The sequence below is a fragment of the Clostridium nitrophenolicum genome (assembly GCF_055391695.1).
Map to the genome: position 1 here is coordinate 346029 of NZ_AP042469.1, position 115343 is coordinate 461371.

Annotated in this window: 103 protein-coding genes, 5 riboswitches and 1 other annotated feature (1 of these 109 only partly in view); of the genes, 74 read left to right on the top strand and 29 right to left on the bottom strand. The window is 31.3% G+C overall.

Annotated elements, in window-relative coordinates:
- Window positions 1-577, bottom strand: partial view of a ComEC/Rec2 family competence protein gene (locus ACZ5N4_RS01605; RefSeq protein ID WP_464206565.1) — the 5' portion only. The gene continues 290 nt to the left of window position 1, outside the view; the window shows 577 of its 867 coding nt (coding positions 1-577); its start codon is at window positions 575-577; the stop codon falls past the left edge of the window.
- A gap of 187 nt (window positions 578-764) precedes the next feature.
- Between ACZ5N4_RS01605 and ACZ5N4_RS01610 the strand changes: the two genes are divergently transcribed.
- Window positions 765-1487, top strand: a complete 723-nt coding sequence (locus tag ACZ5N4_RS01610) for a lysophospholipid acyltransferase family protein (RefSeq protein WP_464206567.1) — start codon at window positions 765-767, stop codon at window positions 1485-1487.
- A 41-nt stretch (window positions 1488-1528) separates the two neighbouring features.
- Here ACZ5N4_RS01610 and ACZ5N4_RS01615 read toward each other — a convergent pair whose 3' ends face one another.
- Window positions 1529-2989, bottom strand: coding sequence for an NADP-dependent glyceraldehyde-3-phosphate dehydrogenase (locus ACZ5N4_RS01615; protein WP_464206569.1), 1461 nt, complete (start codon window positions 2987-2989; stop codon window positions 1529-1531).
- Window positions 2990-3543: 554 nt separating this feature from the next.
- Between ACZ5N4_RS01615 and ACZ5N4_RS01620 the strand changes: the two genes are divergently transcribed.
- From ACZ5N4_RS01620 to ACZ5N4_RS01635, 4 genes are all read left to right on the top strand, one after another.
- The gene (locus ACZ5N4_RS01620) at window positions 3544-4908 is read left to right on the top strand and encodes a 2-isopropylmalate synthase (RefSeq protein WP_464206571.1); all 1365 of its coding nucleotides are present in this window, start codon (window positions 3544-3546) and stop codon (window positions 4906-4908) included.
- A 103-nt stretch (window positions 4909-5011) separates the two neighbouring features.
- The gene (locus tag ACZ5N4_RS01625; protein WP_464206573.1) at window positions 5012-6934 is read left to right on the top strand and encodes an aconitate hydratase; all 1923 of its coding nucleotides are present in this window, start codon (window positions 5012-5014) and stop codon (window positions 6932-6934) included.
- An 18-nt stretch (window positions 6935-6952) separates the two neighbouring features.
- The gene (locus tag ACZ5N4_RS01630) at window positions 6953-7954 is read left to right on the top strand and encodes an isocitrate/isopropylmalate dehydrogenase family protein (protein ID WP_464206575.1); all 1002 of its coding nucleotides are present in this window, start codon (window positions 6953-6955) and stop codon (window positions 7952-7954) included.
- A gap of 182 nt (window positions 7955-8136) precedes the next feature.
- On the top strand, window positions 8137-10611 hold the full coding sequence (locus ACZ5N4_RS01635; protein ID WP_464206577.1) for an HD domain-containing phosphohydrolase: 2475 nt from the start codon (window positions 8137-8139) through the stop codon (window positions 10609-10611).
- A gap of 40 nt (window positions 10612-10651) precedes the next feature.
- Here the strand turns inward: ACZ5N4_RS01635 and ACZ5N4_RS01640 are convergent, their stop codons facing one another.
- The 4 genes from ACZ5N4_RS01640 to ACZ5N4_RS01655 all read right to left on the bottom strand — a co-directional run bounded on the left by ACZ5N4_RS01640 (window position 10652) and on the right by ACZ5N4_RS01655 (window position 15298).
- Window positions 10652-11257: a DUF488 domain-containing protein gene (locus ACZ5N4_RS01640; protein ID WP_464206579.1), complete on the bottom strand. Its 606-nt coding sequence runs from the start codon at window positions 11255-11257 to the stop codon at window positions 10652-10654.
- 156 nt (window positions 11258-11413) lie between these two features.
- Window positions 11414-12649, bottom strand: a complete 1236-nt coding sequence (locus tag ACZ5N4_RS01645) for a homoserine dehydrogenase (RefSeq protein WP_464206581.1) — start codon at window positions 12647-12649, stop codon at window positions 11414-11416.
- Between the two features lie 46 nt (window positions 12650-12695).
- Window positions 12696-13877, bottom strand: coding sequence for a homoserine O-acetyltransferase MetX (metX, locus tag ACZ5N4_RS01650; protein WP_464206583.1), 1182 nt, complete (start codon window positions 13875-13877; stop codon window positions 12696-12698).
- Between the two features lie 143 nt (window positions 13878-14020).
- Entirely contained in the window at window positions 14021-15298 is a 1278-nt protein-coding gene (locus ACZ5N4_RS01655; RefSeq protein ID WP_464206585.1) for an O-acetylhomoserine aminocarboxypropyltransferase/cysteine synthase family protein, read from the bottom strand.
- Between the two features lie 172 nt (window positions 15299-15470).
- A riboswitch (SAM riboswitch) is annotated at window positions 15471-15577 on the bottom strand.
- 363 nt (window positions 15578-15940) lie between these two features.
- Window positions 15941-16053: riboswitch (SAM riboswitch) on the top strand.
- Between the two features lie 186 nt (window positions 16054-16239).
- Here ACZ5N4_RS01655 and metF point away from each other — a divergent pair.
- From metF to argH, 12 genes are all read left to right on the top strand, one after another.
- Entirely contained in the window at window positions 16240-17112 is an 873-nt protein-coding gene (gene metF, locus ACZ5N4_RS01660; RefSeq protein WP_464206587.1) for a methylenetetrahydrofolate reductase [NAD(P)H], read from the top strand.
- A 31-nt stretch (window positions 17113-17143) separates the two neighbouring features.
- The gene (locus ACZ5N4_RS01665; RefSeq protein ID WP_464206589.1) at window positions 17144-19540 is read left to right on the top strand and encodes a homocysteine S-methyltransferase family protein; all 2397 of its coding nucleotides are present in this window, start codon (window positions 17144-17146) and stop codon (window positions 19538-19540) included.
- A 401-nt stretch (window positions 19541-19941) separates the two neighbouring features.
- A complete protein-coding gene (locus ACZ5N4_RS01670; RefSeq protein WP_464206591.1) occupies window positions 19942-20622 on the top strand; it encodes a response regulator transcription factor in 681 nt (226 codons plus the stop codon).
- Between the two features lie 21 nt (window positions 20623-20643).
- Window positions 20644-22065 carry a sensor histidine kinase gene (locus tag ACZ5N4_RS01675; protein WP_464206592.1) on the top strand — a complete coding sequence of 474 codons (1422 nt, stop codon included), beginning with the start codon at window positions 20644-20646 and terminating at the stop codon, window positions 22063-22065.
- A gap of 75 nt (window positions 22066-22140) precedes the next feature.
- Window positions 22141-22977: a DUF3919 family protein gene (locus ACZ5N4_RS01680; RefSeq protein ID WP_464206594.1), complete on the top strand. Its 837-nt coding sequence runs from the start codon at window positions 22141-22143 to the stop codon at window positions 22975-22977.
- Window positions 22978-23001: 24 nt separating this feature from the next.
- The gene (locus ACZ5N4_RS01685; protein ID WP_464206596.1) at window positions 23002-24048 is read left to right on the top strand and encodes an ABC transporter substrate-binding protein; all 1047 of its coding nucleotides are present in this window, start codon (window positions 23002-23004) and stop codon (window positions 24046-24048) included.
- Window positions 24049-24245: 197 nt separating this feature from the next.
- Window positions 24246-25667 carry a hexose-6-phosphate:phosphate antiporter gene (gene uhpT, locus ACZ5N4_RS01690; RefSeq protein WP_464206598.1) on the top strand — a complete coding sequence of 474 codons (1422 nt, stop codon included), beginning with the start codon at window positions 24246-24248 and terminating at the stop codon, window positions 25665-25667.
- A gap of 168 nt (window positions 25668-25835) precedes the next feature.
- Window positions 25836-26522, top strand: a complete 687-nt coding sequence (locus tag ACZ5N4_RS01695) for a beta/alpha barrel domain-containing protein (RefSeq protein ID WP_464206599.1) — start codon at window positions 25836-25838, stop codon at window positions 26520-26522.
- Between the two features lie 517 nt (window positions 26523-27039).
- Window positions 27040-27690, top strand: a complete 651-nt coding sequence (locus ACZ5N4_RS01700; RefSeq protein ID WP_464206601.1) for an amino acid ABC transporter permease — start codon at window positions 27040-27042, stop codon at window positions 27688-27690.
- A gap of 40 nt (window positions 27691-27730) precedes the next feature.
- Window positions 27731-28507, top strand: a complete 777-nt coding sequence (locus tag ACZ5N4_RS01705; RefSeq protein ID WP_464206603.1) for an amino acid ABC transporter ATP-binding protein — start codon at window positions 27731-27733, stop codon at window positions 28505-28507.
- Between the two features lie 100 nt (window positions 28508-28607).
- The gene (locus ACZ5N4_RS01710; protein ID WP_464206604.1) at window positions 28608-29810 is read left to right on the top strand and encodes an argininosuccinate synthase; all 1203 of its coding nucleotides are present in this window, start codon (window positions 28608-28610) and stop codon (window positions 29808-29810) included.
- Between the two features lie 2 nt (window positions 29811-29812).
- A complete protein-coding gene (argH, locus tag ACZ5N4_RS01715) occupies window positions 29813-31129 on the top strand; it encodes an argininosuccinate lyase (protein ID WP_464206606.1) in 1317 nt (438 codons plus the stop codon).
- Between the two features lie 97 nt (window positions 31130-31226).
- Here argH and ACZ5N4_RS01720 read toward each other — a convergent pair whose 3' ends face one another.
- Both ACZ5N4_RS01720 and ACZ5N4_RS01725 read right to left on the bottom strand, forming a co-directional pair.
- Window positions 31227-31448: a DUF378 domain-containing protein gene (locus ACZ5N4_RS01720; RefSeq protein WP_464206608.1), complete on the bottom strand. Its 222-nt coding sequence runs from the start codon at window positions 31446-31448 to the stop codon at window positions 31227-31229.
- Window positions 31449-31552: 104 nt separating this feature from the next.
- Window positions 31553-32032 (bottom strand): Lrp/AsnC ligand binding domain-containing protein, encoded by a 480-nt coding sequence (locus ACZ5N4_RS01725; RefSeq protein WP_464206610.1) that lies wholly within the window; start codon window positions 32030-32032, stop codon window positions 31553-31555.
- Window positions 32033-32385: 353 nt separating this feature from the next.
- Here ACZ5N4_RS01725 and ACZ5N4_RS01730 point away from each other — a divergent pair, with 353 nt between their 5' ends.
- Window positions 32386-32763, top strand: coding sequence for a hypothetical protein (locus ACZ5N4_RS01730; RefSeq protein ID WP_464206612.1), 378 nt, complete (start codon window positions 32386-32388; stop codon window positions 32761-32763).
- A gap of 407 nt (window positions 32764-33170) precedes the next feature.
- Here ACZ5N4_RS01730 and ACZ5N4_RS01735 read toward each other — a convergent pair whose 3' ends face one another.
- From ACZ5N4_RS01735 to ACZ5N4_RS01745, 3 genes are all read right to left on the bottom strand, one after another.
- Window positions 33171-33461: an energy-coupling factor ABC transporter substrate-binding protein gene (locus ACZ5N4_RS01735; protein ID WP_464206614.1), complete on the bottom strand. Its 291-nt coding sequence runs from the start codon at window positions 33459-33461 to the stop codon at window positions 33171-33173.
- Window position 33462: 1 nt separating this feature from the next.
- Window positions 33463-34185: an energy-coupling factor ABC transporter permease gene (locus ACZ5N4_RS01740; RefSeq protein WP_211143512.1), complete on the bottom strand. Its 723-nt coding sequence runs from the start codon at window positions 34183-34185 to the stop codon at window positions 33463-33465.
- A gap of 179 nt (window positions 34186-34364) precedes the next feature.
- A riboswitch (cobalamin riboswitch) is annotated at window positions 34365-34547 on the bottom strand.
- Window positions 34548-34624: 77 nt separating this feature from the next.
- A complete protein-coding gene (locus tag ACZ5N4_RS01745) occupies window positions 34625-35551 on the bottom strand; it encodes a carbon-nitrogen hydrolase family protein (RefSeq protein ID WP_464206616.1) in 927 nt (308 codons plus the stop codon).
- Between the two features lie 122 nt (window positions 35552-35673).
- Between ACZ5N4_RS01745 and ACZ5N4_RS01750 the strand changes: the two genes are divergently transcribed.
- The 11 genes from ACZ5N4_RS01750 to guaD all read left to right on the top strand — a co-directional run bounded on the left by ACZ5N4_RS01750 (window position 35674) and on the right by guaD (window position 49321).
- On the top strand, window positions 35674-37050 hold the full coding sequence (locus ACZ5N4_RS01750; RefSeq protein ID WP_464206618.1) for an aminotransferase-like domain-containing protein: 1377 nt from the start codon (window positions 35674-35676) through the stop codon (window positions 37048-37050).
- Window positions 37051-37157: 107 nt separating this feature from the next.
- A riboswitch (M-box (ykoK) riboswitch) is annotated at window positions 37158-37323 on the top strand.
- Window positions 37324-37526: 203 nt separating this feature from the next.
- Window positions 37527-39245 (top strand): ABC transporter permease, encoded by a 1719-nt coding sequence (locus ACZ5N4_RS01755; protein ID WP_464206620.1) that lies wholly within the window; start codon window positions 37527-37529, stop codon window positions 39243-39245.
- A gap of 13 nt (window positions 39246-39258) precedes the next feature.
- A complete protein-coding gene (locus ACZ5N4_RS01760) occupies window positions 39259-40581 on the top strand; it encodes an ABC transporter ATP-binding protein (RefSeq protein ID WP_464206622.1) in 1323 nt (440 codons plus the stop codon).
- A 117-nt stretch (window positions 40582-40698) separates the two neighbouring features.
- Entirely contained in the window at window positions 40699-40905 is a 207-nt protein-coding gene (locus ACZ5N4_RS01765) for a hypothetical protein (protein ID WP_464206624.1), read from the top strand.
- A gap of 348 nt (window positions 40906-41253) precedes the next feature.
- A complete protein-coding gene (locus ACZ5N4_RS01770) occupies window positions 41254-41421 on the top strand; it encodes a hypothetical protein (protein ID WP_464206625.1) in 168 nt (55 codons plus the stop codon).
- 253 nt (window positions 41422-41674) lie between these two features.
- Window positions 41675-42577, top strand: a complete 903-nt coding sequence (locus tag ACZ5N4_RS01775; protein WP_464206627.1) for an NTP transferase domain-containing protein — start codon at window positions 41675-41677, stop codon at window positions 42575-42577.
- 274 nt (window positions 42578-42851) lie between these two features.
- Complete coding sequence (locus ACZ5N4_RS01780; protein WP_464206629.1) at window positions 42852-44969, top strand: xanthine dehydrogenase family protein molybdopterin-binding subunit; 2118 nt, start codon at window positions 42852-42854, stop codon at window positions 44967-44969.
- Between the two features lie 54 nt (window positions 44970-45023).
- Window positions 45024-45497: a (2Fe-2S)-binding protein gene (locus tag ACZ5N4_RS01785; RefSeq protein WP_464206631.1), complete on the top strand. Its 474-nt coding sequence runs from the start codon at window positions 45024-45026 to the stop codon at window positions 45495-45497.
- Window positions 45491-46318, top strand: coding sequence for an FAD binding domain-containing protein (locus tag ACZ5N4_RS01790; protein WP_464206632.1), 828 nt, complete (start codon window positions 45491-45493; stop codon window positions 46316-46318). The genes ACZ5N4_RS01785 and ACZ5N4_RS01790 overlap by 7 nt, the downstream gene beginning before the upstream one ends.
- Window positions 46319-46385: 67 nt before the next feature.
- Window positions 46386-46487, top strand: a riboswitch (purine riboswitch).
- A 197-nt stretch (window positions 46488-46684) separates the two neighbouring features.
- Window positions 46685-48031: an NCS2 family permease gene (locus ACZ5N4_RS01795; RefSeq protein WP_464206633.1), complete on the top strand. Its 1347-nt coding sequence runs from the start codon at window positions 46685-46687 to the stop codon at window positions 48029-48031.
- 24 nt (window positions 48032-48055) lie between these two features.
- Window positions 48056-49321 carry a guanine deaminase gene (guaD, locus tag ACZ5N4_RS01800; protein WP_464206635.1) on the top strand — a complete coding sequence of 422 codons (1266 nt, stop codon included), beginning with the start codon at window positions 48056-48058 and terminating at the stop codon, window positions 49319-49321.
- Between the two features lie 173 nt (window positions 49322-49494).
- Here the strand turns inward: guaD and ACZ5N4_RS01805 are convergent, their stop codons facing one another.
- Window positions 49495-52536 carry a vitamin B12-dependent ribonucleotide reductase gene (locus tag ACZ5N4_RS01805; RefSeq protein WP_464206637.1) on the bottom strand — a complete coding sequence of 1014 codons (3042 nt, stop codon included), beginning with the start codon at window positions 52534-52536 and terminating at the stop codon, window positions 49495-49497.
- A gap of 394 nt (window positions 52537-52930) precedes the next feature.
- Between ACZ5N4_RS01805 and ACZ5N4_RS01810 the strand changes: the two genes are divergently transcribed.
- The 3 genes from ACZ5N4_RS01810 (at window position 52931) to ACZ5N4_RS01820 (ending at window position 55803) form a co-directional block, all read left to right on the top strand.
- Window positions 52931-53434: a gamma carbonic anhydrase family protein gene (locus ACZ5N4_RS01810; RefSeq protein WP_464206638.1), complete on the top strand. Its 504-nt coding sequence runs from the start codon at window positions 52931-52933 to the stop codon at window positions 53432-53434.
- A 119-nt stretch (window positions 53435-53553) separates the two neighbouring features.
- Entirely contained in the window at window positions 53554-54825 is a 1272-nt protein-coding gene (locus ACZ5N4_RS01815) for a M14 family zinc carboxypeptidase (protein ID WP_464206640.1), read from the top strand.
- A 147-nt stretch (window positions 54826-54972) separates the two neighbouring features.
- Window positions 54973-55803, top strand: coding sequence for a ComEC/Rec2 family competence protein (locus ACZ5N4_RS01820; protein ID WP_464206642.1), 831 nt, complete (start codon window positions 54973-54975; stop codon window positions 55801-55803).
- A gap of 36 nt (window positions 55804-55839) precedes the next feature.
- Here ACZ5N4_RS01820 and ACZ5N4_RS01825 read toward each other — a convergent pair whose 3' ends face one another.
- The 3 genes from ACZ5N4_RS01825 to ACZ5N4_RS01835 form a co-directional block, all read right to left on the bottom strand.
- On the bottom strand, window positions 55840-56364 hold the full coding sequence (locus ACZ5N4_RS01825) for a chromate transporter (protein WP_178907163.1): 525 nt from the start codon (window positions 56362-56364) through the stop codon (window positions 55840-55842).
- 2 nt (window positions 56365-56366) lie between these two features.
- Window positions 56367-56903, bottom strand: a complete 537-nt coding sequence (locus ACZ5N4_RS01830; RefSeq protein WP_464206643.1) for a chromate transporter — start codon at window positions 56901-56903, stop codon at window positions 56367-56369.
- Window positions 56904-57094: 191 nt separating this feature from the next.
- Window positions 57095-57259, bottom strand: a complete 165-nt coding sequence (locus tag ACZ5N4_RS01835) for a hypothetical protein (RefSeq protein ID WP_464206645.1) — start codon at window positions 57257-57259, stop codon at window positions 57095-57097.
- Window positions 57260-57454: 195 nt separating this feature from the next.
- Between ACZ5N4_RS01835 and ACZ5N4_RS01840 the strand changes: the two genes are divergently transcribed.
- Both ACZ5N4_RS01840 and ACZ5N4_RS01845 read left to right on the top strand, forming a co-directional pair.
- Entirely contained in the window at window positions 57455-57649 is a 195-nt protein-coding gene (locus tag ACZ5N4_RS01840) for an alpha/beta-type small acid-soluble spore protein (RefSeq protein WP_464206646.1), read from the top strand.
- Between the two features lie 178 nt (window positions 57650-57827).
- Window positions 57828-58250 (top strand): YaaR family protein, encoded by a 423-nt coding sequence (locus ACZ5N4_RS01845; RefSeq protein WP_464206648.1) that lies wholly within the window; start codon window positions 57828-57830, stop codon window positions 58248-58250.
- A 55-nt stretch (window positions 58251-58305) separates the two neighbouring features.
- Here ACZ5N4_RS01845 and ACZ5N4_RS01850 read toward each other — a convergent pair whose 3' ends face one another.
- Together ACZ5N4_RS01850 and ACZ5N4_RS01855 are read right to left on the bottom strand one after the other, a co-directional pair.
- The gene (locus ACZ5N4_RS01850; RefSeq protein ID WP_464206650.1) at window positions 58306-59418 is read right to left on the bottom strand and encodes a Ger(x)C family spore germination protein; all 1113 of its coding nucleotides are present in this window, start codon (window positions 59416-59418) and stop codon (window positions 58306-58308) included.
- On the bottom strand, window positions 59415-60821 hold the full coding sequence (locus ACZ5N4_RS01855) for a spore germination protein (protein ID WP_464206652.1): 1407 nt from the start codon (window positions 60819-60821) through the stop codon (window positions 59415-59417). Before ACZ5N4_RS01855 ends, ACZ5N4_RS01850 begins: the two co-directional genes overlap by 4 nt.
- A 102-nt stretch (window positions 60822-60923) precedes the next feature.
- Between ACZ5N4_RS01855 and ACZ5N4_RS01860 the strand changes: the two genes are divergently transcribed.
- Entirely contained in the window at window positions 60924-62033 is a 1110-nt protein-coding gene (locus ACZ5N4_RS01860) for an endospore germination permease (protein ID WP_464206654.1), read from the top strand.
- A 119-nt stretch (window positions 62034-62152) separates the two neighbouring features.
- Here ACZ5N4_RS01860 and ACZ5N4_RS01865 read toward each other — a convergent pair whose 3' ends face one another.
- Window positions 62153-64081, bottom strand: coding sequence for an NAD(+) synthase (locus ACZ5N4_RS01865; protein WP_464206656.1), 1929 nt, complete (start codon window positions 64079-64081; stop codon window positions 62153-62155).
- Between the two features lie 506 nt (window positions 64082-64587).
- On the opposite strand from ACZ5N4_RS01865, the gene ACZ5N4_RS01870 reads away from it, so the two are divergent.
- Together ACZ5N4_RS01870 and ACZ5N4_RS01875 are read left to right on the top strand one after the other, a co-directional pair.
- Complete coding sequence (locus ACZ5N4_RS01870) at window positions 64588-65013, top strand: NfeD family protein (RefSeq protein WP_464206658.1); 426 nt, start codon at window positions 64588-64590, stop codon at window positions 65011-65013.
- Between the two features lie 11 nt (window positions 65014-65024).
- A complete protein-coding gene (locus ACZ5N4_RS01875) occupies window positions 65025-65966 on the top strand; it encodes an SPFH domain-containing protein (protein ID WP_464206659.1) in 942 nt (313 codons plus the stop codon).
- A gap of 115 nt (window positions 65967-66081) precedes the next feature.
- On the opposite strand, the gene ACZ5N4_RS01880 is transcribed toward ACZ5N4_RS01875, so the two are convergent.
- Window positions 66082-67365: an ArsB/NhaD family transporter gene (locus ACZ5N4_RS01880; protein ID WP_464206660.1), complete on the bottom strand. Its 1284-nt coding sequence runs from the start codon at window positions 67363-67365 to the stop codon at window positions 66082-66084.
- Between the two features lie 88 nt (window positions 67366-67453).
- Window positions 67454-67506 (bottom strand) — a sequence feature (sodium ion sensor (DUF1646 type); this cis-regulatory element may regulate processes involved in with the transportation of sodium ions).
- Window positions 67507-67823: 317 nt separating this feature from the next.
- Here ACZ5N4_RS01880 and ACZ5N4_RS01885 point away from each other — a divergent pair.
- The 7 genes from ACZ5N4_RS01885 (at window position 67824) to addB (ending at window position 81233) form a co-directional block, all read left to right on the top strand.
- Window positions 67824-68513, top strand: a complete 690-nt coding sequence (locus tag ACZ5N4_RS01885; protein ID WP_464206662.1) for a response regulator transcription factor — start codon at window positions 67824-67826, stop codon at window positions 68511-68513.
- A 4-nt stretch (window positions 68514-68517) separates the two neighbouring features.
- Window positions 68518-69909 (top strand): sensor histidine kinase, encoded by a 1392-nt coding sequence (locus ACZ5N4_RS01890; RefSeq protein WP_464206664.1) that lies wholly within the window; start codon window positions 68518-68520, stop codon window positions 69907-69909.
- Between the two features lie 146 nt (window positions 69910-70055).
- Complete coding sequence (locus tag ACZ5N4_RS01895) at window positions 70056-71465, top strand: hypothetical protein (protein ID WP_464206665.1); 1410 nt, start codon at window positions 70056-70058, stop codon at window positions 71463-71465.
- A gap of 435 nt (window positions 71466-71900) precedes the next feature.
- On the top strand, window positions 71901-73508 hold the full coding sequence (gene glgP, locus ACZ5N4_RS01900) for an alpha-glucan family phosphorylase (protein ID WP_464206667.1): 1608 nt from the start codon (window positions 71901-71903) through the stop codon (window positions 73506-73508).
- A gap of 115 nt (window positions 73509-73623) precedes the next feature.
- The gene (locus ACZ5N4_RS01905) at window positions 73624-74952 is read left to right on the top strand and encodes a glycosyltransferase family 4 protein (RefSeq protein ID WP_464206669.1); all 1329 of its coding nucleotides are present in this window, start codon (window positions 73624-73626) and stop codon (window positions 74950-74952) included.
- A 35-nt stretch (window positions 74953-74987) separates the two neighbouring features.
- A complete protein-coding gene (locus ACZ5N4_RS01910; protein WP_464206671.1) occupies window positions 74988-77432 on the top strand; it encodes a sugar phosphate nucleotidyltransferase in 2445 nt (814 codons plus the stop codon).
- A gap of 351 nt (window positions 77433-77783) precedes the next feature.
- Complete coding sequence (gene addB, locus ACZ5N4_RS01915; protein WP_464206672.1) at window positions 77784-81233, top strand: helicase-exonuclease AddAB subunit AddB; 3450 nt, start codon at window positions 77784-77786, stop codon at window positions 81231-81233.
- 373 nt (window positions 81234-81606) lie between these two features.
- Here the strand turns inward: addB and nagE are convergent, their stop codons facing one another.
- Complete coding sequence (gene nagE, locus ACZ5N4_RS01920) at window positions 81607-83046, bottom strand: N-acetylglucosamine-specific PTS transporter subunit IIBC (RefSeq protein WP_464206674.1); 1440 nt, start codon at window positions 83044-83046, stop codon at window positions 81607-81609.
- Between the two features lie 612 nt (window positions 83047-83658).
- Here nagE and ACZ5N4_RS01925 point away from each other — a divergent pair.
- The 5 genes from ACZ5N4_RS01925 to ACZ5N4_RS01945 all read left to right on the top strand — a co-directional run bounded on the left by ACZ5N4_RS01925 (window position 83659) and on the right by ACZ5N4_RS01945 (window position 88686).
- Window positions 83659-84750, top strand: a complete 1092-nt coding sequence (locus tag ACZ5N4_RS01925; protein ID WP_464206676.1) for a tyrosine-type recombinase/integrase — start codon at window positions 83659-83661, stop codon at window positions 84748-84750.
- Window positions 84740-86185 carry a tyrosine-type recombinase/integrase gene (locus ACZ5N4_RS01930; RefSeq protein WP_464206678.1) on the top strand — a complete coding sequence of 482 codons (1446 nt, stop codon included), beginning with the start codon at window positions 84740-84742 and terminating at the stop codon, window positions 86183-86185. The genes ACZ5N4_RS01925 and ACZ5N4_RS01930 overlap by 11 nt, the downstream gene beginning before the upstream one ends.
- Window positions 86172-87701 carry a tyrosine-type recombinase/integrase gene (locus ACZ5N4_RS01935; RefSeq protein WP_464206680.1) on the top strand — a complete coding sequence of 510 codons (1530 nt, stop codon included), beginning with the start codon at window positions 86172-86174 and terminating at the stop codon, window positions 87699-87701. The genes ACZ5N4_RS01930 and ACZ5N4_RS01935 overlap by 14 nt, the downstream gene beginning before the upstream one ends.
- Window positions 87682-88113 carry a DUF6262 family protein gene (locus tag ACZ5N4_RS01940; protein ID WP_464206682.1) on the top strand — a complete coding sequence of 144 codons (432 nt, stop codon included), beginning with the start codon at window positions 87682-87684 and terminating at the stop codon, window positions 88111-88113. The genes ACZ5N4_RS01935 and ACZ5N4_RS01940 overlap by 20 nt, the downstream gene beginning before the upstream one ends.
- 93 nt (window positions 88114-88206) lie before the next feature.
- A complete protein-coding gene (locus ACZ5N4_RS01945) occupies window positions 88207-88686 on the top strand; it encodes a PTS sugar transporter subunit IIA (RefSeq protein ID WP_464206684.1) in 480 nt (159 codons plus the stop codon).
- A gap of 97 nt (window positions 88687-88783) precedes the next feature.
- On the opposite strand, the gene glcT is transcribed toward ACZ5N4_RS01945, so the two are convergent.
- Window positions 88784-89635 (bottom strand): glucose PTS transporter transcription antiterminator GlcT, encoded by an 852-nt coding sequence (gene glcT, locus ACZ5N4_RS01950; RefSeq protein ID WP_464206686.1) that lies wholly within the window; start codon window positions 89633-89635, stop codon window positions 88784-88786.
- 266 nt (window positions 89636-89901) lie between these two features.
- Between glcT and ACZ5N4_RS01955 the strand changes: the two genes are divergently transcribed.
- From ACZ5N4_RS01955 to ACZ5N4_RS01985, 7 genes are all read left to right on the top strand, one after another.
- The gene (locus tag ACZ5N4_RS01955) at window positions 89902-90633 is read left to right on the top strand and encodes a GntR family transcriptional regulator (RefSeq protein ID WP_464206688.1); all 732 of its coding nucleotides are present in this window, start codon (window positions 89902-89904) and stop codon (window positions 90631-90633) included.
- A gap of 248 nt (window positions 90634-90881) precedes the next feature.
- Window positions 90882-91772, top strand: coding sequence for an N-acetylmuramic acid 6-phosphate etherase (murQ, locus tag ACZ5N4_RS01960; RefSeq protein ID WP_464206690.1), 891 nt, complete (start codon window positions 90882-90884; stop codon window positions 91770-91772).
- 140 nt (window positions 91773-91912) lie between these two features.
- Window positions 91913-93076 (top strand): N-acetylglucosamine-6-phosphate deacetylase, encoded by a 1164-nt coding sequence (gene nagA, locus ACZ5N4_RS01965; RefSeq protein ID WP_464206692.1) that lies wholly within the window; start codon window positions 91913-91915, stop codon window positions 93074-93076.
- A gap of 17 nt (window positions 93077-93093) precedes the next feature.
- Window positions 93094-93819: a glucosamine-6-phosphate deaminase gene (gene nagB / locus ACZ5N4_RS01970; protein ID WP_464206694.1), complete on the top strand. Its 726-nt coding sequence runs from the start codon at window positions 93094-93096 to the stop codon at window positions 93817-93819.
- A gap of 233 nt (window positions 93820-94052) precedes the next feature.
- A complete protein-coding gene (locus tag ACZ5N4_RS01975) occupies window positions 94053-94394 on the top strand; it encodes a cupin domain-containing protein (RefSeq protein ID WP_308041172.1) in 342 nt (113 codons plus the stop codon).
- Window positions 94395-94636: 242 nt separating this feature from the next.
- The gene (locus tag ACZ5N4_RS01980; RefSeq protein WP_464206698.1) at window positions 94637-95002 is read left to right on the top strand and encodes an ArsR/SmtB family transcription factor; all 366 of its coding nucleotides are present in this window, start codon (window positions 94637-94639) and stop codon (window positions 95000-95002) included.
- Window positions 95003-95016: 14 nt separating this feature from the next.
- On the top strand, window positions 95017-95385 hold the full coding sequence (locus tag ACZ5N4_RS01985) for a NifB/NifX family molybdenum-iron cluster-binding protein (RefSeq protein WP_464206700.1): 369 nt from the start codon (window positions 95017-95019) through the stop codon (window positions 95383-95385).
- A 96-nt stretch (window positions 95386-95481) separates the two neighbouring features.
- Here ACZ5N4_RS01985 and ACZ5N4_RS01990 read toward each other — a convergent pair whose 3' ends face one another.
- From ACZ5N4_RS01990 to ACZ5N4_RS02000, 3 genes are read right to left on the bottom strand one after another with little or no spacing between them, the layout of a single operon-like run.
- Window positions 95482-96303 (bottom strand): RecT family recombinase, encoded by an 822-nt coding sequence (locus tag ACZ5N4_RS01990; protein ID WP_464206702.1) that lies wholly within the window; start codon window positions 96301-96303, stop codon window positions 95482-95484.
- Between the two features lie 30 nt (window positions 96304-96333).
- Window positions 96334-96567, bottom strand: a complete 234-nt coding sequence (locus tag ACZ5N4_RS01995) for an alpha/beta-type small acid-soluble spore protein (RefSeq protein WP_464206704.1) — start codon at window positions 96565-96567, stop codon at window positions 96334-96336.
- 1 nt (window position 96568) lies between these two features.
- Window positions 96569-96796, bottom strand: a complete 228-nt coding sequence (locus tag ACZ5N4_RS02000) for an alpha/beta-type small acid-soluble spore protein (RefSeq protein ID WP_211143558.1) — start codon at window positions 96794-96796, stop codon at window positions 96569-96571.
- A 335-nt stretch (window positions 96797-97131) separates the two neighbouring features.
- On the opposite strand from ACZ5N4_RS02000, the gene surE reads away from it, so the two are divergent.
- The 4 genes from surE (at window position 97132) to ACZ5N4_RS02020 (ending at window position 101506) form a co-directional block, all read left to right on the top strand.
- Window positions 97132-97896, top strand: coding sequence for a 5'/3'-nucleotidase SurE (gene surE, locus ACZ5N4_RS02005; RefSeq protein WP_464206706.1), 765 nt, complete (start codon window positions 97132-97134; stop codon window positions 97894-97896).
- A 22-nt stretch (window positions 97897-97918) separates the two neighbouring features.
- Window positions 97919-99133: an NAD(P)/FAD-dependent oxidoreductase gene (locus ACZ5N4_RS02010; RefSeq protein ID WP_464206707.1), complete on the top strand. Its 1215-nt coding sequence runs from the start codon at window positions 97919-97921 to the stop codon at window positions 99131-99133.
- Window positions 99134-99163: 30 nt separating this feature from the next.
- The gene (locus ACZ5N4_RS02015; RefSeq protein WP_211143561.1) at window positions 99164-99385 is read left to right on the top strand and encodes a YuzB family protein; all 222 of its coding nucleotides are present in this window, start codon (window positions 99164-99166) and stop codon (window positions 99383-99385) included.
- 174 nt (window positions 99386-99559) lie between these two features.
- Window positions 99560-101506: a serine/threonine-protein kinase gene (locus tag ACZ5N4_RS02020; protein WP_464206709.1), complete on the top strand. Its 1947-nt coding sequence runs from the start codon at window positions 99560-99562 to the stop codon at window positions 101504-101506.
- A 183-nt stretch (window positions 101507-101689) separates the two neighbouring features.
- Here ACZ5N4_RS02020 and ACZ5N4_RS02025 read toward each other — a convergent pair whose 3' ends face one another.
- Window positions 101690-102067 carry a manganese catalase family protein gene (locus ACZ5N4_RS02025; protein WP_464206711.1) on the bottom strand — a complete coding sequence of 126 codons (378 nt, stop codon included), beginning with the start codon at window positions 102065-102067 and terminating at the stop codon, window positions 101690-101692.
- Window positions 102068-102120: 53 nt separating this feature from the next.
- Complete coding sequence (locus tag ACZ5N4_RS02030) at window positions 102121-103716, bottom strand: recombinase family protein (protein WP_464206713.1); 1596 nt, start codon at window positions 103714-103716, stop codon at window positions 102121-102123.
- Between the two features lie 413 nt (window positions 103717-104129).
- Between ACZ5N4_RS02030 and ACZ5N4_RS02035 the strand changes: the two genes are divergently transcribed.
- Both ACZ5N4_RS02035 and ACZ5N4_RS02040 read left to right on the top strand, forming a co-directional pair.
- Window positions 104130-105320 (top strand): GmrSD restriction endonuclease domain-containing protein, encoded by a 1191-nt coding sequence (locus ACZ5N4_RS02035; RefSeq protein ID WP_464206715.1) that lies wholly within the window; start codon window positions 104130-104132, stop codon window positions 105318-105320.
- Window positions 105317-106735, top strand: coding sequence for an ATP-dependent nuclease (locus ACZ5N4_RS02040; RefSeq protein WP_464206716.1), 1419 nt, complete (start codon window positions 105317-105319; stop codon window positions 106733-106735). Before ACZ5N4_RS02035 ends, ACZ5N4_RS02040 begins: the two co-directional genes overlap by 4 nt.
- A 463-nt stretch (window positions 106736-107198) precedes the next feature.
- Here ACZ5N4_RS02040 and ACZ5N4_RS02045 read toward each other — a convergent pair whose 3' ends face one another.
- Entirely contained in the window at window positions 107199-107633 is a 435-nt protein-coding gene (locus ACZ5N4_RS02045) for an ImmA/IrrE family metallo-endopeptidase (protein ID WP_464206717.1), read from the bottom strand.
- A gap of 77 nt (window positions 107634-107710) precedes the next feature.
- The gene (locus ACZ5N4_RS02050; RefSeq protein WP_464206718.1) at window positions 107711-108130 is read right to left on the bottom strand and encodes a helix-turn-helix domain-containing protein; all 420 of its coding nucleotides are present in this window, start codon (window positions 108128-108130) and stop codon (window positions 107711-107713) included.
- Window positions 108131-108292: 162 nt separating this feature from the next.
- Here ACZ5N4_RS02050 and ACZ5N4_RS02055 point away from each other — a divergent pair, with 162 nt between their 5' ends.
- From ACZ5N4_RS02055 to ACZ5N4_RS02095, 9 genes are all read left to right on the top strand, one after another.
- Window positions 108293-108493, top strand: a complete 201-nt coding sequence (locus tag ACZ5N4_RS02055) for a helix-turn-helix transcriptional regulator (protein WP_464206720.1) — start codon at window positions 108293-108295, stop codon at window positions 108491-108493.
- Window positions 108494-109064: 571 nt separating this feature from the next.
- Window positions 109065-109583, top strand: coding sequence for a helix-turn-helix domain-containing protein (locus ACZ5N4_RS02060; RefSeq protein ID WP_464206722.1), 519 nt, complete (start codon window positions 109065-109067; stop codon window positions 109581-109583).
- A gap of 13 nt (window positions 109584-109596) precedes the next feature.
- Entirely contained in the window at window positions 109597-109761 is a 165-nt protein-coding gene (locus ACZ5N4_RS02065) for a hypothetical protein (protein WP_464206724.1), read from the top strand.
- 103 nt (window positions 109762-109864) lie between these two features.
- Entirely contained in the window at window positions 109865-110044 is a 180-nt protein-coding gene (locus tag ACZ5N4_RS02070) for a hypothetical protein (RefSeq protein ID WP_464206726.1), read from the top strand.
- A gap of 75 nt (window positions 110045-110119) precedes the next feature.
- Entirely contained in the window at window positions 110120-110890 is a 771-nt protein-coding gene (locus tag ACZ5N4_RS02075; RefSeq protein ID WP_464206728.1) for a hypothetical protein, read from the top strand.
- A 13-nt stretch (window positions 110891-110903) separates the two neighbouring features.
- Window positions 110904-111983, top strand: coding sequence for a hypothetical protein (locus ACZ5N4_RS02080; RefSeq protein WP_464206730.1), 1080 nt, complete (start codon window positions 110904-110906; stop codon window positions 111981-111983).
- Window positions 111984-112128: 145 nt separating this feature from the next.
- The gene (locus tag ACZ5N4_RS02085; protein WP_464206732.1) at window positions 112129-112836 is read left to right on the top strand and encodes a DUF2786 domain-containing protein; all 708 of its coding nucleotides are present in this window, start codon (window positions 112129-112131) and stop codon (window positions 112834-112836) included.
- Between the two features lie 50 nt (window positions 112837-112886).
- A complete protein-coding gene (locus tag ACZ5N4_RS02090) occupies window positions 112887-113171 on the top strand; it encodes a hypothetical protein (protein WP_464206734.1) in 285 nt (94 codons plus the stop codon).
- Between the two features lie 137 nt (window positions 113172-113308).
- On the top strand, window positions 113309-113527 hold the full coding sequence (locus ACZ5N4_RS02095) for a hypothetical protein (RefSeq protein WP_464206736.1): 219 nt from the start codon (window positions 113309-113311) through the stop codon (window positions 113525-113527).
- On the opposite strand, the gene ACZ5N4_RS02100 is transcribed toward ACZ5N4_RS02095, so the two are convergent.
- Window positions 113484-114017: a hypothetical protein gene (locus ACZ5N4_RS02100; protein ID WP_464206738.1), complete on the bottom strand. Its 534-nt coding sequence runs from the start codon at window positions 114015-114017 to the stop codon at window positions 113484-113486. The two genes, ACZ5N4_RS02095 and ACZ5N4_RS02100, sit on opposite strands and share 44 nt — an antisense overlap.
- A 124-nt stretch (window positions 114018-114141) precedes the next feature.
- On the opposite strand from ACZ5N4_RS02100, the gene ACZ5N4_RS02105 reads away from it, so the two are divergent.
- The 3 genes from ACZ5N4_RS02105 (at window position 114142) to ACZ5N4_RS02115 (ending at window position 115130) form a co-directional block, all read left to right on the top strand.
- Window positions 114142-114285, top strand: coding sequence for a hypothetical protein (locus ACZ5N4_RS02105; protein ID WP_464206740.1), 144 nt, complete (start codon window positions 114142-114144; stop codon window positions 114283-114285).
- 93 nt (window positions 114286-114378) lie between these two features.
- Complete coding sequence (locus tag ACZ5N4_RS02110; protein ID WP_464206742.1) at window positions 114379-114813, top strand: RNA polymerase sigma factor sigma-70 region 4 domain-containing protein; 435 nt, start codon at window positions 114379-114381, stop codon at window positions 114811-114813.
- 191 nt (window positions 114814-115004) lie between these two features.
- The gene (locus ACZ5N4_RS02115) at window positions 115005-115130 is read left to right on the top strand and encodes a hypothetical protein (protein WP_464206744.1); all 126 of its coding nucleotides are present in this window, start codon (window positions 115005-115007) and stop codon (window positions 115128-115130) included.
- The last annotated feature ends 213 nt before the right edge of the window (window positions 115131-115343 follow it).

Here is a 115343-nt window from a genome sequence, read left to right on the forward strand (position 1 = left end):
CTGTAAATAGAAATTTTGAATTACCATAGGTTATTTTGATGACAGCTGAGTAATTGTTAACATCCTCGTAGTTATCAGCATTAGGAGCAATCATTTCGCATTTTACATTTTTGCCTAAATCTAAGTTAACTCCAGCCTTAGCAACATTTATCTTTAAGTTTTTAGATTTTAGTGCATTCATCATACTTTCGAAGGTTTTAGTATTTGCTAGCTTTTTTGGAGCATAAAATTCTCCAATATCATATTTTTTTATTACAGTATCCATTCCCCCTATATGATCTTCGTGAGGATGAGTAGCAACTACATAGTCGAGCTTCTTTATGTTTTGCTTATCTAGGTAAGAGATCAACTTATTAGTGCTTTCGTTTGTTCCAGCATCAATAAGCAAGTTCTTACCATTAACTTGTATTAAAGCACTATCTCCTTGTCCAACATCTATGTAACTTATTTTTATAGAATTTTTAGTATCTGCATTTGAAGTACCCCCAGTTGGATTAGAATTACTACATGCAGCGAATATAAATACTGATAATAAAAGCGCAGTTATGGTTTTTAAATGGGATTTAAAACGCTTCAAACTAATACATCTCCTTTCATAAATTTGTAGTACAAACATAAGTTTAACATTTTATATGAATAAGTAAAGAGAAAGTCTTGATTATAAGCTTGCCTATTGAGTAATTAGCTATCATGAGAACAATGTGCTATAATATAACATTATATAGATGTGGAAAGATTTTAACTGAAGGAGAGAAATTTTATTCATGGAAACATTTTTATTTTATTTAGATTTTTCAATTTACATGGGCAAGACCCTATTACAAAAGTTTAAGTTAGAAAAGTTAAAAAAGCATGGTACTGAGGAAGATGTTCAGCAATATATAAATAAAACTGTTGAAGAGTGGAGCAATCATGTACTAAATAAAGTACATGCTAATGTTGAAGTAGTAGGAAAAGAAAATATTACTGAAGAAACATGTCTTTATGTATCAAATCATCAAGGAAATTTTGATATACCGATTTTTTTAAATATACTTGACAGACCAGTAGGTTTTATTGCTAAAAAGGAACTTCTTAAATTTAAAACTTTTAGTTACTGGATGAAACAGATAAACTGTATATTCATAGATAGAAACAATATACGGGAATCTATGAAGTCCATGAATGAAGGAGTAGAAATACTTAAAAAAGGACATAGTATGGTTATCTTTCCAGAGGGCACTAGAAGTAAGGGACTAACAGTAGGTGAATTTAAAAAGGGAAGCATGAAACTAGCTTTAAAGGCAGGGGTTCCTGTGGTACCGGTTACTATTGATGGAAGCTATAAGTTACTAGAAAGAAATAGTGAATATGGTAAGAGTGAAAGAAAAGTTAGAATTACTATAGAAAAACCTATATATCCAAAAGAACTGTCAAAAGAACAGCAAAATAGTCTTGCTGAAGATGTAAGAAAAATTATTGTAAATAATATTAAATCATCTACTTAAATTAGTAGATGATTTAAACTCAAAAATTTCACCAGAGTTTATTAGGAAAATTCATGGATGTTAAGTACAATAACTTTTTTTCTAGTCATGGATTCAATACTATATCTTATTCCTTGAGTACCCATACCAGAAGCTTTAACACCTAAGAATGGAAAGTGATCAGGCCCTCTCTCAGTCTTATCATTAATTTGGACAGTACCGACTTCTAACTTACTTGAAACGTGAAAAGCATAATCTATGTTTTTAGTAAAGACAGAAGATTGTAGACCATACTGAGATTTATTAGCAATTTCTATGGCCTCGTCAACGCTTTGTACTCGTAGTATCGGCAAAACTGGACCAAAAGGTTCTTCCCAAGCAATGCGCATATCTGTAGTAACATTGTCAAGTAGAGTAGGATACATTAAGTTTTTTTCTCGTTTATTACCGGTAAGTAATTTTGCGCCTTTTCTCAAGGCATCATCTATTAATTCCTGAACAAAATCTGCAGAAGAACTATTAATAAGAGGGGTTACTTCGCAGTCATCTTCTGGCATTCCAACTTTAAGTTTTTTTATTTCCTCTAGCATAAGTTCTGCAAGTTTATCAGAGATATTATTTATAGCAAGAACCCGCTTAATTGCTGTGCATCTTTGACCAGAATATATATAAGCACCTGCAACTATATCCTTTGCCGCATCTCTTAAGTCTGAATCCTCAAGCACAATAGCAGCATCTTTCCCACCAAGTTCCATAAGCATAGGTACCATACCTGCAATTACTGCTATATGCTTACCTACCTCTGTGCTCCCTGTAAAATTTATAAAGTCAATTCCAGGATGAGTAACGATATAGTCTCCTATTTCAGAGCCCTTACCTGTTACTGTGTTTAGTACACCTTTTGGTATTCCAGCTTTATTAAATATTTCAGCAACGTACAAAGCACTTATAGAACCCTGGCTGGGAGGTTTCAGTATTACACTGTTTCCTGCTGCTAAGGCAGGGGCAATTTTTGATACAGAAAGATTTATCGGGTAGTTAAATGGAGAAATAGCCAATACTGTACCCAAAGGAATCCTATGAACAAAGGATACTTTATTCTTTTTAAATCCAGGAAAATTATCTCCTGTTATAGTTTCACCTTCCATGTGTTTTGCCTCGTCTGCAGTAAATCTTATAAAGCTTGCAGTTCTTTTCACTTCAGATATTGCAGAACTTTTATTTTTTGCAATCTCTTTCTGAAGAAAATCTGATAATACAGATATGTTTTCCTCTAAAAGGTTTGCGCATTCATGCAATACAGCAGCTCTTTCGTTTATAGGTTTTTCTGACCAGTCTTTTTGTGCTCTTTTAGAGTTTTCTATGGTTTTATCAATTTCATCTTTTGTCATAGCCTGCACTTTTCCAATAACATCGCCGTTAACTGGAGAGTGCACATCTATGATTGATTCACTTCTAGATTTAATCCATTCCCCATTGAAAAGATTCTTATAGACTAGACCTTCTTTTATATTTTCAAACATAAATTTCATCTCCATATATTAAATAAATGATAAATAAATGATAAATATATGTTTTAGTTTAAGCTTAAATAAAAAAAATATTACAATTTATAGCTTTTTACGATTGAAGATTTTTTGATTTTTAGAACTTATTTTTAATAGTATTGATAAAAAATTAAAAAAAGATAAAGGTTTTTGAAGTATATTGTAGGAAGAGTTTAATAGTAATGATATATGAAAATAAGTCAATAACAATACATGGTGCCAATTTCAAAGCAAAAAGGTCCTATTTTTAAGTAAAAAAGCTAAATGTGAAAAAATGACGAACTAAAATTACAATAATATAAAAATTTTTATTTGCCAATATAAAATGGAAATGTTACAATATAGGCATAAATATGCTAATATATATTGAAGTTACTAGATAAAATTAATAAATATACAAATAAACAGAATAATTACTAACAGAAATAAAAATATTCACAGATAGCATTAATGCAATTTTTGAATGGATATCATTCAAAATAGGATTTTTAAATATTAGTCCAATATGTTTGAGGTTAAGGAGGATAAACATGAGTATTATAAAAAAATCTTCATATGAGCATTATTTACAGGATGTAGATGTTCCAAATCTTTATAAAGATATATTCCCTTATTCTGATGTTCCTAAGGTGGCTTTCAATCAAATACAGGTTCCTATGGATTTACCTGAAAATATATGGATCACAGACACTACCTTTAGAGATGGACAACAATCCATGCCGCCTTATGCTGCTGAACAGATTATAAGAATATTTGATTATCTTCATGAATTAGATAATAATTCAGGAATAATTAAACAAACTGAGTTTTTCTTATATACAGAAAAAGATAGAAGAGCGGCACAAGTTTGTATGGAAAGAGGATATAAATTTCCAGAAGTAACATCATGGATAAGAGCTAATAAGGAAGATTTTAAGTTAGTAAAAGAGATGGGGATAAAAGAAACTGGTATGCTTATGTCTTGCTCAGATTATCATATATTTAAAAAGCTAAATGTATCAAGACAAAAAGCTATGGATATGTATTTGTCTATCGTTGAAGAAGCATTAAAAAGTGGTATACGTCCAAGATGTCATTTAGAAGATATAACTAGGGCTGATTTTTATGGATTTGTAGTGCCTTTTGTAAATAGACTTATGGAACTTTCAAAAGAAGCGAATGTTCCTATAAAAGTAAGGGTTTGTGATACTTTAGGACTTGGTGTTCCATACGGTGGTACAGCACTTCCAAGAAGTGTACAAGGACTTATTCATGGACTTAGAACAAACTGTGGTGTTCCTTCAGAGTGTATAGAATGGCATGGTCATAACGATTTTTATGCAGTAGTAAGTAATTCAACTACAGCATGGCTTTATGGCGCCTCCTCAATAAATACATCACTTTTAGGAATAGGAGAAAGAACAGGAAATTGTCCGCTAGAATCTATGATATTTGAATACGCACAGTTAAAAGGTACAACCGGAAACATGAAGCTTAATGTTATAACAGAATTAGCAGAGTATTTTGCTAAGGAAATGAAATATGATATACCACCAAGAACTCCTTTTGTAGGAAGTCAGTTTAATGTAACAAGAGCTGGTATACATGCAGATGGAATACTCAAAGATGAAGAAATATATAATATATTTGATACAGATAAGATACTTGGAAGACCAGTAGTAGTCGCAGTTAACCAATATTCAGGACTTGCGGGAATTGCTGCTTGGATTAATACTTATTATAGATTAAAAGATGGAGATAAGATTAATAAAAAAGATCCAAGAGTAGCTGAGATGAAGGAATGGGTAGATGAGCAATATGCAGAGGGTAGAACAACTATTATTGGTAACAATGAATTAGAATTATTGGTGGATAGGATAATGCCTGAAATAAATGAAAAGAATAGAGCAAGCTAATACTATAGGGTTACTAGGCGGTCAGTTAACTTATATGTAGTAACTGCAATTCAGGATATAAAAATTGAAGATGTAGTAACAAACTTTGGATGGAGGAGTAGTAATGGGATTAAATGTTGCTCAAAAAATAATTAAAAATCACCTACTAAAAGGTGAAATGGTTGCTGGTAAAGAAATTGCCATACAAATAGATCAAACCTTAACTCAAGATTCAACTGGGACAATGGCATACCTACAATTTGAGGCGTTGGGGATAGACAAGGTGAAAACAAAAAGATCAGTTGCTTATATTGATCATAATGTACTTCAATCAGGTCCAGAAAATGCAGATGACCACTTATATATTCAAAGCGTAGCTAAAAAACACGGAATATATTTTTCGAAGCCTGGTAATGGAATATGCCATCAAGTAAATTTAGAGAGATTTGGTGTTCCGGGAGATACTCTTTTAGGTTCAGATAGTCACACACCTACAGGTGGTGGAATAGGAATGCTTGCTATGGGAGCAGGCGGGCTTGATGTTGCTGTTGCTATGGGCGGCGGAGAATATTACATTAGTATGCCTAAAGTGGTTAAAGTAAACCTAATAGGAAAGTTAAGAGATTGGGTATCTGCTAAGGATATTATATTAGAGCTTTTAAGAAGGCTTACTGTTAAAGGTGGAGTAGGAAAAGTATTCGAATACTGTGGGGATGGAATTAAAACTCTATCTGTACCACAAAGAGCTACTATAACCAATATGGGTGCTGAGCTTGGAGCAACAACATCATTATTTCCAAGTGATGATGTAACATATGAGTTTTTAAAAGCGCAGGGCAGAGAGAAAGATTTCATAGAATTAAAGGCTGATGAAGATGCTGTATATGATGAAGAAGTAACAATAGATTTATCAGAATTAGAGCCGCTAGTAGCATGTCCTCATAGTCCTGATAATGTTGTATCGGCTGCTTCATTGAAAGATATAAAAGTAGATCAGGTATGTATAGGAAGTTGTACAAATTCATCCTATGCAGATATGATGAGGGTAGCTAAAATATTAGAAGGAAAGACTGTCAATGAAAGGGTATCATTAGTTATTGCACCAGGATCAAAGCAAGTTTTAAATATGCTTGCTAAAAATGGGGCTTTGGCTACAATGATTGATGCAGGAGCAAGAATTTTAGAGTCAGCTTGTGGCTTCTGTATAGGCATGGGACAATCACCTGCTACAAATGGGGTATCTCTTAGAACTTCTAATAGAAACTTTGAGGGAAGATCTGGTACAACATCTGCTAATGTTTATCTAGTTAGTCCTGAAATTGCAGCTGTTTCTGCGTTAAAAGGTTATATAGCAGATCCAAGAAAACTGGGAGAAGCTTTTGATATAGAGATGCCAAAGGAATTCATTATAAATGATAATTTAATAGTTCCTCCGGCAGTAGAAGGTGAAGACGTAGAAGTAGTTAGAGGACCTAATATAAAACCATTCCCTAAGGCAAAAGCATTGGAAAGTATAGTAGAAGGAAAGGTATTAACTAAGGTTGGAGATAATATAACTACAGATCATATTATGCCTTCAAATGCTAAGCTTTTACCTTATAGATCAAATGTTCCTTATCTTTCAGAGTATTGTTTAACACCATGTGATAAAGACTTTCCAAGTAAAGCTAAACAATATGGTGGTGGTTTTATAGTTGGTGGAGATAACTATGGGCAGGGATCAAGTAGAGAGCACGCGGCTTTAGCACCATTATATCTTGGAATAAAAGCTGTACTTGCTAAGTCTTTTGCTAGAATACACATGGCTAACCTTATAAATAACGGTATTATGCCTCTTGTATTTGAGAATGAGGGTGACTACAATAAGATAAAGGATATGGATGAAATTTTGATTGAAAATGCAGTTGAGCAAGTAGATAAAGGAATAATTGTTGTTAAGAATAAGAGTAAGTGTGAAGAGTATAGAATGTTGTTAAATATTACAGATAGACAAAAGAAAATGATAAAAGCAGGCGGATTGCTTAACCTAGTTAAGATTGGTCAGTAAATTTTTGGAGGCGATTTTATGGATTATAAAGTTACACTTATACCAGGAGATGGAATAGGTCCAGAGGTAATAGAAGCGGCAAGAAAAATTATTGATGCTTCTGGAGCAAATATAGAGTGGGATGTGGTAAAGGCTGGAGAAGAAGTTATAGAAGAGTTTGGAACACCTCTTCCTGAATATGTTTTAGAAAGTATAAAAAGAAATAAAGTGGCACTAAAAGGTCCGGTAACTACTCCTGTTGGAAAAGGTTTTAAAAGCGTAAATGTTACATTAAGACAAACATTAAATCTTTATTCCAATATAAGACCTATAAAGACTTATGCTGGAATAAAATCAAGATATGAAAATGTAGATTTAGTTATTTTTAGAGAAAATACAGAGGATTTATATGCAGGGATAGAGCATATGGTAAGTGATGAAATAGCGGAAAGTATAAAAATTATTTCTAAAAAAGCAAGTGACAGAATAGTAAGAGCGGCATTTGAATATGCTAGAAAGAACAATAGAAAAAAGGTTTCAGCTGTTCATAAAGCTAATATAATGAAGTTGTCCGATGGTCTTTTTCTAAAGTGTGCAAGAAACATAGCTAAGGAATACAGTGATATAGAATTTGAAGATGTTATTGTAGATGCAATGAGTATGAAGCTTGTTTTAGATCCGGAAAAATATGATGTACTTGTAATGCCTAATCTATATGGTGATATACTTTCTGATATGGCGGCAGGGCTTGTTGGGGGATTAGGAATGGTTCCAGGAGCAAATATAGGAGAAAATGGTGCAGTGTTTGAACCGGCACACGGTTCTGCTCCAGATATTGCAGGAATGAACAAATCCAACCCAATAGCAGCAGTTTTATCAGGTATAATGATGCTTAAGCATATAGGAGAATTTGATGCAGCGGCGAAAATAGAAAAAGCTATTGAGAAAGTTGTAAGAGACGGTAGGCATGTAACTCCAGACCTTGGAGGAAATGCAGGGACATCAGAATTTACTGAGGCAATTATAAAAGAAATGAAATAAGCAAAAGAGTCTTATCTTATAGAATTAAGATAAGGCTCTTTTGTGTCTTTTCATAAAACAACTTGTGAGTAAATTGAAGTTTATAATTTTATGCAGTAGGTTTCATAAAGTTGTAAATTAATATATAATATTGAATATAATCAATAGTGGCAACTTTAATTATAGAAGGTGGAGTGTCTGTATTGAAAATTAATAATAAAGTACGTGTAATTTTACTGATACTTTTGGTGTTATTGATATCCGGAGGTTGTGCGGCATCTTACTATTATATTTTAGGTAATATAAAACACCAAGAAAAACAGGCTATTTTACAAGATATAAAACGTGTACAGTATCTACTTAGTGATAGCAAAAATAACTTAAATGTTATATCTGCAGAATATGCTGCATGGGATGATACATTAGAGTTTACAAAAAACTTATCTGAAAAATATATAACAAGTAACTTTAATTATAGTTCATTAGAAAATTCAAGAATTCATATGTTTGCTATTTTAGATACATCTGATAAATTAAAATATATAAAGGCCTACGATCCAAAACAGAGAAAGGATATAGAACCTCCAAGAGAGGTAATAGATTTTATTAATAAAAATAGTAGGGAATTAGGCCAACATGTAAATGTGCATAGTGTGAGCTCAGGAATCATTTCTGCAAATGGACAACCTATGATTATATCCTTTAGACCTATAACTGACTCAAAGTATGAAGCTCCTATAGGAGGCACTTTAATTATTGGAAGATACATAGGAGACAGCTTCATAGACAAGGGAGAGCATATAATTGATGCAAATTTATCTATAGAAGAAACAAGAAGTAGTAGTGACCATCATGGTGTATTTATAGGCAATGATTCAAGAGTAAGAATATTAGAGCAAGATGATACTTTAATAGAGATTAATGACAAGAATAATATAACTGGATACTTTATAATAAGAGAAGCTAATAATAATCCTATATTTGCAATAAAGATACATGAAAATAGAGCATTTTATAATGAGGGAATAAAGTCATTATATTTTTATATTTTATTAATTATAATTTTTGTGATTCTAGTTTTTATTATATGTTTGACTCTTTTAAGAGTACATATTATTAAACCTATTGAAAACATGAGTAGAGAGGTAAGTAATATTGAACTTAACGATGATAAAATATCTAAGATTAGGGTTAAAGGAAATGATGAGCTAACTCAGCTATCAATAGAAATAAATAATATGATTAGAAGAATTGAATATAGCAATAAAAAAATACAGGATAGCGAAAAGCAGCTAAAGTTAGTTTTAGAAGGAGCAAATGCGGGTTTTTGGGATTGGGATATAGAAAGTAATTACATATACTTTGATGAAAAGTTTCTAACTATTCTTGGATATTCTCAGGGTGAACTACCTAACTCAAGTGAAGTATGGAGCGAGATAGTTCATAAGGATGATTTAGATTATTCCATAAAGTGCTTTCAAAATAGCCTGGGAAAGAGTGCTAATATACACATTATAGAACAAAGGGTGAGAACTAAATCAGGTGACTATAAGTGGATTCTAAACCAGTGTAAAGTTGTAAGATATGATAATGATAACAATCCTAAGAGAATGACAGGAATAATAACTGACATAACTGATAAAAAGGAGCACGAAGAGGAATTAAGATATCTAAATTATTATGATAAATTGACTGGTCTATTTAATAGAGGGTATTATGAATACATTATTGAAAAATTAAATGAAAGCAGTAGCTTACCTATTTCTATAATAATTGGTGATTTAAATGGACTAAAAATAGCAAATGATACTTTTGGACATGCACAAGGAGACAAATTATTAGCGGAAGCTGCAAATATTCTCAAGGATAGTGCAGGTCCTAACGCTTTAATCTCACGTTATGGTGGAGATGAATTTGTAGTAATTTTAGAAGATGTAGATAGTATAAAGGCCAATGAGATATGTTTAGCTATAAAAAGTGAGTGTTTAAATAGAAAGGTAGACTCTATATATGTTAATATTGCTCTTGGATGCTCTACTAAATACGATACAAGCCAAGATATAAATGAAATAATTAAAGAAGCTGAAGAGAGAATGTATAGAAATAAACTACTAGAAGATAGAAGTGCTAGAAACAGTATAATATCTTCTTTAACTAAAACTTTAGAAGAAAAAAGTTATGAAACAGATGAGCATGCTTATCGTATATATAATTTATGTGTAAAAATAGGCAGAATTTTAAATTTAAATACTGATAAATTGGATGAGCTCTATTTACTGGCTAGGTTACATGACATAGGGAAAATAGGGATAGATAGCAAAATATTAAACAAACCAGGAAAACTAACTGATGAAGAGTGGGAAATTGTGAAGACCCATTGTGAAATAGGATATAGGATAGCGGCGTCAACGCCAGATTTAATGCATATAGCATATGGAATATTAACACATCACGAAAGGTATGATGGTACTGGATATCCTAAAGGACTTAAGGGAGAGCAAATACCATTACTTTCAAGATTATTAACTATAGTTGATGCTTTTGATGTAATGACTCATGATAGGCCATATAAGGCAAGAATGACTGTGGATGAAGCTATTGAAGAACTGAAGAGATGTTCAGGAAAACAGTTCGATCCTAATTTAGTTGAAATATGCATAATGGCTTTTAAAAGTTAACACAAAAACACAACTGTTACTATATAGCAGTTGTGTTTTGTTATTTTAATCTATGACCTATATCTGAATTTCGTAATCTATAGGCTTTTTCTAATAAATCTTTTTCAATATTTTTTTCATTAGTAGAAAATAAATCTTGTTGAATATGTGTAGGAAAATATAATTGAAGTAATCTTTTTTCTAATTCTTGTTGAGTCTCTATACTGCCATCCGGGAGTATATGATGTACCGTAAATTCATTTTTTACTAGCTCTGGAGCAATCATTATGCTTCTATGACAATCTAATGGATCTTTTTCTGTACACATTAGAGAAATTATATATTGTTTATCTATTCCAACATTGAGTCTTACTATCCCATCTTTAAAACTTTTTGTATGTTTTACTATTTCAAAGTCTAGATATCCTTTTTGATTGAAAAGATTTTTATCCTCATGAACTGATCCAAATTCGTCCGCCATATATACATAGTTGATATTATTAAAATTCAAGAATTTTTTTATTACATTTTTATTAAAGTGAGGAACATATTTTGAGAAAGGAACACTTCTAATATCGACTATACAATTTATATTATATTTTCTAAGAAGCTCAAGAAAATATATGTTATCGTGTGATGAGTGACCTATAGTATAAATTAGTTTCATTTTTAGAATTCACTTCCTCGCTATTTGTTATCCACTGTAAATTCTTAATTATTTATTTCCGTTATTTTCTATAAAATTATCAACTTAGATTATAGTATAAGTTAGCTGACTGCAAAGTAACCATATATAAGATTTAGCTGAAGATTAAAATTTTGTTTATAATATCATAAATTTTTTTATTTTAGTAATGTAAGATTCTTTAAAAAGTTTTTCAAATGTTGAATCTAAGGTAAACTCAGGCTCATCGTGAATTATTGCGGCCACTTCATCGGATTGAGTAACACTTGATGTATATATGTGACAATTTTTGAAGTTCTCAGATAGATTACATATAGTATTTAACCTATTATTAGTTTTTATTCGTACAAGCCAATCAGATTTCTCACTCCAATATTTTTCAATATAAGCTTCTTTGTCATTAAATTTTATATTTTTCTTATTTTTATTCTGAATTATATCTGCTATATCACCAAATACTGAACTAGCTGTTGGAAGCATTCCAGCACCTTTGCCAGAGAAAAATACGTTTCCTACTGCATCACCTTCAATAACTATTCCATTAAGCTCATTATCTATCTTGCTTAAATAAGAATCGGACTTTATCATAACTGGTTTTACAAAACCATAAATTTTCTCATCTTTATTTTTGCTGATAGCCAATAGTTTTATAGTATGTCCATTTAATTTTGCGTACTCAAAGTCTATTTCATCGATATCTGTAATGCCTTCTATATTTATATCCACCCAGTTGACTTTCACACCATATGCAATAGTTGAAAGAATAGATAGCTTTCTTGCAGCATCATATCCTAATACATCAGAGTCTGGATTGGATTCAGCAAATCCTAGATCTTGTGCTAATTTAAGAGCATCTTCATAACTCATGTTTTCTGCGTACATTTTCGAAAGAATAAAATTTGTAGTTCCATTTAAAATAGCTTTAATCTCGAAAATTTTATTACCAGCTAAGGATTCCATGAGAGGTTTTAATATAGGAATACCTCCTCCAACACTTGCCTCAAAATTTAAAGTTACACCATTGTCTGAAGCTATGTCTAATAGTTCTTCACCATATTCTGCAATTAAATCTTTGTTTGCAGTTACTACATGTTTTTTTAGCTTGAGAGCTTTTTTTACATACTCGTAAGCTGGATGAAGTCCACCCATAACTTCTACTACTATATCTACAGGATTGTTGAATATTTTTTCTATACTATCTGTTACAAGATGATAGTTTTGTTTTTGTTCATGCTTGTTCTTATCTTTTACAAGTATACTAGATATATTCAATTCTTCACCGGTAATAGATTTAAATCTCTCTTTATTTTTATTTATAAGATCAGCTATACCAGTCCCTACAACTCCATAGCCAAGCACTGCTATTGATGCCATTAAAAATACCTCCTTATTTTATGAATTATAATAAAATATTTATAAATTAAATATTACCGGTAGAATACTCAAATTCTTTCCAGGTTTCTCTATAGTTTACTTCGTCATGCAGTGTGTCAAGAAAATTTGATATGCAATCTTTATATTTATCTACTTCTACTAAAAAAGAATCATGACCATAATCGGATTGAATTTCATTGTATTCAAGGTCTACACTGCTTAATTTTAGTATATCTTTTGCTTTTCTAAGTTCACTTATATTAAAAAGAGTATCGGAGCTTATAGCTACAAGTAAAAACTTAGCTTTAATGCGACTTAGTGCTTTTGCATAAGATCCATATTCGTATCTAAGATCAAATAAATCCATTGCACGGGTAAAATATAAGTAGGTGTTTGCGTCAAATCTTTGTACAAGTTTTTCTCCTTGATAACTCAAATAACTATCTATTTCAAATTCAGCATCAAAGCTTTTAAAAAAGTCATCTATATTATTTTTAATTTTTCTTCCAAATTTTTTATCTATCAAATCTCTAGTTTGATAAGTTAACATAGCAATCATTCTTGCTATAGATAAACCATTGGCAGGGAAGTCTGAACCGTAGTAATTTCCATTATTCCAGTTAGGGTCCCACATAATGGACTTTCTCATAATATGATTAATTCCTATTGCTTCTGTACTTAAATTAAGTGGGGCAGCTAAATTTATAATTCCATCCATAAAATTAGGATAAGAAACTGACCACTGAAGTGACTGCATGCCGCCCAATGAACCACCGACTACCGCTAGGATATGGTCAATGTTCAAATAATCAAAGAGTTTTCTTTGAGCATTAACTATATCTTTAACTGTAATTATGGGAAAATCTATACCATAAGGTTCATTAGTTTCCGGATTTATGGATGAAGGACCGGTGGAACCACTGCATCCGCCAAGGACATTCGAACATATTATAAAATACTTATTAGTATCAAATATTTTACCAGGTCCAACAAAATCCTCCCACCAACCAGCATTGCCGAATTCATCATGACTGGCTACATGAGAATCTCCAGTTAAAGCATGAGTTATAAGTATACAGTTATTCTTATCTCTATTTAATTTACCATAAGTTTCAAAGCATATAGTTATAGGACCAAAGGTTTTTCCACTTTCAAGAAGGAAACTTTGGTCTTGGCTGAAAGTTAAATATTCCTTAAAACCATCTTTCTTATAAGTAAACTCACTCAAGGTACATACCTCCAATTAAAAATCTTTAAGAGGACAATTGACAGAGGACAGAGGACAGTGATGGTAGGTTTTCTTCCTTCACTGTCAATTGTCAATTGTCCTCTGTCAATTGATAAAAATTTTGTGTCACAAAATTTTTATATTTAAATTTGATTTAGTGCATTTTCAAGATCAGCAATTAAATCATCTGCATCTTCAATACCTATGGAAATTCTTATAAGCTCAGGCTTAACTCCTGCTTGTAGCAACTGCTCTTCATCAAGCTGAGAGTGAGTTGTAGAAGCAGGATGAATTATTAGTGATTTAGCATCTCCAACATTAGCTAGGTGTGAGAATATTTCTACTAGGCTTATTACTTTTTTGCCTGCCTCAGCTCCACCTTTTACTCCAAAGGTGAATATAGAACCAGGTCCCTTTGGAAGATATTTTTTAGCTAGATCATAATATTTATTTCCTTCTAATCCAGGATAGTTTACCCATTCTACCTTAGGGTGATTGCTTAAAAATTCTGCGACCTTTTTAGCGTTATCTACGTGTCTTTGAACTCTTAAGGATAAAGTTTCAAGTCCAAGCGTTAATAAGAATGAGTTAAATGGAGAGATAGCTGCCCCTAAGTCTCTTAAAAGAGCTGTTCTAACCTTTAGGATATATGCTAGGTTTCCAAAGGTTTCTACATATTTAAGTCCGTGATAGCTTTCATCTGGTTCTATAAGACCAGGGAATTTTCCGTTATCCCAATTGAATTTTCCTGAATCAACAACTACACCACCTATTGATGTACCATGACCACCAATAAATTTAGTAGCGGAGTGTACAACAATATCAGCACCAAATTCAATTGGCTTTAAAAGATATGGTGATGCAAAGGTATTATCAACAATTAGAGGGATACCATTCTTATGAGCAATATCAGCAACAGCTTCAATGTCAATTATGTTGATTCCTGGGTTGCCTATACTTTCTATATAAACGGCTTTTGTTTTTTCATTTATAGCTTTTTCAAGCTCATCTAGGTTGTCTGGATCTACAAGATTAACCTTAATTCCAAAATTCTTAAAGGTATGAACGAATAGGGAATAAGTACCACCATAAAGAGTTGCAGCAGCAACTATTTCGTCTCCTGAACCAGCGATGTTTAATATTGAATAAGTGATTGCTGCCATTCCTGAAGCAGTAGCTACAGCTCCAACACCGCCTTCGAGTAAGGCAACTCTTTGCTCAAAAACGTCATTTGTTGGATTACCTAAACGTGTATATATATTTCCAAATTTTTTTAAATCAAATAAGTCTGCAGCATCTTGTGCATCGTCGAAAACATAAGAAGTTGTTTGATATATTGGTAATGCTCTTGATTTGGTAGCACTATCTACCTGTTGTCCTCCATGTATTTGAAGAGTGTCAAAGGATAATTTCTTTGTCATTGTTAATTCCTCCTAAAAAATAATTTGTTTTTAAATTAATTTTGGACGGAACTTCTATATTAAAGTTTTGTAATTTATAAAGGGATGAAGCTAGATTTAGCTTAATTGTAAATTTAAAATAAAAAAATCTTCTCGCAGATGAGACTGCAAGAAGATACACTTTCTCCCCAGCTCCTCATCTCTCAGGTATTTAACCTGCTGGAATTAGCACCGTTGAATAATAAATATTCAGGTTGCCGGGCGTCATAGGGCCAGTCCCTCAGCCTCTCTTGATAAGAAGTTCCGTATTCGATTGATGAAATCATAACAGGAATTACTATACTTTGTCAATACAATTTTTGAAAATAATTGAAATGAAAAATTTCAAAACTTGCATCAAGCCTTGATTTAATTGGAAATTTCATACTAAAAAATTATTTAATTAATTAAATAATTATGCATATGCTATTTTGTGAATTAAATAATTTAGTGAAAAATCACAAAACTTCAATTAGCATTTTATTAAAAATACGTAGCTTATTAAGAACAACTAATGCCTTGGTTAGTACTTATTTAATGATTTAAAATAAGTCGTAGAAAAAATATATTGACAACCAAACTAATAAGTATTATTATTAGCGTTAAATGGAATTAAATAAAAAGTTCTTATCAAGAGCGGTGGAGGGACTGGCCCTATGAAGCCCGACAACCGGCATTAATTTTGAATGTATCGGTGTCAATTCCTGCAGAATATTTTTTATTCTGATAGATAAGAAAATAGCTTGGAAGTCTCCAAAAAGATATTTAAGGCTACTTTTCTTATGGGAAAGTAGCCTTTTTATTATAAGCAGGCATCCAAAATCTATGATTTTGAGATGATCGCTTACTAAGTGAGTACTCATTCGACGAAAGGAGAAGGAGTTTCATTTTATTTAATCGTTAAAAGTAAAGGAGAATTGTATATGTTTATTAAAGATATATTTTTAAATAAAAGATTGACTATTTCTTTTGAGCTATTTCCACCTAAGGATGATAAAAATTTTGAAGGTATTAATAGCACTATTGAAGAATTAAAAAAGTTAAACCCTGATTTTATTAGTGTAACCTATGGTGCAGGAGGAAGCAGCAGAAGTAGAACAATCGAACTTGCTTCAATTATAAAAAATAAATACGACATAGAAACTATAGCACACCTTACATGTATAACTTCCTCTAGAGAAGAGATTAATAGTATTTTAGATGATTTAAAATTAAATAATATTAGTAATGTGCTTGCTTTAAGAGGAGATATTCCTAAGGATTTTAAAATTAAAGAAAGTTTTAAGTATGCGAAGGATTTAATTTATGAGATAGCACAAAGAAAAGATTTTAGCATATCTGCAGCAGCTTATCCAGAGGGACATGTGGAATGTGCTGATATAGGAAAAAATATAGAGTATCTTAAAGAAAAAGTAGAAAAAGGCGCAGATTTTTTAATTACTCAGCTTTTCTTTGATAATGATAACTTTTATAATTTTAGAGAAGAGTTGTATAAAAATAATATAAATGTTCCAATTGTTACAGGCATTATACCTGTATTAGATAAAAAACAAATAGAACGTATAGCAACCCTATCTGGTGCAGTTATTCCACAAAAAATTAAAAGAATCATGGATAAATATGAGCATAGCCCTGAGGCACTAAAAGAGGCGGGAATAGCATATACTTCCGAACAAATTGTTGATTTAATAAGTAATGATGTTCAAGGGATACATTTATATACTATGAATAAACATAATGCTGTAAAAGAAATTATGGAAAATATACAGGAACTTCGTAAGATAGTTAATTCCTAATATAAACAAAGTAAAAAGGGAGAGGTTTTTTATGACATTTAAAACTTTATTAAGAGATAGATTTAATAATAAATTTGTATTTTTCGATGGAGCTATGGGAACTATGCTTCAGAAAGAGGGACTTAAGGTTGGGGAGCTGCCAGAGACTCTTAATATAACAAATCCGGAAATAATAAAGAAAGTACACAAGCAGTATATTAATGCAGGTTCAGATATAGTTATTACAAACACTTTTGGAGCAAATGAATTAAAGTACAGTTCCTATGAATACTCTATTGAACAGGTAATTACTGCAGGAGTGAATATTGCAAGAGAAGCAGCTGGTGACAAATTAGTAGCGCTGGATATAGGTCCAACTGGATTAATTATGGAACCAACAGGTACTCTAAGCTTTGGAACAGCTTATGAGTTGTTTAAAAAACAAGTGATAATTGGAGAAAAAGCAGGTGCGGACTTAATTCTAATAGAAACTATGTCTGATTTGTATGAAGTTAAGGCTGCTGTACTTGCGGTAAAAGAGAATAGTTCACTTCCTGTATTTTGTACAATGACTTTTCAACAGGATGGTAGAACGTTAATGGGCACAGATCCAAAGACTATGGTATTTGTACTAGAGGGGTTAGGAGTTGATGCACTCGGAGTAAACTGTTCTTTGGGGCCTAAAGAACTTATGCCTATTATAGATGAAATTCTACTATATGCATCTATTCCTGTAATGGTTCAACCTAACGCTGGCCTTCCAAGATATGATGGAGAAAAAACTGTTTATGATATAGAACCTAATGAATTTGCTAAATATATAAGAATTATGGCACAGAAGGGTGTGCAAATTTTTGGTGGATGCTGCGGCACAAATCCTGAGTTTATAAAGGAATCCTTAAAGGCTGTAGAAGGACTACTACCTTTAGAAAGGGAGCCTAAGAACTTTACGGCAATTTGTTCTGGTACTGAAACTATAATCTTAGATGGCAAGATAAACCTTGTTGGTGAAAGAATAAATCCTACAGGGAAAAAACGTTACAAACAAGAACTTAAAGAAGAAGGCGTTAGCTATATACAGGCCGAGGCTGTAAAACAGAAAGAAGAAGGAGCAGCTATTATAGGCTTAAATGTAGGTTTGCCAGAAATTGATGAAAGAAAAATGATGATTAAAGCGGTGAAAGCTATTCAAAAGGTAGTGCAGCTCCCTATTGACATTGACAGTCCAAATCCAGAAGTATTAGAGGCAGGTGCTAGAGTTTATAATGGTAGACCAATTATAAACTCTGTAAATGGAAAAGAAGAGATTATGAAAAAGGTATTTCCTATAGTTAAAAAATATGGTGGATGCGTTATAGCTCTTACTATAGATGAAAATGGTATTCCAGATACCGCTGAAGGAAGATTAGAAATAGCAGAAAAAATAGTTAATGAAGCTAGAAATTATGGAATAGATAAGAAAGACATAATTATCGACTGCCTTGCGCTAACTGTTTCAGCGCAGCAGAAAGAAGTTTTAGAAACTGTAAAAGCCATAAAGTTGGTTAAAGAAAAGCTTGGAGTTAAAACTGTCCTTGGAGTAAGCAATATATCCTATGGCATGCCAAGAAGAGATCTATTAAATAGAACATTTCTCGCATTGGCACTTCAAGCAGGACTTGATCTGCCAATTATAAACAGTGCTGATGAGGAAATGAAGGCAACAATACATGCATTTGAAGCACTTGCAAACATAGATAAGGAAGGCAAGAATTATATTAATAAATATTCAGCTAAAGGTCTTGAGACGAAAAGTGAAAAGCAAATAAAAACTATTTCCGGGGAAAGCGCTAAGGATTTAAAGCAAATAATAGTTGATGGAATGGAAGCGGAAGCAGTATTAAGTACTGAAGAGCTTTTAAAGACGAAAGATCCTATGGAGATAGTAAATGGGTATATTATACCTGCTTTGGACTATGTAGGTGAGCAGTATGATGAAAAAGAAATATTCTTGCCGCAGCTTATTCAGTCTGCAGAAACTGTTAAGAAATCCTTTGAAGTCATTAAAGAAAACATGATTAAAAGCGGAAAAAATAATATAGAAAAAGGTAAGATAGTTTTAGCAACAGTTAAAGGAGATATCCATGATATCGGTAAAAATATTGTTAAGGTTCTTTTAGAAAACTACGGATTTAAAGTTATTGATCTGGGAAAAGATGTACCAATAGAGAAAGTAGTCGAAGCTGTAAAAGAAGATAATATAAAGCTTGTAGGATTAAGTGCGCTTATGACTACTACAGTTATAAATATGAAAAAAACCGTAGAGGCACTAAGAGAAAATAATCTTAAATGTAAGGTCTTCGTAGGGGGAGCAGTATTAAATGAGGAATATGCTCAAATGATTGGAGCAGATTTCTATGCAAGAGATGCAAGAGAATCAGTAAGAATTGCAGAAGATATTTTTAGTTAAGAATTTAATATAGGGTTATTAGGCCGAAAGTTAACTTATACTCCGGTCTATGTTTCCAAGCTTCAGTTCGTTAAAAACTTTTAGTCAGTCTAAAGCTTGTGTTTTAGACGACCTAAGAACTTAGATAAACTCGCTCAGCTCAAACACTATCTAAGGTTCTAAGGTTGTCTTAAAACCCTTCACTAAGACTGACACAAAGTTTTTAAATCTACCTTCAGCTTTGGAAACATATCCCTTCGCATAAGTTAACTTTCTAGTTAGTTTTCCTATAAATAGCTTAAAATAGTAGCAACCAATTGTAGTTGGGGCTACTATTTTTTTATTTATAAATTCAAAATATGTTAAAATAGTCTTTGTGAATTTAAGCTTGTTTACAAAACCAATATATGGAGGCTATTCGTATGAAAGTATTAGTAGTAGATGATGAAAAAAGTATTGTTAATTTAATAAGAATGAATTTAAAGCTAGAAGGATATGAAGTAACCACAAGTATGACAGGAATGGAAGCTGTAGAAAAATTTAAAAGAGAGAAGCCTGATTTAGTTATACTAGACATTATGCTGCCAGATATAAGTGGACATGAAATTATACAAAGATTTCAACAAATAAACAACGAGATTCCTGTGATAATGCTTACTGCAAAAAGTCAAATAAATGATAGGCTTTTAGGTCTGCAGCTAGGTGCAGATGATTATATAACAAAGCCTTTTAACAGTACAGAACTTATTTTAAGAATAAAAGCTATAACAAAAAGATTAAAGAAAAAAGATAATGAAACAAAAAAGAAAAATAATGAAATAAACATAAAATCTATAAAAGTATTAAAAGATGAAAGAAAGATATTTATAGATGGAAAAGAAGTTAATACTACCTATAAAGAGTTTAATACGCTACTTTTAATGATGGAAAATCACAATAAAGTTTTTACAAGAGAGGAACTTTTAGATAAGGTATGGGGATATGAATATGAAGGAAATACTAGAGCAGTTGATATACTTATACAAAGGCTTAGGAAAAAGTTAAGTCCTTATTCAGAAGGACTTAAGACTATTTACGGAGTAGGCTATAGATTAGAATTATAAAATAGTTAAGGATGTGCTTTAGTGAAAAAAATAAACTTAAAGATAAAGACTAAGATTATGCTTATGAACATGGGAATACTAGTCCCTATAATAACATTTATATATGTAATAACAATAAATACCTTATACAGCAATGTTATAAAAAGTTCTATTGATTTTTTAACTAAGGAAAGTTATAGCACACAATTATATATATCGAATTATATAGAAAAAGACAAAGAAACAAGTTCCGAAACTAATTTCATTACTAAAGCTCCTCTTATTAATGCATATCTGTCTAATAAACTAAGGTTTAGGGTACAAATGTACGATAAAACTGGACAAATTCTAGCAGACTCTATTATGAACAGTGTTAGTTTATATGATGAGGATATAAATAATGCCATAAAGGGAAACAAAGCTTATGTGGTTAAAAAAGTAGATGGGCAAATATATGTATTGTTTTCTAGCCCTATATATTCAAATAATAATACTTTGGGTTCTGTAAGATATGTTTATGCTGTGGACAGCGGTGAAAAAATCATAAACAATATGTTTATAGTTATGGGAATTATAGCTTTAACATCAGTTTTAATATCATGGTTATTAAGTAGTATTTTCTCTGAAAATATAGCAGAACCTATAAAAAAGCTTAAGTGTGCCTCTGAAAAGGTGGCAGCCGGAGAATACGAAAATAAGATAAATATTAAAAGTGGAGACGAGATAGAGGATTTAGCTGAGACTTTTAATGTAATGTCTCAAAGTATAAAGAAATATATAGAAAGTTTAAAGGAAGAGAAGCGAAAGCAGAAGGATTTTTTAGATAACGTGACTCATGAGTTTAAAACTCCCTTAACGGCTATCATAGGATATTCGGATTTAATACCAAGGTTAGAGGACAAGGGGGAAATAGAGGAGAGTTTAGTTTATATAAAAAAAGAGGGTGAAAGGCTCTTAAAGCTAGTAGAAGAACTGCTGGATTTATCAAGGTTAGGTAAAGCGGAATTTACAGTTAACAGGACAAACAGTAATATAAAAGAAGTTATAGAAGAAGCTCTAAGCCTGATACAGCCAAGATTAGAGAAGTATGATATAGAAGTAATAAAAGAATTATTTGACGTAGATTTATTTATAGATAGGGATAAAACTAAACAGGTTATTTTAAATTTGCTAGACAATTCTATAAAGTATAGCGAATGTACAAGTATTACCATAAGAATAGAAAGAGAAGATTATAATGTAATAGCTAGTATTATAGATGATGGCACAGGGATAGAAAAAGAACATTTAGACAAGCTTTTTCAACCTATTTATAGAGTAAATAAAGTAAATTCCAGAAGTAAAAGCGGAAATGGTTTAGGACTTTCTATATGTAAAGAAATAATGAAAAAACAAGAGGGTAACATAGAGATTTTTAGCGAAAAGAGAAAGTGGACAGCAGTAAAGCTCACATTTAAGATATAGAAAAGATTTATATAGGGGTGCTTGGCGGTCAGTTAACTTTCTAGTTAGTTTCCCTATCATCGGGAGGATTAAGCAATGAAAAAAGTTAAGATAAGGTATAAGATTATAGGTGTATATAGCATTATTTTGCTTCTTTGTACTGTAATTGTGAATTTGAATTACGGTGTTTTATATAACAAAGTTACAATAATACAGGATAAAGAAGAAGTAATAAAAAAGATCAATATGTCTATACCTGTAAAAATTGAAATTACTAATGAAAAGTTAGGTAATTACATTTTAGAAGATGAAAATTCTATAAAAAATATATGGAATTTAATAAATGAAATCACAACTGATTCTTCTGGACAAGAAAACTATGTTACTAGAGGAACTGAAATTAAGGTCAAAGGAAGTATATATTATTTAAATGGTATGAAAGATGAATTCGAAATAAGTGATGTACTAAGGTTAAACGATCATACCTACTATAATAGTTACAAGCTACCTATGATAAGCAGCTTAAGAAATAATCTACTAGGATATCTTTACTCTCCTTATAACATAGGACAGTTTATAAATTCTCGAAATAGAGTAATTGTAGTAAGCTCTAATAAACATAGCAAGAATCTAGGGAATGCCGATAAGGAAACTATAAAGAATATAATAAATAAGTCGGTAAAGGTTAACAGTGATAAGGAAATTATGACTTTAACGGCAGAGAAAGAAGAGGCTATAGCTCATGTTAAGGTTTATATTGATGAAGAAGATAATAATCTTCTAAAGACTAAAAGTTATAATGTGGTAAATATCGATGTATATGATGACTTTTTTGTTGTTCAATATATGGGCGATGAAAATGGAAGGCATGTATACATGAAAGGAAATTTAAAGGATATATGTGAAAAAATCAATAGCAATTTTACTGGTTAACTTTTAGCTGAGGAGGAAGTGTACATGAAGTTTAAAAAATTTATTTGTTTTGTTTTCATAATAGCGATATCTTTAAGTGCGGCAGCTTGCGGTAAGAACTCTTTAGGAGTAGTCTATAAAGATGGTTATCCTGATTTAAGGGGAAAGCACTTGGTAGTGTATGTAGCTTCTAGAGATGAGGTGGGAAGAGCTCTTTTGGAGCTTTTTAAAGAGAGAACAGGCTGTACCTATGAATATATGAGAATGCCTACTGAAGAAGCAGTAGCTAGGGTTAGAGCAGAGAAAAAGTATCCAAAGGCAGATATATTTATGGGAGGAACCTGTGATGCTCATGCACTAATGAAAAATGAAAGACTTTCAGAAAAATATTTTTCTAAAAACTATGATAGTATTAAAAAGGAATATAAAGATAGTCAGGGATATTGGGTTGGTTTTGAAGTGGTGCCTTTATCTATTGCTGTTAATAAGGATAGGTGGGATGAGCAGTTTGCTTCTAAAGGGCTAGAAATGCCTAAAACCTATGATGATTTACTAAATCCTTTGTATAAAGGGGAGATAGTAATGCCAGATCCTAATACATCTGGAACAGCTTATACCATGATAGCGTCCTTATTTCAAAGCTTAGGGGATGAAAAAGCTGAAAAGATATTAAAAGGAATAAAAGCTAATGTAGGTCAGTTTACAATTAATGGGTACACTCCTGCGCAGAAGGTTGGTACAGGTGAATATCTTATAGGAATAAATTTTTTAGGAGATCAATTGCTAATTAAAAACTCGGGATTTAATATAGTAACTACTGTACCTAAAAATGCAGGTTGGAATATAGATGCAATTTCTAAAATTAAAAATGGACCTAATGGTGATGTAGGAAAGTTCTTTATAGATTTTTGTATTACAAAGGAAGCTGCGTATATTTTAACTAATATATCTATGGGAATGTCCACTATAGAAGATGTTAAATCTAAGAAAGGTATAAATTTTTCTGAACTAAACATATATAAGAATTATGATTTTACAAAAGCGAGTAAGGATAGAGAGAAATTAATGAAAACATGGAATAACTTAAATTAGAAATATGCACTATGAATTTAAGCAGAATTCATAGTGTTTTTTCATTTTTCAATAAACAGAATTCTTAGTGAATAAAAATAATTAAGCAAAAAAGGAAAATGTTACATTTATGAAACATTTATGACATACTTATGTGCAAGTAATCAATTATTATTAACTCATAACTTTTGTAAACGTTTCGTAACGGGAGGGTAAATATGAGTAAAGTGGTTGATTTTTTTAATATTCGTAAAAAAGATGTATCAGTACCAATTCAAGTACAGAGGAAGGAGTGGCTTAAGGAATTTTTAAAAGCATTCCTTGTTGTTTTCACTGCATATGCATGTATGTATTTAATTAGAAACAACCTTAAAGCTGGACAACCTTTATTGAAAAAGCAACTTGGATTTAGTACAACAGAACTTGGATATATAGGTTTTGGGTTTTCTATAACTTATGCTTTAGGTAAAACTATATTAGGATATATTATTGATGGTAAGAATGCAAAACGTATAGTATCAATATTATTAGTTATGTCTGCTACTATAGTTTTAGCAATTGGATGTATTTTGTTATCAGGTCAAAAGGCTACAGGTGCTATTTTAGTATTATGGGGATTAAGTGGATTTTTCCAAGCTCCAGGTGGACCAAGTGCCTACTCTACAATTACTAGATGGACACCAAGTAAAAAAAGAGGAAGATACTTAGGCTTCTGGAACATGTCACATAACATTGGTGGAGCATTAGCTGGAGGATTAGCATTATGGGGAGCCAATACATTCTTTCATGGAAATGTAGCAGGAATGTTTATAGTTCCAGCTGTTATAGCAATAGGTGTTGGTTTAATAATTTTATTTATTGGAAAAGATGAGCCAGAAGAATTAGGATGGAATTCAGCAGAAGAAATATTCGATGAGCCTAAGAGTGTTGAAAACACTGCAGTAGAAAACATGAGCAAATTTGAGATATTTAAACAGTATGTTTTAAAGAATCCTTGGATTTGGGTTTTATGTGTATCTAACGTTTTTGTATACATAGTACGTATAGGAATTGACAACTGGGCACCATTATATGTTACAGAACAATTACACTTCCCAATGTCAGCGGCAGTAAATACAATATTTTATTTTGAAATGGGAGCCCTTTTAGGTAGTCTTAGTTGGGGATTTATATCTGATTTATTAAAGGGAAGAAGATCTATAGTTGCTGTATTTTGTTTAATGTTAACTGGAGTTGCAGTACTTGGATATAGATATGGTACAAGTGTTACAATGATAAATGCTTCATTATTTGCTCTTGGTGCATTAATATTTGGACCACAATTATTAATTGGTATATCTCTTGCAGATTTTGCTCCTAAAAAAGCCGTTGCTGTTGCTAATGGTTTAAGTGGTACTTTTGGATATTTATTTGGAGATTCTACAGCTAAAGTTGCATTAGCAAAAATAGCAGACCCTAAATCAAAAGGTATTAACATAGGGAGTGTAAATCTTCATGGATGGAATGATGTTTTCATAGTATTCTATGGTGCACTTATTATAGGAGTTTGTCTTCTTTTACTTGTTGCCTATGCTGAAGAGAAGAAGATAAGAAATACATGTAAAAATACAGAAAAGGAACTTAAAGACATAGCAGCATAATATAGGATGTGTCCTAAAGATAGTTTTTAGGACGCAGCCTTCTTTTTTTACAAGATAAGATTTTCATATAATATATGCAAGAGAATCTGCAAGGGTTGCAGAGAAAATTTTTATAGAATAATTTCTCCACTTAGGATAAAATAATATAATAATGAGGTTTTGTGGAGGATGAAAATGAACCAAAAAATAAGTAAATTTGTGCCAGAGATAAAGGGAACCCTTAGAAGTCGTATGATAGACGTTCCTCAATTAATAAGATCTGCTAGCGGTATAAAAGTATTCGGTAAAAGGCTAAAATCATTTATATTTACAACAGATATAGCTGTCATAAAAAATAATAATGCTGATGCAATAATGGCAGTTTATCCATTTACTCCTCAGCCTGTAATAACAGAAGTATTAGTATCAGCATCTGATGTACCAGTGTTTTGTGGTGTTGGAGGTGGACTTACTATGGGGAAAAGGGTAGTGAACCTAGCACTTGATGCGGAATTTAAAGGTGCTATGGGTGTGGTTGTAAACAGCCCTACATCTAATGAAGTAATACAAGCAATGAGAGATTCAATAGATATTCCTATTATAGTTACTGTAGTGTCAGAAAATGAAGATATAAAAGGCAGAATAGAATCCGGAACAACTATATTTAATGTAGCTGCAGGCAGTAGAACAGCAGAGGTAGTTAGAAAGATAAGAGAAGACTATCCTGACTTTCCTATAATAGCTACAGGCGGGAAGAATGAAGAAAGTATGAAAGAAACAATAGAAGCTGGTGCTAATGCAATTTCCTACACTCCACCAAGCACAGGTGAATTATTCAAAGATACAATGACCAAATACAGAGATATGGCTAGATAAAAAATGCCCTTAGAGAAATTCTAAGGCTTTTTTTATTTTTTGTATATAGGGGTAATAGACTGAAAGTTAGCTTATACCCCGGGATATGTTTTTAAATCTACCTTCATTTTTGGAAACATATTCCTTTGTATAAGCTAGCTTTCTGGTTAATAACCCTATAAGTAAATTCTATCTAAATTTGAATTGATAATATTAATTATGTATGCAGTTTTTAAAAATAAGCCTTAATAATAGAGTATATATATCATATTTATGCAATTAGTGTCTAAGTGATTTATAGAAAAAACATGCAGATAAAAGTTTAAATATACATATAATTCGTATCAATATATTAGAAAATGCAGAATTTCACCCATAAATCATAGGAAATAAGCAGTTAATGTAAAACTGTGTTTAAATTATTTCTGCATAAAAAATAAATAAAATATAAAAAAGGTATTGCATAATTATTATAATATATGTATAATTATGATATAAATAAGGAGTTAAAAAATTAAGTTAGAGTGGAGTGAGGGCAGTGGACATATTGGCAATTAAAAATACATTACCGATTTTGCTGAAGGGGAGCATAATGACGGTAGAGCTTACAGTTATTACTTTAATATTTGGAACGATACTAGGGGTATTGTTGGCACTTTTAAAGCTATCAAAGAATGTTGCACTTAGGACAATTTCTGGCTTTTATACATGGATATTTAGAGGAACTCCATTACTTTTGCAATTGTTTTTCTTTTACTATGGACTACCTTTTATAGGTATTACACTAACGCCTTTTTCAGCAGCTGTACTTGGTCTTGGGCTAAATTGTGCTGCGTATATGGCAGAGATAATAAGAGGCGGAATCCAATCAATAGATAAAGGTCAGTTTGAAGCTGCAAAAGCATTAGGGTTTACTTATACAGATACAATGAGAAGAATAATACTACCACAGACTTTTAAGGTAATAATACCACCTGTGGGGAATGAATTTATAGCGATGCTAAAGGATACATCATTGGTATCAACAATAGCAATGGTAGAGCTTATGAGATCAGCTCAGCAAATGTATGCTACTACCTTTAAACCAATAGAAGTGTTTTTAACAGCAGGTATCTTATATCTTTTAATGACAACTATATTTACAGGAGCATTTTCACTAATAGAGAAAAAGTTAGAAGTTTATGGATAGATAGCCCGTGAATTAGAGGAGATTAGAGGGGGAAAATAATATGGAAAGTGCAGCATTAAATAATTATATAGAGTTTAGCCCAGAGGAGTACATGATAGAGGCTACAAACTTGACTAAAAAGTTCAATGATCTTGTAGTGTTTAAAGACTTAAATGTAAAAGTCAAAAAAGGAGAAGTTTTAGTTGTCATAGGACCATCAGGTTCAGGGAAAAGTACTTTTTTAAGATGTCTTAACCACCTTGAAGAAATTGATGGTGGGAAAGTAGTTATTGAAGGAGAAGAGTTAAATCCTAAAAATAAAAAGCTGCTTCGAATGATAACTACAAAGATGGGAATGGTTTTTCAAAATTTTAATTTATTCCCTCATATGACAGCATTACAAAATGTTATGGAAGCACCGGTTGTAGTAAAAAAAGAAGAGAAAAATGAAGTGTTAGAGAGAGCAAAAAAGATTTTTAAAAAGGTTGGCTTAGCTGATAAAATGGACTATTATCCATCAAAGCTTTCTGGTGGACAAAAGCAAAGGGTTGCTATTGCAAGAGCCTTGGCTATGAATCCAGATATAATGTTATTTGATGAACCGACTTCAGCGCTAGATCCTGAGCTCGTAGGAGAAGTTTTAAATGTTATGAAAGATTTAGCGAAAGAAGGAATGACAATGGTTGTTGTAACTCACGAAATGGGCTTCGCAAAAGAAGTTGCTGATAGAGTTATATTTATGGATGGAGGAAAAATTGTAGAACAAGGAACACCTGAACAGATATTTTCACATCCAAGAGAACTAAGAACCAAATCTTTCTTAGAAAAAGTATTGTAAATTAAAAATAATCATTCAAATAAATAAGATATTAAATTGGATTGGGGATGAAAATAAATTCTTATTCTCAATTCCTTGTTAAAAAAGGGGAGGAATCATCATGAAAGATAAAGTCGTTTTAGCATATTCAGGAGGATTGGACACATCAATAATAATCCCATGGCTTAAGGAGAACTATGATTTAGAAGTTATTGCGGCTTGTATAAATGTAGGTCAAGAAGATAACATGGAAGAGGTTAGAGCAAAAGCCTTAAAAACTGGAGCTGCAAAGATATATATAGAGGAAGTAGTAGAGGAATTCGTAACTGATTATATATTTAAAGGTATAAAAGCAGGAGCTGTATACGAAGAAAAATACTTGCTTGGAACTTCTTTTGCAAGACCATTAATTGCGAAAAAATTAGTTGAAATAGCACATGCTGAAGGAGCAAAATATATAGCTCACGGAGCTACAGGAAAAGGAAATGATCAGGTACGTTTTGAGCTTGGTATAGCAGCATTTGATCCTACAATAAAGGTAATTGCGCCTTGGAGAATATGGGATATAGAGTCAAGAGAAGATGCTATAGATTATGCTAAATCTAAGGGAGTAGATATACCTGTAACTAAGGCAAAGATATACTCAAGAGACCAAAATCTATGGCATTTAAGCCATGAAGGCGGAGAACTTGAAAAGCCACAGAATGAGCACAATCAAGGTATGTATCTTATGACAACTCCTCCTGAAAAAGCAAAGGATGAAGTAACTTATGTAGAAGTATACTTTGAGCAAGGAATACCTAAAAAGTTAAATGGAGAGGACATAGCACCAGTAGCATTAATAGAAATATTAAACAAAATAGGCGGAGAAAACGGAATAGGAATAATTGATATAATTGAAAATAGATTAGTAGGAATGAAATCAAGGGGAGTTTATGAAACTCCAGGTGGAACAATTCTTTATGCAGCACATAAGGAACTTGAAAGATTAACTCTTGATAAACAAACTTTCCACTATAAACAAATGGTATCACAAAAATATGGAGAATTAGTTTATGATGGATTATGGGTTACACCATTAAAAGAAGCATTAGATGCTTTTGTAGATTCTACTCAGAAAAATGTAACAGGTTCAGTAAAATTAAAGTTATATAAAGGTAATGTAATGGTAGCAGGTATAGATACACCATATGCTCTTTATGATGAAAGTATATCTTCCTTCGGTGCAAGTTCATATAGTCACAAAGATGCAGAAGGCTTTATAAATCTATTTGGTCTTCCGCTAAAGATTAAAGCTATGATGGAAAAAAATAAGGAAGTTTAATCATGAAGCTTTGGGGTGGAAGATTTAAGAAGGCAGAAAATAAGCTTATGGAGGACTTTAACAGTTCTCTAAGCTTTGACAGAACACTTTATTATGAAGATATACAAGGAAGTACTGCACATGTTAAGATGCTTACTAAGTGTGGAATTTTAACAGAGGAAGAATGTAAAATCATATTAGAAGGATTAAATTCAATACTTTCAGATATAGAAAATGGAAACCTTGAAATAGAAGGTGACTACGAAGATATTCATAGTTTTGTTGAAATGAATCTTATACAAAGAATAGGTCAGGTTGGAAAGAAACTGCATACATCTAGAAGCAGAAATGATCAGGTAGCAGTAGACTTAAGACTGTATGCAAAAGGAAAAGCTTTTGAAGTGATTGAAAATATTGAAGCACTTCAAGATACAATAGTAAAGCTAGGACAAGAAAATAACTGTATAATGCCAGGATATACTCATCTTCAAAGGGCGCAGGTAGTAACTTTTAAGCATCACATTATGGCTTATTACAATATGCTTATGAGAGATAAAAAGAGAGTACTAAATGCCATTGAGATATTAGATGAAAGTCCATTAGGATGCTGTGCGTTAGCTGGAACAACTCATAATATAGATAGAAGTTTTACTGCTAAAGAATTAGGTTTTAAAAAGTCAGTAGATAATTTTTTAGATGGAGTAAGTGATAGAGATTATGTTATAGAGTTGTTGTCCTGTTTTTCTATAATGATGATGCATTTAAGTCGCTTAAGCGAAGAATTAATCTTGTGGAGCAGTAAAGAGTTTGACTTCATTGAAATAGATGATGAATTCTCAACTGGAAGCAGCATTATGCCTCAGAAAAAAAATCCAGATGCTGCAGAGCTTATAAGAGGTAAAACCGGGAGAGTATACGGATCACTCATAGCACTGCTTACCACTATGAAAGGCATTCCCCTTGCCTATAACAAGGATATGCAGGAAGATAAAGAACAGTTTTTTAACTCCTTAGATACGATATTAAGCTGTTTAAAAATTATGAGAGGTATGCTCTCCTCATTAAAAGTTAAAAAAGAAAATACTTTTAATGCAGTTAAAAAAGGATTCCTTAACGCTACAGAAGCAGCAGACTATCTTGTAAATAAAGGAATGCCTTTTAGAGATGCACATAAAGTAATAGGGGAAATAGTACTTTATTGTGAAGGAAAAAATAAAGCTATAGAGGATATATACTTAGAGGAGCTAAAGAAATTCAGCGAATTATTTGATGAGGATGTATATGAATTTATAGACTACGGCAATACTTTAAACAGAGGCATTAAAGTGGAGCTCAAATAATATTGCCCCAAATTTTTATTAAATTAAATATAGAAAGAGGAAAGGCTTTTATAAGACTTTCCTCTTTCCTTTTTAGAGATATTTTAAATTTAAATAACTATTTAACTTCTCCTGGATCTCTAGTTCTGTCTCTATCTCTTCCGAAAAATGAAAGAGCATATAATCCTGCTATGCCAACAAGTGCGTATACTATTCTGCTAAATGAAGACATTGTGCCGAATAATGAATCTACTAAGTTAAACTGAAAGAATCCTATTAGTCCCCAGTTTATAGCACCTATAACAACTAATATTAGTGCAATAACATCTAGTGTTCTCATATTCACATCTCCTTTATAATTTTGTACAACAATAGTATTCGCAAATTTTTAAAAAATATAAGTAAAGAATAAAAAAAGGGAAAAAATTTCCCTAAAATTATAATTTATTTATCTAATATATTAAGTTCCATATTTCTATCAATTGATTGAACTAAAGATATGAATGTATCTGTTCTCTGAATGCCTTCTACTGACTGAATTTTATTCATTAACAAGTTTTGAAGATCAGTAATGTTTTTACAGATAACCTTTACAAAGATTGAGTATTGGCCAGTAGTATAATGGAGCTCAACAATTTCTCTTACTAATTTCAATTGATCAAGTACAAAATTGTAGGATCTAGCTTTGTCGAGATAAATTCCAATGAAGCAGCAGACATCGTAACCCAGCTTTGAATTATCCACTATAAGTTTTGTGCCTTTTATGATACCGATATCTTCCATTTTTTTCATTCTAACATGAATAGTTCCTCCACTTACATGGCATTGTCTTGCTATTTCTAAAAATGGTGTTCTTGAGTCCTTGATAAGTATATCCAAAATTTGAAGATCCAAATCGTCTAATCCATTAACCTTTAAATTCATTTATTACCACTCCTCATTTATTGTATAACATGCTTTCAATAATTGGCATAATATTAACAAAGTAAGTAATTTTATTATAACAGAAATTTTTGTTAATTTGATGAACTAAATGTTATTGTATTAATAAAAAAATACTTTTATTAATATTAATGTTTATTTGAAGATAAGTATAATATTTAGTATAGTCATTTAATAATATTTTAATATACTATAAAAATATTTCAATATCATTATAACGCAATTATGAAAAAATTACAGTAATACTTAACAAGCTATTTATAAAGGTATTGCTATAAATTTAAAAGTGTATAATAATAGAAGTAATATATACTAATTCAAAGGGGGAAAATAAAATGCCATTATGGTTACAAGTTATCTTTCAAATTTTATTTTTTGTAATTATATTCTTAGTAGTTTATAATCAATTAAAAATCCATGTGTTATCAAAATTACATCCAAATAAGTGGCTGATTTTGGGATTAGCTATAGCGGCATTCTTTGTACCAACTATGATAGCTGCATATTTTAAATATAATATAAATGGCACTGTATGGCAGTATGTTCAATCGGCGATATTCATAGTACTGTTTTTATGGTTTGTAGATTTGAGAAGTGGAGCTATATATAATACAGCTAATAGAGGATCAAGAAATACAAAAAATAGTAAAAGTAATGTTGTTATAAAGCCTAAAGCTAAACCAAATAGAGCAAAAAATAATCAAAAGAAGTAATTGTAAGAAGTTTCTAGTATTTACTAGGAACTTTTTATTTTTATATAGATAAGTATAGTGCATCCAATCACTTGGTTGAATGCTTTTAAATGAATATAAGTATTAAATTCTATAGGAAATAAGAATTCTAGATAATTTCAGGTTGAGATATGTCGAATGATGTTTGATATAATGTCGAAAAAAATATTTTTTGAAAATATATTGACTGATTATGCAATTAATGTTATTATAATATTGTAAATGAAGTCGAAAAGCATCAATGAGACACCGGGTTTTATTGATGTTAATAAGCTTTTCATTAAACAATATCCCCTATTTAGCCGCATGCTCCCCCATGTAGGCTTTTTTTTTATTTAAATATAGTGATTTTGTATTTTTAATACAAAATCACTATATTTTTTTCTAGGCTAGCTAACTTCTTGTACATTATTATTTTTAATATTACGCTTTCTACCAATATAATATCCTACAAAGCCTGCGCCTGCAGCAGCTTGAAATGCAAATAGAAAACTTTCTACTTCACCAGATGGTGGCTCCCAAATGTGATTAAACCAAGGCGTATATTCTTTATTTACTTCAGAAATTACTCCTTCTATTTGATCATCAGCTCCTCCAAACTCGCCTTTAGAGCCTATGATAAAAGAACCTACGATAAGTATAATGCAAAAAGAAATAAGTAATAGATTTTTCCTTTTCATATTAAATCACCTCGTTTAATGATAGTAATTCGCTCTTTGAATGTTTCTCTATAAACTCAAATATCATAACTGTCACTATTCCTTCAACTATAGCTAGTGGAAGCTGAGTTACTGCAAATATAGAAACAAATTTTATAAAAGATATAAACACTCCGCCATCTTTAGCAGGAAAAGAAAGTGCAAGCTGAACTGATGTTATAAAGTATGTAGCAAGATCACCAATACTAGCTGCTAAAAATACTGCAATTTTTTTGTTTTTATGTTTTAGAAGCCTATATATTGTATAAGATACTATTGGACCTGCTATACCCATTGAAAAAGTATTTGCACCAAGGGTTGTGATACCTCCATGGGCAAGGAATATAGCTTGAAAGGTTAGTACTAATACACCAATAACAGCCATCACAAATGGACCAAAAATAATTGCGCCAAAACCGGTACCTGTAGGATGAGAGCAGCTTCCTGTAACTGATGGAATCTTCATCGCTGAAAGTACAAAAGAATATGCAGCTACAAGGCCAAGAAGCATTTTTATGTCTTTGTTTCTTAATGTAGCTTTTCTTATGTCTCTCATACCTAAAATAAAAAATGGAGCAGAGAGTATAAAATAGAATATGCACCAGCTAGGAGGTAAAAATCCTTCGGAAATGTGCATTGCATAAGCTATTGATGGAACTGAAAGCACCAATGCCAATACATAAATAAATAATAGTCTTTTTTTCATTAATGATTCCCCCTTAATTAATTTTTAAATAAATAAAATCCCTTTAACTTACGTTAAAGGGATTAAATAACTTATCTAAATCAATAATAAAACCTAAAAAAGCAACAGATGTTAACTATTTTTAGTTAAATTATAGCATTCAGTAACAATTATTCACCTTATATCCACGTAAGGTTAAAGAATAACAAACAATATAGGCAGGTCTCCTGACTCAAGTATCATCATTCTTATAAGCCTTCCCAGACTACGCCAGTGGCATTATTATAAGAACTTCTCTCTTACAGTGGCGGGACCGTGAGGGATTTTCACCCAACTTCCCTATTAAGCAGTGTATTAACTGCACCTATATTTTATTAAATTTTTAACAATAATTACTTTCCTGCTAATTTTAACATAAATGTTTATTTAAGACAAGCTTAAAATAGTTTTAATAGGTATGTTATTCATGAACAATAAGTTCAAATACATCTGGTCTTGAGTAATGACCAACTACATCAAAATCTATTCTGCTTTGTACAACTTCATCTAATTCTAAGTCAGCAATTAAAATTTCTTCTCTATTATAAACAGGCTCAACTACATATTTTCCAAAAGGATTAACTATACAGCTGCCGCCAGGGCACATAACTTCTGGCTGAGACTCTAATTCATGATAGTAGTTTAGATCTGTCGGATACATGTTTTTTTCAACATATTGATTACATCCGATTACAAAACATCTGCCTTCTAAGGCTATATGCCTCATAGTACACTGCCATTCTTCTCTTGAATCTGCTGTAGGAGCAATATAAATAGTTACGCCTTTAGAATATAAGGCCATACGAGCTAATGGCATGTAGTTTTCCCAACATATTAATGAACCCATTTTGCCATAAGGTGTGTCTAATACTGTGAGAGTACTTCCATCACCTTCCCCCCAAATACAGCGCTCTGTGCCTGTAGGTTTAAGTTTTCTATGTTTCCCTAAAAGTTTTCCATCAGGTCCAAAGAACAGGTTTGTGCAGTAAAGAGTATTATTTAGTCCTTCACCATCTTTTTCTATAACTCCTATAGATAAATATACTCCAGCTTCTTGGGCTGCTTTTCCGAGAATGTCTGTAACATCACTAGGTACTGATACAGAATTTTCATAGTAACGCTGCCAATCTTTACGTCCTTCCATTGTTCTGCTGCCGACAACAAATCCAAAGGAAAGTCCTCTTGGATAAGCGGAAATGAATGCTTCAGGAAAAACTACTATGTTTGCACCTTTTTTTCCTGCTTCTTTGATTAAAGCTAAAGTCTTTTCAACAGTAGCGTCAAGATCCATAATAACAGGAGCCGCTTGGACTGCCGCAACTCTCACAATTTTGATAGCATTTTTCATATTAACATCCCCTTTAAACTTAGTAAACATTTATTATAAATTCATACTATTATAGTATAATTAAAGTATCAACAAACAAAATTTATAACTGTTATAGTACAAAATTAAGGGAGCTGTTTAAATTGCTAAAATATCAGCTGATTGTTCAATATATTAAAAATGAGATTTTAAATGGAAATCTTACAGCAAAGAAAAAGTTGCCTTCTCTAAGAAGTATATCTCAATTATTTGGATGTAGTATCGGTACTGTTTTAAAAGCCTATAATGAGCTCGAAAAGGAACATATCATTTATTCATTATCCAAAAGTGGGTATTATGTACTAGAAAGTGATTTTTCTAGTGATAATTCTTTTGAAAATCCTCTAATTGATTTTTCATCAGGAGCTCCTGATATTGATACTTTACCTTATAAAAAATTTCAACACTGTTTAAACAATGCTATAGAACTTTATAAAGAAACGCTATTTACTTATTGTGATCCTCGTGGGTTAAATTCATTAATCCAAGTTTTAACTAACCATCTTAAAGAATATCAAATATTCACCAAAGCAGATAATATTGTTATAACCACAGGGTCTCAACAAGCTTTAAATATTTTAGCAACCATGCCATTTCCAAATGGAAATTCTAATGTTCTTGTTGAACAACCAACCTATTATGGAATAATTAAATCCCTAGAACTAAACAATGTTTCTGCTTTAGGAATTGAAAGAGGATTAAATGGCATTAATCTTCATGAATTAGAAAAGTTATTTAAATACGGCAATATTAAGTTTTTTTATACTATTCCTAGATTTCATAACCCAACGGGGAATTCATATACTAGAGAAGAAAAGGAAGCAATAGTTAAAATGGCGGAAAAATATAATGTATATATCGTTGAGGATGATATCATGGCGGATTTAGAAATAGATAAAAAATCAGATCCTATGTTTACCTATGGCACTTCTTCAAAGGTTATTTATCTAAAAAGCTATTCTAAAATTCTTGTGCCAGGTTTAAGAATTGCAGCAGTTATACTACCTAAGCTGCTAATGAATACTTTCTTAGAATACAAAAAATGGGTGGATATGAATAGTCCAATCTTATCTCAAGGTGCTTTGGAAATCTACTTAAAGAGTGGTATGTTTAATAAACATAGGAAAAAAATTAGTAAATTATATTCCGATAGAATGAGCTGTTTAAAAGATACGATTTCACTATTTCAACATCCTAAAATAAAATGGAATGTACCTAAATCAGGATATTTTGCCTGTATATACGTAGATAATGGTCTGAGATATGAGAAGATAATAAACACATTATCCAATAAGAATATACAATTATTAGATACAAGTACATGCTTTTTAAGAGAATATAAAACTAATAATTATTTTAGAATTAGTATAAGTAAAGTTAATGAGGATAAAATTAAAATAGGTATTCCTATAGTGTTAGATGCTATACAGAAATATTTAACGGATAAAAATTCTGATTTTAACTATTATCCTAAAATATAACTTTATATGTAAATTAAACTTAACACAGAAAGATAACAATATTTTATTGACAAACTAAACATAAAAATTTATACTTACAAAGTACAAGAAATTTAGACAAAAATTAAATAATATATTGTTAGGTGAGGCTCCTATATTAGATATACGCTACTGCCCAAAAATATCGAAAGATGCCAATGGGTCAACAGGTACTGCCGGATTAAGGTTTTACTTAATGTAGCTGAGTTTAACTCAAAGCTATATAGTGCTAAAGCTCAACGAAGGATATTTGCAAGAATGTTTATTTATTCGTATTTGGAGTTTTAGAGCCTTTTTTAGGGCTCTTTTATTTTTATCATTAAGGTATATGAAAGAAAATAGCAGTCAGTAAGCTAGTGTATTTTCCATCATATGCCTAAAGTTAGGAAAGGTGGCGGTAGTTATGGATATTGAGGATGGTGATAATTATTGATTAAATAAGAAGGAGAGTGAGTAAAATGAAAGTAGAAAAGACAATAGTTAACAGAAAATTTGGAGCGCTTGATATAATTATATTTCTAGCAATTGCAGCAGTACTATATTTAGCAATTTCTCCAGGAATAAGAGGAAACGTAAGCACTAGTGGAATACAGGTTTCAACGGATATAAGAAATCTCCCAATGTATGTTTTAAAATCAGTTGGTAGAATGACAGGAGCATATATTTTATCCTTAATATTCACACTTGTGTATGGATATATTGCCGCACATAACGAAAGAGCTGAAAAGATAATGGTACCAGTATTAGACATACTTCAATCTATACCAGTACTATCATTTTTACCAGCTGTAGTTTTAGGCCTGATAGCGTTATTCCCTAATGATAATATAGGTTTGGAATTATCTTGTATTATATTAATATTTACAGGTCAGGCTTGGAATATGACTTTTAGCTTTTATCATTCTATAAAAATACTACCTAAGGATTTAAAAGAAGCTTCTAGCGTATTTGGATTAAATAAGTGGCAGAATTTTAAAAAATTAGAGGTTCCATTTTCAATTATTGGATTGGTCTGGAATAGTATGATGTCTTGGGCAGGTGGATGGTTCTTTCTTATGGCTTGTGAGATGTTTACATTAAAGGGTAAGGACTTTAGACTGCCAGGCATCGGTTCTTTTTTACAAACTGCAGCAAGCCAAGGAAATACTAGAGCATTAACATGGGGAATCGCTGCATTAATACTTGTTATTGTTCTTTTAGATCAATTGTTCTGGAAACCAGTAACTGTTTGGGCAGATAAGTTTAAAATAGAACTTACTGAATCAGGTGAAGCACCTCGATCCTTTGTTCTTACTCTTTTAAGAAGATCTGTAATTATTGAATTTTTACTTGAAAAAATATTTGAACCTTTTGCAGAAAAAATAAATAATTTTATAGATAAATTTGCAGTAAAACTTTCAAATAGAGAAAAAGCTAAAGGAAAAGGTATAGGGTTTACAGTTAAATGGATTTTTAGAATATCAATTTGCGGATTACTTTTATATTCAGGCCTTAATGCATTTAAATTATTAATGCAGCTTTCAAAAGATGAGTGGGGAAGGATACTACCTGCTGTAGGTTATTCCTTTTTAAGAGTTATTGCAGCTCAAGTTATAGCATTAATATGGACAGTACCTGTAGGAGTAGCTATAGGCATGAACAAAAAAATTGCAAATATTCTGCAGCCAATTATTCAGGTTGTAGCATCGATCCCTGCAACGGCACTTTTCCCTGTTATATTAGTATTTTTTATGAATGAACTTGGCGGCTTAAATGTTGCTTCTGTGCTCTTGATGCTTATGGGAACTCAGTGGTATATATTATTTAATGTAATTGCTGGAGCAATGGCTATTCCTGAAGATTTAAAAGCAGCAGCAAAGACTTTTGGAGTAAGTGGATGGAAAAAATGGAAGATACTTATTCTTCCTTCTATATTCCCTTATCTTTTAACTGGTATGGTAACGGCTACGGGTGGATGTTGGAATGCAAGTATTGTGTCAGAGTATGTTAACTTCGGAGGAAAGACTGTATCAACAATAGGTCTTGGAGCTCTTATATCAGAGGCGACAGAAAAAGGAAATTATCCTCTACTTCTAATAGGAACTTTAGTTATGTGTATTGTGGTAGTTGGCGTTAATAAAACCCTATGGAAAAGATTATATACCTTATCAGAAGAAAAATTTAAAATAGAACTATAAAGGGGTGGAAAACATGAAGAATGCAAAAGAGTTTATAAAGGTTAAAGGAATTACAAAATATTTTGGTGGCTCAGATAAGCCTACTTTAGAAGATATAAATTTAACTATAAATGAAGGTGAATTTATAGCTATACTAGGTCCTTCTGGATCAGGTAAGTCAACACTTTTAAGGACTATAACTGGTTTGGTAAAATCCGATAGTGGTGAAGTAATCTTTGATGGACAAAAAGTAACTGGAGTAAATCCATATGCTTCTATCGTTTTTCAGACCTTTGCCCTTTACCCATGGCTTACTGTTCGTGAAAATGTTGAGCTAGGGCTTAAGGCTAAAGGATTCCCAAAGGATTATATGAGAAGAAAGGCTGAAGAACTTATAAGCCTAATAGGTCTTGATGGATTTGAAGAAGCTTATCCTAAAGAGCTTTCTGGTGGAATGAGGCAAAGAGTAGGTTTTGCTAGAGCATTAGCAGTAGAACCAAAGCTTTTATGTTTAGATGAACCTTTTTCAGCATTAGATTTTTTAACTGCAGAGAACTTAAGAACGGAACTAGTTGAATTATGGCAGGAAAAAAGGATGCCTATAAAAAGCATTATAATGATTACTCATGGTATTGAAGAAGCAGTGCTTATGGCAGATAAGATTGTAATGCTTAGTAGAAATCCTGCACATATAATTGCAGAGATAAAGATAGACCTTCCACATCCGAGAAATAGAAAATCACCGGAGTTTGAAAAGCTAGTAGATAGTGTGTATAAGCTATTAATTAAGGGCAAAATTGAGGATAACGAAGATGAAAAATTAAGTAAAAGCATAAGTTCAGGTAAGGAAAAAGAAGGCGGGGAAAAGCCAGTTCAGATTCCAAACGCTCATGTAGGTGTGATGTCAGGTCTCCTCGAACTTATAGATGATAATGGAGGCAAAATGGACATATACCAATTAGGGGGAGATTTAATGATGGAAATAGATGATCTTCTTCCTAATATAGAGGGTATTTCTATGCTTAACTTTGCAGAGGTAAGAGAAGGAGATATTTTTATAACAGAACTTGGAAGAGAGTTCGTAGAATTAGAAAAAGATGAAAGTAAAGAACTGTTCAGAAAACAGCTAGAAAATATATCTACTTTCCGACTTATAATGAATGTTTTAAACAATAAAAAAAATCATACTATGAAAGAAGAGTTTTTTAAAGAGTTATTTAAAAAGCACTTTCCACAGCATGAAATGGAAGGAATAATGGACATTATAATAGACTGGGGTAGATATGCTGAATTGTTCAATTATGATCATGATTCCGAAGAGCTTTATTTAGACAATGAAGAAAATGAAGAGATTTAAGTAAAAGAATATATAGAATGAATTGATTGGCCAACACCACTTGAGAGAAATACCTCTCTTTATTTAGTGCCACCCAAAAAACTAATAGGTATAGGTACTAATTGGTATGCTCTAGATATGAATAGCAATGATATAGAAGAAAAAGCTCAAGCTATTCAAAATTATAAAACTCAATTTAGGGCATTAAAGCCGCTTATAACCGCTTTTGAGAGAAAAAATGAGCTTTTAGGCGAATACCCAAATTTCAAGAGTATAAAAAATATGAGAAATGATAATGAGATAAAGCCTGAAGAGAGAAATAAAATAATTCAAGTATTTCGATAACAAATATAGAGGGATCAAATCATTCGATATCAGGAAAATTCATACACATCATTATTCCAGGTAAAAACTTAGGAGAATTTAATCATATGTTTATAAACGCTACAACATCTGTAGGAGAGCACATGCTGGATAAAACTGCATGGAGAATGGCAGATGTAAAATAATATATGTAATAAAAAAGAGGATAAACCTAAAAATAAAAAGAAGCCTCATAAGGAAAGTTAGCTGTTTTTTTATTTTAAATAATAGCAATAGAAGTATAACTTTGGTGTATCCCAAAAATCTTTATATTAGTTTGATTGGTCTGAGTATTCTCGGACCTTTTTTCATGACGAAACTGTGATTGATATGTGGAATGTGATGCATGGAAAAGAGTATGTATCTTCAAGTATAATTCAAGTTTCTATGAATGCTTCCGTAGGAGATCAAATAAGAATTGCTTATTATAAAGATAATCCGAGAGAACTTTTTACACTAAGTTTGAAAAAAGTAGGTATATTTTTTCTTTATTTTTAAATCTTCCAAATACGAGAATTTATGCTATAATGTGGACATGTAACTTACTTCAAATGGTGAATTGAGAAAGTATTCTTTGATTTAAATAATATTTCTTTTATAAAAAGATAAAATTGAATTATAAGAAAGCTGAAATTATAATGTACAGATATATGGTGATCTAAAGAAAGAGTAATTTATTATAAATTTGAAAAATTTTTTATAAAAGGGTAGAATATAAAAAATATAAAAAATATTTTAACGAGGTGATATTGTGAGAGAAGTCGGAGCAATCATTGCTGCTGCCAACAAATATATATCTCACCCAACGAAAAAAGTAGGTTCAATTTCCTTAATTCAAAGAATAGTGCTTACATATAAAAAAGCTAGGATATGGCCAATTGTGATAGTTACGGGTTTTGAAGAGCCAGAGGTAAAGTCAAATCTTGCGCGAGATGACGCTATTTTTATTATAAACAAGAATTATGAGAATCCTCCACTTATTGATTCCTACAAGATTGGACTTAAATATCTTGAAGGAAAGTGCAAAAGAGTGATATTAACACCTGTAAATGTACCTATGTTTAGTTATAAGACAGTGAGAAAAATGATTGAAACAAAGGGTGAGATTGTTATTCCATCATATAATATGCATAGTGGACATCCTGTACTTATTGACAGTTTATATATTCCTGAAATTCTTTCCTATAATGGTGATAATGGATTGAGGGGAGCTATTCGTTCTTTTGGTGTTGATATAACTTGGCTCAATGTGGATGATAGAGGAGTTATATACTCAGTTCATGATGAAAATGAATTGGAAAGACTCCTAACATCGCACAATGATAGTTTGTTCCAGCCTGTTTTAACCGTAAATATAAGGAAAGAAAAGGTTTTCTTTGATTCTAGATTAAGGCTTCTTCTCAGGCTTATAGACGAGGATCATTCTGTCAATGGCGCTTGCAAAAGAATGGCTTTATCTTTAAGTAAAGCTTGGGATATGATTAACGAACTTGAAGAAAATCTTGGGTATGAAATAGTTTTAAGAAGGCAGGGAGGCGCAAGAGAAGGGAGAACACGACTTAGCGATAAGGGTAAAAAGTTTATGGAGAATTATGATCGATTCTTTAGTGCTGTAAGGCAGTATACTGATGAACAATTTGAAAAATATTTTTAAGACAAAAAACTCCTATGATATAAAATCCGATGCATAAAGTGTTAATTTTAAGCATCGGATTTTTTGTTATTAACTTGCAAATACTTTTCAGAAAGAATTTGAAAGTGAGAAAATTCTGTCATATAATCTAACTCAAAAGCCAATGGTAACGATATCACATGATTTTATTAAAAAGTTAGGAAACGTTATTTTGAATTTTAAGATAAAGAAAGAAATTTAAGAAAAATTATATAAATGTATTTTAAAAAACCTTGGTGATTTTAAGGAGGATATTATGAATAATATAGGAAATTCAGTTCTTAAAAAGGATCATGAAGAAAAGATATCAGGTGCGGCCATATATGTGGCAGATCTTCCTACAGATGGAGTTCTTCATGGCAAGTTTTTAAGAGCCACAGTTGCTCATGCTAAAATAAAGAATATTAAACTGCCAGAACTACCAGATGGATACATGATAGTTGATAAAGATGATGTGCCTGGTGAAAATATAGTTGGTATAGGACTAAAGGACATGCCAGTATTTGCTGTAGGTACAGTAGAGTATATTGGAGATCCTATTTTAATGGTAGTAGGATCAGAAGAACATAAGGTAGAAGAAATCGTTTCAAAAATAGTAATTGCTTACGACGAACTTCCAGCTATAATGGATGCTACTAAATCGGATGTTGCTTTCTATGAATATCAACACGGAAAAGGTGATGTAGATGCAGCTTTTAAAGATGCGGACAAAATCTACGATGAAGTTTTGAGTACAGGCTATAATGAGCAGATTTATCTTGAAACTAATGGTATAATTGCAGACTATCATGACGGTAAGATGACTGTTAGAGGATCTATGCAGTGTCCATATTATGTTTATGGAGAATTGCATGAGGTAACAGGGCTTGAAAAGGATAAGATTCAGGTTAAAGCTGACACTACAGGAGGAGGCTTCGGAGGTAAGGAGGATTTTCCATCCATATTAGCATGTCAAGCTGCTGTGGCAAGTATGAAGGCTAAAAAACCAGTAAGAGTTATTTTTGATAGAAGAGAAGATATTACTGTAACTAGTAAAAGGCACCCTTTAACTGGAAGATATAAGGCAGCTGTTAAAGATGGAAAAGTTACAGCAATAGACATTGACTTAATATATGATGGAGGTGCGTATTCAACACTTTCAATGGTAGTATTACAGCGTGGAACAATATGTGCTACTGGAGTTTATAACATAGAGAATCTTAGAGTTCACGGTAAAGCAAACAAAACAAATACAGTCCCTAAAGGAGCTTTCAGAGGCTTTGGAGCACCACAAGTGTTCTTTGGCATAGAGCTTTTCATGGAGCATGTAGCAAAAGGCGAAGGAAGAAATACTTTAGAATTTAAAAAGAAACACATGGTTAGGCAAGGAGATCCTACAGCAACTTTAGGTAAGTTCCACTTCCATGTACCGCTTAATGAGATGATAGAAGAAGCGGATAAGCTTTCTGACTATAAGAGAAAAAGAGAACTTTATGATAAGCCGCAGACAGGAAGATTTAGAAGAGGAATAGGAGCATCACTATCACTTCATGGCTGTGGATTCACAGGCTCTGGAGAAAGGGACTTAATAAAAGCAGTACTTAAACTTAAAAAATACAAGGATGGAACAGTAGAAATTCTTGCGGCAAATACTGATATGGGACAAGGAATAAAAACAACTCTTGCAAAGATTGCAGGCAAAGAGCTAGGAATTCCATATGATCAGATAATCTATAGTAACCCAGATACTGATAGAGTTCCAGATTCTGGTCCAACAGTTGCATCCAGGTCACTTATGGTAGTTGGAGAACTTGTAAGACGTGCTTCTATTAAACTCAAAGAGGAATGGAAGGATGGAGAAGATCAAATCGTTGAGGAGCGCTATAAGCACCCAGAGTATCTTATACCATTCTCAATTAATAACTTCCGTGGAGATGCATATCCAACTTATGCGTGGTCAGTACAAGTAATAGAGTTAGAGATTGATATGCTTACAGGTCAGCATAATGTTCTGGGAGCTTATGGATCTTTTGATGTAGGAACTCCTATTGACTTGAATATACTTCATGGACAAATGGAAGGTGGAATGCTTCAAGGGATAGGTTATTCATCAATGGAATATATGGATCATGATAGTAAGGGACGCATAAGAAATAACAGCTTTAGTAACTACATCATACCAACTGCTATGGATGTGCAAAATCTTAAAGTTAAAATGTATGTTGCTGAGTATCCAGATGGACCTTATGGAGCAAAGGGAGCAGGAGAACTTCCGAATGTAGGTACTGCACCAGCATATATAGCAGCTTTAGAACAGGCTTTAGGAAAGAATGTTGATCACATTCCATTCACAGTAGAAGATACTTTAAAAGCAATATCATTCAAAGCAGAATAGATAGTAAAAAGACTAAGTTTAAGGCTTCGTTGAAATAAATAAGGAGGTATACTCATGAAATATATTGAATTCAAGCTAAATGGAGAAAATGTCCAGTATAAAGGAAATGCATCAGATCGGCTATTAGATGTATTAAGAGATACTTACAAACTTATGGGAGTAAAGTGCGGTTGTAAGGAGGGGGAGTGTGGAGCCTGCTCTGTTATAATCGATGGAAGGCTTGCTAATTCTTGTATGTTTGCAATGGGAAGAGTTCATGGAAGTGAGATTATGACCATAGAAGGCTTTAGTAAGACTGAAAAGTTCAAAGTAATAGAAAAGGCTTACGGAGAGGTTTCGGCAGTACAATGTGGATTCTGTATACCAGGCATGATACTTGCAACAGAGTGTATTCTCGAAAAAAATCCACATCCAACGGAACCTGAGATAAGACGTGGAATTTCTGGAAACCTATGCCGTTGTACAGGATATAATGCTATAGTTAAAGCTATAGAAATAGCAGCGAAAGAAGGTGAAGGACTATGGTAAAGTTAAATAATGGCTATGTACCAGAAACCGTTGCAGAAGCATTATTAATAATGAAAGAGGAAAAAGTAAAGCCTTACGGTGGTGGAACGGACCTAATGATTGATGAAAAAAGAGAGTCAACCTATCTGTTTTTACACAAAATACCTGGATTAAAGCAGATAACAGAAGACTCTGATTACGTCAGAATAGGCGCAGAAGCTACATTCACTGATATAGAGGAATCTGATATTACACCACAGATTTTAAAGGATGCAATGTCACATTTGGCAGGTCCAGCTATAAGAAATTTCGGAACAATAGGCGGAAATATTGGAAACGGATCTGCTAAGGCTGACTCAGTTCTTATATTATTCGCAACAGACTCACTTATGATACTAAAGAGCGCTGATTCCGAGAGAACTATTTATGTTAAAGATTTTTATAAAGATAGAAAACAGCTTGACTTGAGAGAAGGAGAACTTATAATTGAAATTTTAATTCCAAAAAAATATCTTAATAACTATTACTATAAGAAGATAGGAGCTAGAAATGCACTAGCAATCTCTAGAATGGGCTTTGCAGGACTTTTCCAGGAAGAAAATGGATTAATTAAGCATGTTGCAACGACATTTGGAGCAGTAGAACCTATTATAGTCAGACATCCAGAGATAGATGAGATGCTGATAGGAAAGACCATCGCTGAAGCAAAAAGCTTAAAGGAGGATTACCTCAATGCCTATAATAATGCAATAAGTCCTAGTGCTGGAAGGGTTTCAAAAGAATATAGAAAGACTGTATGTATGAACCTTTTAAAAGATTTTTTAGAGAAAAATGGGGTTTAATAAAAACTGTTTGAGAAGTTGCATTCCAAGTAGCGATTTATTGGTATATGTAAAATTACAAAATAAATAAAACATGTAAATATTACCTTGTATATCATTAGAAATTTGGTCTAATAGTCTCTACCGGATTGCCGTAAACTATCCGACTACAAGAGTAATCTGAAGCTATGTTGAATTTAGCTTTAATTACTCTGTAGTCTTTTTTGGTTTGGCGACCCGTTTTTTATACACTTACAAAAGTCGAGATGATTACACATGAGCTAATTATCCATGAGAAAGGAGGTAGGTCGGTATAGTTTAGAGTTTATCTTTTTGTTCAATAAAATATCAAAAATGGGATTATATTAAATTCAGGGGGGCAAATATATGTCAGTTGCGGAATTAAAACCTAAGAATAATACAAGCTTGTTAGACAAGTATTTTCATCTATCAGAAAGAAAAACTAATATTAAAACAGAGATATTGGCAGGCCTGACCACGTTCATTGCAATGTCTTATATTATCTTTGTTATTCCGGGGCAATTTCTATCTGTGGCAGGTGTACCAAAAGGAAGCGCTACTGCTGCAACTATAATATCAACGGCAGTTGCTACTTTGCTCATTGGAATTTATGCAAATCTTCCATTGGCTATGGCTCCAGGACTAGGCCTAGGAGCTGTATTTGCCTTTGTAATGTGCGGTAGTATGGGTCTTAACTGGCAGACTGCCCTAGGTGCGGTATTTATATCTGGTGTTGTATTTCTAATACTAGCTGTAACAAATGTAACAAAATCGATTATAGAAGCTATTCCTAAGGGTCTCAAATCAGCAATTGGAGTAGGTATAGGTTTATTTATTTCTTTTATTGGTTTCAAAAATGCAGGGCTAATTGTTACAAACAAAAGTAATATTGTAGGACTTGGCAACTTACAAGCTCCTGCAACTATGTTAGCTATAATTGGTTTAATAATAACATGTATTCTTATGGCAAAGAATGTTAAAGGTGCTTTTCTGATTGGAATAGTTGCAACTACTATTATCGGAATGTTCATGGGTGTAGCAAAGGTACCTACAGGTATACACGACTTCATTTCCTTCATTCCGCCACTTCCAGCAGATACATTTGGTCATCTTGATATTATGGCAGCTGTAAAATATGGACTTTTTTCAATAATCTTTACGATAACAATTGTAGACCTTTTCGATAATATAGGAACCATCATTGCGGTTTCGGGTAAAGCAGGTCTTTTAGATGAAAACGGAAATCTACCAGGTATTAATAAAGGACTTATTGCAGGTTCATTTGCTGCAATGGCAGGAGGAATACTTGGTGCATGCACAGTTACAACTTATCTTGAAAGTGCATCTGGTGTTGCTGAAGGTGGTAGAACTGGATTAACAGCTGTAACAACTGGAGTTTTATTCCTTTGTGCTTTATTCTTAACTCCACTTACTGCTCTTGTTCCAGGAGCAGCTACAGCTCCAGTTTTGATGATTTTAGGATTCCTTATGATTGCCGATATCGTTAATATCAACTTTAAGGAATTTACTGATGGTCTTCCAGCATTTTTAACAATCATAATGATGCCTTTAACTTTTAGTATTGTTGAGGGAATGGCATTTGGATTTATATCTTATACAGTTCTTAAACTTGCTACAGGAAAATATAAAGAAATAAATCCTATTATGTATGTACTTGCAATTATATTTATAGTGCACTTGGCAATAGCGTAAGGTGCAATAAATGGGGGGATAACTATGAAAGCGCTTAAGGGAAACATAATTTTTACTGCTTCAGCTGAAAGGTTCGAAGTCCATAAAAACAGTTATCTTGTAGAGTCGGGTGGAACAGTTTACGGAATATTCAAAGAAATTCCCGATGATTTGAAGGGGATAGAGGTTGATGATTTTGGCAAGTCACTAATAATTCCTGGTTTCGTCGACATGCACTTTCATGCTCCTCAGTTTCAGAACATCGGTCTTGGCCTCGATGAGGAGTTGCTTCAATGGCTTGAGAAATACACTTTTCCAGAGGAAGCAAAATATAGTAATGATGAATACGCTAAGAGGCTTTACACAAATCTTGCCAAGGAGCTGTGGCGAAATGGAACGACTCGCGTCGTCCTTTTCTCCACGATTCACAGAAGAGGAACTGAGATTCTAATGGACATCTTTGATAGAGCGGGGATTGGGGCTTATGTTGGAAAGGTCAATATGGATAGAAATTCGCCGGACTTTTATGTAGAGTCTACTGAAGAGTCGCTGGCGTCTACTGAAGAGTGGATATTGACGACAAAGGACAAATATGATCTCGTAAAGCCCATAATAACACCAAGATTCGTTCCATCATGCTCAGAAAAACTCATGAAAGGACTAGCAAAGCTTTTTGAGAAGTATAATCTTAAAATACAGAGCCATCTTTCCGAGAATGATGGCGAGATAGAATGGGTGAGAACGCTCCATCCAGAGTTCGACTCATATGGTGAAGTATACGACGGAATGGGGCTTCTGAATGAAAATACAATTATGGCACATACTGTCTATAGCACAGAAGACGAAATAAAGCTACTAGCTAAAAGAAACGTTTTCTCAGCCCACTGTCCAAATGCTAATTACAACCTGTCATCTGGTATAATGCCAGTAAGAAAATTTATTGATGCTGGAGTTAGGGTAGGACTTGGATCAGATGTAGGTGCAGGTCACCAGATAGGCATATATAAAGTAATGAGTCAGGCAGTCCAAGCTTCAAAGATGAAGTGGCTTGAGAGCGGAAAGGTTGAAAAGTATCTTACCATGTCAGAAGCCTTCTATATGGGAACAAAAGGCGGCGGAGAATTCTTCGGCAAGGTTGGATCATTCGAGGAGGGATATTCCCTAGATGCCCTCGTAATAGACGATGAAAGTCTTGGAGATAGGGAATTTAGGAGCATTGAGGAACGACTTCAGAGATTCATATACTGTGGAGATGACAGAAACATAATAAAACGATACGTGGCTGGAAAATTACTTCCTGAGCCAATGTAATGTTATATATCAGCATAGATGAAAAATCACTACTTAATTTTTAAGTAGTGATTTTTCATATTATTTAATTGAATGCTAATGAAATAAATATTCAATTTTAGTAAAGGTCATAATTGTCTTAGTAGACCTTATAATTGTATTTCTACTTATAGCTATTGAACAAGCTGGTGCTTTTAGCTGCACCCTGTAGTTGAACCACAGTCAAGACAAACCATACAGGTGCCGTTTCGAACCATTCTAGTGCTTGCGCAAGTTGGACAGCTAAAACCATAAAGTCTTTCTCCATCTACTTTTTTTGTTTTAAAGTTATTTTCACATGTTTCAGATGAAGCTACAGCCGTTTCAAAATTAGTAGATAAACTATCTTCACCATAATTTTCAGGCTTAACCTGGCATCTTGAAAAATCACCAAGCTCAATATCAATTACTTTACTTATTAAATCAGATATAGAAGTAACATATTTTATGTAAGGATGCTTTTGTACAAAACCATAGGGTTCATACTTTTGAGCTCTAAGCATTCTTGCTATATCTTGAGGAGGTACATGATATTGAAGCATTACAGAGATTGATTTAGATAATGAGTTTAATAATCCTGTAATTATAGTTCCTTCTCTATCTGTAGTTATATATATTTCAGAGATTTCACCATTTTCACGTCTATTAACTGTAGTATATACTTTAACATCATCTATTTGAGCTGGATGTGTAGTGCCACGACGTATCCCTACAGGTTTATCACGTCTTGAATATCTAACTCCTTTTTGAAGTTCTTTAGCTCGTGAAAGAAGCTGATTATAAGTTAAGTTTTCAAGCGTTGAATCTGAGGTGTCAGTTAAACTGGTGTTTAATGGCTGTGATGCTTTTGAGGAATCTCTGTATAACGTAATTCCTTTAACTCCTAACTTCCAGGAGGATAAAATAACATTTTTAAAATCATCTACCGTTGCTGTCTTAGGTAAATTAACAGTTTTTGATATTGCCCCGGATATAAGCGGAGTTATGCAGGATACCATAAGTACATGGCCCATTGGAGCTATATATCTTTCACCACTTCCGCAGCGATTAGATGTATCAAATATAGCTAGGTGTTCATCTTTTAGATGAGGTGCTCCTTCAATTTTACCATCTAATATTTTTTCATAGGTAAATCCATTCTCTGTTACAGTTTCTTTTTGTACTACATAATCTAAAATATCGCTAATTTGATCCTTAGTATATCCAAGCTTTTTTAATGCAGTGGTTATAACTGGATTTATTATTGTCAAGAATCCACCGCCAGAAAGCTTTTTATAAACGATATGGCTAAAGAATGGCTCTATTGATGTAGCACTGCAATCCATAGCAAAAGATATAGTACCAGTAGGAGCTATAACTGAAACCTGTGCATTCCTATAGCCGAATTTTGACCCGAAGTCTAGTGCTTTAACCCAAGCATTTTTAAGACTATGGCTAATATATTTTAGCCCTTCTTTTTCTAAAATTTCATGATTTACTTTTAGTGGATCATAGTTTAATCCTTCAAATTCATTTGAAAAATCTATGTTTATATTTTGATTAACTAAAAGCTTAGAATTTACTCCAGCAGCTCTAGAGTGATTCCTAATAACTCTCATCATATAAGGCTTATTGATTTCAAATTTTTCAAAAGGGCCTACTTCCTTTGCCATAATTGAGGATACATAATAAGAATATCCTGTTAAAGTACCAATTAAGGATGAAGTTAAGGCTCTAGCTTCTTTGGAATCATAAGGGTATCCCATTACCATAAAAAGCGATGCAATGTTAGATATACCTAAGCCCGTTGGTCTGAACATGTATGTTTTTCTTGCTATATCTTCTGTAGGATATTGTCCCCATTGTATTGAAGCTTCAAGTATTAGTTGTGTAAGTCCTATTATATGTAAATATCCGTCTATATCAAATTTACCTGTATTTATATTATAAAATTTATATATATTTATTGAAGCTAAATTACAGGAGGAGTCATCTAAAAATGCATATTCTCCACAAGGATTTGTAGAATTAATTTTGTTATAAGCAGCATTTAGAATTCCGTCCTCTCCGGCAGGACATGTATGCCAAGCGTTAAAGGTATCGCTGAACTGAGGTGCAGGATCTGCACACTGCCAAGCGGAAAAATTAAATGATTCCCATAGCTCTGAAACCTTTGTCACTTTATTTAATTTTGAATCCACTCTGCCCTTAAGTTCGATAGTTGCATCAGGTTCTTTATCCAGACTATCAACTTTTTTCATAAAGTAATCAGAAAGTCTTATAGAATTATTGCTGTTTTGACCTGAAACTGTTTCATATGCTTCGCCATCAATATCTATGTCATAATCCATCTTTCCAAGAGCTCTAACTTTATTCTCTTCTTTTGCCTTCCAGGTGATGAAATCCATGATTTCTGGATGATCTATATCAAGACATACCATTTTTGCAGCTCTTCTAGTAGTTCCGCCAGATTTTATAGCTCCAGCATTTCTATCTAAACCCTTTAAAAAGCTCATAAGTCCTGAGGAGACTCCGCCACCTGATAGCTTTTCACCTTTTGCCCTTATACATGAAAAGTTTGTGCCTGTGCCTGAGCCACCCTTAAAAAGCTTAGTTTCTGTAACATATTGTTCAGAGATTGAGTGATGTCCCAAAAGTTTGTCTTCAATAGACAATATAAAGCAAGCAGATGCCTGCGTTCTTGAATAGTTGTCTGGACTTTCAACAACTTTGCCTTCTTTTTCATCAAAGTAATAATTTGATTGTTTATTTCCCTTTATTCCATAAGACTGTGCCAGACCTGTATTAAACCACTGAGGAGAATTAGGTGCATACATCTGATTTAATAGACCATAGACACATTCATCATAAAAGACAGAAGCCTCTTCATCTGTTTTTATAATGCCTTCATCTTTTAGTGCTTCACACCAGAAGTTAACCATTCTATGTGCTACAGCTTTCATGCTGTTTTCATAGCCAATTTCATTAGGTATTCCTGCTTTTCTAAAGTACTTTGAAGCTATAATATCGCAAGCTGTTTGAGAATAATGCTCAGGAAACTCTAAGTCTTTCATATCAACTAATACTTTGCCAGTTTTATGATCTTTTAAAAATACGTCGACTTTTTTCCATTTAAATAAATCGAAAACTGTTTTACTGCTATCCTTTGCTAAATCCTTTGTATAATATCTTTTAAGTAAATCTTTTATGTAACTCAACCCAAGCTACCTCCTTGTATGTGTTAATATAAATAGTTTATAGGTACATTGCATATAATGGAAACTTAATATACAGGAATATATATACAATCTTACTACATGTAGTGGTATTAGAAAAAAATAACCACTACATGTAGTGATGATATTATTATAGACTACATAGTTATTAAATTCAACAATAACAATTTTACATAATCGAGCAAATTTCACGGTTAATAGTTATTAATCGCGAGTATTTATTAATTTGTAGAATATATTAAATATAATTTTACCCATGGATATACTGTTTAATCATTTAACTAATTTGAAAAGTTAGTTATAATTTATATAATAGAGAGAGAATTTCAAAAAAGACTTTACTATATTTAAATTTTAGAGATTAGGAGATGATTAGATGATTAGAAATTTTAAGGATGAAACTCCTAAAGTACATGAGAGCTGTTTTGTGGCTGATAGTGCTGAAGTCATTGGAAAAGTAACTTTAGATGAAAAGGCAAGCGTATGGTTTGGAGCAGTAATTAGAGGTGATAGTAATACTATTCATATTGGAAAAGGCTCAAATATCCAGGACAACTGTACTGTTCATGCAAATATTAGTGGTACACCTACTGAGGTGGGAGATTACGTAACTGTTGGGCATAATGTAGTTTTGCATGGATGTAAAATTGGAAGCCATTCATTAATTGGTATGGGATCAATTATACTAGATGGTGCGGAAATAGGAGAAGGAACAATGATTGGTGCAGGAAGTCTTGTACCACCTAATAAAAAAATACCTTCTGGAGTTTTGTGCATGGGCTCACCGGTAAAGGTCATTAGGGAGCTTACAGAAGAAGAAAAAGAATATGTTAAAGGAGCAGCAGAGCATTATTTAGAAGAATCTGAAGCATATAAATAAACTTATCAAAATACCAAGGGGAATAAAATATTTATTCCTCTTGATATTTTAATTTTTTGTTCACCTAATTAAAAGTATAATTATAAAATAATATTGTAATCAATATTAGGTGAATAAGTATGGAGATATTAAAATTAGGTTCTAGAGGAACTGAGGTAATGAAAATACAGGCAGTCCTAAAGAAAATAGGGTATAACCCTGGGCCGGTAGATGGTGTATACGGAAGAATGACAGAAGAAGCGGTAAGAGCCTTTCAAAGGGATAATGGTTTGACTTCAGATGGAATCATAGGACCAGCTACTTATAATGCACTGGAAAAATTTATATTTGGTTATGATACTTACACTATAAAAAGTGGAGATACACTTTATAGTATTGCATCAAAGTATTATACACAGCCCTATAAAATAATAGTGGCTAATCCAGAAATTGACCCTTATAATTTAAAACCTGGATCAAAGATTATAGTACCCTATGGAATTGATGTTGTTGATACTAATGTTAATTATACTTACGATATATTAAAACGTGATTTACAGGGATTAAAAGCTAGGTATCCATTTATAGAATTAGGTTCCGCAGGAAATAGTGTACTTGGAAGAGAGCTATACTATGTTAGACTTGGTGATGGCCCTAATCAGGTCTTTTATAATGGAGCTCATCATGCATTAGAGTGGATTACTGCACCGCTTCTAATGAAATTCATAGAAAATATGGCTAAAGCTTATACAGAAGCTAGAACTATAAAAGGTTATGATATAAGTGAAATATGGAGCAGAAGTACTATATTTATAATGCCTATGGTAAATCCAGATGGAGTTGATTTAGTCATTAACGGTCTTAGTAGAGATAACCCTTATTATAATGATTTGATAAAATGGAACAAAGGAAGCACTGATTTTTCGAAAAATTGGCAAGCTAATATAAGAGGTGTAGATTTAAATCATAATTACAATGCATCCTGGGAGTTATCAAAAGAAGCAGAGCCATCTTATGGAATATATGGGCCTGGTCCTACTAGATACTCAGGACCTTATCCAGAATCAGAGCCAGAAACTAAGGCTGTTGTTAACTTTACAAGAGCACATAACTTTAGGTTAGTCTTAGCATATCACTCCCAAGGAGAAGTTATTTATTGGCAATATAATGGAATCACGCCACCTGAATCTAGAAGGATAGGAACATTATTTTCACAAGTAAGTGGTTATTCCTTAGAGAGTACCACTGGAATAACTTCTTACGCAGGGTATAAGGATTGGTTTATTAAAGAATACAGAAAGCCTGGATTTACTATAGAAGTAGGTAAAGGAAAAAATCCTTTGCCATTAACTCAGTTTGATAAAATATATAGAGACAATGAAGAGTTACTAATATTAGCATCAGTAGTTTAAATATACGTAAAAACTATCTAGTTGAAAATATAACCTTACATAGCTGAAGTTTGGCTATGTAAGGTTTTTTATTTTATTTGATTTTAGGATAAATTTTTATAAATATAAAAAACTATATAATAAAATATTCTTCACGAGGGTGATTAAATGAAAAAAAGAATAGTTACATTTATTCTAACAATTATAGTCCTAATTAGCGGCACTGGTTATGCTAAGCAGGATAAATATGAAGTTCACTTTTTAGATGTAGGGCAGAGTGATTGTATTTTAATTAAAGCGTGGAATAAAAATTATATAATAGATACAGGAGCAGCATACTATTTTGATAGGATTTTAAAATACCTAGAATCGAATTCTATAGATAAAGTAGACACGATCATACTTACTCACTATCATGATGACCATTATGGTGGACTCTTAAGATTAGTTCAAAGTAAAAAAGTAAAAGATGTGCTAATACCTAATCATTATAATGAAATAAAAATTGATCTATATAAAGACTTAGCCCAAAGTGGAGCAAAAGTAAAAAATATAGGTGAGGGTTGGAAACTAAAAAAAGGGAAGGTGGAGCTAGAAGCAGTAGGGCCTTTGAAAGAGGATGACATGATAGAAAATAATAATTCAGTAGTAATAAAGGGAGAAATAGATGGAATAAAATATTTATTTGCTGCTGATTGTGAAAAAAATGAGGAAGAAGATATGTTAAAAAAGGGTACTATTGAAAAGTGTGATATTCTAAAGGTACCACATCATTCATTAGACACTAGCAGTACAGAAAACTTCATAAGCGTTGTAAAACCCAAGGTTGCTATTGTGACTTGTGATGGTATAGGAACACCAGATGATAAGATAATAAAAAGAATACATAACAAGGAAGCTCTGGTCTTAAGAAGTGACTTGCACGGAAATATAGTAGTTAAAAATGATTTTATAAGATGCGATAAAAATGGAATTAATATAAGGATAAATAAAAATTAGAAGTATGCTGATGAATACAGCAACTTCTTTTATATTTTATTTATAAACTAATATACCTGCAATGCCTGAAATAGCTATTATTAGGATTGGATGAAGCTTTTTGGATAATAGTAAAGCCATAATAAAAATTCCTATAAAAACACTTTTTACATCATGATAAGATTCCTTGGCTAGAGATAAAAAAGCAGATATTATAAGACCTATAAGAGCAGGGCGCATTCCAAGAAGCACAGCTTTCATTGCTTTGGATTCTTTAAATTTCATTATATAATGGGTTGCTATAGAAACAAGGAGAAAAGAGAAGGTGACAACACCTATAGTTCCAGCAACACTTCCATAAAAACCATAAACTTTATACCCTACAAAGGTAGCAGAATTTATGGCAATAGGCCCAGGAGTCATCTGAGAAATACCTATTATATCTATAAAATCTTTATAATTGATCCAATGATGATTTGAAACAATTTCTCTTTCAATTAAAGGCAACATTGCATATCCGCCGCCAAAGCTAAAGGCTCCTATTTTTAAAAATGTCCAAAATATTTGAAGTATTATGTGCATATTTATTCAACTCTCTTTCTTAAAAATAGGTAACCATATATACCAGCTATAATTATAGTTATTACTGGATGGATTTTAAAAATATTAATGCAAATAACTGTAGCTATTATTATAAATAAATTTATATAGTCTTTTTTTAGTGATTTGGAAAGACTAACTACGGCGATTAATACTAACATTGGCACGGCAGCTCCTATGCCTTTAAATATTAAATTTACGTAATAGTAGTTCCTAAATTGCATAAAAAAAGCAGCTATAAAAAGTATAATTAAGAAAGATGGAAGAATAGTCCCAAGAAGCGCAAGGATCGCTCCGAGTATACCATTAATTTTATAACCTATGAATATAGAGGTATTAACAGCAAGAGCGCCAGGAAAGGATTGTGATATTGTTAATATATCTAAAAATTCATTTTTATTAACCCATTTTTTGTTTTTAACAACTTCTGTTTCTATTAAGGGAATCATTGCATAACCACCACCAAAAGTAAATGCGCCTATTTTAAAAAAGCTCCAGAATATTATAAAGTATTTTTTCATGAAACTCACTCCAATGTGTATTAGAATATTGCTAAGGATTTAAAATAATTTTAAAGTAATCCATTTAATACCACTTTATATTAAAGTTTATAAAAAGTAAAGAAGGCTGAAAATAATCAGTCTTCTTTATCCGAAGGTAAAAACTAAATGAGTTTAACAATTATTTATGATCACCAAGACTATTTTCATATTTATCTGTTGGATATAGATCCTTTGTAAAGTGTAAATTTAGCATCATATTCTTCTTTCTGCCTGTAGAGCTCTTCAGCAGACATTCCACTTATAGGAGAGCCTGATTGAGAGACATTTTGTTCAGTAGCAGAATTTTGGTTATTTGTGTTATAATTTTTTTCCATAAATATTCACCTCAGTTTTTAGGATGTGCAGGTTAAAGAAAAAGTATAAGAGTAATTTTAAGGATATAAAAATAAACACTTACATTTTTACATGCAATTAAATAGAGTATAAATTTAAAAACTGTACAAACTTTTAGTATAAAGTTAAAGCTTAACTTTATACTAAAAACTTAATTTAATGAGGAGGAAATTACTATGGCACGTAGAGGAAATAGAGTATTAATACCAGAAGCTAGAGAGGGATTAAATAGATTCAAAATGGAAGCTGCAAGAGAAGTTGGAGTAGATTTAAAGCCAGGATATAATGGTGACCTTACTTCAAGAGAAAATGGCTCCGTTGGAGGACAAATGGTTAAGAAAATGGTAGAGGCTTATGAAAAAGGACTATAATATAAATTAATTACGGTGAGGATGACTCAAAGTTAAAAATGAGTCATCCTCATTTTTTCTAGTTAGTTTCCCTAATAAAAAAATATTTATGAAATTTATATAAATATTAGATATAATATTTATATAATTAGGATATCTATCGATATACATATTAGTATAAAAACATGGAGGTAAAAACATGGAAATATCAAGAGTAGGAAGAACAACCAGTGTTCCTGCTGAGAAGAAATCCATAACTGTTAAAAAAGATTTTTCTCAAAGCTTTAACTCACAAATGGAAAAAAGGTCAGAACAACAACTTAAGGAAATGTTTGATAATATAAAGAAAAAAGGAAACAGGCTTGCGATAACTAAATGTTATTCAGATGTTAAGTCCTATAAAAAAATGATAAAAGATTATCTTGAATCTGTATTAAATTACATGTACAAAGTAAAAAAGGATATAAGCTTTTGGCAAACACAATATTTCATAACAGTAGAAACAATTGATCAAAAGCTTGAAGAGCTTACACAAATGCTTGTCAGTGATCAAAAAGAAAATTTAGGTGTAGCAGCAACTATTGATGATATATCAGGTCTTTTAGTTGATATTTATAAATAAACGTAGAGATTCCTAATAATTTTAAAAAGTGGTAACAAAAGTAGGTTACCACTTTCTATTTAAAGCTAGTTATATCTGTAGAGCCTTCTACAAATACGTGTGGTTCAACTATTAGTTCAGTTTTATACATTATGTTACCTTCAAACTTTTCATGAGGATATGCTCTATGAAAGCTATCGGCCACATCAAATATGTCCAGACCTTTCTTTTTATATTCATCAAATAGCTGTAAAGAAAACTTTCTTATATTTGATTCTGCATTCTTTTGAATATCATCAATTGTATCTTGATCAAATTTTAAACTCTTTTGAGCTTCAGTTATAATTGCTCTTGTATTTATTATTTTTCTTAAAGTAACTGTCTTACCATCATAGTATACCTTTGTATCTGTTTTATTTCTCAAAATTTCTAAGGTTATAAAGTTATTAGGGCAATTGGGGTTAGACACCTCCATAGTGCCTCCTTTTATATTATCGATTAGAAAGTTATAGCTTTCAGTTTCAGCTTCTCGAAGTATTCCTACCATTTTATAATCTTTTATTATAGCACCATCACTTATTGTAACCTTATCCTCCAACTGATTCTTTTTCAATTCTATCATTGGTACAACACAAGTATTATTTGAGGAGTAATTTTTATTTAAAAAATCATTTAAACTTAGTATGGTTCCTCGAGATGATGAAGGAGTATTATAAATAAGATCGTGTATAAATAAGCCTATATAGTCTTGTTCCTTAAGCTTAGCATTAATCAATGCTACTGGATCTCCTTTATAAATTACAATATCAGATCTTATGACGAATTGCTGACCTCTATCAAACACATCTATGAAGCGGTCTAATCCCTTTTCAGCGGCTTTTTCTGTAAATATAATACCTCTACATTGAGTATAGTTAAGCTTATAGCTTGAAGATAAATTCAGATTTCTAAATGTTTCAAAGAGAGTCTTTCCAGTACCTTGGAATAATACCCTCGAGCCTTTTCCTGAGGAAGCCTTTCCACCTCTTGATGGCTTAAAAGCTTCTTCATATACTACTGGCATACCTTCTTCATCTACATCAACTATTACAGAAGTTGTAAATATTACTTTATCTATATCTGTATAGTTAAAACAACCGTTAAAAAGAAATGTACTTAAAATAAGAAAATATAAAAGAATTTTTTTCATTTTCTTTCATCCTCATCTGTTTGTAATATATCTTTAGAAATAACTTCAAGATTATCTCTTGCAACTAAATCTCTATAATCAAATTGTTCTGATGTAGTAAAAGGCATAAAATAAGGATAACCGCAGCTATTTAGTGAGCCGACATGTGCACAGAATATAAAAATTGCCATAAAAAATCCCATAAGTCCAAGTAATGAAGATAAAACTATAACGATAAATACCCATAATATCGTTGCGGTGTTGAGATTAGGAGTTAAAAAGGAGGTTATAGCTGATAGTGCAACAATTATTACTGTGCTTTGTGAAGCTAAACCAGCACCAACTGCTGCATCACCTAATATTAATGCTCCAACTATACTCATTGCCTGCCCTATCGGTTGAGGTAACCTTATACCAGCTTCTCTTAAAAGTATGAAGAAAAAAGTCATTATCACTACTTCAACTGCAAGAGGAAGAGGAACATCAGCTCTAGATGCAGCAAGTCTGAATATAAACTCTAAAGGAACTAGCGAAAAATGATGTGTAGCTAATGCTATGTATATACCAGGTAAAAACAAGGATATCATAAAGGCAAATATTCTTAATACTCTTGTAAAATTTGAGTAATATTTATTTAAATAATAATCATCAGCGGTTTGAAAGTTTTCTATAAAAAAATATGGTGCAATTAATGCAAAAGGAGTTCCATCAACTAAGACTACAGCTTTCCCTTCTAGTATTTTCGATGAAGCTATATCAGGTTTTTCTGTGTATCCTACAGTTTCAAAAAATGTATGTTTGCATTGCAATTGCTCTTGTATATAGTTTATATCTAATAAAAAGTCCAAGTTAGCACTTGATAATTTTTTCTTTATATAATCTACTAAGGCATCAGGAGTAGAGCCTCTAAGGTATATTAAGGCTACAGTAGTGTTAGATTTCTTACCTAAAAGTTGAAGTTCAACAGTTAGGTCTCCATTTTTAATTTTTCTTCTTATCAGTGAAATATTATCTACTATGACTTCGTTAAAACCTTCTCTAGGTCCCTTTAGTACTTCTTCTGTTATTGGTGTATCTATGCTTCTTTTACTAAATCCCTTAGCTTCACAGTATATTACGGAAGTCATAAAATCAAAAACTATAACTACGTCACCAGATAAAATATGAATGACTGCATCTTCTTTTGTTCTAATATCTCCTATAGAATTACTATAAAGAACATTATTTTTTACGTCCTCTATATTTGCCTTTATATTATCATTTATAATAAATGGGGCAATAATATATTCACTTATGAATTTGGAATCACAAAGATTATCTATAAAGAATAAGTTAATAGTGCCAAGGTTACACTTTAATTCCCTATGCTTAAAGTCTGAGCTGGATTTTAGCTTTAAATATATATATTGTAAGTATTCATTCATAAACATCACCATTTTTATTATTTGTTTTTTTTAGGATAACATTCATTGTTTAGTAAATAATATTTTTGTAGCAATATTTACAATAAAGAACGGAGAATGGTAATGGATAAGTTAAACTTTAAACATTTATTTTTTATAATATGTGCTACAACAATACCAGCCCTTAAAACCGATCCACAAGTATTTATGAGGTATGCTAAAAAAGAAAGTTGGATTTCTGTTATAATTGCGGGGATAATTATAATACTTTACTTTAACTACATAATGAAGATATGTGTAAAAAATAACTGTTTTAGCTTATATAAAATATATACCTATGCTTTAGGAAAATTATTGGGAACGGTATTTTTAATTTTATTTTTAATCACATTGTTTCTATCTTTGTTGGGAAGTGCTTCACTTGAAACTAGCGTTATACATTATAATTTATTTGTTGAAAGTCCTAATTGGTATATTGCACTTTTTATTGTTCTTCCAGGATTATATACAGTCTTAAAAGGAAAAAACTCTGTAATTATAGTAATAATGGTTAGTATAATTATTTCTATAATAAATGGAATAAACCTGTATATGCTCACTTATCATTTTAAAGAATACAGAAGATTATTTCCTGTCTTTGAAAAAGGTATAAGTTTAGATTTTTTTATAGGAACAGCAAAGGCTTTAGGGCTCTATGCATCTGCATCAATTGCCTTACCATATATAGCTCAAATCAAAGAGAAAGAAAGAATACGTAGATGTGCGATTTTCACCCTTATCTTTGTTGTGCAGATGATAATTGTCTCAACAAATGGAATTTTAACCACTTTTTCTATTGAAAGGGCAAATGTTATAATTTTCCCTAAGCTTATACAAACACAATTAATATCTTATTTTGGTTTTATTGCTAGCGGAGAATTTTATGTAATATTTCAGGTTATATCAGGCTGGTTTGCAAAGTATGTAGCAACTTTTTTTTGTATACTGCTTATTTTAAAGGAATTGAAAGTAGAAAAGATATGCAATATAAGATTTTTACCTTATACAATATCAGCGCTTATATATATAGGTATTTTATGTATTGCTAATAGCTTGATAGGATTATTTAAGTTTTTAAACTTTTATGATTTTATGGCTCTTATAAATTTTTTCATTATGCCTACTATTATTTTTATAATATATAGTTTTAGAGTTAAGGCATCTAAAAGAAAAACTAAGCAAACACAAAATTAACCTAGGACTAAAGTTATAAAAATTGTTATAAAGTAATAACCTCAATACTATTGCGTTGAGGTTATTACTTTAGCTATAACTATATAAAATTTATCCTAGAAGTTGACTTTCTACCTTTTCTATCTATAAAAACTATTTTTCCAAAGACTATAGCTTGCATCTGATGGCATTCTCCAATCGCCTCTAGGAGAAAGACTAACTGTACCAACCTTTGGTCCATCGGGCATTGCTGAACGCTTAAATTGTTGAGTAAAAAATCTTCTTATAAACGTATCTAGCCATTTTTTTATAATTGCTTCGTCATAATCTACTTTAAAGGCATGTTTAGCTAAGAATAATATTCTTTCAGGAGTAGAACCATGCCTTATAAAGTTATATAAGAAGAAATCATGTAATTCATAGGGACCAACAATATCCTCTGTCTTTTGAGCTATATTTCCTTCGCTATCTTTAGGTAAAAGCTCGGGACTTACAGGAGTATCAAGTATATCCATTAGTATAGTTGAAACTTCTTCCTGTACTTCCTTTTGAGCCACGTATTTAACTAAATACCTAACTAGCGTTTTAGGAATAGAAGCGTTTACCCCATACATAGACATGTGATCACCATTATAGGTACACCAGCCTAGTGCTAACTCGGATAGGTCGCCAGTTCCGATTAAAAGACCACCTTCTTTATTAGCTATATCCATAAGTATTTGAGTTCTTTCTCTTGCCTGAACATTCTCATATGTAACATCATGTTTCTGAGCAGGGTGGTTTATATCATTAAAATGCTGAAGGCAAGCAGGAACTATATTTATCTCTCTAAGTTCTGTGCCAAGATTTTTACACAGGTTAATAGCATTGTTATATGTTCTATCTGTGGTTCCAAAGCCAGGCATAGTTACTGTTATTATGTTTTCCATTGGAATATCTAGCATTTTGAAGGTCTTTACTATAACTAGAAGAGCTAATGTAGAGTCCAGCCCGCCAGATATACCAATTACTGCATTTTTAAGTCCTGTATGTATAATTCGTTTTGCTAAAGCTGAGGTTTGTATATTAAATATTTCCTTGCAGCGTAGTTCTCTTTCAGCTTCATTTGAAGGCACAAATGGATGCTTATCAATATATCTATCGAATATGCCATAATCAATATTTTCAAACTCAAATTCTATATTTAAAGGTTTAAAAGGCAGCAATTTGATACTGTCTCTAAAACTTACATTCTTAAGTCTCTCACTATTTAATTTATTGATGTCTATAATAGATGTTATAACTTGATTTTCTCTTTGAAATCTATTATTATAGCTTGAAAGGGCTCCATTTTCACCTATGAGTAAATCTCCACTAAAGACTAAGTCTGTGGAAGATTCAAAAACTCCACTGGAAGCATAAATGTATGAACTTATACATCTTCCACTTTGAGATTTAACTAGCTCTTTTCTATACTCTGATTTGCTTACTACCTCATTTGATGCGGATAAGTTACCTATAATGTTAGCACCCATTAAAGTAAGATAACTGCTAGGAGGAATGACAGTCCATAAATCCTCGCAGACTTCAAAACCAAATCTAAAATCTCCACAAGTAAAAATTAAATTAGTTCCAAAGGGAATATTTTTTTGAAAGAATAAATCTATCTCTTTATCAATAAGACCTACTCCTTCCGTAAACCATCTTTTCTCATAAAACTCTGTATAATTTGGTATAAAGCTCTTAGGTACTATTCCAAGAATTTCTCCTTCAAAAATTATATATGCACAATTATATAAGCAATAATTATATGTAAGAGGTGCGCCCACTGCTATAAGTATGTCTTTCTCCTTAGAATAGTTACATAAATGATGTAAGCCCTCTATGGCTTTAGTAAGTAATAGTTTTTGTTCAAATAGATCGCCACAGGTATAGGATGTTATGCACAGTTCAGGAAAAACTACAAGTTTAGAATTTTGTTCTACGGCTGTATCTATGCATTTTTTAATATTTTCTAAATTAAACTCTATATCAGCTACATTTGTTATTGGACAGGCAGCTGCCACCCTTATAAAGTCAGCTATTGGCATTATATCATCCCCTTATTAAATGCTGTATGCTATATAACTAGCATTTTTTTATTAGGCATTTTCGAAAAGATAACTAGTCAGTATGCTAGTATATTTGACTTGTTATTTTATTTCAGATGCCTTACTTAAATAATATTGTCAGCTTATTTCAATATAATTATCAATTACAAAAGATAAATTGTCAAATTATATTAATTCACTTAAAACAGAAGTTTGACATATTATAGGAAGTAATATATAAGGCATCTTCAAAGTCGCATCTTTGACTTCTTATTTTTTGGAAGATGTTTAAGATACAATTATATGCAAATTGTAAATATTTCAAGAGAATGTAAGAGAGCTTGTCCAGAACTGCGATTTATATAATAAAACAGTATTTAATATCACATTTTGGCATTAAACAAAACTTTATTTAATTTATAATATACTGTATTATAAAAACATAAGTTATATAAGATAAGGCATATATATTATAAAGATTATGTAATAAGGAAGGGGGAGTTGCTATGACAAGTACTATTATTTTGTGGGTAGTTATTGGTGCTATAGCTCTGCTCGTAGATATTATAACTAGTGCTTTTATATTTGTTTGGTTTACAATTGGAGCTATTGCAGCAATTATAGCACAAATACTAGGTTTTTCTTTTGCAGTTCAGTCTATCATATTTGTAGCCATAAGTGCTATATTAATGGCAGTTGGATATCCAATGGCTAAAAAGAGTATTAAGATGTCTGTAAAGCCAACACCAACTAGGGAACAGACCTATTTAGGAAAAGAAATTGTTGTGGATGAAGACATAGTAAGTAATGGGTCTGTAAAAATAGATGGGGTATATTGGGCTGCTAAAAATGAAGGTGAGATGGTTAAAAAGGGAGACAAGGCAAAAATTATAGGCGTTGAAGGAAATAAGATAATTATTAGAAAGATTTAGGAGGATGAAAAATGTTTGGAAAAATTTTATTTTTAATTATTCTGCTTTTCATAATTATTACTATTATATCTTCTATTAAAATTGTTAACACTGGATATGTATATGTAGTTGAAAGATTTGGTCAATTTCACAGGATATTAGAACCAGGTTGGCATTTAGTAATTCCATTTGCAGATTTTGTTAGACAGAAGGTTTCAACAAAACAGCAAATACTTGATATTGAACCTCAAAATGTTATTACAAAGGATAATGTAAAAATATCAGTAGACAATGTTATATTTTATAAAGTAATGAATCCTAAAGATGCAATTTATAATATAGAAAGTTACAAATCAGGTATAATTTATTCAACTATAACAAACATGAGAAACATAGTAGGAAATATGGCACTTGATGAAGTTTTATCAGGAAGAGATATGATAAATTCTGAGCTTTTAAAAGTTGTTGATGATATTACAGATGCTTATGGAATTAAAATTCTATCTGTTGAAATTAAAAACATAATACCACCAGGAGAAATTCAACAGGCTATGGAAAAGCAGATGAAAGCAGAAAGAGATAAGAGAGCTGTAATTCTTGAAGCAGAAGGTGCTAGACAAAGTGCTATAGCGAGAGCAGAAGGTGAGAAGCAATCAAAAATATTACAAGCAGAAGCAGAGAAAGAAGCAAATATTAGACGTGCAGAAGGTCTAAGAGAATCTCAATTACTTGAAGCAGAAGGTAAAGCTAGAGCAATTGAAGCGGTTGCAGAAGCACAAGCAAAAGCTATTAATATGGTAAATAAGTCAATAATAGAATCAGGCACTAATGAAACAGTTATTGCTCTTAAACAGGTAGAAGCTCTTCAAGAAATGTCTAAAAACCCTGCAAATAAGCTTATACTTCCAAATGAAACACTATCTTCTTTAGGAAGTATTGCGGCTGTAGCTGAAATGCTTAAAGGTACTAAATAGAATATAGGGTTTCACAGCGGTAAGTTAACTTACATGACTGGATATATTTAAATAGTAAATAATTTTAAATAGGTAGAGCCTTTGTATAATATAGAGGCTCTACCTATTTATGCATCTATAAAAAGAAAATTACATATAGATAGAGTGTAGCTATAGCTACTGTTAAAATAGTCATTGGAAAAGCAACTTTAAAATACTTCTTAAAAGTAATTTTATGTCCTCTTTCTCCTGCCATACTAATTGCAAGAACATTTGCGCTAGATCCGATTATTGTACCATTTCCTCCAAAACATGCACCAAGAGAAAGTGCCCACCATAAAGGTGTAAGATTAATTCCAGAGAGCTCCCCCATATCTTTAATCATTGGTATCATTGTTGCAACGAAAGGAATGTTATCAACGAAGGCTGATGCAATGGCTGAAACCCATAATATTGCCATAGTTGTCAGAAGTAAATTTCCATGAGTTATATTCAATACCCATTGAGCTAAAAGTTTTATTGCACCTGCTTCTTGAAGACCACCTACAAGCATAAACAGCCCGCTAAAGAAAATGATAGTGCTCCATTCAACTTCATGTAGTATTTTTTCAGGATTTAATTTTGATATAGATAGAAGGACAACTGCACCTGTAATCGCTATGGTTGCAGATTCATAATGAAGCACCCCGTGAAGTATAAAACCAGTAAAGGTTAATGCAAGTACTACTATGCTTTTAACAAGAAGGTTCTTATCTTTTATTGCTGATTTTTCATCCATTCTCAAAACTTTTTCTTTTGATTCTTCTGTTGTAGTTAACATAGGTTTATATATTAAAGCAAAAATGAAAGTTGTTAAAAATAATAGCGGTATAGCAATAGGAGCATCAACTTTTATGAAATCAATAAATTTTAAACCTACTGAACTTCCTATCATAATATTTGGTGGATCCCCTATCATGGTTGCTGTTCCGCCTACGTTAGATGCAAAAATTTCAGTTATTATAAAAGGAACAGGAGATATACGCAAATCTTTTGCTATGTCAAATGTTATTGGGATTATCAACAATATAGTTGTGACATTATCAAGTATGGCTGAAAGCATACCTGTTACTATAGATAAGAATATAAGTAATATTTTTGGATCACCTTTTGCTATTTTTACAGCTCTAATTGCCATATATTCAAATAGTCCGGTTCTTTTAACAACCATAACTATAATCATCATACCAATTAAAAGTCCAATAGTATTATAATCAATATGAGCAAAGGCATGCTCTTGACTTATTATCCCTGTAAGTATCATCAGAGAAGCTCCAATAAAAGCAATCAATGTTCTATCAAGTTTCTCAAATATAATAAATACATAAGCTATAAGAAATATAGAGCAGGCTAAAATAATTTTAAGTGAGTTATTATCCATATTAAATCCTCCTAATTAAATTATTATTTGAGTTTTATCTTAAAAATATTTATACAAGCCAAAAAAAGGTGGAAAAGTCCATAAAATGGACTTCCCACCCCAGAAGTCAGATGCTTGAAAACGAATATAATTCGATCAACCGTACTTAAATATTAAGTTGATTTAATAGTAACATAATATTTAAAGATAATCAACTATATCTTATGTAGTTAAATATACAACATAGGACATTGATCATTATAAAATAATCAATGTCCTATGTTGTAGTTTTATTAAGTTTTGAAAATAGTGGATAACTTCTCTCGACAATTATAATTTTAATATTTTTATGTATTTCTTTGGTAACAAAAGTATTAAAATTAGTTACAAATAAGTTACAGTTATATGATATTGATAATTTTCAAAAGATAAGTATGATATAATTACAACACAATCATATTAAACATTAGGAGGATTTTATGGAAAGAAAAGTTCTATTAGTAGAGGACGAAAGCTCTATAAGAGGCTTTTTAAAGATAAATTTTAAAAGAAATAATTTTATTGTAATAGAAGCAGAGAGTGGAGAGATCGCTATAGAAAAAGCAAGGCGAGAGAAACCTATTATAACAATATTAGATATAATGCTGCCTGGAATGGATGGATTTAAAGTTTGTGAGATTTTAAGAAAGGAATTCTCGAATATGGGTATTATAATGCTTACGGCTCGAAGTCAAGATATGGACAAGATAATGGGTTTAGAGTTTGGAGCAGATGATTATATGATAAAACCTTTCAATCCACAAGAGTTAATTGCCAGAGTAAATGCGCTTTTAAGACGTATAGGAAATAGTATAGATACCTCAGTTAAGGTACTAACGTCTGGTGACTTTAACATAGATGAAACTGCAATGAAAGCTTATAAAGGAGGTAAAGAGCTAGATTTGACTCCAAAGGAGTATTCACTTATTAAGATATTTATAGAAAACGAAAATAAGGCTTTAAGTCGTGATGAGTTATTAGATTTGGTCTGGGGGTACAGCTATTTAGGAGACACAAAAATAGTAGATGTAAATATAAGAAGATTGAGAGAAAAAATAGAAGATAACTCCTCAGAACCTAAGTATATAGAAACAGTTTGGGGTGTAGGGTATAGATGGAGAAAGGATTGATACATTGAAAGGAATAAAGGGTAGATTAATAGGGAGCTATATATTTATAGTTGCTATAACTGTTGCTATACTTGAGATCTTTCTTGTGGCAGCAATAAGAGGATATTACTATAAAAATATAGAAAATATGTTATCAAACCAAATTAAAGTTTCTGTAGATTTTTACAACAGCTACCTATCATCTTCAAATTTGAAAAAGAATATACAAGATAACACAGATATATTTTGGAAAAATACCTCAGCTGAAGTACAGATTATTGATACTTCTGGAGAAATGCTTATGGATTCTATAGGAAATTTTATTCCGGGAAAGGTGCCGGGAGATGATATAGAAGATGCATTAAGGGGAGAAATGGGTACATATACTGGAAAAGATGTAAATACAAAGGGAAAAATTATGTGTGTATCTTATCCATTAAAGTCATCAGATAAAATTGAGGGAGTACTTAGGTTTGTTACTTCTCTTTCTGAAGTAGATAAAGTAATAACAAAGATAACACTAATTTTAATTTTGATAGGCATAACAGTCATTATAATTAGTAGTGTTGTAGGTGTATTTTTATCTAATACTATTGTAAAGCCTTTAGATGGGTTAACAGATATGGCGAGAAAGATTGCATCAGGAAGATTTAATGAAAGAATAGTTAACAAAAGAAACGATGAGATTGGGCAACTGTCCGATACATTAAACTTTATGGCTGATGAAATAGTAAAAAATGATAAGCTAAAAAATGAATTTGTAGCATCTATATCTCATGAACTTAGAACGCCTCTTACATCCATAAAAGGTTGGGCATCAACTATTCGTACCGGAACTTTAGAGGATAAGCAGGAAATAATGGACGGATTGGAAATAATAGAAAAAGAAAGTGATAGGTTATCTAAATTAGTTGAAGAGCTTTTAGACTTCTCAAAATTTGTATCAGGTAAGATTGTGATGCAGAAAGATTTTGTCGACATGAAAAACACTATATCACATATACAAAAACAGATGATGCCTAGGGCTCAAAGACAAAAGATTACTTTTGATATTCATTCAGAAGAGTTACCATTAATGCTAATAGATGAGAATAGAATTAAGCAAGTTCTTATAAACATACTTGATAATGCTTTCAATTTTACTCCTGAAGGTGGATGTATAAGTCTTAACCTAAGAAAGAGTAACTGTGCGTTGTTTATAACTGTAAAAGATTCAGGAGTTGGAATAAGGCGAGAAGATTTACCTAAGGTAACTGAAAAATTTTTTAAAGGAAAGAACAGCAAATCAGGAAACGGAATTGGGCTGTCAATTTGCAGCGAAATAGTTAGTATGCATAATGGACAAATTGCAATTAATAGCGAAGAGGGGAAAGGAACTATAGTACAGATAATACTGCCAATAGAAGATAAATTTTAATTATAGGGTTATAAATCGGTTAGTTAATTTATACCCTAGGATATTTTTCGAGATTCAGTCTGTTAAAATCTTTTAGTCAGTCTAAAAGATGTATTTCAGAGAAATTAAGAACTTAGATAAACTATAAAAAGAAAAGGTGATTTTCCTTGAAAAAAATTGTTATAATAACAGTTAGTTTGTTAGTTGCTTTAATATTTATATTTCATAAATATATTAATATGTCTTTTAGCACACAGGTACTGCCAGTAGCGATAAAAAGTTTTCCTATAGAAGGGCGATGGGTTGTTACTAGGTGTGTTTTGACAGATAGTTCAGCAGCATCGGAGAGTAATACTAAAGAATTCTGGAATAAAGAAGCTATCTTCAGCGGGGAAGAGGTATATTTTAATAATGAATCATGCAAGAACCCTAATTTTAAAATTAAGATAGTAGATACAAAAAGTTATTTTTGGGATAGTTTTAAAGTAAGACCTGCTGATATTGGTATATCAGAGAAAAAGGTTAAGGTAGTTACAATATCTTCTGGCAATACTTTCTTTGATGAGTATATACAGACAAATGATAATCAAATAATAAAAAATAGTAATGGTATGCTTTTGTTTTTTACTAGACAGGGAACTGAAGTTAGTAAGCTTCCAGGTGCATATGAGCCCAAAAGTAGCAAAGTACTTATGACTAAATTTCAAAAAGATATAGTTTCTAAGAGCGGGCTTCTTCTTGGTATAAAGTGCAAAGAAGAAAATGGATATAGTTATAAAACACTATGGATAAGTTCAAAATACAAAAACTTGGAAGAAATAAAGGAAGTCAAAAATCTTTTAGTGCCAAGAAAGAATGGGTTTTGGGAAATAGGTATGGACAAAAATATTCTTTGGGGAAAATCCTTAAATAGTAATAATTCTAAATACAAAAGCAGAACATTAGTTAATAGCGAGATTACTTTTGTAGGAAATGAGTACATATCTTTAGATAACAAAGATTCAGGATTAGAAGTTGTTGCTATAGATAATTTAAATGGAGACAATATAGCATTTTCAAAAGCTTTTGGAAGTGATGCAGGGGAAGCATTAAAAAAGAGTGCAGAATTATTTCTAAAAAGATTAAATAAAGGGAATCTCAATCAAACAGATATGAATTATATGGAGAAAAATTGGGCTGTTATCAGGCGTAGTGGAAGATGGATTTTAAGAGGAAGGACAGAAAATGGAGACTTTGATATTGCTTATGCCACACCAAGTATCTTAACTACATATGATGATTTATATATACCCTTTAATTCGATAAAAAAGGTAGTGCCAGATGCAGTAGATGCATACGCTTCCCCTAATAGAGACATTTTAGTTGTAGTTACAGATACTAATATAAAAGTATTCTCTATAAATAATAAGGATATAGGTAAAATTAAGGCAGATATAAAACTAAAAGATAATGAAAGTGTGGTTATGGGACAGTGGGCAACTGGAGAGTATGTAGAAGAATGGGGAAAAGTAGTGAATAAAGTATCCTCCCTTAGTACTAGTTCACAATCTCCTACAAAGCAGTTATCTGAAAAATAGTAGATGTGTATTTAAAATAATAAAATAGACTGGATATGAATATGTTTTCGTATCCAGTCTATTTGTTATATCTATAAAAAAGATTATAATTTAATATTCCGATAATTGAAGGTTCCATATAAATGAGTGTTAGCAAGTGCTTAGGTTATGCAACGTTTACAGGATAAAATTCATCATTTTGTTCCATTATAGAGCAATAAATAGTACGGAAAAAGGTCATGTTTTGTAAATATAAATCAATAAAAATAGAAGTAATTTAAAGAAAAATGAAGTAAAGCAAATAAAATGAAGCATATTTTTGTTTTAATAGAAATTTTGATTAAAATTATCCATAAAAAGGTTGATTTTATAAAAAAATTATTTATAATAGTTTATATAGCTAGAATTAATTGGAAAAAATAACGAGTTGTGGAAATAGAAGGGGATGTTTGAGAGATGGGGAATGGCAATCCTAATGTTGCATATTTTAGTATGGAATTTGGTCTAAATTCAAGTTTTAAAATTTATGCTGGAGGACTTGGAATATTAGCAGGTGACTTTTTGAAGTCAGCTAAAGATAATAAACTTCCTGTCATTGGAGTAGGTATAAAGTGGAAACAAGGATATGTGGAACAGCATATAGATAGCCAAGGTAGAATAGTCGACTCTTTTTACAATAATGAATATGATTTTTTAAAGGATACTGGTGTCAAAGTTAACGTGAAAATTAGAGGTAGAGATGTTTTTTGTAAGGTATGGAAAGTAGAGTGCTTTGGAAACTCAGAATTATATTTGCTAGACACTGACCTCCCAGAAAATAACGATAGATGGATTACGGGTCAATTATATGGATGGTTTGAGGAGGAAAGAATAGCTCAAGAGATGGTTCTTGGTATTGGAGGGATAAGGGCACTTAGAGCTTTAAATAAAAATGTTGATGTATATCATTTCAATGAAGGTCATGCAGTATTTGCCGGCTTTGAGCTTATAAAAGAAAAGAGAGACAGAGGATATAACCCTTATGATGCATGGAATGAGTCCAGAAAAGAGATCGTGTTTACAACCCATACACCAGTTTTCGAAGGTAACGAATTTCATGGACTAGATATTTTAGAATATATGGGAGCTTTTAATGGTTTAGATAGATATCTAGTTAAAGAAATAGGTGGGGAGCCTTTTAATATGACAGCAGCAGGTCTTAGATTATCAAGAAAATCTAATGCGGTATCTGCACTACATGGTAGAATTGCTAATGATATGTGGAAGTCTATTGATAAAAGAAGTGAAATAATAAGTATAACAAATGGAGTACATGTTCCCACTTGGGGAGATATGGACTTAATTGGCGCGTGCCAAAGAAAAGAAGATATAACTGGCTATCATAGGAGGAATAAGCAAAAGCTTATAGATTTCATTTACCAGGAGACAGATATTAAATTGAATGAAGATAAGCTTCTAATTGGCTTTGCGAGAAGGGCAGCACCTTATAAGAGAGGGAATCTTATATTTACAGATGAAAGCAAGATAGGTACACTTCTCAAAAATAGAGATGTTCAAATAATAATATCTACTAAAGCTCATCCACTAGACTTCAGTGGCAAAGAAATAATTAAGCATATTTTAAGCATACAGAAGCAATACTCTCAATCCGTTGTATTTTTAGATAACTATAATATGGAGAAAGCTATGCTTCTTACAAAAGGTGTAGATGTATGGTTAAATAATCCAAGGGTAACTAAAGAAGCTTGTGGTACTTCCGGTATGAAGGCAGCTATTAATGGAGTATTAAATTTAAGTACTTTAGACGGGTGGTGGCCTGAAGCTTGCTGGGATGAAGTAACAGGATGGCAGATAGGTGGAGGATTTGTTTCAGAAGATGCAAATATTCAGGATAAACATGATGCGGATAGCTTATATGACGTCCTCATAAATAAAGTTGTTAAAACTTACTATAATGATCCTAAAAGATGGCAAGAAATGATGAGTGCAAGTATAAATGGAATGGTAGATAGATATTCGGCAGATAGAATGATAAAAGAGTATTATGACAGATTATATAATTAGATCTCAATATAGTCTAGTTAAAAAAATTTAAAGTAAGTTTATAATTATAATGTAATAAATGTTTTATATAAAATGCATTAGACTTATAGATAAATATTAGGGGGAGAGAAACAAAATGAAAATATTAATGCTTTCATGGGAGTACCCACCCAAAACCATAGGGGGATTATCAAATCACGTTTTTTATTTGTCGCAATCCTTAAATAAGATGGGCCACGAAATACATGTGATAACCTGTGAAGAAGGTACGGCTCCTATTGAGGAAAATAATAATGGAGTTTTTGTACACAGGGTATCACCATATAAAATAGACACTAATGATTTTGCAAAATGGGTTATGCAACTTAACTTTTCTATGGTAGAAGAAGCGATAAGAATTATAACAACAGAAGGAAAGTTTGATCTGATACATGCCCATGATTGGCTCTCAGCATTTAGTGCTAAAACATTAAAATGTTCTTTTAAAATACCTACTGTATCTACTATTCATGCAACAGAGTATGGTAGAAATGGTGGAATAAGAACGGATATGCAAAGATATATATCCTCTACGGAATGGCTTTTAGCTTACGAATCATGGAAAGTTGTTGCATGTAGTAATTATATGAGACAGCAAATAAGTGATGTCTTTTCCGTGCCTTGGGATAAAATTTGGGTAATACCTAATGGAGTATGTCTAGAGACATTTAACTTTGAATTCGATTGGTTAAATTTTAGAAGGAAGTATGCTAGAGACGATGAAAAAGTGGTATTTTATGTTGGAAGACATGTGTTTGAAAAAGGAATTCATCTTCTTGTAGAGGCAGCTCATAGAATAGTTGAAAATTATAATAATACAAAAATTATTATAGCTGGTACAGGTCCAATGACAGAAGAGCTAAAATCTAGAGTAAGACAGATGGGATTAGAATCAAAAGTGCAATTCACAGGTTATATGAGTGACCAGGATAGAAACAAAATGTACAGAGTTGCAAATGCTGCTGTATTTCCTTCACTATATGAACCTTTTGGAATTGTTGCTCTTGAGGCAATGGCAGCAGGATGTCCAGTAATAGTTTCTGATACAGGTGGACTTGGAGAGATAGTTGAGCATAAGGTCAATGGATTAAAAGCTATAAATGGATGTGTAGATAGTTTAGTAGACAATATTAGTGAAATTTTATATGATGAAAACTTGGCAAATTCTTTAAAGAAGAATGCTTTAAGTTCAGTGCATGAGAGATATACCTGGGATAAAGTTGCTGAAATTACAATGGATATGTATAAAATGGTGAAAGAAGAATCAAAGAGAACTGAATGGGAAATTAAAGGGAAAGATGAATTAGAAATAAAAGAAAAACTAAATAGAGATAAGGAAAAGGGATTAGGTATTGAGGAATTAAATATAAAAGAACCTGAGTTTATAGAGAAAGAATCAGGTAAAAAGAAAAGGGTCAACAAATAAAGAATATATAAATTTCAAAAGAGGGGATGAGGTTTATGAAAGCTATAATTATGGCAGGTGGAGAAGGAACAAGATTAAGGCCTTTAACTTGTAATATACCTAAGCCCATGATGCCAATAATGGATAAGCCAGTAATGGAGTATACAGTGGAACTTTTAAAGAAGAATGGAATAACTGATATAGGAGTTACATTACAATATTTACCTGATGAGATCACTAATTATTTTGGAGATGGCAGGGAATTTGGAGTTAATATGAGATATTTCATAGAAGAGACTCCTTTAGGCACTGCTGGTAGTGTTAAAAATGCAGAAGGATTTTTAGATGATAGTTTTATTGTTATAAGTGGGGATGCATTAACAGATATAAATTTATCAACAGCTATTGCTTATCATAAAAAGAAAAAATCTACAGCAACTTTAGTATTAAAAGAAGTTCCTGTACCGCTGGAATTTGGAGTTGTTGTAACAGACAATGACGGACGGGTTACAGGATTCTTAGAAAAGCCAAGTTGGAGCGAGGTTTTTAGTGACAAGGTAAACACAGGAATATATATACTTGAACCGGAAATATTCTCATATTACGAGAAAAATCAAAAGTTTGATTTTAGTAATGATCTATTTCCTATACTTTTAAATGATAAGAGACCTATGTATGGGTATGTAGCAGAAGGATACTGGTGTGATATCGGAAATATAGAGCAATACATTAGATGTCATTTTGATATATTGAAGAGCCTAGTAGATGTCAATATAAAAGGTGAAAAATATAAGGATGGTATATGGGTTGGTGAAAATTGCGAAATAAGCACTGAGGCCAAGATATCTAGTCCTGTCTATATTGGAAGTGGTACAAAAATTTATGAAAAATCAGAAATTGGACCATACACTATATTGGGTAAAAATAATATAATTTCCAATGGAGCTACAATAAAGAGAAGCGTTCTCTTCGATAATTGCTATATAGGAGATAATACGGAAGTCAGAGGAGCAGTTTTGTGTAAAAAAGTACAACTTGAGTCAAAAGCTTCTGTATTTGAAGAAGCAGCAATTGGTGATGATACGCTTATAAGGGAAAGAGCTATTGTAAAGCCTGGAATTAAGATATGGCCAAATAAAATTATCGATTCAAGTACTGTGGTAAAATCTAATGTAATATGGAGAGGAAAATTTTCTAAATCCTTATTTGGCAAAAAAGGTATAACTGGAGAAGTTAATGTTGATATTACTCCAGAATTTGTTTCAAAGTTAGGTTCAGCATATGGTTCACAATTAAAGTCAGATTCAAAGGTTGCTATTGCCTGTTGCGATAGTGGAGCAGCTCAAATGTTTAAATATTCATTAGCGACTGGGCTTCTTTCTATGGGAATCGAAGTTTTAGATTTGGGAAGATTACCGAGATCAATAACAAGGCAATCAACATTATTCTTTGGAGTACAAGGAAGTGTCCATGTTTCAATAGATATTGATGATCCTCAAAAGGTGAACATAGTATTTATGGATAAGAACGGACTTGATATAGATAAAGGATTAGAAAGAAAAATAGAAAATAGCTTTATAAGAGAAGAGTTTAGAAGAGTTAAAACAGATACTTTTAGAAAGATTGATCACATGCGCGATTGTATCGATTATTACGTAAGACAAATTGTAAATCAGCTTGGTGTTAATAATATAAGAAGCCAAAAGTATAAAGTAATTTTAAGCGTAAAAAATCCTATGGTTTTAAATATAGTTAAAGCTATATTCCAAGAACTTAAAGTAAATGTTAAGATCTATGAAGAATTCAATGATATTTTAGGCTTAAGAAAAGAAGTAGTAGAAAATAATGCTAGCTTAGGCGTTAGAATTGATGATGAATGTGAAGGGGCTTTAATTATTGATGAAAAAGGAAATATAATAAGAGATGATTTATATGATGCATTAAATGCACTTGTTATGTTGAAATCTACTAACATTAGAACACTAGTGGTTCCTGTAACAGCTTCATCTACCATGGAGCAAATAGCGGAAATGTGTGGATGCAAGTTTATAAGAACTAAAACATCGCAAAAATTCATACTAGATGCTTACTTAAAGAATGAAAGTAGAATAGGTAAAAGAGAAATGATTAATGCTTATTTAATGACACTTGATTCAATAAGTGTATGTATGCTAGCAATTAATCTTATGGCTGTATGTAATTTGCCTCTTTCCAAGATACTTACTCAAATTCCTAAATATTATATAACAAAAAAAGAAGTAAAGTGTCCTTGGAATATGAAAGGTAAGGTAATGAGGAATCTTATTGAAGAGAACGATTCAAATTCTGTAGACTTAATTGAAGGAGTTAAATTAAACTTTGATGATTCATGGGCTTTAATTCTGCCGGATGCAGAAGAACCTCTATGCAGAGTTTATGCAGAATCGAAGGATTCAGACGAATTGAAGAAAATTACAGATAACCTTTTAAAGAGAATTGAAACAATAACATTAGAAGAATAAGCTAACTTAGCAGAACACCTATAGGATATAGGCCGAAAGTTAACTTATACGCCGGGATATGCTTCCAAGCTTCAGTACGTTAAAAACTTTTAGCCAGTCTAAAGCTTGTGTTTTAGACGACCTAAGCACCTTCGAGAAACTCGCTATGCTCAGACAACTCGAAGGTGCTAAGGTTGTCTTAAAACACTTCACTAAGACTGGTACAAAGTTTTTAAATCTACCTTCAGCTTTGGAAGCATATCCCTCTGTATAAGTTAACTTTCTGGTTTTGACCCTAAAGGAGAGTTCTGCTTTTTTTCTACTTTAATGTTATAATAGACTTATTAAATATTGCTTATGTGAGGTAATAATATGAGTTTAAGGTTTATATTTGGGAGAGCAGGCAGCGGTAAAAGTTATTACTGTTTAAATGATATAAAGAAAAAAATAGAAGAAGGATGTTCTCATCCCCTTGTACTTTTAGTACCAGAGCAATTTTCATTTCAGGCAGAAAAAAACCTCATAAAAACTGTAGGAGAAGAAGGAATGCTAAAAGCTCAAGTATTGAGTTTTAAGAGAATGGCCTATACAGTTTGCAATGAAGTAGGTGGATTAAGTAGACAACATATTAATAACTCAGGAAGAAGTATGCTCATTTATAAAATAATGTCTGAGAATAAAGATAAGTTAAAAGTTTTTGGAAAAACTGCAAAAAAACAGGGTTTTGTTACAACTGTATGTGATATTATTACTGAGTTTAAGAGATACAATATTACTATTGAGCTTTTAAATAGTGCCTTAGATAGAGTAGAAAGTGAAAACTTAAAAAATAAAATTCAAGACTTAATTTTGATTTTTTCAGAATTTGAAGAAAGATTACATAAGAATTACATAGATACAGATGATGATCTTACTATACTTGCAGAAAAAATTGACAAGTGTCATTTATTTGATGGAGCAGAAGTGTGGATAGATGAATTTTCAAGTTTTACTCCACAGCAATATATCGTTATTGAAAAGCTGATGAGTAAGGCAAAAAGAGTCAATATGACCTTGTGTACTGATTGTCTTAATGGGGATTGTAAGGTTGAAAATACAGATATATTTTCAACAACTAAGAATACAGAACAAAAGCTTTTAGAAATTATACAAAGAAATAATATAAAGTATGATAAGCCTATAGCTTTAAAGTGCAGTCCATGTTATAGATTTAAAGATAGCGAAGAGCTTCAGCATCTTCAGCATTACTTATTTTCTTATCCCTATAAATCGCACAGAGGAGAAGTTTCAGATTTGCATATTATTAAAGCCTTAAACAAATATGTAGAAATAGAGGAAACAGCCAGGGATATTATAAGAATATGCAGAGATAAAGGGTTTAGGTTTAGAGATATAGCGGTGGTAAGTGGAGACTTAGATGGATACGAAAACTTAGTTAGAGCAATTTTTTCAGAGTATAATATACCCTATTTTGTAGACAAAAAAAGAGAAATAGTAAATAATCCAATAATCGTACTAATAGTTTCAGTAGCTGAAATTCTTGCTAGAAACTGGTCCTATGAATGTGTATTCAGGTATTTAAAAACAGGACTGCTGGATCTAAGCAATGAAGAAATAGATATATTGGAGAATTATGTGTTAGCAAATGGTATAAGGGGTAAGAGGTGGATAGACGAGAATCCATGGAATTATAGAATAGACTATGATTTTGAAGATGAAGAAGTATCGGATGAGGAAAAAGAAATTCTAAATAGGATAAATGAAATTCGATATAAAGTAATAAGACCTTTAGTAATCCTTTCAGAAAATATAAAAGGAAGAAAAAAGGGCATAGAAATGTGCGAGGGATTGTATCAATTTCTTTGTGAAATTCAAGTTCCAGAAAAATTAGAGCACTGGATAAGTGATTTTAAAGAGCTGGGAGAGCTAGATAAATCAAATGAATATACGCAAATATGGGATATTGTAGTAGAGGTATTAGATCAAATAGTAGAAGTTGTAGGTGACAATATCCTAAGTATGGATGAGTTTTCGAAGATTTTAGCTACCGGCTTTGGAGAGTATGAGATAGGTGTAATTCCACCAGCCTTAGATCAAGTTCTTGTAGGAAGCGTTACTAGATTAAAAAGTCATGATGTTAGTGCATTGTACATAGTTGGAGTTAATGATGGTATTTTCCCTGCAGCTGTTCCTAGCGAAGGTATACTAACGGATGTTGATAGAGAAGGACTTAGAGAAGGAGGCCTAGAGCTTGCAAAGGATACAAGAAGCAGGGCTTTTGAGGAACAATTTTTAGTGTATACTACATTAACTATTGTAAGTAAGTATTTAAGATTAAGCTATGCTATGTCAGATGAAGAAGGAAAAGCTAAAAGACCATCTATAATTATATCCAGAATAAAGAAGGTTTTTCCAGATATTTTAGAACAAAGTTGTTTAGCAGAAGAAAGAGGCGACAATGAAAATATTAAAGCTATAACAGGACCTAATGCTACTTTTAATGAGCTTGTAAGCAACATAAAAAAAGATTCTCAAGGAGAATATATTAGTCCTCTATGGCTAGATGTATATAGATGGTATAAAAATAATAGTGAATGGAGTGAAAAGCTCGATTCAGTATTAAATGGCTTTAGTTATACAAATACAGCTGAAATTTTAGATACATCAAAGGTAAGAAAGCTTTATGGAAGACATATGAGCATAAGTGTATCGCGATTGGAAAAGTACGTGGAGTGTCCTTTTGCATATTTTATGCAATATGGACTTAAAGCCAAAAGTAGAAAAATTTATAATTTTAGTTCTCCAGACTTAGGAAGCTTTATGCATAGTATATTACAAAGTTTTTCTGTTATGTTGAAAGAACACAACTTGAGCTGGAAGGACATAGATAGAGAGTGGTGCGAGAATAATATAAATGATATTGTAAATTCAACAATATCTAAAATTCCAGGGTCTATACTCAGCAGTTCAAAAAGATATGGTCATGTGACTAAAGGGTTAAAGCGGATACTAACTAGATCTGTGTGGCTTATTACAGAGCATATGAAAAGAGGTGGATTCACACCTAAAGGATACGAGTTGAGCTTTAGTAATTCTGGAGATTATCCTCCGATAACTGTGGAACTCCATTCTGGTGAAACTGTTAGTCTTATAGGAAGGGTAGACAGAATTGATAGCGTAGATGAGGAGAAGGCGACATACTTAAGAATAGTAGACTATAAATCTGGAACCAGAGAGTTTAAGCTGTCAGATGTTTATTATGGTCTACAAATGCAGCTTTTAATATATTTAGACGCAATGCTTACAGAATTAGAGGAGAGAATAAACAAAGATGCTCTTCCAGGAGGAATTCTTTATTTTAAGCTTGATGATCCTATAATAAAGGGAAAAGGTGAACTGTCCGATAGTGAAATAGAAAAAAGAATAATGAAGAGCTTAAAAATGAATGGGCTCTTACTTGATAATCTTGAAGTTATAAAAGAGATGGACAGTGAGATAGAAAAAAGTTCTGATATTATTCCTGTAACCATCAAAAAAGATGGAGAGATATCAAAATCCCAATCCTCTGTTGCAACTTTAGAACAATTTCAGCTTCTAAGGAAGTATGTAAAGGATACTATAGCAGAGTTATGTGAGCATATATTAGAAGGAAATATTGATATAAATCCATGTAAGAAGAAAAATAAAAATTCTTGTGAATATTGTATTTATCCAGCAATATGCCAATTTGATACAACGATAAAGGATAACAAGTATAGAGTTTTAGAGGATAAATCTGATGAAGAGGTTTGGCGAGCTATTGAAGAAAAATTAAATAATTAGTAAGGAAATGCCTCAAGAGCAATTTATTGCTCTTGAGGCATTTATTATGTAAAATAACCTAACCTGTATTTTTAGCAAAGCACAGGTTAGGCTGCTAAATAGGGTTTTAAGTACTTGTAGTACTTAAAATTTGGAGGTGATAGGGAAAAATTGTAAAAATTAAGTGGGGGTAATATATCTAAATAATTGAAAATTTCATAAAGAATAAAGCAAGAATGTAATTATCTATATATTTATTATATGTAAAAAGGTATTTTGTGTGCTAAAAATAATAATAAAACCATTAAAAGTATTTTTATTAATACCTTTAATGGTTTTATTGTTTCAGCTACGGAAGCCCTATCAGCATAGAAGGGACTTATAAAATTATTTTTTACTTACATAATTTTTTAAATTCATCCGATACAAATTGTACTTTTGTACCTACAATAACTTGTAAACTTGTCTTACCTGGTCTAATTACACCTGAGACACCTGCAGATTTAATAACTTTCTCATCAACTACTGACTGATCTTTGATTTCTAAACGTAATCTAGTTACACAGTTATCAACAGATACCACGTTTTCTTTTCCGCCAACACCTCTTAAGATTGTAGATGCAATTTGTGTAAAATCGTTATTTGCAAGTTTTACATTAAGTTCGCCCTCTTCGTTGTCATCTTCTCTACCAGGTGTTTTTAAATTGAATTTTGTAATTACAAAACGGAATGCTACATAATAAATAATTGCAAATGCTATACCAATTGGAATCAACATAATTGGATTTTCAGCCATAGGAGCCTTAAAACTTAAGAACCAATCTACGAAACCAGCACTAAAGTTAAATCCAGCTCTTACTGGTAACATTGCACATACAGTAGCAGAAATACCTGTTAAAACTGCATGAACAAAATATAAAGTTGGAGCTAAGAACATAAATGAGAATTCTAATGGCTCTGTAACACCAGTAAAGAAAGAAGATATTGCTGCCGCTAATAATAAACCATAAACAACTTTTTTCTTTTTATTTTTAGCTGTATGATACATAGCCAAAGCACCAGCTGGCAAACCAAACATCATTACTGGGAAGAATCCAGTCATATACATACCAGTTACTCCTAGTGTTCCCTTACCTGACCAGAAGTTACCAAGGTCGTTGATTCCAGCTACATCAAACCAGAATACAGAGTTAAGTGCATGATGGAGACCAAATGGTATTAATAATCTATTTAAGAATGCATAAATACCAGCACCAATAGCACCTGTAGATATAATTGATTTACCAAAAGCTACTAATCCTCCATAAACAAAAGGCCATACAAAGAATAAAATTAAAGATGCAACAATTGAAGCTGCGGCTGTTACAATAGCAACACTTCTTTTTCCACTGAAAAAACCTAAAGCATCTGGTAATTTAGTACCTTTAAATCTGTTATAGCAAGCGGCGCCAATTAAACCTGCTAAAATACCAATAAATTGAGTTTCAATTTTACCAAAGGCTGCTGGTACTGCTTCAACTTTAACTCCACTAAACATTGCTACAGACTTTGGAGCTAATAAAGTTGTAATCATAAGCCATGAAACAAGGCCTGCTAGTCCAGATGTACCATCGTTATCTTCTGACATTCCAACAGCTACACCAATTGCAAATAAAATTCCCATATGATCGATTAATGCCCCACCTGCTTTTAGCAAGAAAGCTGCAATTACACTGTTTGCTCCCCAGCCAGTAGGATCGATCCAATAACCAGCACCCATTAAAATACTTGCAACAGGTAAACAAGCTACTGGAAGCATTAGAGATTTGCCTAATCTTTGTAGATACTTCATCATAATTAAAGTTCCCCCCTAAGTGTTTTTTTTATTTATTTTAAGAATTTTTACATTCTTAAAAGCGTTATGAGTTTGTTAAGATATTTATAGTTAATTATTAAAAATAAAAAAAGCCGAAAAGGAATTAACCTTCTCAGCTTTTGCCCACAATGGTTACACGCTCAGAAAACGTTTGTAAATATTAATTTAATTTAATTATACTAAGTTTAGAATATATGTCAATATATTATTTTAAAAACTGTTTAAATTTAAAATGTTGACAAAATTGAGTTAAGAATATATACTAAATATCGAACGTGTAACTGTTTAATCAGGCATAAGTTTTGAGACTTATGCCTTTTCTTTTTTGTAAATATTATCTCTAGGAGGCGTAAAGTTATGTTATCTTTAGTGATTATAGTATAGGCAGTAAATAATAATATAACTATAGAGAATAGCAGTGTTATAGAGGTATAAGAGAGTATAGATAGAGAGTGCATAAAAAAAGTAAGTACCATACTTAATATAGATATTTATAAGGTAGTATTATCATTGATATAGGTTAGGTATAAGTGGTAAAATGATAGTATAAACTTATTAGACATATAAAATAAGTATGGAGGAACAAAAGAAGTGGAATTACACACGATAAGATATAAAGAAAAAGATATTGTAGTATTACTTGATAATAATATGAGGTTAGTTAAGCCAGTATATGACTACTTAAAATACATTAGACAAAAAGATAGAGCATTTAACACCATAAAGGCTAATGGAACAGATTTAAAGATATATTGGAAATTCTTGAATAGAGAGCATTATCAATATGATGAAGTAACACCTAACATTATAGGAGAGTTTATAGAATATCTTAGAGAGTCTAACGATACTGATAACGTAGTTAGTATATATGCAGGAAGTAAGCGTACAGGTAAGACTATAAATAGAGTACTTAGTACAGTTTATAACTTCTACAAGTATTGTGGAATGATTAGAGAAATAAATAATCCTATAATAATGGAAGATGTAAATAGACCATTTGATATGTTTAAGAGCCTTTTGCATCACGCAAGAAGTAATAATAAAACTAAGCAATCAATATTCAAAGTTAAAGAAAGTAAAACTACCTTTAAGTTAGTATCAGATAGTGATGCTGAAATATTTTTAAATGCGTTACCTACTTGGAGAGACAAATTAATATTCAAGATAATGTATCTTACAGGTGCGAGAATCGGTGAAGTGTTAGAACTTCAAATCGAGGATATACCTTATCCCGATACTTCCAAAGAAATTGGAATGTTAGAAAATATAAAGTCTAAAGGAAAAACAAGACACTTATATATTCCAATGGCTCTACTTGAAGAAATAGATAATTTCATAATGGAGAAAAGAAATAATATTGATACAGAACATAGTTATATCTTTGTATCGCAACAAAAACAAAATTTAGGTAAGCCTTTATCTTATAGAGCAATCTATGAAGTGTTTAATACAGTAAAAAAGAAAACCGGTATAGAACTAAATTTTCACGATTTAAGGCATACTTGTGCAACTGCTTTAGTCCAGAGTGGTATGGATATTAGTGTTGTTAAGATAATCTTAGGACACGAACATATCACAACAACTCAACAATATACTCATATTTCAAATCAATATCTTGAAGATAATTTAAGTAGATATTGGAATAAGAGTTCTTTAATTGGAGGTGGAGCAAATGGCAAGTAAAATGCCTAACGGTGATAAGTGGGAATTAATAGATAATGACAGTAACTCACAACATTATGGAAGAAAGTTTAAGTTTGATTTTTCATATATCGAGAGTGATAGGATTAAAAATGTAGTTAAGTCTTATACTTGGAGAAATTACAAGGAAAATAATATTTCTTTAAGTAGTCTTTATCAATATATGGGTTCTTATTTAAAAAGGATTAATGGATTTCTAAATATTCAAAAAATCAACTCATTAAAAGATTTAACTAATAATGACATTGATATGTTTATATCTTATCAAAATACGTTAATTTCCCCAAAAGGTAAAGGTTATTCTATTAGTAATAAAAAAATATGTCTTGATACTTTAAAAAATATTATCCATTGGGGACAATTATATATGCCTAATAAAGTATCTAAAACAGAGATATTTATAGGTAATGAATATATAGGAATAAATAGAAAACTTAAAATAGATTTTATTCCTGATGAAATTTTAGAAAAGATAAATAAAGCCTTAGTTAATGAAGAAAATCCTTATGTTAAATATGGAATAATTATTCTTCAATCAACAGGAATGAGAATTGGAGATATGCTTAAATTAACTACCGATAGCGTTAAGCCGCACTTAATTAGTGGCTATACATTAACTTGGTATGACCATAAGAACCGTAAGGAACGTCAGCCAATGCCCATCCCTAATGAATGTGCTATCGCAGTTGAAAAGTTAATAGAACATACAAAAGAACTAAGAGAACAGGCTGAGGATAGCATCAAAGGTTATTTATTTATTCATAAAGTATCTAAAGGTAAAAATATTGGAGAAATAATGAGAATAAAATCTGAAACAGGAATAATTCATAATTGGTTTAATGCTTTTACTAAAAATAATGACATTAGAGATACCAATGGTGAATATTATAACCTTACATCACATCAATTCAGAAGAACACTTGCTACTGATATGTTATCTAAAGGAACTAATTTAAAGGCAATACAAGAAGTTTTAGGACACTCTTCTGCTATGACTACTAAGCAACATTATGCTGATGTTAAAGATAAAGAAAGAGCCGAAGTATTTAAGAATATAGGTATTATCGGTAACATCAACAAAGTTGATGAAACAGTCATAACAGATAAGAATGATTTAATTTGGTTCAAGGAAAACAAGGATAAAGAAGCAAGAATGGAAGATGGTTATTGCACTAAGCCTTGTAGTGACGGAAAGATTTGCGACAGATTATTAAAAAGACAGAAATGTTACACTTGTAGTAGATATATCACTACTCCAGAGTATTTACAGACTCATAAGAATTATTTAACAGAGTTAGAAAAACAATTAGAGGAAAATATTTATGGCGACCATTATGCCGAGCATTTCCTCCCAACTATTGAAATTCTAAAAGAGATTGTAAAGAGATTGGAGGAAATACAAGATGGCAATAACTAAATTAAACTTACAACCAATAACTACAGAAAGTGATTATAATAATATAACTATTGGTAATTCTAAATTTACTGATGATGTATGGGATTTATCACCTTTTATAAATACTAAAACCACTAAAGACAGTCAAAAGAAAATTACTTTTGGTTTTATAAAGAATAAAGGTATGAAGTTGACAGTAAAACTTTATGCCTATTATAGATTAGGAAAAGTTAAACCACAAACTGCTTTTGTTAATATTAATGGTGAACTGCCTGCATTTGTTAAATATTGTAATTTGAATAATATTAGTAGTTTTAATGAAGTTACAAAGGAAATATTTCTAAATTATTCATTATGGCTCAAAGAAGACAAAAAAGTTGCTCAAAGCACAGGATATTCTCGTTGTTTAGTAATCGAAGAAATTATTAAGATAGGACAAATAAAAGGTTGGGATGTGCCTAAGACTAATATCTTTGCAGATTTTACTTCTTTAAATTTATGGAATATTAAAAAGGCTTTAAAAGAGAATAAAACCAAACCTATTCCCGAAGATATATTTGATAAAGTACTTAAATGTGCATTAAATGAAAAGAATATCCTAACTAAAGCAGGAATAGTAATTCAGAGCCAAACAGGACTTAGAATTAATGAAGTATTATCTATCCGACAAGGTTGTATTCACACAACAAGAGATGAATATGATTATATGGAAGTTACACTTGGTAAAACGGAAAAAGGTGAACCTGTAATTCATAAAGTATTTATTAATGAATTAGTTAAAAATACAGTTGCAGAACTTGAAGAATATACTAAGGAATTAAGAGAAGAAAGTGGATTAAAGGAATTGTTTTTGGTGAATAACTGGGGAATAAGAGTTTTAAATGTTTCTAAATGGAGCGAAAAAAGATTACCAAACTTTATTAAAAGATGGGATATAAGAGATAACAAAGGAAACTTATATCCATTAAAATCTCACCAATTTAGAGCAACATTTGTTAGAGAACTTATTAAACAAAAAGTAGCAATAGCACATATTATGAAACAATTTTCTCATGTATCTATTGAAATGACTTCACACTACCTAACTTTAAAAGAGGAAGAAGTTAAAGAAATATATTCAGAAATGATACTTGGTAAAGATTCTAAGATTGCTGGATTAAGAGCAAAGGAAATAAAGTCTAAACTTGATGAACAGTTTCGTGGTAAGACAGGGCAAGAGATTGATGATATAATATCTAATTTATCTAAATCTATGAGTTTTAATCCGTTACCGACAGGTGTATGCTTATATGATTTTAGAAGGGGTAACTGTTCAGATGGTGATGGTTGCTTCTTCTATAACTGCCCTAACTACATTACAGAAGTTAAGTTCTATCCTATCTTAAAACAAGAATTAGACCTTATGGAAAAGGAAATGGCAAGATTTAAAGAGTTAGGTAGGGAAAGAGATTGGCAAAGGCAATATGTTAAATGGCAATATTTAAAGCCACTTGTAGATAGTTTGGAGGTACAAATGAATGGTAAAGAAACCCAATAGAAATGTTGAAGGTTTAAAAGAGTTTGCAGAAAAGAAAAACCAAGAAACTGTCGAAAAGGTCAATAAAGCAATAGATAAATTAAAGCGTTCTAAAACAAAGAAAATAAACTTTAAAACAGTAGCCGAGGAAGCTGGAGTATCTAAGGCTACTCTATATAATAATGATATTCTAAAAGAACGTATATTAAGCTTAAGAGTCATTGAGAAAGGTGTTCCTAATCATAGTATAGTTGCTACACCTAAAGATAAAATAAAGGCAAAAGACGATAAAATAAGGCAACTCTATGAAGAAATAAAAAAATTAAAAGAAGATAAAGAAAAACTAATTATCCAATTAGTTGATATGGAAGAACTCAAAGATGAAAATAAGAGATTAAGAGAAAGTTTAGATAAGATTAAAAGTTTAAAATAACTTATTAGACGCTAAAAAGTGAATAATAAGAATGAAAGGAGGATTTAGTGAGAGTTTGGTACTTATGATACACTCTCTCGCTAAAGATAAATTATGTTTGATTTTTTTAAAAAAAGTTTGGAGTTAATTGCTCCAGTTTCCGGGAAAGTTATAGATTTATCTGAGGTTCCAGACCAGGTTTTTGCACAAAAAATGGCTGGAGATGGTGTAGCAATTGATACAACTGGAAATATTATAGTATCACCAGTAGATGGTGTAGTGTCATTTATATTTAAGACTAATCATGCCTTTGGTATGATGTTAGATAATGGAATAGAGTTGCTTGTGCATGTAGGAATTGATACTGTGGAGCTTAATGGTACAGGTTTTGAAAGATTAATTGAAGAAGGGACTAAGGTAAAAGTAGGAACACCTATATTAAAAATAGATAGAGAATTTATAAAAGAAAAAGGGTATTCTCTAATAACACCAGTGTTGGTTGCAAATCCAGATAAGTTAAAAGAAATAAAATATAACACTGGAATAGAAGTTGAAGCCGGAAAAGAGGCTGTTATTAGCTATAAAGTAAAATAAAGAATAAAAATATATAATTTAAAGGACTAAAGGTGACTTGTGCAAAGTGGCATCCCTCTGTGCAAGTCACCTTTATAATTTGAAACTTTATAAAAATTTAAGCTAAAGAAGATTTAAATCTCTGTATATGAACTGCTAGATAAGCTATCTCATCCTCTATAACTTCTAGGCCAAGTCCATTCTCTATAATTTTTGCTGCCTTCTTAGCAAGCTTATAGGAAGTAGAATAACGTTTTTTTATTACATCTAATAACTCATTTTTTATAGGAGTGTTATTCAAAATTCTCTCTATGGCAAAACGAATGTGTGTAAGAAAACGAGCATAATCTAACGACTGTCTATCTATTTCGATATTCAAAGTATCCTCTAAAAATTCTACTATGGTGCTAGATAAGAAGGCATATTTTAATGTATTAGACAGTTTGCCTTGATTTCTTGCAGAATGTATGTGAAGAGTTATAAATCCTATTTCACCATCAGGTATGGAAATTTTTAATCTGTCTTCTAACATACTAACAGCTTTACGAGCAACTTCAAACTCGTTTTTATAAAGGGTTTCTGTTTCTACTAAAAATGGATTCTCAATTTCGTCATTTTCTCTAAGTCTTCTCAAAGTAAAGGTAATGTGATCTATTAAGGATATGTGTATTTTTTCATTAAGTACTTCATTTAATTCATTAGATATCATACAAATAACTTCTTCACACAAGCCCATGAGATCACTATCTATATTATTTACTAACTCATTAAATGCTTTTGTATTAGATTTATCTTCAATAGTAAAGATCTTATCTACAGTAATAGTACTAGGAACGATGTCCCCAGTATGTTTTCCAAAGCCAATACCTTTTCCAAAAAGTATTTTTTCATCGTTATCCTGCGAAGCGAAAATAACATTGTTGTTAAATATTTTTATAACCTTATAATCAGAAGGCGGTGAGTTTTTCATAGGATGTACCTCCAAAGGTAAAGTTAGTAATAAAGTATATAAATTATTGATTTAGTTTACTTTAAGCAATAATTTAGTAAATATAAAAATGAAATTGGTATATACAACATATCAACATAATGTTATAATAACATATATAATATATATTTGTACAGAGTTAATTAATTAAATAGATTATTAAAATTAAAGAAAACAATTTCTTTTAGTATTTGCTAATAAAAAATTTTTAATTACTTGCAAAGAAAAAATAAAGGGAGGAAAAGAATTTGAGAATAGTTTCGAAAGATAATCCGCTACCATTGCATTATCAAATAAAACAAGTCATACAAGAAATGATAGAAAATGAGGAATTAAAACCAGGCGATGTTATTCCTACTGAAAGAGAGCTATGTGAAATTCAAGGGGTAAGCAGGATGACTATTAATAAGGCTATTATGTCTTTAGTAAATGAAGGCATTCTATATAGAGAGCAAGGAAAAGGTACTTTTGTTTCAGAACCAAAGGAAAAGCGCCAGTTATCACAACTTAAAGGATTTACAGAGGAGATGGAGGAAAAAGGATTAAAAACAAGCACGAAAATTTTATCCTTCGAGATAAAAGATGCAACTAAACAAAGTAAAGCCATACTGAATATGCCTGAAAGTGAAAACGAAGTTATAGAGATAAATAGATTAAGAATGCGGGAAAATGAGCCGATAGCTCTTGAAACTGTATGGTTACCTCGTAATCTTTTTGTAGATATGACAAGAGATACTATAGAAGGAAAGTCGTTGTATAAAGTATTCAAGGAGAAATATAAGTATGATCTGAAGAAAGCTAAGCAAACAATTGAGCCTATAGCACTAAATGAATATGAAAGTGATCTGTTAGGATTGGAAGAGGATGCTTTGGCTCTTATGTTTAGAAGAACTACCTATATGGAAAATGATATTCCAATAGAATATACAAAAGCAATTTACAGAAGTGACAGGTATAAGTACGAAATAATACTTACTTAAGCAGGCATCCAAAATCTTAAGTAGATATCCCAAATCTATGATTTGGTGATAGTCACTTACACAGCGTGCTGATTTTGAGATGATCGCTTACTCAGTGAGTACTCCTCTGACAAAAGGAAGAGGAGTTTCATATGATTAAGTTAATCTGAGATTTAGGAGGTTAAAGTCCTAAATGGACTTTAACGGATAATTTTGCTGGTGGAAACGAGCAAAATTACCCAGTGTTCCGAGTAAAAGGAGGAATAAAAGTGAGTGGACGAAACCCAAATACAAAGGATATAGATAATCTAAGCGCTCTAGAAATACTTAGAAAGATAAATGAAGAAGATAAAAAAGTAGCGACTGCAGTAGAAGAGCAGCTGGATAACATAGCTGGTGCTGTAGATATAATAGTAAATTCTTTTCAAAAGGGTGGAAGATTATTTTATATAGGTAGTGGAACAAGTGGGAAATTAGGTGTTATAGATGCTTCTGAATGTCCACCAACCTTTGGTGTAGATGATGAAATGGTTCAAGGAATCATATCCGGTGGTAAGGACGCCATAAGCGGGTGGTTGGAACATACTGAAGATGACGAAGAACTGGCAGTAAAGGATATTCAAGAGAAAAATATTACCGACAAGGATGTTCTAGTTGGGGTTACTGCTAGTGGAAATACTCCATATGTCAAAAGAGCTATGGAATATGGGAAAAAACTTGGATGTAAAACTATTGGTGTTATATGCAGGACCCACGGAAAGTTAAGTGAAATATGCGATTTAACTATAGCGGTAGATGTGGGAGCAGAAGTTATAATGGGCTCTACAAGAATGAAAGCAGGAACAGCACAAAAAATGATTTTAAATATGCTAAGCACTACAGCCATGATAAGAATGGGTAAAACTTATTCAAATTTAATGGTAAGTGTAAAGCCAATAAATAAAAAGCTAAAGGAAAGAGTAAAAGAGATAGTTAATTTGGCTACCAGTGCTGATATTAATACAGTTGAGTCAGTGTTAGAAAAATGTAATTTTGATGCTAAGGTTGCTATAGTTGTTATTAAATCAGGAATAAGTATTGAAGAAGCTATAAAGGCGCTTGAAGCGGCTAATGGCAAAGTAGCAGAGGCTTTAAGTGATATAAATATCACTACTATTTAATATCACTTAGTTATTAAATAAAAAAATGATTATTTTTAAGCTAAAGGTACATTCAAATAAACAATAAGCCAACGTGAATAGTATATTTTAATTGTTATTTATTTGAATGTACCTAATTAAACTTAGAAAGGGTGAAAAAAGTGAGAGCAATTATTAATGGGAAAGTTATACTGGAGAATTGTATATTAGAAGATAAAGTAGTTTTATTCGATACTCGAATAAAAGGTTTAATTAATAAGCTTGAGTTTGAAAAGAATGTTAGCCAAAGTAGCTATGATGGAATTGATATAATTGATGCCAAAGGTTCATATGTTTCTCCGGGATTTATAGATTTGCATATACATGGTTCAGGTGGAAGAGATGCTATGGATGGTGAGATTGAAGATTTAAAAGTAATAAGTCAAAGTATAGCTCAAAATGGTGTTACAGGATTTCTGCCAACCACTATGACAATGAGTAAGGAGAAAATATATAAAGCGCTTGATAATATTAAAGAAGGAATGAAGCTGGATTTAGGAGGCGCAAAGGTTTTAGGTGCCCATATGGAAGGTCCTTTTATAAATCCAAAGTATAAAGGCGCTCAGAAGGAAGATTATATAATAGAGCCTGATTATAATTTTATAAATGGCTATGAGGATGTAATAAAAATTATAACTTTGGCGCCGGAGAAGGATAATAATTCTCAATTTATAAAATCTATAAAGGAAAATACAAACATAGTACTATCTATAGGCCATTCTGATGCTACTTATGAAGAGGCAATGGAATCCATAGAAAAAGGCGTAAGTCATGCTACTCATCTTTTTAATGCTATGAGTCCACTTAATCATAGAAAACCGGGAGTTATTGGTGCTGTTTTTAACAGTAATATAAACTGTGAGCTTATAGCTGACAAAATACATGTCCACCCTGGTGTTTTTCAAACTGTTATTAATATAAAAGGAGTGAATAAGGTTATACTTATAACTGATTCAATGAGAGCAGGATGTATGAAGGATGGAGTTTCAGAGCTTGGAGGTCAAAAGGTTATAGTTAAGGATAACTCAGCAAGACTAGAGGATGGAACTTTAGCTGGCAGTATTTTAACTTTAAATAAGGCTGTAAAAAATATGGTTGAAAATACAAACCTGAATATTTATCAAGCTATATCAATGGTATCATTAAATTCTGCAAAAGATATAGGGATTAGTGATAGAAAGGGAAGTATAGAAGAAGGAAAAGATGCTGATATAGTTATATTTGATGAGGGATATAATGTGAGTCATACAATCGTTGAAGGTAATACTGTCTTTACTAAAATATAAATAGGAAGGTGCTAAGTATGAGAATAATTATTGTAGAAAATTATGAAGAAATGAGCAAAAAAGCGGCGGCTATGATGGCAAGCCAGATAATCTTAAAACCAGAGAGTGTACTTGGTTTAGCAACAGGAGATACACCTCTAGGAATGTATAAAGAGTTAATAAGAATGTATAATGAAAACATGATAGATTTTTCAAAAGTTAAAACTTTTAATTTAGATGAATACTACGGATTAGGTAAGGATAGCAATCAAAGCTATAATTACTATATGACAAATAATCTATTTAAACACATAAATATTGATACAGAAAATATAAATATACCTAATGGTATGGTAAAAAATATAGAAGAAGAATGCATAAGCTATGAAAAGAGGATAAAAGAAGCAGGAGGAATAGATATACAAGTGCTTGGAATAGGAGTAAATGGGCATATAGGATTCAATGAACCAGATGTCAACTTCGAGGCAGAAACACATCTTGTAAATTTAGATGAAAAAACTATTGAATCCAACTCAAGATTTTTCAAGTGCATAGAGGAAGTTCCTACTAAGGCTATCAGTATGGGAATAAAAACAATAATGCATTCTAAAAAAATAGTTCTTTTGGCAAATGGAGCATCAAAAGCAGATGCAATAGCTAAAACAGTAAATGGAAAAATATCTCCTGAAGTGCCAGCATCAATATTACAGCTTCATCAAGATGTTGCTATAATTGTAGACAAAGAAGCTGCAAGTAAGCTATAAGTCAACTTTCTAGTTAGTTTCTCTATATTTTTAAATTATTTATGTGATAATTGAGTGTCAGTAATATTGAAAACCAAGTTTATAAGAATGAGTTTAGTAATTGTTGGTTAGCATAATATATATAATTGATATAGAACCTAAATTAATAATTAAATGGTAACTTATGTTACAGAAGAATACCAAATATTACATTATACTTATATTATAGAAAATAAATTTGGGAGGTTGGTATTATGGCACAACATTTTATAAAGAATATAGATTTTTCTAAGGTTTTAGATATGGAAGGACTTGTTGAATATCAAGAAGGTCAAGTTGTTAGCAGAACTCTATCTCAGGGAAAAAACTTAAGTGTTACTTTATTCGCATTTGATAAGGGAGAAGAAATAAGTTCACATTCTTCAGGCGGAGATGCTATGGTTTATTTACTGGATGGTAGTGCTGAGATAACAATTGCAGAAGAGAAGTTTAATCTTAAAAAAGGTGAAACAATAGTAATGCCTGCGGGAATTCCACATGCGTTATATGCTTCTGAAAAGTTTAAAATGTTATTAGTCGTTGTTTTTAATGCATAAAAATATTAGTTGCTAAAAATGCCTGTGTTTACTACAAATAGTTGTAGTAAACACAGGCATTTTGTATAGGGTTACTAGACGGTCAGTTGACTTATACGCTGGTATAGGTTAACTTTCTTGTTAGTTTCTTTATAAGCTACAGGAACGTGAGGAAAAATTTAATTACTATTAATTGTATTTACAAATATAGTTAAGTGATATATAATTTAGTTAAGTAATTACTTAACTAAATGGAGGATTAAATGGAGCAAATAGTAAAAGTATTTAAGGCATTAGGAGATGAGACCAGACTAAAGATACTAATTATCATTTCAAAAAGAAATATTTGTGCTAAAGGTCTTTCAAAACATCTAAATATTTCAGAGGCTGCAGTATCTCAACATTTAAGAATCCTTAAAGATGCAGGCGTAATTATTGGTGAGAAAATGGGCTATTACGTAAATTATAAGCTTCAAAGTCCTATACTTTTAGATACAATTAATTTTATTAACGAACTCAACGAAGACTTGCCTTTGAGTTGTTGTAACTTTGATTTACATACATCTGAGATTTGTAATAAGGCATGTGAAGGTAGGAAAAATATATGCTGTCAAAAAAATAAAGTTTGAGAGGAGAATAAATTATGAAAGTATGTGTTCCTGTAAAAGAAAATCAGGGGTTAGAAAGTATACCATATAATCATTTTGGTTCAGCTCCAATATTTCTAATTTATAATTCAGAGAATGGAGATTTAAAGGCAATTAATAACAACGATTTACATCATCAGCATGGAATGTGTCAACCCCTAAAAGCAATAGCTGGGGAACAGGTTGATGTAGTATTAGTAGGTGGAATTGGAGCTGGCGCATTAACAAAATTACAAGGCCAAGGAATAAAGATATATAAGGTTGGAGAGGGATCTGTTTCAGATAATATTCAGTTATTAAAAGAAAATCAGCTAGTGGAGTTTTCTGCAAAAAATAGCTGCAATCATCATGGTTGCTCACATTAATATAATCAAGCAGTATTATTTAAAAGTAATTTTGTAGTATGATTTATATTAATAAAACAAGCATATAGAATATATATCTTATATGCTTGTTTTTATTTATTCTTCATTTTTAGTATTATCGGTTAGGTCTTTTTGATCTGGTTTACCTTCTTCATCTTTTTCCATAGCAGACAATTTTTGAATCAATGCTTCTGCTTGATCATAAGTTAAGTGAGAAAGCGGAGTATCAAATTCTTTCATAGTGTATTGTTTCAAGTTATCGATAGACATATCTTTTAATCTTGCTAATTCCCATATTGATGTCTTTTGATCTTTTTTCATCATATGAACTTTAGAATTCAAGTTATCAGAATTTTGCTCGGATGATGGGTCACCTATCTCTTCTTTGGTTACTAAGCCATTAATTCCGAAGGCTCTTTTTAAAACAAATACTTCTGCTACCTTTTGAATCATAGCACTAGGATATTTTCTCCATATAGAATTATTTTGATTATATTCCTCAAAGGATACATAACTTATAAAAGGTTTTTTACCTTTTCTGTCACATCTAGCCCATGCTCCTATAATTTTTCCCCTCTTAGTGCCAAATCTATGAGTTATCTTATACTCGCCAGCATCTATTTCGAAAGCATCTCCTTCATGGACTACGAAACTTATTAGTCCTCCAAATTCATGACTAGTTTGTGCAAATTTTAAATATCCATCTCTACTTGTCATAATATTAGTTTGATTCCCATACTTGGTAAACCAAATTTCTCTTTTAAAGGGATCTAAGTTATATTGATTAGCTAAGTATAAAAATATTCTTAACTCATCTTCTGTAGCACCTTTAGCAACATTATTCTTTATTAAGTTAATTTGATCTTCGCTAAAGTTTAATGTTTGTTGTTGAGAGTTTTGAACTGTACTTTCTACCATTTAACACACCTCCTTATTGGTGCGTATAAATTATTTTTTTATTTCTTCAACTAGATTCTTTTCATATTGTTCTATTGCTGACTTCACCATATTGCCACCGATAGCGCCTCCAACGGTACCACATATTCTTGATGGTATATCGCCCCAGTATCCATCCTTTGGGATATTAATGCCTAATTCCTTTGCCAATTCTGTTTTTGTTTTAGCTGTCTCCATTTTTTCAATATAATTTTGATGTTTTTTAATATTATTCATATTGTTCATATTAATGTTCTCCACCTTTCGAAACAAGATTTCTCTCGAAGCTTTCTATCATCTTCTTTACCATAGATCCACCTACTGCACCACAGGTAGCTGCAGGAATATATCCCCAGTGTCCATCTTCGAAAGCGTGAGGAACTTCTTTTATGCCAAGTTCATTAGATACCTCTTCTTTAAGAGAATCAAGTGTATTTTGGGATTTTGGAATTAAAGGTCCACGTCTATTGCTCATAAAAATTCCCTCCTAGATATCGTATCATAAATAGTTTTTGTACAATTTGTTTTCGTATTCTATAATGATTTTTACAAATACTAAGTAATAATGAATTAAAGTAATGTTTTTCAAAGTTAGGAAATTTTAATTTGTATAAATTATAAATCTACTTCGAATTTGGAAAAATATACTTCTGTATAAGCCAACTTTCTAGTTAGTTTCTTTATTATTCGATATCTTTGTATGGCTAAACTGTTAATTTTTGAATTAAATTTATAAAATGTAGAAAGTTGTGATAAATTAAAGATATAATAAAATCATATTTATTTTATTAGACTATGGAGGATTAATTTATGAGATTATTGCTGACAAATGACGATGGAGTTAATGCAAAAGGTTTAATAATATTGGCAAAAGAACTTGAAAAATATCATGATATTGTTATTGTGGCGCCAAGCAGCCAAAGAAGTGCTTGTGGCCATTCAATAACTATAACAGAGCCACTTATTGTTAAAGAGGTGGAAATTGAAGGGATAAAGTCAAAGATATATAGTGTTAGCGGTACACCAGCAGACTGCGTAAGAATAGCATTAGATAAACTTGTTGATGAAAAAGTAGACATGGTTTTATCTGGAATCAATAATGGTGCGAATGTAGGCACAGATGTAATATACTCTGGAACAGTATCAGCAGCAATTGAAGCTTCTATGTATAAAATACCTTCAATGGCATTATCATCACACATTAAAGATGGTGCTAATAACTACGAAGTTGCCGCTAAATATGCATTAAAAATACTATCTCAAATCGAAAATTTAGGAATGAAAAATGATGTTGTATTAAATATTAATGTTCCATTGGAATCAGAAGAGAATATAAAAGGAATAAAAGTCTGCAAGATAGGAAATAGATTGTATGATAATTACTTTATAGAAAAAATTTCGGAGGACAATCATAAAACTTACAGCTTAGCCGGCAAAATAAATGATTATGATTATGAAGATACTGATATATACTATTTAAAAAGAGGATATGTTACTTTAACACCTCTTCATTATGATTTAACAAATTTTAAAATTTTAAGCGATGTAAGGAATATGTTCAGTACTGAACATTAATAATCATAGGAAGTGATGAATAGTGAATGAAAGAATAGTTATTGTAGGAGATGGAATAACTGCTATAAGTGCTATAAAAGCAATAAGAGAGAATGACAAAGAAAGTGAAATAAAGTTATATGGAGAGGAAAAGTTTTATCCATATAATCGTGTAAGGTTAACAAAGGGAGCATTAGATTCACTAGATGAAGGTAAAATACTTCTTCAAAAAAAAGAATGGTATGAAGAAAATAAAGTTACGCTATACAAAGATTTAAAGGTTACTTCAATTAATACTGAAAAAAGAGAAGTAGAACTTTCAAATGGTACTAAAGAGGTTTATTCAAAGTTACTATTGGCAAATGGAGCAAAAAATTTTACTCCTGATATAAATGGAATAAACAAAGAAGGTGTTTTAACTTTAAGGACACTTGAAGATGCAAGAAATATAATTGATAAAGTTCAAAAAAGTAATACAATACTGGTAATAGGCGGAGGAATATTAGGATTAGAATTAGCCTGGATACTAAATCAAATGGGAAAGAAGGTCATTATTTCTGAAATTGCTCCAAGGCTTATGCCAAAGCAGTTGGATGAAAAAGCATCTTTAATGCTCCATAATTCTATCACTATTAATGGAATAGATGTGATGCTTAATAACAATATAAGTAAGATATCTGCTAATGATAATGGTGTAGAAGGCATTATAATAGATGCAGGAAAATTTATTAATTGTGACTTAATTATTTATTCAGTAGGGATAAAACCTAATGTTGATATTTTAACGGGAACAAATATTAAAGTTAATAAAGGAATAATAGTGAATGAGAAGATGGAAACCAGTATTCCAGATATATATGCAGCTGGAGATGTTGCAGAATTTGATAATAAAATATATGGATTATGGAATATAGCCATCGCTCAAGGAACTACTGCAGGATATAACATGTTAGGAAAGGATGTTATTTATAAACCCGCAGCACCGGTAACTACATTAAGTGCATTTAATATTTCTCTATTTTCTATGGGAGATATATATGAAGATAATGCAGATAATATAGTAATAAATGAAGACGAGGGATCTTATAGTAAAATTTTAATAAGTAATAATAAAATTACAGGAGCTATAGTAGTCGGAAGTATCAAAAATTCGCCTATATTAAAAAAAGCTATAGAGGAAAAAATAGACCTAGGAGATATTAATTTTAGTGATGTATATGTAAATGATTTAATTGAAATAATAAAGAACAAGAAGTAGATCGATATACATTACAGGAGGTAATATCATATGGCTCAAATAAAATTTTGTGAAAATAATTTTAACCATGGAACTGATGTGTTAGTTGATAGAATAAAAAATGAAATTCAGCATGTTACTGTAGAAGTAGAACCATGTTTAGGTTATTGTGGAGATTGTGCAGTGGGCCCTTTTGCACTATTTGATGATGAACTCATCCAAGCAGATACACCAGATGAGTTATTTGAAAAGATAAAGGAAAAAACATTATAATACGAATCAAGTTTTGAAATCTTATATAAAATGAATATATAAGATTTCTTCTTTTTTTAATGTACCCCCCTAATTTATAAATTTCATACGTATATTAATATACGACTAAGAATTTTTTGGATTAGAATTAAATCTTATATACTATATATAGGGTTTAAGACAGGAGGTGAGGCTATGTTAAACAGTGGAAATATTCTAGATAATAAATATGAAGTTATAAAAACTCTTGGTCAAGGGGGTATGAGCACTGTTTATCTATGTAAAAATATAAGGTTAGGAAATTTGTGGGCAATTAAAGAAGTTAGTAAAGAACTAAAAGGTCAGATGGACTTTTTAGCAGAACCTAATATTTTGAAGAACCTAAGTCACCCTGGGATTCCAAGGGTAGTAGATATATTTTATGAACAAGATAACTTATATATGGTTGAAGACTATATTGAGGGTGAAACTTTAGAAAGCTATATTAATAGAAATCGACCTATAGATGACCAGGAAATATGCAGAATAGTAATTAGTATAAGTGATATAATAGCTTATTTACACAGTTTTGATCCACCTATTATATACAGAGACTTGAAACCATCCAATATTATGATTACCTCAAGTGGTAAAATTGTTTTAATAGACTTTGGTATTTCAAGAGTATATAAGCGAGATGGGAATAAAGATACTATTTATATGGGGTCTAAGGGTTATGCAGCTCCTGAACAGTATGGCAGTGAACAAACCTGCAAGAAAACGGATATATATGGTCTCGGAGCAGTAATGTATTTTATTATTAAAGGAAAAGCTCCCTCTACTTTATTTGAAGCATTAAAAGATGAAAGTTATGATGGAAAAGTTGATGATAGACTAAAAGCAGTAATACAGAAGGCAATGCAAATTGACAAAGATACAAGATATATTTCAATAGAAGAACTTCAGAGTGATATTAGCAATTTTTTATCAGGGAATGATGATAAAACAGTACTAATAAATAACAGAGATATAGGTAATTATACTAAAACATTATTAATTGATGGCGAAAATATAAAAAATAATATTGATGATTCCTTTGGAACTAAAGTTGTAGGAAAGAAAGAAACCATAAGCTCTAGTGAAACAAAAGTAACAGGAATCAAAAACACTTTTAATAATGAATTTAAAAATAAACCAGATATAGATAAATCTCAAGAAACTAAAAATGTAGATAAATTAAAAAGTGATAAAATAAGAGAAAATAAGCTCTTTAAAGGTAAGGCTCTGCAAAGCTTAAGGTTTAAAGGTATGCTCAAAACTAAGGGGCTTTTAAAATTCATTCTAAGAAAAAGAAAAAATAAGCAGACGAAAAATGTAAAAACTCCTGTTGAAGGTAATACTAAAACCAGCAGAAAGTTGGCAAAGAGAATAATGTTACCTATTATAGGGATTTTTATTGCCGCAGCAGCAATTTATTTAGTGACTGATCATGGGAAAAAATATGATTATGTAGTTAATATTGATAAAGATAATAATCAAGAAAACATTCCAAATAACAACACTCAACCTAGTAAAAGTGATACTTCACAAAATAAGAATACTAATGCTCAAAAACCAGCACCTAAAGATACAATTGTTGAAGGAAGTATAAATAAAAATTCACCTATAATTTTAGGAAACAGTTCTAATGGGAAAGATGATGAAAAGTCTAAAGGAAATGGAAAGGCTAAGGGAAAGTACAAGAATGATAATAAGGGCAATAATAAAGATGAGGAAGTGAAGGATATAGCATATCAGGTTGACCCGGTAGCTTTGTGTGGAAAGAATAATGATAAGCTTATTATGAAACTACAATATATAGAGTTTAGGGGAAATGAGGCTATAGCATATTGCTACTTAGAGAATAATACAGATAAAAAGATATCAATTAAACATGATGGGAATACTTACCTGGTAAATGATAAAAATCAGTACGTACAGGCAACGACAGCATCATCTACAGACTTATCTAATATTGCTCCAGGAGCGAAGGTAGATAACATAAAAATAAGTTTTACCAACTTTAATTCTGATACGAAAAAAATTATATTAAAAACAAATATTAATTCGGACAGTACGCTAGAGTTTTCCAAGGAAATAAATCTTATTATCAATGCAAAATAAAACATTTAATAAATTGATTATGAAAAATCAATTGTTAGAGATAACAAACTAAAGAGCCTGGTTTGAGACTAAGGTATAGTACCTTATCTAAAACTAGGCTCTTACTATAATGAGGGAATACTTTATGGGAATTAATGAATTTTTTATATAATCAAAAGCTTTTACTCTAATTGTGGATATATATTATTTTAAGAAATCTGGTTTTGGCATTACAAATAAATGTGGTTCTTGTAAGTGGTCTTGAACTATTCTAAGAGCTTCACCAAATCTCTGATAATGTACAACTTCTCTTTCTCTTAAGAATTTTAAAGGTTCTATTACGTCTGGATCATCAGCTTGAGTGATAAGATATTCATAAGTTGCCCTAGCTTTTTGTTCTGCAGCTAAGTCCTCAGTTAAGTCTACTATAGGGTCTCCCTTTGACTGAATATATGCGGCAGTAAATGGAGAACCAGAGGCGCTTGTAGGATATATGCCTTTACCATGATCTGAATAGTAAGCTCCCATTCCTGCTTTTTCAATTTCTTCAATGCTTGCACCTTTCATTAACTGATGAACCATTGAGCCGACCATCTCTAAGTGAGCTAATTCTTCTGTACCACAATGTTATAAGTTTAATTATTTATTGGTAGTTTAGGGTACAAAACAAGTTCAAAGTCGTCTGGTTTGTCATGCCAGTGACTATTTTTTGTGGTTTTAGTATAAATAGCTTTTGAAACTACTTCTTTTAATAGCTCATTTTTTAATGCAGGACCATCTGTAGCCTTATATAGTTCAAGTACTCTTTCAATCTTAGGAATAATTATTCTTTGACTTTCATTTTTTGCTTCCTCAAAACGTAATTCACTAAGAATAGTTTCTTTGTCATTTTGTGCTTTGATGATTTTCTCATTAATAACTTTTGAACGTTCAAGAAATGTATCTACAGAATATACCCTTTGCTCAAGTAAATTGTGTATATTCTCCATTTGTTTTTGAAGATTTTTAAGCTCATCATCAAGAGTTTTAAGAGACTTCTTTTTTATGTCTAGCTGTACATCTTCATTAGGAGCTTCATCTTTCACTTCCCAATTTAGCTTATAATTTTTTAACCAGTTTTCAAGAGCTGTAAGTAATTTATTCTCAACATAAGATAGTTGAGAGCTAATATTAGAGCAGGCTGTAGCAGGACATAGTAGAGTATCTGGTGCTTTTGTCTGATTGTATGGTCTTCTCACCATTTTACGACCGCATAAACCACATACGATCAATCCTGCAAGAGGATTTTTAGTTCTATGCTCTTTTGGACATGGAGTTGAGGGGTTATTTGCAAGATACTCCTTAGCAAGAGCAAAGGTATCATTATCTATTATAGCTTCATGTAGTCCATCAACAAGTATCCAATCCTCAGGATTTGCTCTAGGGCGCTCTTTTACCATCTGGCCATCCACCATTTTCTTTTTTTCAGGGCGGGAGTTCCAGCGAATTTTACCTATGTATACTGGATTACGTAATATCCCTTGGATAGTAGAGTTAACCCATACATCACCTTTCATTGGTGGTATTCTTAGTTCATTTAGTTTTCTAACTATAAGACCAACGCCCAAGCGCATATATTCTCCATTTTCTTGCTTTTCACCTTTTGTGTAAAGCTCAAATATCATTTTTACTATATCAGCTTGCCCTGGATTAATTTCTAAAGTGAATCCTTTTTGGCCCTGAATCTTTTTTCTAATATATCCATAGGGAGGTTTTGTTCCTAAAAATTTACCTTCCTTTACAGACTGGATTCTTCCACGCTGCAGTCTTCTATTTATAGTTTTATACTCTCTACGGCTCATAAATAATCCAAACTCAAAATACTCTTCATCATATTCATTGTTTGGATCATATAATTTCATTGGAGTTATTATTTTAGTATTTGAATATTTGAAGGTTTGAGCAACTATACCTTGATCTATGGTGTCACCACGAGCTAGACGTTCAACTTCCATAACTAAAACTCCATCCCATAAGCCATTTTCAACTTGTGAGAGAAGTTGTTGCATAACAGGTCTAGCAGCAATAGTTTCGCCTGAAACAATTTCTCTATATATTTCTATTATATTAAGCTCTAGACGTTTCGCAAGTTCTAATAGAGCTTTTTCATGTCTGGCTAGAGTTTCACCTTCGCCTCTAGATTCAGCTTCCATATCGGCTCTTGATTTTCTTAGATATAGACAGTATGACATAGGTTTATCCACCTTTCAGATTAAGTGATGAGCATACTAAAGTGCTAATTGTTTAATTATTAAATGCAAATAGTAAACCTTATTTTAAGTAGAAATATATTTTAATGTTATCAAATATATATTTGAATATCAAACAAGAATTTTGTAGTATATTAAGGGAATAATTTGTAAAATAATCCACATTATTGTATAATGATAAATATAAGCAGTGTTGACATGAAAAAATGTGTAAAGCCCTTAAATAATTTATATAATTGAAATTTATAAAAAATTATTTAAGGATATAAAAGTAATAAAAATACAATCTATAGATATATGAAATTGTATATTATATGGCAATTCAGAGTATAGGTTTTAATAAAGAAAATCTGAAAGATTAAATTAAGCGCTAAGTTATAGGGGGGATTATTTTTATGAAATGCAGCAGTTCAGAAATAGAAATAGAAGTATTATTAAATCGAATAGAACAGAATGACATAAACTTACAGCCTGATTTTCAAAGAGGAGAAGTTTGGACGATTCAAAAGAAACGTAAACTAATAGATTCAATTTTTAGAGGATGGAAGATACCTCCGATTCATGTTATTGAAAATGCTAATTATGTTGATGAAGTCTTGGATGGACAGCAGAGGCTAGCGGCGATAAGAGATTTTTTTAATAATAAAATAGCAATAGATGGTAGAATATTGCCAGAAGACCCCAATATTGAGATTTTAAATGGGAAAGTATACGATCAATTAAACGCAGACTTGCAGAGAAAATTTAGAAAGTATAATATTATTGTAATTCGATTAACTGAATATAATCCTGATGAACCTGCAGAACTATTTAATCGATTGAATCAACCTGCAACTCTTACATCAGCCGAAAAGAGAAATGCTTATAGTGGCAAGACAAGAGATCAAATAAGAGAACTTGTAAATTTTTTTGAAGATATCGGGGCGAATAAAGATACCATTGGTTTTTCTAACTCTAGAATGGCGTATGATGAGGTCTTATCTAAGTTTTGCTATACCCTTGAAATTAATTCATTAAAGAAAAAGATAACTACAAATGATTTAACTGAGAAATATAGGCTTGATAGCACTTTTTCAATTGAAATTATACATGATGCAAAAGAGGTTCTGGAGTTATTATTAAGCTCTATTAGAAATAAATATTATATACAAACAGATCGTTTATCTTTAAATAAGGCTACTCTTTATAGTTGGTTGTTATTTATTGTTAGGAATAGATATAACCTAGATAATAACTCCTTAGGAGAAATTATTTATGGATTTGAAAATTCACGATTATATGCAAAAGGGAAATTACAGATTAATATGTTTAGCCGCGAATTCGAAAAAATTAAGGAACTTCAAACCAGTTATCCATTTTATCAAGGTATGTTTTTATTATTTAACCAAAAAGCAAGTATGGGTAGTACAGATGCTGCGTCAATAATTGCCAGAGATATAATTTTAGAAGTCTACAGAATGCTACATTTTGATCAAGAAAATGAATCATTAAAGTGGTTTGTTTCCCAATTTGATGATAATAAGAATCTGCCCAATTGTATTGGAAAATTTGAAGAAAGATATAATTGGGGGGGTGAAATATTATGAGAAGGGCTAAAGCTACGGACTATTGGAACAAAGTAAATAACAGAAAATATGATAAATCTATAGATTTATTATGTTTAAATGGAATGAATGATATACCAGATTTGCCGCTTGGAAGTGGAATTTATGCTATCTGTGGGTTAAATGGCGCAGGGAAATCTTCAATCATACTATCATTAAAAGATATATTAGGTCTTGAGACAAAAGAGCAAGATATAATAAAACTTCAAGGAAGAAAAGTTGAAGCAATTATAAGTAGTGACAAACGACAACAAGCTTATAGCAATAAGGATGATATAAAATTTATTCAATTTGATGAGAATAGAGAGAAAGTATGGTTTATTGATTATGATAACTCAATAGATGTAATTAAATTTTTATCTCAAGATAATTTACAAGAATTACTTGAACAATACGAGCCTTTGATTTTGGAACAAGAAGATATTGACGATTTAAATTACATAGTAGGTAAGAACTATAATAAAATTACTTTAATTAACATTGAAGATGAAGATAATAGAGCAATTCCTTATTTCAGAGTTGAATCATATGGAATAAAGTATGATACTTTAAAAATGGGCCTTGGAGAACACTGGTTATTTTACATTTGGTGGACAATTTATAAAACACAAAATAATTCATTGGTTTTAATAGAAGAGCCTGAAACCTCTATTGGAATTAAATCTCAAGAAAAGTTAATGAATCTTATAGCAAAAAAGTCTAGCATAAAAGGAATTACTTTTTTGCTTACAACACACTCACCATTTGTTATAAAAAATATAAGGAGAGACAATATAACTGTAGTATCAAGATATGGATGTAATGTTGATATATGCAAACCAATTGAAAATATAGATATCCTTAGTGATTTAGGATTAGAAGTAAAAAAACAAGGAACTATTTTTGTAGAGGATAATGTGGCTAGGATGTTTCTTATAATGATTATCTTGAGAAATAATCCTAGTATTTTAAAAAGGTATAATATTGAATTTGTAGGTGGAGAAAACCATATAACTGAAAGATTAAAATTTCCATATTCTAAATTTATAGACTACAAATTCATAGGTCTATATGATGGAGATATGAAGAAGAAGATTGATAAATGTAGTGAAGAGAATGTATGGAAATATGACTTTTTGCCAACAATTGATGCAGTTGAGGCTGAGTTTAAAAATACAATTGTTAAAAAAGTTGATAAGTTAGCAGAGTTAACTGGCAAGGCAAAAAGTGAACTGATTCGAATTTTAACTAAAATAGAAGGTGAAAACCATCATGATTGGTATACTTTATTTTCTAAAGAAAGTGGAGTCTCTCTAGAACTATTGACTGAAAAACTGTTCCTTCTTTGGCTTGAGGATAATGATCGTGAGAAAAACGTCCAAGCATTCGAAAGGAAATTAAGTATCTTGTGTGAATAATTTGTAATGACAAAAGGATGATAGTTTTAAATCAAATTCAGAGAATTATACTTGTTAAATAACTATTGAATTAAGGAATTTTTTAATTACACTCCATCAATAGAGTTGAAATTATGTGTAAATAAGAAAAGTTGAATATTGAAAACAAAGTAGTTATAGTCAAATACTGAGTAAAGTTTATTGAGGTTTATCTTTGGAGAAAAATTATGAGTGATAGTGTAAATCTTTTGATGAAAGTGTTGAATATAAAGTTTATTTAATTATAGATTTACTTAAACATTTGAGAATAAGGTAAAATATGTTTTTGAAACAACATAAATCTTTAGGAAATTATAATTGATATAGTTTCTTGAAGATTTATTTAGTTTACTTAAATATTTTAGAAAATAGATCTACTCAACAAAATCATTAGTGATAAATATTTTTAAAATACATATTAAAAATATCTAAACTTAAGTTTAAATTATTTTTTTATAAACTTATACTCAACTAATTCACGAGGTAATCCCAAAAACGAGCTTACTTGGTCAAGACTCATATTTTTCAGAAAGTGATCATCTATATCCTCCTTTTGTATAAGAAGTTCAGCAGCAAACTTATCTGCTTCTATCTCTGCCTTATTCTTTACCAAAAGAGGATTTTCAATAAAAAATCCAATAGATAAATCTGGTTGAAGTAAAGCATGTCCTAATTCATGCGCACAAGAGTATTTTTGAAGATGATACGGTATAGTATTGTTTATGTGAATTATTACCAGATTATCATCTAATCTCTGTAAGTATCCATATATTTGCTTACCTAAGTCCTCTTTTACAATATGTATATCTAAATATGTACATAGTTCAAAAGGATTATTAGTTCCATACTTTTTTAATAATTCATTAATAATATCATTCATTCAATCACCTACTCAAGTCATTAAGGTTTAAATTTTATTATCAAAAACACCTTTTTCTCCAACAGCGTTATAATTAGCTATTTATTTTTCATACTTTTTTCTTTTCTCTTTTTTCTCAGCTCCTCAGCTAATCTTAATCCGTTTTGAATAGAATTTGCAAGAATTATTTTATCCTCATCTGTAAGAAGTTCACCTTTTAACATGAGTCCTGGTTGAGTCATTATTATTTTCATGGCTTCTTCTACATCAGCTATATTAGGATATTTTTCATCTATATTCTCTGGTTTTTCAGTAGTTTTATTAGAAAAACCTAAAAGATAATCTATAGAAACATTAAAATATTTAGCTAGTTGTTTTAGTGTCTCGGTATTAGGTTCATTTGTATTAGCCTCATATCTTGATACACTTGGTTTTGAAACATTAAGTATTCTTCCTAACTCTTCTTGCGTTAACCCCTTGGATTCTCTTAATTCTTTAATTTTTTCACCCAATGACATCATACCAACTCCTTACAGTAATATTATACAGTATCATAAAATGAAACGATAGTGAGTTGCATAAAACGAAATTATTTTTTAAAAATATATTGACAGTTTCGCAAAGTGAAATTAAAATGAAAATATAGAGTTTCATTTTGTGTAACAAGGGAGGTGAAGATATTGAAAAATAGAGTTAAGGAGTTACGAATTGAAAAAGGGTTGTCATGTCAAGATATGGCTAGATTAATTGGGGTTACTAAAGCAACTTACTCAAAAAAAGAGAATGGTTCCGTAAAGTTTTCTCTAAATGAAGCAAAATTAGTTTCAGATAAGTTTCAGAAAACTATCGAGGAAATTTTTTTTAACCTTATTGTTGCATAAAGTGAAACAATAAGGTTAAAAAATGTAATCCAAGACTTTAGTATTGTTTAGCACATACAATACACTTCGTTAGAAATTAAGAAGATGTATTGTAACAGTAACTAATCACACATAATCTACCAAAATCATAAACTAATAAAGATAAAATTTTTAAGGGGGTGTTTTAAATAGTTGTAGAAGAATACAAAATTGGCAACACAACTATAAAAATATGTGATGATGCGTATAAAGATAAAACACCAGAAGATATAAAAAAAATACTGGAGAGATTAAATGCTGTCGCTTGGAAATGTGTAAGAGCTGCAAGAGCAGCAGGGAAAGATATTTAAAATAAATTTAGTTCCTATGCAGAAGCTAAAAATAGGTGTACTAAAGTTAAAAGAGAGAGAAAGAAAAGTTGACTTTCACTGGAATGCATTTGGAAAGTCAGACGGGAAAGAAGGCTAAATTTCAAAGGTAGGAGTAAGAATACGTTACTTACATAATAACAGTTATCACTGTAGAAAAGTAGGTATTTGATTCTACAAGATAGAGAAAAATTAGACTTAAATTCTACAAGGGGGGTAGCTAAGTGATAGGTTTTGCTATAAGAGAGGCCAGAGAAATAAAGGGTATTACACAGGAGCAACTGGCGCAGTTAAGCTTTTTATCTAACAAGACTATTAGTGCCATAGAAACTGGAAGAAGATCTATAAATTTGGACAACCTAAATTTAATTTGTGAGGAGCTTGATGATCCGAGAGTTTATTTAGAATCAACTAATCAAAACTGTGGTGGTGTTTTCAGTGTTCATTGGCTTGACGGTGAAGCTGCAGACATGCACAGAGCAAGTGTAAAGGAAAAAGTTATAGAAGAGCTTAGTGAGGCAATAAGAGCCATAAACCTAACCAAAGTATATAAAAATCCTAGAACCTGCAGTCAAGAAGACATTGAGATTGTGAAATCTAGTATTCAGGAGACCATAGATGTTTTTAATGCTAGTGCAATTTACATAGCTATAATGTGCAGGGAATATCATTTAGATATTAAGGAAATGTTCAGGTTACAGAAAGAAAAAATGGTAAGCAGAAAATACTTAAAAGATGTTTAGAAAGGTGAATTTAATGGAGACACAAATATCAAACAACATTAATCAAATACAGAAGTTAATTAGAGCATTAAAAGCTTTACTTAAGGTTGAAAAGAATGAGAGAGATAGAAAAATTCACTCAGAAGCTCTTGAAAGATTAAAAAGAAAACTAATAGACAAAGGCAGGTTAACTATATGAATGGTAAAAAAATTTCATTTAGATTAAAGAATATAGAAAAAGACAAAGTTCAAATTTTTAATATAAGAAAGGCTCAGAGTTTTGACTGTAGAGAGGTGCAAAGATGATTGAAGTATTAGAAAGCATTATTGATATGATGCATAATGCTCCAGGCAAACGCTTAGAATTTGCATCTATTATTGAACAGTATAGAGAAGATGGAATCATACATTTGCTACCTTTAGAAAAATTAAAAGCATTAGAAAAGGATATAAAAAGAACCCTCGGCAAAGGGCTCAACTAATTAAAAGTAGTATTTGCTAAGATACTCGGCAAAGTATCTTAGCCCCATTATAGCATTAAAGGGGGATTAATTCAAATGAGTAAAAAGAAAATTAAAGATTTACCACCAGTAATCCTAGATGGGCAAATGAGTATATGGGATATAACTGTTCCAAAGAAGGTTGTTGAAAAGAGAGAGTTTTTTGAAATAAACCTTGTTAGTATACCTATGATGACATTAGCTCAAGAAGAGGTATTAGATAAGTTTAAATTACAAGGCAATGTTTCAAGAGTAGTTCGTTATAGTGCTGGAAGTATTGGGGTTGAAACTAAAGAAATGGATATGTTTATAACTCACTACATAAATAAATCTGGAATTGAGGAATTTAATTTTGCTAAAAGGTCACCAGTGCTTCCTTGGGATAGAATTATTTATTTTAGTCCTGAGCAGGAGAAGTTTAAATTTACAAAAGTACAAACGGATAAGCTCCATAATTGGATTGGCAGAAGAAGAAAAGATATTAAAAGAGTGATTCATAGAAAGGGAGATGAAAATATCTTTATAGAGCTTCAGGATAGGGTCATAGATATTTTACCTAACGGATGGGAACTAGAATTTAAAAGTATTCAGCAGATAGAATGTCAAGAAGATGAAGTTTATATGATACCTAATAGACAAATAGAAAAAGATATACAACAAAGAGTTAAAGTAGGGGATTTTGTACAAGCTTCATATGGTAAGAGGGTTATAGAAGGAACTATAGTACGTGAATATGGCTTAGGCAATGAAATTTTAAACATTGTTTTTAATAATGGTACAAATCACACAGCAATAGGTCGCAGTTCTGTATTAAAAATTATCGGATAGGAGATGAAGAATTATGGCTCAATTTAGATATGTTTATACAAACTTTTGGGAAGATCCAAAGGTAAGTGAAAATTTTACACCTGAGGATAAGCTTTTCTTTTTATATTTACTTACCAACCCACATACAACTCAGTGTGGAATATATAGAATAACTAAAAAACTTATAGCTTTTGAGATGGGTTATTCTATGGAATCTGTGAACAGCTTAATATTTAGATTTCAAGAACATCATAATCTTATTAAATACAATGAAGAAACTAGAGAAATAGCTATTAAGAACTGGGGAAAGTTCAACCTTAAAAATGGAGGCACACCAATAGTAGACTGTGTTAAAAAGGACTTTAAAGAAATAGAGGACAAGTCGTTATTACTTTATGTTTTAGGCAGCATCAAAAATGAAACTATAAAACAAGTCTTTATTAATGAATTAGTTAAGTATGGATTAATAGATGATCCTAATAAGGTAGAAGATAACTCAAGTATTCCTAGTGACGCTGACGAGTCGGTAGACAATGCGAATAACGGTACGTTTTACGGCACGTCAACGACAGGTGGACAAAAAGAAAACAAAAAAGAAAAAGAAAATAAAAAAGATAATATATATAATAATTATCAAAATAGAGACAATGTTGTTAATATTGTGGATAATGTGGATAACTTAAATAGAAATTGTGACTTAAATTCATCAGATGAAACATCTGATACTAGAATCAAAGTACCTTATCAAGATATTATAAATGCTTTTAATAGCATTTGTGGAGCTATGCCAAAGGTTAAGAAGCTTTCTAATGCCAGAAAGAGAACATTAAAAGCTTACTGGAATGAGTATAAAGATATAAATGTGTTTATTAAGTTATTTACTAAAGCAGAGCAAAGTGATTTCCTCTCAGGGAGAAGTGGAAGATGGCAAGGCTGCAGTTTTGATTGGCTTATAAAAAGTTCAAATATGATTAAGGTTTTAGAGGGCAATTATGATAATAAGCAGGAGATACAAAAGCCTTTTGAAGTTAAAGGAGCTAGCAACTTTAATAATTTCAAGCAGAGAGAGTATGACTTTAAAAATTTAGAAAAACAGCTTCTAGGTTGGGATTAAGAGAGCAGGATTTTATTAAAAAATTCAGTACGCAATGAGTATGTAGATGGTGGTAAGAGCTAAAAATCAAACTATAAGCCTTGCTTATAGAGATTTTTACGCAAGAAAAACAGTTATTATGTCCTAGAAACAGAGGGGTGAGAGAGTGGATATTAAGGTAGTTAAAAAAATTAAAAAGCTTTTAGCATTAAGTGAGAGTAGCAACGAAAATGAAGCTAAGGTATCATTACTTAAAGCTCAAGAGTTACTTGCGAAGCATAAGCTTTCACTAAAGGAAGTTAAAGATTTTAAAATATATAATAGTGCAATCAAAGAGAAGATAAGTGCAGTTTCCTTTACAAAAGCGAAGTGGAAAGCGAAATTAGCAAGATTAATAGCAGATAACTTTGGATGTTATTATTATTTTAAATTGAGAAGAACTCATACTATTGCTTTCTTTGGAAGAGAGGAAGATATAATCGTATGCAATATAGTTTTAGAGTATGCTGTAGATTGTATTAATAGTACAGTAAAAAGATTAAGATATCAGTATTCTAGGGATGGTTATAGTACTAAAGGGCTTGAAAATGACTATGCATTAGGGTTTATTAAAGGCTTAAATAATATGTTTGAGGAACAGAAAAAAGCAAATCAAGAATGGGGACTTGTTCTTGTTAAAGATGCAGAGGTCGTTGAAGCACATGAAAATATAGAATTTAAAGGTACAGTAAATACAAATACTCAGTTTCAAGGTTATACTAGTGTATATTATCAAGGTTGTGAAGATGGTGAAAAGTTTAGTATATCAGATAAAATTGCAGAAGGAGAAGTTGAGAATGAGCCAACTTTATCTCTAGGAACTACAAGTAATTAGTAGGGTCGAAATGTGAAGATATTGTGTAGTAAAGTGAGGGGAAGTTAAATTTGAGCAATAAACATACAGTTGAAGAAGAAAACGAACTTAATGCTACATTAAAAAAATGGCAAACAAGAGCAAAAAGATTAATATTAAGTAATTATTATGACAGTGTTGTGTTAAATGATTTGAAATACACTATTTTAGACGAAGTAACTAATGCGAAAAGTTATAAAGATATAAATAGTAGCTTGTGGAACAGTGGAATGATAGAAAATGTATTAGATGATATTTCAACACAAATTAAAAAGGTTCATGAAAGTTACTATCGAATGGATAAAAGAAAAGCATAGATGGTTATAAGTTGACAGAATAATAATGTTGCACTTCAAATATAAATGGACAAATAGACCTGGGAGAGGTATTTAGGAATGCTAGTTAAGTATAAGGTAGCATAGTAGAAGCTATATGTAAGAAAGGAACTGAAAACATGGAAGAAACTAAGAAAAATATATATCCAACACTCATAGAGTTTAAAAAAGATATAAATGATGGCACAACAACATCAAATGTTACCCGAGAATTAGTTGATGCTAGGAATGCCATACATTTAAAAATTACTATAAATAGCAATGATTATCCTGTTAGTGATGTTGTTACAGGAATTAAAGAAATTTTTCAGAAAGTCCTTCAATGCTTTGATGAATAGATTCTAAGGCATCTAATTCTGTTTCTATTCTTTTACGCCCACTAAGGACACTTTTCCGATAAGATAAATCAAGCTTATATTTATCAGTAAAGGTTTTACCTAATGTTAAATACGTTATAGTTACATCAAAAACTTCATCAGGATACTTTCTAAAATCAAACAAAGATTTAACAGATTGATTTGGAGCTAGGTAAATATTTTTATATTCGGTAATAGGTAATAACGAGGATTTTAAAGCAGGGTCCATATTTATAGAAAGCACTGTACCAGCCGATTTACCAAAGTTTTTTAAGATTAAAGAATGAAAAATATCATTACTACTTTTATCAATATAGAAATTAATATACGCCCTACTCTCTTCAATACGTGTAATTCTTAATTCTTTTAAGTTCTTATATGTGATTATGCCAACGATAGTAGAGATAACAGTAGACAAGATAGATGCAATTAGTAATATAAAATCTTTATATGTAATAAGAAATCCATACATTATATTTCTACCCCCTTTCAACGAAATTCTACCACAAAGGGGATAAGTATACAAAAAAAGAAGGTGTAGAAAATGACAATAACTGAGTTATTTGCGAATAGGAAAACGAGCTGAGGAGGAGTAAATGGATAAACAAGATTTAAGTAAAGAATTGAAACGTAAGGTTTCAAAGATAACTGAAAGTTTAAGCAAAGGAAAAGAGATAACTTTATTGGTAACACCAAAAGGATTAAAAGTTAAAGAGGCAGATATAAAAATTATTAAATAACGCCTACAGTCAAACAGGATTGTGGAAGAGCTAAAGGAGCTTATAGGACTTTAATGGTCTTATAAGCTCCTATTTTTTTGGAGGTATAGGAATATGAGAAATACGAATAAAAAAGAATTTGATAAAATAAATGAAGTAGAAAGTTTTTTATATAATTACAAAAGCATAAAGCTGGCAGTAGAAAATTTAAAAATAGAATTAGACATAATGGATGAAACAGTAATATCTGCAATTCAGTATAAGGAATGCACTGGGAAAACTAATAAATTTAACTCAGATGTTGAAAACAAATTAGTGAGAAAAGAACTTTTAGAAGAAAGAATAAAACATATGGAAAATAAGATAAAACAAATTGATAGAGCTTTAGAAATACTACCTGAGATAGAAAGAGAAATAATAAATTATAGATACATAGAAGGACAAAATTATTATGAATTTACTTATAAGGTTTATAAATCAGAAAGGCAGTGTAGAAGAATAAAAGATAGAGCATTAGAAAAAATAGTTGTAGTTTTTTTTGGCATATAGAATAAGGATGCCCGATTGATGACCGTTTTTTCTGAAATACATGAGTTATAATAATATCATAGAAAATTTAATATAAGGCTGCAGCACAGTAGGGAGTACAAAGGCAGCAGTGTTACAAAATAATTCCTCGAGAAAAGGTTGGTATTTAAAAAGTACCGCCTTTTATTTTTTTATAAAAGGAAGTGAGTAAATTGAATCATATCTATAAGAAAGAAAACTATATAGTCGTTCCAGTATCTAATAATTATTTTCTTATAAACATAAACAAGATATTTAAAGAAGGCTATACATATGTAAAAAATATAGGAGTAGCATAGAAGTTTTAGATATTTTTAATAGTTTTATTTTTTTATTTTAGATTCAGTTACACATAAAAAAAGGTGTATAACTGCAAAAAGTAAAATATTAGTAAAGCATTATTTTATAAATACTTGAGGGCAGTTTCACCAGTTCAACAGAATATAACTTATGTGCAATCGGATTACTTATATTAGCACTTTTTTTATAAACAACATTTGATAAAAGGAAAT

What these genes read in the sequence shown, in the direction of transcription:
- ACZ5N4_RS01610 (WP_464206567.1), top strand. Translation starts at nt 765, where the DNA reads ATGGAAACATTTTTATTTTATTTAGATTTTTCAATTTACATGGGCAAG.
- ACZ5N4_RS01615 (WP_464206569.1), bottom strand. Translation starts at nt 2,989, where the DNA reads ATGTTTGAAAATATAAAAGAAGGTCTAGTCTATAAGAATCTTTTCAAT.
- ACZ5N4_RS01620 (WP_464206571.1), top strand. Translation starts at nt 3,544, where the DNA reads ATGAGTATTATAAAAAAATCTTCATATGAGCATTATTTACAGGATGTA.
- ACZ5N4_RS01625 (WP_464206573.1), top strand. Translation starts at nt 5,012, where the DNA reads ATGGGATTAAATGTTGCTCAAAAAATAATTAAAAATCACCTACTAAAA.
- ACZ5N4_RS01630 (WP_464206575.1), top strand. Translation starts at nt 6,953, where the DNA reads ATGGATTATAAAGTTACACTTATACCAGGAGATGGAATAGGTCCAGAG.
- ACZ5N4_RS01640 (WP_464206579.1), bottom strand. Translation starts at nt 11,257, where the DNA reads ATGAAACTAATTTATACTATAGGTCACTCATCACACGATAACATATAT.
- ACZ5N4_RS01645 (WP_464206581.1), bottom strand. Translation starts at nt 12,649, where the DNA reads ATGGCATCAATAGCAGTGCTTGGCTATGGAGTTGTAGGGACTGGTATA.
- ACZ5N4_RS01655 (WP_464206585.1), bottom strand. Translation starts at nt 15,298, where the DNA reads ATGACAAAGAAATTATCCTTTGACACTCTTCAAATACATGGAGGACAA.
- metF (WP_464206587.1), top strand. Translation starts at nt 16,240, where the DNA reads ATGTTTATTAAAGATATATTTTTAAATAAAAGATTGACTATTTCTTTT.
- ACZ5N4_RS01665 (WP_464206589.1), top strand. Translation starts at nt 17,144, where the DNA reads ATGACATTTAAAACTTTATTAAGAGATAGATTTAATAATAAATTTGTA.
- ACZ5N4_RS01670 (WP_464206591.1), top strand. Translation starts at nt 19,942, where the DNA reads ATGAAAGTATTAGTAGTAGATGATGAAAAAAGTATTGTTAATTTAATA.
- ACZ5N4_RS01680 (WP_464206594.1), top strand. Translation starts at nt 22,141, where the DNA reads ATGAAAAAAGTTAAGATAAGGTATAAGATTATAGGTGTATATAGCATT.
- ACZ5N4_RS01685 (WP_464206596.1), top strand. Translation starts at nt 23,002, where the DNA reads ATGAAGTTTAAAAAATTTATTTGTTTTGTTTTCATAATAGCGATATCT.
- uhpT (WP_464206598.1), top strand. Translation starts at nt 24,246, where the DNA reads ATGAGTAAAGTGGTTGATTTTTTTAATATTCGTAAAAAAGATGTATCA.
- ACZ5N4_RS01695 (WP_464206599.1), top strand. Translation starts at nt 25,836, where the DNA reads ATGAAAATGAACCAAAAAATAAGTAAATTTGTGCCAGAGATAAAGGGA.
- ACZ5N4_RS01705 (WP_464206603.1), top strand. Translation starts at nt 27,731, where the DNA reads ATGGAAAGTGCAGCATTAAATAATTATATAGAGTTTAGCCCAGAGGAG.
- ACZ5N4_RS01710 (WP_464206604.1), top strand. Translation starts at nt 28,608, where the DNA reads ATGAAAGATAAAGTCGTTTTAGCATATTCAGGAGGATTGGACACATCA.
- argH (WP_464206606.1), top strand. Translation starts at nt 29,813, where the DNA reads ATGAAGCTTTGGGGTGGAAGATTTAAGAAGGCAGAAAATAAGCTTATG.
- ACZ5N4_RS01720 (WP_464206608.1), bottom strand. Translation starts at nt 31,448, where the DNA reads ATGAGAACACTAGATGTTATTGCACTAATATTAGTTGTTATAGGTGCT.
- ACZ5N4_RS01725 (WP_464206610.1), bottom strand. Translation starts at nt 32,032, where the DNA reads ATGAATTTAAAGGTTAATGGATTAGACGATTTGGATCTTCAAATTTTG.
- ACZ5N4_RS01730 (WP_464206612.1), top strand. Translation starts at nt 32,386, where the DNA reads ATGCCATTATGGTTACAAGTTATCTTTCAAATTTTATTTTTTGTAATT.
- ACZ5N4_RS01735 (WP_464206614.1), bottom strand. Translation starts at nt 33,461, where the DNA reads ATGAAAAGGAAAAATCTATTACTTATTTCTTTTTGCATTATACTTATC.
- ACZ5N4_RS01740 (WP_211143512.1), bottom strand. Translation starts at nt 34,185, where the DNA reads ATGAAAAAAAGACTATTATTTATTTATGTATTGGCATTGGTGCTTTCA.
- ACZ5N4_RS01745 (WP_464206616.1), bottom strand. Translation starts at nt 35,551, where the DNA reads ATGAAAAATGCTATCAAAATTGTGAGAGTTGCGGCAGTCCAAGCGGCT.
- ACZ5N4_RS01755 (WP_464206620.1), top strand. Translation starts at nt 37,527, where the DNA reads ATGAAAGTAGAAAAGACAATAGTTAACAGAAAATTTGGAGCGCTTGAT.
- ACZ5N4_RS01760 (WP_464206622.1), top strand. Translation starts at nt 39,259, where the DNA reads ATGAAGAATGCAAAAGAGTTTATAAAGGTTAAAGGAATTACAAAATAT.
- ACZ5N4_RS01765 (WP_464206624.1), top strand. Translation starts at nt 40,699, where the DNA reads ATGAATAGCAATGATATAGAAGAAAAAGCTCAAGCTATTCAAAATTAT.
- ACZ5N4_RS01770 (WP_464206625.1), top strand. Translation starts at nt 41,254, where the DNA reads ATGTGGAATGTGATGCATGGAAAAGAGTATGTATCTTCAAGTATAATT.
- ACZ5N4_RS01780 (WP_464206629.1), top strand. Translation starts at nt 42,852, where the DNA reads ATGAATAATATAGGAAATTCAGTTCTTAAAAAGGATCATGAAGAAAAG.
- ACZ5N4_RS01785 (WP_464206631.1), top strand. Translation starts at nt 45,024, where the DNA reads ATGAAATATATTGAATTCAAGCTAAATGGAGAAAATGTCCAGTATAAA.
- ACZ5N4_RS01790 (WP_464206632.1), top strand. Translation starts at nt 45,491, where the DNA reads ATGGTAAAGTTAAATAATGGCTATGTACCAGAAACCGTTGCAGAAGCA.
- ACZ5N4_RS01795 (WP_464206633.1), top strand. Translation starts at nt 46,685, where the DNA reads ATGTCAGTTGCGGAATTAAAACCTAAGAATAATACAAGCTTGTTAGAC.
- guaD (WP_464206635.1), top strand. Translation starts at nt 48,056, where the DNA reads ATGAAAGCGCTTAAGGGAAACATAATTTTTACTGCTTCAGCTGAAAGG.
- ACZ5N4_RS01810 (WP_464206638.1), top strand. Translation starts at nt 52,931, where the DNA reads ATGATTAGAAATTTTAAGGATGAAACTCCTAAAGTACATGAGAGCTGT.
- ACZ5N4_RS01815 (WP_464206640.1), top strand. Translation starts at nt 53,554, where the DNA reads ATGGAGATATTAAAATTAGGTTCTAGAGGAACTGAGGTAATGAAAATA.
- ACZ5N4_RS01820 (WP_464206642.1), top strand. Translation starts at nt 54,973, where the DNA reads ATGAAAAAAAGAATAGTTACATTTATTCTAACAATTATAGTCCTAATT.
- ACZ5N4_RS01825 (WP_178907163.1), bottom strand. Translation starts at nt 56,364, where the DNA reads ATGCACATAATACTTCAAATATTTTGGACATTTTTAAAAATAGGAGCC.
- ACZ5N4_RS01830 (WP_464206643.1), bottom strand. Translation starts at nt 56,903, where the DNA reads ATGAAAAAATACTTTATAATATTCTGGAGCTTTTTTAAAATAGGCGCA.
- ACZ5N4_RS01835 (WP_464206645.1), bottom strand. Translation starts at nt 57,259, where the DNA reads ATGGAAAAAAATTATAACACAAATAACCAAAATTCTGCTACTGAACAA.
- ACZ5N4_RS01840 (WP_464206646.1), top strand. Translation starts at nt 57,455, where the DNA reads ATGGCACGTAGAGGAAATAGAGTATTAATACCAGAAGCTAGAGAGGGA.
- ACZ5N4_RS01845 (WP_464206648.1), top strand. Translation starts at nt 57,828, where the DNA reads ATGGAAATATCAAGAGTAGGAAGAACAACCAGTGTTCCTGCTGAGAAG.
- ACZ5N4_RS01850 (WP_464206650.1), bottom strand. Translation starts at nt 59,418, where the DNA reads ATGAAAAAAATTCTTTTATATTTTCTTATTTTAAGTACATTTCTTTTT.
- ACZ5N4_RS01855 (WP_464206652.1), bottom strand. Translation starts at nt 60,821, where the DNA reads ATGAATGAATACTTACAATATATATATTTAAAGCTAAAATCCAGCTCA.
- ACZ5N4_RS01860 (WP_464206654.1), top strand. Translation starts at nt 60,924, where the DNA reads ATGGATAAGTTAAACTTTAAACATTTATTTTTTATAATATGTGCTACA.
- ACZ5N4_RS01865 (WP_464206656.1), bottom strand. Translation starts at nt 64,081, where the DNA reads ATGCCAATAGCTGACTTTATAAGGGTGGCAGCTGCCTGTCCAATAACA.
- ACZ5N4_RS01870 (WP_464206658.1), top strand. Translation starts at nt 64,588, where the DNA reads ATGACAAGTACTATTATTTTGTGGGTAGTTATTGGTGCTATAGCTCTG.
- ACZ5N4_RS01875 (WP_464206659.1), top strand. Translation starts at nt 65,025, where the DNA reads ATGTTTGGAAAAATTTTATTTTTAATTATTCTGCTTTTCATAATTATT.
- ACZ5N4_RS01880 (WP_464206660.1), bottom strand. Translation starts at nt 67,365, where the DNA reads ATGGATAATAACTCACTTAAAATTATTTTAGCCTGCTCTATATTTCTT.
- ACZ5N4_RS01885 (WP_464206662.1), top strand. Translation starts at nt 67,824, where the DNA reads ATGGAAAGAAAAGTTCTATTAGTAGAGGACGAAAGCTCTATAAGAGGC.
- glgP (WP_464206667.1), top strand. Translation starts at nt 71,901, where the DNA reads ATGGGGAATGGCAATCCTAATGTTGCATATTTTAGTATGGAATTTGGT.
- ACZ5N4_RS01905 (WP_464206669.1), top strand. Translation starts at nt 73,624, where the DNA reads ATGAAAATATTAATGCTTTCATGGGAGTACCCACCCAAAACCATAGGG.
- ACZ5N4_RS01910 (WP_464206671.1), top strand. Translation starts at nt 74,988, where the DNA reads ATGAAAGCTATAATTATGGCAGGTGGAGAAGGAACAAGATTAAGGCCT.
- addB (WP_464206672.1), top strand. Translation starts at nt 77,784, where the DNA reads ATGAGTTTAAGGTTTATATTTGGGAGAGCAGGCAGCGGTAAAAGTTAT.
- nagE (WP_464206674.1), bottom strand. Translation starts at nt 83,046, where the DNA reads ATGATGAAGTATCTACAAAGATTAGGCAAATCTCTAATGCTTCCAGTA.
- ACZ5N4_RS01930 (WP_464206678.1), top strand. Translation starts at nt 84,740, where the DNA reads ATGGCAAGTAAAATGCCTAACGGTGATAAGTGGGAATTAATAGATAAT.
- ACZ5N4_RS01935 (WP_464206680.1), top strand. Translation starts at nt 86,172, where the DNA reads ATGGCAATAACTAAATTAAACTTACAACCAATAACTACAGAAAGTGAT.
- ACZ5N4_RS01940 (WP_464206682.1), top strand. Translation starts at nt 87,682, where the DNA reads ATGGTAAAGAAACCCAATAGAAATGTTGAAGGTTTAAAAGAGTTTGCA.
- ACZ5N4_RS01945 (WP_464206684.1), top strand. Translation starts at nt 88,207, where the DNA reads ATGTTTGATTTTTTTAAAAAAAGTTTGGAGTTAATTGCTCCAGTTTCC.
- glcT (WP_464206686.1), bottom strand. Translation starts at nt 89,635, where the DNA reads ATGAAAAACTCACCGCCTTCTGATTATAAGGTTATAAAAATATTTAAC.
- nagB (WP_464206694.1), top strand. Translation starts at nt 93,094, where the DNA reads ATGAGAATAATTATTGTAGAAAATTATGAAGAAATGAGCAAAAAAGCG.
- ACZ5N4_RS01975 (WP_308041172.1), top strand. Translation starts at nt 94,053, where the DNA reads ATGGCACAACATTTTATAAAGAATATAGATTTTTCTAAGGTTTTAGAT.
- ACZ5N4_RS01980 (WP_464206698.1), top strand. Translation starts at nt 94,637, where the DNA reads ATGGAGCAAATAGTAAAAGTATTTAAGGCATTAGGAGATGAGACCAGA.
- ACZ5N4_RS01985 (WP_464206700.1), top strand. Translation starts at nt 95,017, where the DNA reads ATGAAAGTATGTGTTCCTGTAAAAGAAAATCAGGGGTTAGAAAGTATA.
- ACZ5N4_RS01990 (WP_464206702.1), bottom strand. Translation starts at nt 96,303, where the DNA reads ATGGTAGAAAGTACAGTTCAAAACTCTCAACAACAAACATTAAACTTT.
- ACZ5N4_RS01995 (WP_464206704.1), bottom strand. Translation starts at nt 96,567, where the DNA reads ATGAACAATATGAATAATATTAAAAAACATCAAAATTATATTGAAAAA.
- ACZ5N4_RS02000 (WP_211143558.1), bottom strand. Translation starts at nt 96,796, where the DNA reads ATGAGCAATAGACGTGGACCTTTAATTCCAAAATCCCAAAATACACTT.
- surE (WP_464206706.1), top strand. Translation starts at nt 97,132, where the DNA reads ATGAGATTATTGCTGACAAATGACGATGGAGTTAATGCAAAAGGTTTA.
- ACZ5N4_RS02015 (WP_211143561.1), top strand. Translation starts at nt 99,164, where the DNA reads ATGGCTCAAATAAAATTTTGTGAAAATAATTTTAACCATGGAACTGAT.
- ACZ5N4_RS02020 (WP_464206709.1), top strand. Translation starts at nt 99,560, where the DNA reads ATGTTAAACAGTGGAAATATTCTAGATAATAAATATGAAGTTATAAAA.
- ACZ5N4_RS02025 (WP_464206711.1), bottom strand. Translation starts at nt 102,067, where the DNA reads ATGGTTCATCAGTTAATGAAAGGTGCAAGCATTGAAGAAATTGAAAAA.
- ACZ5N4_RS02030 (WP_464206713.1), bottom strand. Translation starts at nt 103,716, where the DNA reads ATGTCATACTGTCTATATCTAAGAAAATCAAGAGCCGATATGGAAGCT.
- ACZ5N4_RS02035 (WP_464206715.1), top strand. Translation starts at nt 104,130, where the DNA reads ATGAAATGCAGCAGTTCAGAAATAGAAATAGAAGTATTATTAAATCGA.
- ACZ5N4_RS02040 (WP_464206716.1), top strand. Translation starts at nt 105,317, where the DNA reads ATGAGAAGGGCTAAAGCTACGGACTATTGGAACAAAGTAAATAACAGA.
- ACZ5N4_RS02045 (WP_464206717.1), bottom strand. Translation starts at nt 107,633, where the DNA reads ATGAATGATATTATTAATGAATTATTAAAAAAGTATGGAACTAATAAT.
- ACZ5N4_RS02050 (WP_464206718.1), bottom strand. Translation starts at nt 108,130, where the DNA reads ATGTCATTGGGTGAAAAAATTAAAGAATTAAGAGAATCCAAGGGGTTA.
- ACZ5N4_RS02065 (WP_464206724.1), top strand. Translation starts at nt 109,597, where the DNA reads ATGGAGACACAAATATCAAACAACATTAATCAAATACAGAAGTTAATT.
- ACZ5N4_RS02070 (WP_464206726.1), top strand. Translation starts at nt 109,865, where the DNA reads ATGATTGAAGTATTAGAAAGCATTATTGATATGATGCATAATGCTCCA.
- ACZ5N4_RS02075 (WP_464206728.1), top strand. Translation starts at nt 110,120, where the DNA reads ATGAGTAAAAAGAAAATTAAAGATTTACCACCAGTAATCCTAGATGGG.
- ACZ5N4_RS02080 (WP_464206730.1), top strand. Translation starts at nt 110,904, where the DNA reads ATGGCTCAATTTAGATATGTTTATACAAACTTTTGGGAAGATCCAAAG.
- ACZ5N4_RS02095 (WP_464206736.1), top strand. Translation starts at nt 113,309, where the DNA reads ATGGAAGAAACTAAGAAAAATATATATCCAACACTCATAGAGTTTAAA.
- ACZ5N4_RS02100 (WP_464206738.1), bottom strand. Translation starts at nt 114,017, where the DNA reads ATGTATGGATTTCTTATTACATATAAAGATTTTATATTACTAATTGCA.
- ACZ5N4_RS02105 (WP_464206740.1), top strand. Translation starts at nt 114,142, where the DNA reads ATGGATAAACAAGATTTAAGTAAAGAATTGAAACGTAAGGTTTCAAAG.
- ACZ5N4_RS02110 (WP_464206742.1), top strand. Translation starts at nt 114,379, where the DNA reads ATGAGAAATACGAATAAAAAAGAATTTGATAAAATAAATGAAGTAGAA.